The following is a 114,671-nucleotide window of genomic DNA, read 5'->3' as shown; positions in this document are numbered from 1 at the left end:
GGAGCGGCGATGAGGGTCTGCACGAACCGCTGCTCCTCAGCGAGACGGCGCTCTCGCTCCGCTTCGGTCCGCCGGACGAGTGCCTCAACGTACAGGACGGCCAAGCCGAGAACGGCGCCGACTCCGAGGTTAATACCTAGATTTGAGTACTTGTCCCCCTCCGGGGGTCCGAGGGCCCACATCGTCATCCCGACCACGAAAATGACGCCGATGACGATCAGGGCGGGAAGGCTCGTCGAGTGAAGCTTCGACCAGCGTCGCTTCATGCGGTGACTGCCTTGGCCTCGATCGCATCGCGGATTAGGGCCGCGCGATCTTCCTCTCCGTTGGCGTCGAGTTCGATCGCGATCGCCTCCAACAGTTCGTTGCGTTCGAGGTTTCGCGCGTCTGCGGCCGAACTGAACCACTCAAGCGCGCGGTCGAGGTCGCCGGTCCTCAGTGCGATCTCACCGAGCACGATCTCGGTCTCGCGAATACCCTGCGCGTAGCCAATTAATTGATGCCCATGCAGGGCGCGCTCGGCTGTCGCATTCGCTTCGGAGAAGGACTCTTCATCTCTCGCGAGAGTCATGAGGAATGTCGCCTTATACTGCCAGCCGATCGCCTGTGACCGAGCCGAACCGACCTGAGTGCTCCACGAGATGACACGCTCGATGTGCTCGAGCGCCTCGTTCGCTTTACCCGCCCGCCGAAGCGTCTTGGCATAGGGAATGAGGAATCGGTGACTCGCCACTCGGCTGTCCACTGCGTCGATAGCCTGGCGGTAAAGGCTCTCCGCGACTGACAGATCGCCGGACACGCGTGACAGCTTCGCCTTGTTCCGCAGTGCACGAGCCCGCAGGGGGCCGGGAGAGAGGCCGGCCCGCATCGCGAACGCTTTGTCGACGTGCGCGACATACTCGATCCTATGATTCTCGGCGCTGGCTGGTGCGATACCAGCCTGCCGCTCGTATTGACGGCCGTGAAGTTCGGCCAAATCGCACAGCACTTGGCACAGAGCTTCGGTGTCGTCGAGAGCCTCCGCCAGCCGTCGACTCTCTTCGTAGGCTTCGAGCGCCTGGTCGATCTCCCCCTCGAAAAGGAGCACGTCGCCCAACAATCCGAGCGCCACGGCCCGGATTGAGGAGGGATTCTCTGCACCAGTCAGCTTTGCGAGCAGTCGCCCAGCATCTGCAACCTCGCTCGCGCTGATATAGGCGTTCACGAGTTCGAGCTGGATTGAAGCCCGTGAGTCGTCACCGTCGAACACGACTCCGTCCGAGGACACCAGCACTTTGCCGAATAGCGCGGCAGCCTCAGAGGACGCTCCCGTGGCTTGCGCGTTGCGTGCCGCCCGGAGGAGGTACGGAAAGGCATCGGCGTGTTTGGCGGCCAGATACAGGTGCTCACCGATGAGGGCGTCCCAGTCCTCGTTCGAGCTCGCGCGCAGATTAGAGATGACCTCGGCGACCTGAGCGTGAAGCCGGCGTTTGCGCAATCCACTCAACTGCGAGTAGAGCACGTCGCGGATCTTGCCGTGCGAGAACTCAAAGGACTCGTCATTTGTCTGGAGCTCACGAATTAAGTCGACGTCAAGAAACTTCTCCAGATCGCGCAGGAGCTCGTCCTCGCCTGCCTCCATGAGTCCGTGGAGCACGGCGAACGCGAACCGGCGACCGACGACTGCAGCGAGCTCGAGTTCGTGCCGTTCTTCGACGTCGAGCAGGTTTAGTCGGGAGGCGATGACCTCTTCCACGGAATCGGGAATGTCCCATGACCCGATGTCACCGTCGAATAGCCAGACGTCGTCGACTCTGCTCAGCGAGACCCGGCCTGACCTCGGGTCGGGTGAGCAGAGCATCCGGATGAGCTCGCGGGTAAAGAGCGGATTGCCTTCGGTCTCTTCATAGAGCTTCCTTGTGACCGCCTCCGGCAGGTTCGTAGGACCGCCGAGCAAAGACTCCAAGAGCGCACCGAAGCCCGTTATGTCAAAGCCCCGGATCTCGTGGTTCTGGTAAATCCCTTCCATACGTCGCGCCGAAGCTATGACGGGACGGACAGGATGCGCCGGCTCCGCCACCCGGTCGGAGCGAAAAGCTCCGAGAATGACGACGGGTCCTTCGCTCAGGCGCGAGACCAAGCAGATCAGTGCGTCGGCGCTGCCGACGTCCAGGTGCTCGAGGTCATCGATGAACAGCAGCTTCGGCGAGGAGCCACCTACGCGATAGGCACCCATGATCACATTCGTGAACGTGGCGACGATGGCCTCTCTGCGGCTCGATGGGTCAGCAGAGATGGATTCACTCACAGCCGCCATCTCGACCTCAGACGAGCCCGCGCCGAACTGCTCAGCAACGACTTCTCCCACAGACCGACCCTCGGCCATCTGCCGTACGAGCTCCCGCACGGGGAAGTAGCTCATCCCTTCATGGAAGGGTTCGCACGCCGTGCGGACACAGTCGTACCCTAGCTGCGCCGCCGCCACCAACACAGCTTCGGCGAGTGCCGACTTTCCCGCCCCGCTGGAGCCACTGAGCATGATCACCGCTCCCGCCGGACCGATTTCTCCTTTGCTGACGCGCTCAAGTGTTCGATTGATCAGAGCCAACTCAGCGTCACGGCCATACAACCCGCCGACAATATTGCGATTCACCGACACCCCAGACGCCCCACATCGCACCGGATCGGCGATAGTGGGTTCATGCTATTGGTGGCCCAAGCCAAGGTCAAGGACTCGCGTTGACTCGTAAAAAACCTCCGGGTAGCCGAATACTTTGCCTCATGGAGAAAGGTCCGTCTTGCCTTCGGTGAGGAGCCTGCGGGCGGTTTTGATCTTGTCCTCAACCTCTGTTTCGTCGACGGGCCTTTGACCGAACCGCACTCCCGGGCCCGGGCGGCCTGGACTCCCGCGCGAACTCCCACATTAATGAGCTCGCGTTCGTATTCCGCCAAGGTAGCGAACAATCCCAGCTGGAGACGACCCGAAGGCGTGTTCGGGACGTCGATCAGGGATCGTCCAAGTCGGCCAATATGTTAGACCAGCGCTGTGTCCCCTTCGCGCGCGAACGCCAGGAGCGCCGACAGGCCGGGCCTTTCCTTCGCCGCGTTCGCCCCGGACAGCTGATCAGAGTAGACGTACTTTTCATCCACGCCGGCTGCAAGCAGGGCGTCCTTCTGTGCAGCCCCATGCCGATCGGTCGTTGACACTTCACGTACCCCGGTAGCGGTCCCATGCACACATGCTGGTGAGGGGTGTGTCAATATTTTCCGAGGACTTGTGAGATGGCGCGGTGAGACGGGCTTGGTGAGACACTTACAAGCCTTCAGGGCCCGAACGGGTTTTGGCTTCGTCCAACCAAGCTAGAGTTTGCGAGACGGCGGCACACCGGACCTCCGATCCTGCCAACCCGCGGCACCAGGGTAGTAGGCTCATGTCACCAAGCCTGGGGGTATGGAAATGTCAGAGAAGGCGGGTTCGCCGAGGGTACGCGATGTCCTGGGAGTCGTGCTGGTCGTCCAGATCGTGTTCGCCATGACGGCCGCCGCCATCGTGATCCTTGATCCGGAGGGCATCTTGGATGAGCCTCGGGACCGGTTGCTGGCCGGTCTCGTCGTTCTCGCGCCCATAGTCATGGCCCTCGTCCTGACTGCACGTTTCCGCAGAGGGCACCGTGCCGAGAGGCACCGTGCGAGGGCGACCGCCCAGTTGATGGACACTGTCCTGACCACCAGCCAGGAGTGGGTATGGGCCATCGACGACCAAGGCCGCTTTACGTTCTCTAGCCCCACCAGCGAGAGCCTCCTCGGTTGGGCGCCAGAGGAACTGCTCGGCCAGCGTTGCGACCTCGTCATCGACGGCGGCGACCTGGCGCGCGCCAGGATCGACGTGACCGCGGCCTCCGGACCGGGCTGGGCGGGAGTCAGTGTGAGGTGCCGTCACCGCGACGGCCGCGCCGTGTGGATGGAGGTCTCAGGTACCCTCCGCCCCACCAAGGGCGACGAACCCGGCGGTTTCGAGGGTACGAGCCGGATGCTTCCGCCGCTGACGGCACAGGAGGCGATCGACTCCCTGAACCGCGAACAGCTTCAGTTGATGCTCGAGCAGGGCCGGTTGCTGACCGCTTTCCAGCCTATCCACAGTCTGGCCAGCGGCGAACTACTCGGCGTCGAGGCGCTCACCCGGTTCGTGGACGAAGCTTCTGCAGGCACCGAATTCTGGTTCAAGGAGGCGGCCATCGTCGGCTTGATGAGCGAGCTCGAATTCGCCGCCATGGAAAAGGCACTAGAGACGGCGCAGGGACTTCCCCCGGAGATCTACGTGGCTTTGAATCTGTCCCCGGAGACGTGCCTTGATCCGCGGCTGCCCGGACTGCTCCAGTGCTCAGGGATTCCGCTGAAACGCATCGTCCTAGAATTGACGGAGCGGCTCGAAGTCTCCGAATACGCCCCGCTCCTTGCCGTGCTGGCACCACTGCGGAAAGCGGGACTCCGCATCGCCGTGGACGATGCCGGCTCCGGGTTCGCCTCGATGCGCCATGTGGTCCACATCCGGCCTGACATCATCAAGCTAGACCGCAGCCTCATCGCCGGGATCGACGACGACCAGGGTCAACATGCCCTGGGTGCGGCCATGGTCGAGTTCGCTCACCGGATCGGAGCCACGCTGATTGCCGAAGGGATCGAAACTCCGGAGGAGCTCGCGTCCGTGTCGGGGCTTGGCATGACGGCCGGTCAGGGGTACTTCATCGGCCGGCCCTCGATCCACCCGAAAGACTGGGTTTCCTGGTCCGAGAGCATGAGCCTCGGACCCGACGCCACTTAGGTCGAGGACTGCTCCCCTTTCAGTTGGGCGGTGAGCCAGCCGCGTTGCTGGCCGATGCCCATTCGTCCATCGGAGTCTCATGCGGCCACTTGCTTCCTTCCAGCGCCGTGCGGTATTGGTCACCGCACAGCGCGATGAGCTGCAGGTCGTCGATGCCGGCAATTTCGTCGGCCAGCTGGCTGCGGAGCACGGCGGCCCAATGCTTGATCGGCGGCCCGAGGAGGGTGCCGAGCTTCATGTCTTAGGGCTCCAGGACGGCGTCCGGGTGGACGAGGCCGTGCTTGGTCGAGAGGATGTACCCGCGGTCGCAGGTGGTCTCGGCGTACGCGGAGGCCTTCAGCTCGGAAGCGTAGAGTTCCCGGGCTGGCGCCGGCCGCCGCAGTTTCTGGGAGGCGCAGCCGACAAGTCCAACGGTAAGGGTACCAATGTGCCGGCTCCTACCGTCCGTCCCGCCTCGAGGTCTAGGACCATGATGATTGCCACGCAGACGCACACCGCTCCGTACCCGGGACAGTCGGAGCCGGCAGTCTCCCGCTCCTCCCGCCAGTAGCCGGCGATGAGGGCGGCAGGGCATCACGCTCCCCCGCTTAGATCCCGGGGCGGCACGCTCCTTGGCCGAGGAGGGCCAGCCCGTTGAGGTCGCCGGCCTGGTACGTGGTGATGCCGACGCTGTCCGAAGGGTTCATCAGCTGGGATGGGTCCTGGACATGGTCGAGGCCGACGACGTGGCCGAGTTCGTGTTCGATGACGCCGCGGGCCTGCGCCGGACCTTCCCGGTTGATCATGGATTGCAGGCCGGGTCCGTTCAGTTCCAGCTGTCCGCTGACGTAGCTGTACCCGGAGTTGCCGATGCTGACCGCTTCGCTGCCACCCAGGCCCAGGACGTTGGTCCCGACGGGCTTATTGGTGAAGCGGGGTTCCTCCGCGGTGGTTTCCCAGGCGATGAGTACCGGCGCCCACCGGTCCCCGTACCGGTCCGGCTGGTAAGACTGGTGCTGCGYGGACGGGGCCTCCGTGGTGGGCCCGTCGTTGATGAACACCAGCCCGGTCGCCCGCGACACCGCGGCGACGGCGGCTTCGACGAGTGCCGGGCCGGCGGCGGGCTGGTTCGCGGCCCGGGTGACGTAGTGGATCGGCCGGCACGGGTCGTAGCTGACCGGCTTCCCGTCAGTGGTGGTCTGCATGAAGGCGTACGAACCGGACCGGGCCGTGACCGGCGCGGGCCGGCCCAGCGGGGCGGCGGCTTCTTCCCGGCCCGGGGTGGGGTGGTCGGTGACAACACGGGGCGCTGACCCGGCGGCGTCGGCCGGGGGCGGTACCGCAACTGGCGCGGCCGGGACAGTCGGGACCGGCAGGCTGAACGGCGGGACCGGATTCGGGACCCCGGCGGCAGGGCCTTGCGCCGGACCGCCAAGGAACGCTGAGGGCTTCAGGTCACCGTGCAGGTACAGGGCGGCCGCGACCAGGAATACGCCGAGAGCAAGGACGCAGACCGCCCTGAACAGGAGCCTCAGCAGTCTGCCGAGGGCGCGGAAGAACCGCACCGGCCACGGGGCTCGGCGCGCCCTGGTGTCGAGGGCCGAATCTGGGAGGCATCCCAGCCGGAGAGCAGCGGAGAGGYGTTCCCGCGCCAGCCATCGGGCCGGGTCGGACCGCCGGCCATTTCTTCGAGCTTCCACAACGGGATGCGCTTCGGTTCCTCCGGGCGGCTGGCCCGGGCGAACACGTCCCCGTCCAGCTCAGTCATCTGCGCCCATACCCTCACCATCGTCCGATCCGGCGTCGTCGTAAGGGAATCCGAGGCGGCGGACGACGTTCGGCAACCTTCCCACCGTCCGCGCAGCAGGTGGACGTGCCCGCCGGAGGGGTTCCTGAGGGGCACTCGGAGGTAGTTTTCCGCGTCGGAGAACTCCTCGAAGACGGCCTTGATGGGCGGGAGCAGGTTCTCCGCGACCTCCAGACGGCTCAGCATTCGACACGTCTTCCGGGTTCCTACACCCGCCCGCTCCCGGCCGATCTTCCTTGTGACAGTTCTGCGGGCCCTTTGTCAATGACTGCGGGCAGCGCGACACAAGAACGCCCAGCGGTTCTTCGCAGTGACGCTGTTTGACTTTCGTTTGGCCTATTGGCCATGTTGTTGGGGTCCACGGGGGCTTGCTTGCGACACCCAGGCCAGCTGGCCCGTCGGGCATTGGTCGTCGGCGACTCAGGCCTGATCGGCCCGGTCGTCAGGGCGGCTGGGACGTTGCCTTGATCGCCCCGGACATCGACCAGGACGACCGCCCGGGCCGCCGGGTCCGGTACCTGCTGACCAACGGCTGACCAGACCCGACAGAACAGCCCCGGCGCTCATAAACCGGGGCTGCTCTGGCGTCCGCGCCTAGCTCGTTTTGTAGAGCGGTGCGCCTTCGGGCCGGTCGAAGCGCTGGCCGGCGGGGTTGGGCGGCAGGATCATGATGACCAGCAGCGCCACGGCACCCAACAGCGGCACAAGTGCGATCAGCAGCATCCAGCCGCTCATGTTCACGTCATGCAGCCGCCGCACGGCTAGGGCGAGGCCCGGGATGATCGTGGCCAGGCCCCAAATGAGGGCCAGGACGCCGCCGATTGCCGTTCCGGGGCCGGCTGCAGAGCCGGAGGCCGTCGCGGACGTGCCGCTTCCGATGATCATGTTGATGACGATGGAGACGAGGACGGAAACCAGCATCCACCACCAGTATTCACTTCGGCTGGCGCGGCCGTTGTACGTCGCATATTTCTTGAAGAACCGCCGCACCGCGACCTGGAAGGGCGCCCCGTAGTACGGGGCCCAGAGCGGAGGCTCGGCATTGTAGGCAGGCTGTGCTGACGGATACGGCTGCTGATAGCTCATGGGTCCCCTGTTCGACGTTTCGGTGATTACGTCATCATCGTAGGGGTCTGACCACCGGAAATGGCGAAGCCCCGGCCAAATAGCGGTTGACCGGAGCTTCAATTCATCATTGCGCGGAACTGCACCGCTACACGAGAGCCGGCTGAGGGCTGCCCGTGAATGATTCTTCAACTTCAGAATGTTGTGCGTCAGCGTTTCGCTGGTACGTCCTCGTCCTCGCCAGGTCGTAAAGCCCTATCTCGGTCACAGGCTGTGCAGAAGGCTGGAGCCATGAAACGCGTCGTTGTCGACCGATTCGGTGGCCCGGAGGTCATGAAGTTCGTAGAGGCCGAGGATCCTCGGCCTGCCGCCGGGGAGGTCGCTGTCAGGGTGGTGGCCGCCGGGGTGTCGTTCACGGATTCGCAACTGCGGGCCGGTATTTATTTCCATGTTCCGAAGCCGTCGTTTACGCCTGGCTATGAGCTCGTGGGCGTTGTGGAGGAACTCGGCGTCGGATGCTCCAGACTGCGTGTGGGAGATCGGGTTGCAGCATTGACCGTCTGGGGTGCATATGCGGAGCGCGTCTGCGTGCCCGAGGCGGAAGCGGTCGAGGTGCCCGATGACCTTGACCCGGCAGAGGTCGTCTGCCTGGTCCTGCCCTACATGACTGCTCCACCGGGTGGCGAAGGTACAGCGAGGGGTGCCAGCGGCTTCAATGTTTACGGCGGCTCGCTGGGCGAGGCCGTATTCGACTCAATCATCACGCGAGGCGACGGGTCCGTTGGTGTGCAGGTCGGCCGGGACCTGCCCAAACTGACCATCAAGGGCAGCCCGTCCACCTCCAGAGGTACCCGAGAAAGTCTGGTCAAGGGCGCCCTGATGCCTCTGTCGGCCATCGCCCTGAGCGTGAAGAGCACCGGCACATCGGCTCCGTTTATATCGGAGCCGACCCCTCAACTTCATCGACTCTCGCCTCAGACATGCTTGCGGAGTGCGCCCAGAAACGAGCGATCCTCGCGGAGTGGAAGCGGGCCGCGCAGGAAGGCATCACCGACACCGCAGACGCCCAAGGCGAGCTTCCTTCGCTCGCCGCTCGATGCTCAACATCCTCGCCTCAGGCTACGCGGGCCACCCCGATTTCGACCCCGTGTGGGGCGCAGGCCCCCAATGATCACCGGGACAGGTACGGTCCGGCCGCACTCGCCGCAACCACCCCGACGGAAGCGGTAATTTCATCAGGCGGGGAGGTATTTTCATGCCCCTCCCGGTTTCGCCTCTCCAGGAGTGATCACCTGGTCCGTTCGTTCGTCGTTTCCCGGAAGACCTGGGCGATCCCGTAGCCTTCCCCGTGACCGAGCCTGGTGATCTCCGTTGTCTGGCCGGCTTTCACGATCGTGATTGTCTCGCCTGGGCTCCGTTTCCCCATCGACAGCTTTTCAATGGAGCCCAGACACAAGTCCAGCAGCGGCTCTGATGCGGTGAGCCCTGATTCCACGAAGAGTAGGCGCTGTCCTGTCAGGAGCAAGTAGCCTCCTTGATCGCGGAGGTGGCCGGAGCCGATGGAGCGGGCTGTTTCATCGCGGCTCAGAAGTGCCGTGATGTTTCGCAGGTCGTTCAGGGCGAGGTTAGGCAGACCGGCCCGCGCGGCTGCCGCGGTTACTCCGTGGTAATAAACCGACCCTTCCGGAAGCTGTTCTTCCATGGCGAGCAGATGATCGCGGCGGAGGGCCCCGCTTTCTGCGGTCCAAGAGACCTCGGTTCCCCGTGTTGAGGCTGACAGCGACCCTGTCAGCCTGGAGGGCCAGCGGCGCTTCCGCAGGGAACGCGGTACACAGACACGGATGCCTGCCTCAGTGGTCAATTCCGTTTGGAAGCCTGCCCCGGCCACGGCTTCGCTGATGCGGGCCAGCGAGTCGCGCATGTCCGTGAGCAACGTCCAGCGGACGGCCCCTGCCTGAGGAGTCTCAGTCTCACTATCCGGGAAGTCGTCACGCGCCTGACCGGCCCGGAGTAAAGCCTCGAGTGCAATGAGGTCACCCGGTTTACCCAGCAGGTAGCCCTGGGCCCGCTGACAACCCAGGGCTCGCAGCGCGTCCAGCTGAGCGGTCGTTTCGACGCCCTCCGCGATAACGCCCAGTCCCAACCCATGGCCCAGTCCGATGATCGCGGCGACGAACGCCGACGATGATTCCTCGGAGTCGGAAAGCCGGCTGATAAAGGCCCTGTCGATTTTGACTTCCGCCACTGGCAACCGGTGCAACTGGGCCAGGGACGAATACCCGGTTCCGAAGTCATCGATGGATAAAGACACGCCAAGCGCCCTGAGGTCGTGAAGGTCGCTGTCACCGGCAGCCCCTTCGGCAAGGGCCTGCGATTCGGTGATCTCCAGGGTCAGAGCTGCCGCCGGGAAGCCGGTGCCCGTCAGTGTGTCCCGAACCAGCCAGGTGAAGCCCGGACTCAGGAGCTGAACGGCAGAAACGTTCACGGACATCTGCAAGGGGTACCCCTGGGCGTGCAGAACAGCGCCGGCGCGGCAGGCTTCCTGGAGCACGTGTGCACCGACTTCAAGAATCAGGCGGCTCTCTTCGGCAAGCCCAATGAAGTCACTCGGGAGCAGTAACCCAAGTTCGGGGTGCTGCCACCGGACAAGGGCCTCAGCTCCCACGACGGCGTTCGTGGCTACGTCGACCTGTGGCTGGTACTCGACGCGCAGCTCGCCCCGGAGGGCGGCCCCGCGCAGATCGGTTTCGAGGCGCAAGGTGCTTTCGCGTGTCACGTCGGGTGGAATCTGGCCGCGGGAGCGTGCCCTTGTCCGGTACATCTCGACGTCCGCCTGTTCAATGAGCCGGCGGGCCGTCTCCGACAGCTCATCGGGACTGTCTTGCCGAAACGGCGCGAGCGGGCCGCTGATACTGCTGCCAATGGTGACGTCGACGAAGACCTTCCTGCCGTTGACCTCGGCCCCCGTGGCGAGGCTTGCACGGATTCGGTCGGCCACGCGTTCGACTTCCGACGCGTTTTCGACGTCGGGGATGAGGACGACGAATTCGTCACCGCTGTACCGGGCCACGGTGTCGGCGGCGCGCACGGCGCCCCTGAGCTGCGCGGCGACATGGCGGAGCGCCGCGTCACCGGCCGCGTGGCCCAAGCTGTCGTTGATGCGCTTGAACCTGTTCACGTCGCAAAACAGTAGACCCACCCGGAGTCGGGTCCGTCCGGAATGGGCCAGCGCTGCTTCCAGCCGGTCCTCGAGCAGGGACCGGTTAGGAAGTCCGGTCAGCGAATCGTGCAACGCCTGGTGTCTCGTAGTCTCCAGCAAGCGCACGTTGTCCAGCGCGACCGCCGCGAGGCCGGCCAAACCGGTGAGCCGCTGCGCCAAGACAGAGTCCATGCGTTCAGGCGCCACCCGATCTGCCCAGTACGCCACCACAAGGCCAGTAAGTCCCTTGCCGGCGATGATGGGAACAGCCGCAAACGCAGTGAAATCAAACTCCCTAAACATGGCGTTCGCCCAGTCCGAACCGCTCCGGTCCACCAGCATGGGTGAACCGTGCGCGAGTAGCTCGGTAAGCTCCGGGCTGTCCTTCACCATGGCAACATAGGCGGCGTGTTTTTCCGCCAGCTCACCGCTCCAGCCGCTCATCCCCGCAACTCGGACTTCGCCGGACGTCGTGTCCCAGACCGCGACGGCGGCGCGGTCCGCACCCGAAAGGACAGGGATCGCATCGGCTATCGCCTCCGCCACGGTAGCAGTCGTAGATTGCATGGCCAGGTCTTGGGCGAGCTGCAACAGCAGCCGTGCTGTCGCAGCATTTTCCTCAGCCTCGACCATGGCGACGTCGATGTCGAGGGTAGCCGCGGCGCTGCCGGCATAGGCGGCCAACGTGGCGGCGTCCCCGGGCGCGAACTCATCCCCGGGGGCAGCGACGGCCGCCAGCACGCCATAGCACTGCCGCTTTGAGATGACCGGCTCACTGAGCACCGTCAGACCCGTCCGGGACGCCGCCTCCTCACTGAGGGTGACGCCGTCTTCGGCCAGTCCGCCGACAAGGTCAGCACCGGTTCCCTGGACATGGAGGTATCGGCCACCCGTCGGCAGTCGGATGGCCAGCAAATGCCCTTGGGCGTGCAGGGCGGAAGCGGCCCTGACGGCGACCCGGTCCAGCATTTCCTGAATCGGGGCGTGGCTCGCAAGGTCGGAGACGGCTCCTTCAAGGATCCGGAGGCGGTGCTCGGCGGACGGAGCGACTTCACCGGTGTCAGCATCGTTGCGGAGGGTGGTGCGGATACCAGGCTTCAGCGATGGTCCCTGGTCGGTTTGGGTGGATGTCACGTCGAAGAGGTCTTTCTCGTCAAGCGGCAGGTGCGTCGGCTCCGGAACGCCGATGTCCGGACAGTCGGCGACTGCGGTGAAGGCATCATAAATTGCAGCTCGCAGCGCCGGGCCCCGGACGTTTCCTGCCGGGTTCTGGCCGCACGGAGGCGCGGCGGGAGGCGGACGGAGGATCCGTCCATGTCCCTGTCGGCGCAGGGGCCAGCGGCTACGTTGCTGTGGCGCCGGATCCGTGAAGCCCTTGGCTACGTCGCGTCCGGCGCCTCAGCTATCGGAGGGCGTACGGGATGATCAGTGGCATGGTGGACACCTTTGCAGTTCGGCGGCCCGGCTGACCGCGTGGGTCCCGTGGCTTTGCGTCCCCGGCTCGCGCCGGGTTTGCCCTTATCGACGAGCGGGTGCTCGATCGGGCGATAGCCTAGCAAGTCCCGGTCAAGAAGTCCGCGACGACACTCAGGCGAGGAAAACAGTCCCAATTGTGAAGGCCCGACCGCGCCACACCCGACGGCTGGGCCTCTGTGGGAACACCATGGAAGCAAAGCCCCCCTTCCTACGACTCGCCCTCGAGGCCGGCCCCGCCTACCGACTGGCCAGCTCAGCGATCACAGGATCTGCTCAGGATCAGTTTCTATGTCTTGCCGTTCCCCCGGCATTCCTACATGAACAGGTATCAGAGTTCAGAGCGGAAACTTCGGGAGCGGCCGCAACCCGGGTCGATCTACGAATACTCAGCAAGTCAGGTTGTAAGCGGCCCCAGCCACCATGAAGTGGTGAAAGCGAAAACCCAACGGAAGGACGAGCGAGGATGAACGCCCAGCAAACACCCAAAAGGGAGGTACTCGGCGTGCTTTAGTCGGCCGCTCCCCCATACAACCAAATAGGCCGTCCGGGACCACAAACCCGGAACATCAGTTCAGAGGCGAGTGTGTGCACATTGTGCACACGAAATGACACCAAAAAGCCCCTGACCTGCGGAAACACTGTGCCCGAGGTGGGACTCGAACCCACACACCTTTCGATACCGCATTTTGAGTGCGGCGCGTCTGCCAATTCCGCCACTCGGGCGCGGAGTACACCGGTTGTGATGTTCGCTGCCCACTGGTGTTGTGAGCAACGCGATCGCTTCCGGTGCGCGAAATTACTCTACATGCAGATAGGCTGAATTCCAGAATCGCGCCAGTGACGCCGCATCGATCCCAACCGGCCCCCAGTACACCAGCGGGCAAACCCTATGATGGTCTAGTTCCCGCCGTACCTTTCCAAGGAGTTCCCGTGTCAGAACAGACGGAGTCAAGCCCCACTTCCCAGCCGGCGCGCCGCGTCGTTGTCGCCGAGGATGAGACCCTCATCCGCCTCGACATCATCGAGATCCTGCGCGGCGAGGGCTACGACGTCGTAGGCGAAGCGGACAACGGTGAGAAGGCCGTGCAGCTCGCCGAGGAATTGAAGCCGGACCTCGTCCTGATGGACGTCAAGATGCCCGTAATGGACGGCATCTCCGCCGCGGAGAAGATCGTCAAGGCCCGGATCGCCCCGGTGGTACTGCTGACCGCATTCAGCCAGAAGGAGCTCGTCGAGCGGGCCCGCGACGCCGGCGCCATGGCCTACGTGGTCAAGCCCTTCACCCCGGCGGACCTGATTCCGGCCATTGAGATCGCTTTGTCCCGCCACGAGGAAATCAAGGCCCTCGAGAACGAGGTCAGCGACCTGCAGGAGCAGTTCGCCACCCGCAAGCTCGTGGAGCGCGCCAAGAGCCTGCTCACCACCAAGATGGGCCTGACGGAGCCGGAAGCCTTCCGCTGGATCCAGAAGACCTCGATGGACCGCCGCCTGAGCATGCGCGAGGTTGCCGAGACCATCATCAACCAGGTCAACTAACCCCCGGCCAACAAGCCACCGGAACAACTGCACAACGAAAAAAGGAGGGTCCCGCCGCTGGACTTCACGCGGCGGGACCCTCCCTTTGTCGTCTGCGAGGACGAACTAGACCTTGTTGTTCTTCTTCTTCTTTTCCGGCCAGGGACCGAGCTTGTCCTTGGCCACGACGGCCTCGCCATGGCTGCCGGCGTCGGCGAGGTCGCCGACGCGGTGGACCTTCAGCATGTTCGTGGAACCGGCCTTTCCGGGAGGCGAACCGGCCGCGATGACCACCAGGTCGCCATCTTCCACGAGATCCATTTCCAGCAGGCTGCGGTCCACCTGGGCGGTCATCTCGTCGGTGTGGCCCACCATCGGGACCAGCACCGGCTGGATGCCCCAGGTCAGTGCCTGCTGGTTCCAGACATGCTCCATCGGGGTGAACGCGAAGACCGGCCGGATCGGGCGCAGCCGCGAGAGCCGGCGAGCGGAGTCACCGGACTGGGTGAAGGTACAGATGTACTTCGCTTCCAGCTGGTCGGCGATCTCGACGGCGGCACGGGTGATGGCGCCGCCGCGGGTCTTAGGCTTGGTCCCCAGCGGCGGGACGCGCTCCAGGCCGTGGACCTCGGTGGATTCAATGATCCGGGCCATCACCTTGACGGTTTCGATCGGGTACTTGCCCACGCTGGTCTCGCCGGAGAGCATTACCGCGTCGGCGCCGTCGAGCACGGCGTTGGCGCAGTCGGAGGCCTCGGCGCGGGTCGGACGCGGGTTCTCGATCATCGATTCGAGCACCTGCGTGGCCACGATAACCGGCTTGGCCCAGCGGCGGGCCAGCTCGATGGCGCGCTTCTGCACGATCGGCACTTCCTCGAGCGGAAGTTCCACGCCCAGGTCGCCACGGGCCACCATGATCGCGTCAAAGGCGTCGATGATCTCGGGAAGCTGGTCCACGGCCTGCGGCTTCTCGATCTTGGCGATGACCGGCACCCGGCGGCCCTCTTCATCCATGATTTCGTGCACGCGGTCGATGTCCGACGCGTCACGGACGAAGGACAGCGCGACCATGTCCACGCCGCGGCGCATCGCCCAGCGCAGATCATCCTCGTCCTTTTCGCTCAGCGCCGGCACGTTCACGGCGACGCCGGGCAGGTTGATGCCCTTGTTGTTGGACACGTAGCCTCCCACCGTCACGGTGGCGACGACCTTGACGTCGTCGACCTCCAGCGCGCGCAGGGCCACCTTGCCGTCGTCGATCAGCAGCGCGTCGCCCGGGTTGACGTCCTCGGTCAGGGTCTTGAGCGTCGTCGAGCAGATGTCCTTGGTGCCCGGCACGTCCTCGGTGGTGATCGTGAAGGTGTCACCGACGGCAAGCAGGTACGGGCCGTCGACGAACCGGCCGAGGCGGATCTTCGGCCCCTGCAGGTCGGCCATGATGGCGACCGGCTTGCCGAGCTGCCCGGCCGCCTTGCGGACGTTCTCGTACGTGTTGTCGTGCACGGTGTAGTCTCCGTGGCTCATGTTCATCCGGGCCACGTCGACCCCGGCCTCGAGCACGGCAAGCGTGTTCTCGAAGCTCGCGATCGCCGGTCCGAAAGTGGCCACAATTTTTGCGCGTCTCATATGCCTACCCTAGTTGTCTGTTGAACGTTTCGAGGTGTCGCGGGGAAGAACGGCCGGTGTCCCGGTCCGGCCCACGGAGGGGCCGGACCGGACTACAGGACGGCGATCGCCCGGTCCGTGGGCGCTACGGGCGCCGGAAGAATAGTGCTGCCCATCAGGAACTTGTCCACCGCGGCGGCGCAGGCGCGGCCCTCGGCGATGGCCCAGACGATCAGGGACTGGCCGCGGCCGGCGTCGCCCGCGACAAATACGCCTTCGGTGTTGGTCATGTAGTGGCCGTCCCGCGCCACGTTCCCGCGTCCGTCGAACTCGGCGCTGACCTGCTCGGTGATCCCGGCCGGCTCCGCGCCGGTGAAGCCCAGGGACAGGAACACGAGGTCCGCGGGGATGATCCGCTCGGTACCAGGCTTAGGCAGCCGCTTCCCGTCGACAAATTCGGTCTCGGCCACCTTCACGCCGGTCAGTTTGCCGTTCTCGCCGACGAACTCGACGGTGGACGCGAGGTACGTGCGTTCGCCGCCTTCCTCGTGGGCGCTGGCCACCTCGAACAAGGTCGGGAACGTCGGCCAAGGCTGGTGCGCGGCCCGCTCGGCGGACGGCTGCTTGCCGATCGCCAACGTGGTTACCGACGCTGCCTGGTGGCGGTGGGCGGTACCGAGGCAGTCCGCGCCGGTGTCGCCGCCGCCAAGGATCACGACGTGCTTGCCGGCGGCGTTGATCTGGTTTTCCACCGTCTCGCCGGCCACCACCCGGTTGGACGGGACGAGGTAGTCCATCGCGAAGTGCACGCCGTCGAGTTCGCGGCCCGGGATCGGCAGGTCCCGCGGGACGGTGGCGCCGGTGGCGACCACGACGGCGTCGTAGCGCCGGCGCAGCTGCTCCCAGGTGACGTCGGTGCCGACGGTGACGCCGGTCCGGAAGCGGGTGCCTTCGGCCTTCATCTGGTCCAGGCGGCGGTCCACGTGATCTTTTTCCATCTTGAAGTCCGGAATGCCATAGCGCAGCAGGCCGCCGATCTTGTCGTCGCGCTCATAGACGGCCACGGTGTGGCCCACGCGGGTCAGCTGCTGGGCGACAGCCAGGCCGGCGGGGCCGGAGCCGACGACGGCGACGGTCTTGCCGGAGAGGCGCGCCGGCGGCAGCGGGTTGACCCAGCCGTGCTCGAAGGCCTGGTCCACGATGGAGACCTCGACTTGCTTGATGGTCACGGCCGGCTGGTTGATGCCGAGCACGCACGAGGCCTCGCACGGTGCCGGGCAGAGCCGGCCGGTGAACTCGGGGAAGTTGTTGGTGGCGTGCAGCCGCTCGATCGCTTCCTCGCCCTTGTCCCGCCAGATGAGGTCGTTCCACTCCGGGATGAGGTTGCCCAGCGGGCAGCCCTGGTGGCAGAAGGGGACGCCGCAGTCCATGCAGCGGCCGGCCTGGCTCTTCAGGACACCCTTTTCCTGTGCCTCGTAGACTTCCTTCCAGTCCATGATGCGGACCGGGACGGGACGGCGCGGCTGCGTTTCACGCTGGCGTACTTTCAGAAATCCGCGTGGATCAGCCACCGGTCACCTCCAGGATTCGAGACCAAACTTCTTCGCCGTCGGGGTCCAGGCCCTCTTCGATGGCGTCAAGACGGGTTTGCAGGACGGCCGCGTAATCACGCGGCAGGACTTTGGTAATGCGGGCCGCGGTGTCGTCGAAGTCCTCGAGGAGCCGGGCCGCGAGCTGCGACTCGGTTTCTTCGAGGTGCTTGGCGAGGAGGCCGTGGACGATGTCGCGGTCTTCGGCGTCGAGTTCGAGCAGTTGCAGCTCGCCGGCGTCGAGGGCCTGCTTGTTGACCCGTTCGGTCCGCAGGTCAAGGACGTACGCGGTGCCGCCGGACATGCCGGCGCCGAAGTTGCGGCCGGTGCGCCCGATGATGAGGGCCTGGCCGCCGGTCATGTACTCGCAGCCGTGGTCGCCGATGCCTTCGACCACCGCGGTGGCGCCGGAGTTGCGCACCATGAAGCGCTCCCCCACCTGGCCACGGAGGTACAGCTCGCCGCTGGTGGCGCCGTAGCCGATCACGTTGCCCGCGATCACGTTCCGCTCCGCCGCGAAGACGTTGGTCCGGTCCGGGCGGACGATGATGCGGCCGCCGGAGAGTCCCTTGCCGACGTAGTCGTTGGAGTCGCCGAACATCCGCAGCGTGATTCCGGCCGGCAGGAAGGCGCCGAGCGACTGGCCGGCGGTGCCGGTCAGGGTGACATCGATCGTGTCGGCAGCGAGCAGATCGGTACTGAAGGTCTTGGTGACCACGTGGCCGAGCATGGTGCCAACAGAGCGGTCCGTGTTGATCACGTTGACGGCGATTTTCACCGGAGTGCGGTCGCTGAGGGCCTCGGCAGCCATACCGATCAGGCGCTGGTCGAAATGCTTGTCCAGCTCGTGGTTTTGGCCGGTGAGGTTGCGCAGCGGAGCGTCGTCGTCGAATTCGAGGCCGTGCAGGATCGGATCCAGGTCCAGCCCTTCGGCCTTCCAGTGGCTGATCGCCTCACGGGTGTCGAGCATCTCGGCGTGGCCGATCGCTTCCTCCAAGCTCCGGAAGCCGAGCTCCGCGAGGATCTCGCGGACTTCCTCGGCGAGGAATTCGAAGAAGTTGACCACGAATTCGGGCTTGCCGGTGAAGCGTGAGCGCAGCTCGGGGTTCTGGGTTGCGACGCCCACCGGGCAGGTGTCCAGGTGGCAGACGCGCATCATGATGCAGCCGGACACCACCAGCGGCGCGGTGGCGAAACCGAATTCCTCGCCGCCGAGCAGCGCGGCGATGACGACGTCGCGACCGGTCTTGAGCTGGCCGTCCACTTGCACCACCACGCGGTCGCGCAGGCCGTTGAGCATCAGGGTCTGCTGGGTCTCGGCGAGGCCGAGTTCCCACGGCACACCGGCGTGCTTGAGCGAGTTTAGCGGCGAGGCGCCGGTGCCGCCGTCGTGGCCGGACACCAGCACGACGTCGGCCTTGGCCTTCGTGACGCCGGCCGCCACGGTGCCGATCCCGACCTCGGAGACGAGCTTGACGTGCACGCGGGCCGAGGGGTTGGCACGCTTGGCATCGTAGATCAGTTGCGCGAGGTCCTCGATCGAGTAGATGTCGTGGTGCGGGGGCGGCGAGATGAGCCCGACGCCGGGCGTGGAGTGCCGGGTCCGGGCCACCCAGGGGTAGACCTTCTGGGCCATCAGCTGGCCGCCTTCGCCGGGCTTGGCGCCCTGCGCCATCTTGATCTGGATGTCGTCGGCGTTGGACAGGTAGAGGCTGGTGACGCCGAAGCGGCCCGACGCGATCTGCTTGACCGCCGAGCGGCGGGTCGGGTCCAGCAGCCGGTCCACGTCCTCGCCGCCTTCGCCGGTGTTCGACTTGGCGCCGAGCCGGTTCATCGCGATCGCGAGGGTCTCGTGGGCTTCCTGCGAGATGGAGCCGTAGCTCATCGCGCCGGTGGAGAACCGCTTGACGATGCTGGAGACGGGCTCCACTTCCTGGAGCGGGACCGCGGGGCGCAGGCCGCCCTTGAACTTGAGCAGTCCGCGCAGGGTCATCAGGTTCTCGGACTGGTCGTCCACGCCGCGGGTGTAGGCCTTGAAGATGTCGTAGCGGCGCTCCCGCGTGGCGTGCTGCAGCCGGAACACGGTCTCCGGGTTGAACAGGTGCGGCTCGCCGTCCCGGCGCCACTGGTACTCTCCGCCGCCCAGCAGGGGCTGGTGCGGGACTTCGATGCCGTTCTCCGGGTACGCCATCCGGTGGCGCGCCGCGACTTCCGCGGCGACGACGTCGAGGCCGACGCCGCCCAGCTGGGAGTTCGTGCCGGCGAAGTACTCGTCCACGAGGTCCTGGCCCAGGCCGAGCGCTTCGAAGGTCTGGGCGCCGGTGTAGGAGGCGACGGTGGAAATGCCCATCTTGGACATGATCTTCAGGACGCCCTTGCCGAGGCCCTTGATCAGGTTGTAGACGCCGTCCTGCGGGGTGACGCCGACGACGTCGCCCGCCGCGATCAGCTGTTCGACGGATTCCATCGCCAGGTACGGGTTCACGGCGGAGGCGCCGTAGCCGATCAGCACGGCCACGTGATGGGTTTCGCGGACGTCGCCGGCCTCGACTACGAGCGCCGTCTTGGTGCGGTTGGCGCTGCGCAGCAGGTGGTGGTGCACGGCGCTGACCAGCAGCAGGGACGGGATCGGAGCCCACTGGGCGTTCGAGTCACGGTCCGAGAGCACGACGTACTGCACGCCGCGGTTGATGGCGCCCGAGACCTGCTCGCAGATTTCGGTCAACCGGGCGCGCAGGGCGTGTTCGCCGCCCTCGGGGCGGTACAGGCCGCGGACCTTCATGGCGACCCGGTCGCCGTCGGCGTTGTCGATGTTCGCGATCTTGGCCAACTGGTCGTTGTTGATCACCGGGAACGGCAGCGAAACCTGGGGCTGCCGGACCTGTTTGGTATCCAGCAGGTTGCCGTTGGGGCCGATTGCGCAGGTCAGGGAGGTGACGAGTTCCTCGCGGATCGCGTCCAGCGGCGGGTTGGTGACCTGGGCGAAGGATTGCACGAAGTAATCGAAGAGCAGCCGCGGCCGTTTGGAGAGGACTGCCACCGGGGTGTCCGAGCCCATGGCACCCAGGGGTTCTGCGCCGGTGCGGGCCATCGGGCCGAGCAGGATCTTCAGTTCCTCGGTGGTGTAGCCGAACGTGCGCTGGCGGATGTTGACCGAGGCGGCGGTGTGCACGACGTGCTCGCGTTCGGGCAGGTCCTTGAGGTCGATCAGGTTGTCCTTGACCCATTCGGCCCACGGGTTGGCTGCGGCGACCTCGGCCTTGACCTCGGCGTCGTCGATGACCCGGCCGGCGTCGGTGTCCACGAGGAACATCTTGCCGGGTGAGACGCGGCCCTTCTTGACCACCTTGGAGGGTTCGACGTCGATCACGCCGACTTCGGAGGCGAAAACGACCAGGCCGTCCTCGGTGATCCAGTACCGGCCCGGGCGCAGCCCGTTGCGGTCCAGGGTGGCGCCGACGAGGTTGCCGTCGGTGAAGGAGACGGCGGCGGGGCCGTCCCACGGCTCCATCAGCAGCGAGTGGTATTCGTAAAACGCGCGCCGGGCTGGGTCCATCGTGGCGTGGTTTTCCCAGGCCTCGGGGATCATCATCATGATCGAGTGCGTGATGGGCCGGCCGGAGAGCCAGAGCAACTCCGCGACCTCGTCGAAGGATGCGGAGTCCGAGGCGCCGGGGGTGCAGATGGGGTACAGCTCTTCCGGGCTGTTCCCGAGCAGCGGGTTGGCCAGCTGCGACTGGCGGGCGCGCATCCAGTTCCGGTTGCCCTTGACCGTGTTGATCTCGCCGTTATGCGCGATGGTGCGGAAGGGCTGGGCCAGCGGCCAGGACGGGAAGGTGTTGGTGGAGAAGCGCGAGTGGACGATCGCGAGCTTGGTCTTGAAGCGGGTGTCCGAAAGGTCCGGGTAGAACGGTTCCAGCTGCGCGGTGGTCAGCATGCCCTTGTAAACGATGGTCCGGGACGACAGCGAGGGGAAGTACACGCCGAACTTGTTCTGCGCGCGCTTGCGGATCCGCCAGGCGCGGGAATCGAGTTCGTTGCGCGTGAGCGTTTCGCCGGTGCTGGAAGCGAAGAACGGCTGCGCGAAGTAGGGCATGCAGGCCCGGGCCATGGCACCGACCAAGTCGGCTACGATCGGGACTTCGCGCCAGCCGAGGACGGTCAGGCCCTCGTCGGCCGCGAGGCTCTCGATGCCCGTCTTGGCGGCGTCGGATTCACGCTGTTCGGCCGGTAGGAAGGCGGTGCCCACGACGTACTGGCCCGGGGCGGGGAGTTCGAAGTCGGCGACGGCGCGGAAGAACTCGTCGGGCACCTGCATGAGGAGTCCGGCGCCGTCGCCGGTTCCCTCATCGGCGCCGACGGCACCGCGGTGTTCGAGGTTGCGCAGGGCCGTCAGTGCGGCTGCCACAATGTCGTAGCCGGGCTCGCCGCGCAGGGTGGCGATGATGGCCAGTCCGCAGGCGTCCTTCTCGTGCTCCGGGTTGTAGAGTCCGGCGGCGTCGGGCAGGGCCGCAAAACGTTTGAACGGCGACATGGCTGTGCTGGGCTGGTCCGGACCGGACCAGCTGGGGCTGTGCAGGGTTTGGGTCATGGGAGACGTCCTTCCTCCTGATCGTGCGTATGGGAGGGACAACATTGGCCCGAATCGAGGCGCCGGTGTGACGGGCGCAACAACGTGATTTTCCTACTCGAATTGTAGGCCAGCACCGCTTTCTGTACGAACAGTTACGCGGACCGCCGGCCCTGGTTTGCACGGTGTTCGGCTGTCTGCTGCCGGTAGTCCATGCAAACCCTGTCGCCACGACGCTGTGGACCCGGGCCCAGCAGGCGGTCGCCCTGCAGCCCGGTTGTCGGCGCTGAGCTACTTGGTGCTGTCAGCGTCCGGAATGGTTCCCACGGCACGCCGGCCGGATACTCCGGCTGCCGGCCTTTCGCCGGCAGGTTTGGTGCCGTCGGCGGGTTCCCCGCCCGACGCAGCCGCAGCCGCATCGGTCGAAGCCAGAGCGCGGCCCCCATCGCTTTGGCCCTCCGGGAGATTATCACGCGACTCAGTATCTGAGACATGAGAGTCCGCATGGTGGACGCCGGCAGCGTCGGTGCCGGTGTCGCCGGCAGCGTCGGTGCCGGTGTCGCCGGCAGCGACGGTGCCGGCGTCGGTGCCGGCGTCGGCGTCGGCGTCGGCGGCATCTTCTTTGGTTTTGCCGTCGGCGACGGCGTCCGCGTCCGCGCCGTCGTTCACCGCCGCCGCGGTTTCCGGTTCGCGCCCCGGCAGGTACGGAGTGTCCGACCCGTCAGTCTTGCGCAGGCCGAGGACGATGAAGACCACCAGCGCGGCGACCAACACGAAGATACTGGTCCAGACGTTGAGCCGCGTGGTGATGCCGAACAGACTGATCTGCTCGGCGTCGTCGATCCTCAGCGCCTCGATCCAGACCCGGCCCAGCGTGTAGTAGATGGCGTAGAGCCAGAAGAGCCGGCTGCGGCGGAAGGAGAACTTCCGGTCCAATGCCAGCAACGCCGCAACCCCCACGAGGCTCCACAGCGATTCGTAGAGGAAGGTCGGGTGGAACAGGGTGTCGGCGGGCATACCGGCCGGGAAGTTGGGGTTGGACGGGTCGATCTGGAGGCCCCACGGCAGGGTGGTGGGGGCGCCGAAAAGTTCCTGGTTAAAGTAGTTTCCCCAGCGGCCGATCGCCTGGGCCAGCAGCAGGCCCGGGGCCGCGGCGTCCACAAAGGCGCTGAGCTTGACGCCCGCGCGGCGGCAGCCAATCCAGGCGCCGACGACGCCGAGTACAACGGCGCCCCAAATGCCGAGCCCGCCACGTTGGATCTGTGGAATCAGGGACAGGTCGCCGGTGCCGTCGAAGCCGGGACCGAAGTAGGCGTCCGGGGAGGACACCACGTGGTAAAGCCGCCCGCCGACGATGCCGAACGGGATCGCCCAGATGGCGATGTCCCAGACGCTGCCCTCAGGCGCGCCACGGCGCGCCCAGCGCACCGACGTCAGCCACAGGCCGACGACGATGCCGGCCAGGATGCACAGCGCGTAGGCGTGGATGCGCAGGGTCCCCCAGGGCAGCGGGATATCGAAACCGGACCAGCCCGGACTCGGAATGCTCGCGGAAACCATCGCTGCCGCGTGGAGGACTGACTGCATTGCTTACGCTTCTTCCTGGCTGAGGCCGGTGCTGAGCTCTTTCGTCAAGGACGCTACAGCATCCACGCCGCCCTCACCGATCGCCGCGACGAGGGCCGTGCCGACAATGACGCCGTCGGCGTAGGCGGCGATTTCGCGAACGTGCCCCGCGTTGGAGACGCCCAGGCCGACGCAGACGCGCTCGGCACCGGCGGCGTGGGCCGCGGCGACGACGTCCTTGGCGGCGGAGCTCACCGAGGCGCGGGCGCCGGTGACGCCCATGATCGAGACCGCGTAGACAAAGCCGCGGCTCGCGTCCACGGTGCGCTTCATCCGCTCGGGGGTGGAAGACGGTGCCACGAGGAACACCCGGTCCAGGCCGTACTTGTCAGAGGCGGCCATCCACTCCGCAGCCTCGTCCGGGATCAGGTCGGGGGTGATGAGGCCGGCGCCCCCGGCTTCGGCCAGGCGGCGGGAAAATTCGTCTACGCCCATCCGCAGCACGGGGTTCCAGTAGGTCATGACCAGCACGGCGGCCTCGGTCTTACTCGTGATACCGCGCACCACATCGAAGACCTGCGCGACGTGGAAACCGTTGGCGAGGGCCTCAGTGGTTGCGGCCTGGATGACCTGGCCGTCCATCACGGGGTCCGAATAGGGGATGCCGATCTCAATCAGGTCGGCGCCGTTTTCGGCCAGCGCGATGCCCGCGGCGATGGTGTCCTGGACGCTCGGGTACCCGGCGGGCAGGTACCCGATGAGGGCGGCGCGTCCCTGGGCCTTGGCCCGGTCGATGGCCGCCGCGGACTTGCTCGCGTGCCCGGTAGTGCCGGCGGCGCCTGGGGCTGTCCCGCCGGCAGTGGCTTCTGAGCTGGTGTCCTCGGTGCTCACAGCTGCTCCCCCTCCTGGGCGATCTCGGCTTCGGGTGAATCCTGGTCCAGCAGGTTGAACCATTCCGCGGCGGTGGCCACATCCTTGTCGCCGCGGCCGGAGAGGTTCACGATCACGATCTTCTCCGCGACGGGGCTGTCTGCGTCGCCGCCGGCTGCGGCGAGGCGCTGGCCGACCTTGATGGCACCGGCGAGGGCGTGCGCGGACTCGATCGCCGGAATGATGCCCTCGGTACGGCACAGCAGCCGGAAGGCCTCCATGGCCTCGCTGTCGGTGATGGGTTCGTAGCTGACCCGGCCAATGTCGGCGAGGTAGGAGTGTTCGGGTCCGACGCCCGGATAGTCCAGACCGGCCGAGATCGAATGCGACTCGATGGTCTGGCCGTCGTCGTCCTGCATAAGGTAGGAGCGGGCACCGTGCAGCACGCCGGGCTTGCCCAGGGTGATGGTGGCGGCGTGGCGGCCGGTTTCGACGCCTTCCCCGCCGGCTTCGAAGCCGTAGATCTTCACCGAGGGGTCATCCAGGAAGCCGTGGAAGATCCCGATGGCATTGGAGCCGCCGCCGATGCAGGCGCAGACGGCGTCCGGCAACCGGCCGGCCTGGGCCAGGATCTGGGCGCGAGCTTCCTCGCCGATGACCTCGTGGAAGTAGCGGACCATGGCCGGGAACGGGTGCGCTCCGGCGGCCGTGCCCAGCAGGTAGTGCGTGTTGTCGACGTTGGCCACCCAGTCGCGGAGCGCCTCGTTGATGGCGTCCTTGAGCGTCTGGGACCCGTTGGTGACCGGGATGACGGTGGCTCCGAGGAGCTCCATCCGGGCCACGTTGAGGGCCTGCCGGCGGCAGTCCTCGGCCCCCATGTAGACCACGCATTCCAGGCCGAGCAGGGCGGCGGCGGTGGCGCTGGCCACGCCGTGCTGGCCGGCTCCGGTCTCGGCGATCACACGCGTTTTGCCCATCCGCTTGGCGAGCAGCGCCTGGCCGAGCACATTGTTGATCTTGTGCGAGCCGGTGTGGTTCAGGTCCTCACGCTTGAGGAAGATCCGCACTCCCCCGGCGTGCTCGGCGAAGCGCTTGGCTTCGGTGAGCAGCGAGGGACGGCCGGAGTAGTTCTTGTTCAGCTCCGCGATCTGCGCGGTGAATTCGGGGTCGGCCTTGGCCTTCTCGAAGGTGTCCTCGAGTTCATCCAGGGCGGCGATCAGGGACTCGGGCATCCAGCGTCCGCCGTAGGAGCCGAAATAGGGTCCCGGGGCGTGGCGCAGGGAAGGTGCTCCCTGCGGCTTGTCGTCATTCGGCCGGGCGCCGTGTAAGAACGCGTCCACGGGGCTGTCGTCTGAGCCTGCTGCTGGCGCATCGACCATCAGTCTCACCATCCTGTTCCACTGCTAACTAGATCTTCGGTGCCGCACGGATGCACCACGGCGTCTGGCCGGCTGCCCGGCCCGGACGCAGGTTTAGGAACGTGCGGCGATTTCTTCGGCGCCGGCGGCCATGAATTCTGCGATCCGCTCGCGCGGGGTCGAGTCGCTGACCAGCGCCTCGCCCACCAGGACGGCGTTGGCGCCGCTGGCCGCGTAGTGCCGGACGTCGTCGACGCCGCGCACACCGGATTCGCCGACCACGAGCGCGTCGGCCGGGATGCCGGCGGCGAGGTCCGCGAAAACGGAGCGGTCGACGTCGAGCGTCTTGAGGTTGCGGACGTTGACGCCGATAATTTTGGCCCCGGCCGCCACGGCGCGTTCGATTTCGCCGGCCGTGTGGGTTTCGACCAGCACGTTCATGCCCAGCTCACGGCTGAGCGCACTGTATTCGCGCAACTGCTCATCGGACAGCGAGGCGACGATCAACAGGATCAGGTCGGCGCCGTGGGCGCGGGCCTCCCAGATCTGGTACTCGTCGATCATGAAGTCCTTGCGCAGCAGCGGGATGTCCACGGCTGCCCGGACGGCGTCCAGGTCGGCGAGCGAGCCGTTGAAGCGCCGCTGCTCGGTGAGGACGCTGATCACGGCCGCGCCGCCGTCGGCGTATTGCACGGCAAGTGAAGCCGGGTCCGTGATGGTCGCCAGATCGCCCTTGGACGGGCTCCGCCGCTTGATTTCGGCGATCACCTTGAGCCGGTCCCGGGCGGAAGGGCCACCCAGGGCCGCCCAGGCATCGCGTGCCGGGGCGGCCGCCGCGGCGCGCTCCTTCAGCTCGGCCAGCGTGACGAGGCCCTGGCGGGCCTCCATATCCTCCCTGACGCCGGCGTTGAGGTCATCGAGCACAGTCACGCTTAGTGGCCGGCGTTCTTCAGCTTGCTGCCGCCGACGCCGTAGCCGGCCTTGCGCATGGCGAAGCCCACCACGAGGCCGAGCAGCATGACCACCACACCGGCGATGAAGATCGGGGTGTTGGCGATGACGAAGGCGATGGCCGCGATGAGTGCGCCGATCAACATGACGGCTACGGTCGTCCAGGCCGCCGGGCTGTTCCCGTGGCCGGTCGGCTCAGTGTGGTCGACCCCGTCGTAAATGCCGGTGCCGGCAGCGGGCTGGGATGCGGATACAGGGGCTTTGCTCATGGAAATCTCCTCAGGATCAATACTGCTTACATTCTGCCATTTTTTGGCGGTCCCATTGGCCGCGTTACCGACTGCGGCATTGCCCGGGTTTCCGGCAGTGTTTACGGCCGTGTTTACGGCCGTGTCGTTGGCCGCGCCCGCGGCGTCGGCTCAGGTGGGATCGTCTCCGCGCGAGAGCCGGTCCCAGCTGTCGATCTCGTCGGCAGGCTGCGCGGGGCCAGCGCCGCTTCCGGTTGCGGCGGCGTCGTACTTCGTCCGGGCCCGCCAGTACCGGCCCGCCGGGACGATCGCGAGGGCAGCGAGCCCCAGCAGGGAACCGGCGACGACGGCGACGACGGGAAACGCGGTGAGGGCCACTTGCACGTTGCTGCCGCTGATACCGGTGGCGGCAGCGATCGAGCCCTGCGCCGCGGCCAGCGGGTTGGCCAGGACGGTCGCGGCTGCGGTAACGATGCCTGCGGCGGCGAGCAGGACGATCACTGTAATGATCCAGCGGGCGATACGCCCGGCGATCGAGGCGGCCAGTCCGCCCGCGAGGGCCACGAGCGCGAGGGCCGTGACAGTGGTGGCGGCCTTGCTGCCCTGGACCTGCAGTCCGCTCTGGCTACGGACGCCCTGGCCCAACTGGCTGGGATCGAGCTGGACCATGAGCCAGGTCTGGGTGGTGGTGCCGAAGACGGCCAGTGCCAGCGCGGCGATGAGCAGCACCAGGGTGGACTTGCGGGCCCAGCGCGGAACGACGGGGCTGGTGCTCCGGACTGTGCCGGTCATGGCTGCTCCATCCCGGCGCCGGTCACGGTTTCCGCCGTGATGTTCCGCAGCGACTGGGCGGTGTGGACGGCCCGCATCGGCGCGGCGGCCTTGTTGACGGTTTCCTGCGCCTCGGTGGCGTTGACGGAGTCGGCCACGATGCCGCCGCCGGCCTGCACGTAGGCGCGGCCTTCGCGGAGCAGCGCTGACCGGATGGCGATCGCCATGTCCATGTCGCCGGCGAAGTCGAGGTAGCCCACCACGCCGCCATAGATGCCGCGGCGGTGCGGTTCCAGCTCGTCCAGGAGCCGCAGCGCCCGGGGCTTGGGGGCGCCCGACAGGGTGCCCGCCGGGAAGGTGGCCTTAAGCACGTCGTACGYCGTGGCGTACGGGGCGAGCTTGCCCACCACGGTGGACACCAGGTGCATGATGTGGCTGAACCGCTCCACCTCCATGAACTGGGTGACGTCCACGGTTCCGGCCACGCAGACCTTGGACAGGTCGTTGCGGGACAGGTCCACCAGCATGAGGTGCTCGGCGCGTTCCTTCTGGTCCGCCAGCAGCTCCTCGGCCAGGGCTTTGTCCGCTTCGGTGGTCTTGCCGCGGGGCCGGGAGCCGGCGATCGGGTGCGTGATGACTTCCTCGCCGGTGACCGTCACGAGTGCCTCCGGCGAGGAACCCACGATCGAGTACTGCCGGCCCGCGGCGTCCTCGAGGCTGAAGAGGTACATGTACGGGCTGGGGTTGGTGTTCCGCAGGACCCGGTAGACGTCCAGCGGGTCGGCTCCGCAGTCCATTTCGAAGCGCCGGGAGATCACCACCTGGAAGACTTCGCCGTCGACGATCGCCTCCTTGCCGCGGTCCAGCGCGGCCAGGTACTCGCTCTCGGCCCAGCGTTCCTGGACGCTCGAGGCGAAATCGAGCGCCGCGGTTGCGAGTACGGAGACGGGCTGTTCCGTCGGAGTGCTGACCTTCGCCAGCAGAGCCTTCACCCGGGCGACGGCGTCGTGCCAGGCCTCGTCGACGCGCTCGGAGCTGTTGTCGAAATTGATCGCGTTGGCGATCAGCAGCACGGTGCCGTCCATGTTGTCGTGTACCGCCATGTCCGTGACGAGGTTCAGTGCCATCTCCGGCAGGTCCAGGTCGTCCTCGGGCGGGCTGGTGAGCTTCTCCCAGTGCCGGACGGTTTCCCAGCCAAGGAACCCCACCAGGCCGGAGGTGAAGGGCGGCAGGCCGTCGAAGCGTTCGGTGTGCAGGGCCCGGACGGTGTCGCGGATGGCGTCGACGGGGCTGCCGTCCAGCGGCACTCCGACGGGCGGTTCGCCGAGCCAGTGCGCCTGCCCGCTGCTGGTGGTCAGCGTGGCTCGGGACCTCGCGCCGATGAACGAGTAGCGCGACCAGGCGCCGCCCACCGCGGCGGATTCCAGCAGGAACGTCCCGGGCTGGCCGTGGGCGAGCTTGCGGTACAGCCCGATCGGGGTCTCGGCGTCGGCCAGCACCTTCAGCCGGACGGGGATGACGCGGCTGTGGCCGGCGAGTTTCCGGAACTCGTCCAGGCTGGGGCTGATGACTCCGAGGTCCTGCATGGCTGCGTTTGTCCGCCTGTTCTCTTGGTCTGAAGCTGGTGAAGGGCCGGCGCTGATGGCCGGCGTGCGCTGACGGTCCGGGTGCGCCGCGGGCGGGTCAGTCGGCGGGACCGACGACGGCGTCCAGCGCGCGCCCGTCGAAGCACGTCCGGGTCCCCGTGTGGCAGGCCGCGCCGACCTGGTCGACCCGGACCAGCAGGGCGTCGCCGTCGCAGTCCAGCGCGAGGGACTTGACCCATTGCACGTGGCCGGAGGTGTCTCCCTTCCGCCAGTACTCCTGGCGGGAGCGGGAGAAGAACGTGACCCGGCCGCTGGTCATGGTGCGGTGCAGCGCCTCATCATCCATCCAACCCAGCATGAGCACCTCGTTGGTGTCGAACTGCTGGATGATTGCAGCCACCAGGCCGACGCTGTCCCGTTTCAGGGACCCGGCAAGACCGGCCGGCAGCGGACCCTGACCGGCTGTCTCCACGGCGGGCTCACCGACGAATTCAGGGACGGATTCGCGGGCCAATTCAGGGGCGGATTCGCTGACGGGGGCGGGGGCAGGCTGCTCAGACATCAGGTTAAGTCTAGTGCCTCCGGGCCCTGCGCCGCCCGGCGGGCGCGGCACCGTGCTTAACATCCCGGCGAAAAGCCCGCCGGCGCCAAAACCACGCCCCTTCCTGTGCCCACAGGCGCGCGTCTCGTGCTACTTTCACAAGTGATGCAATTCGTCGAACCATCCCGAGAAGTCCTGGCCGAAACCCTGCTGGCGGCCGGTCCTGACTCCCCCACGCTCTGCCAGGGCTGGCAGACCCGGGACCTTGCCGCCCACCTGTACCTGCGGGAGCGCAAAGCCCGCGTCGGACTCGGGCYGCTGATCAAGCGGCTGTCCAAGGCCTCGGACCAGGCAACTGCCGACCTCGCCGCCAAGGTCCGAACCCCGGACGCGTACGCCAAGCTGGTCAACACCTTCCGCTCCGGGCCGCCCGCGTTCTCCCCCCTGCGGATCAAGGCCCTGGACGAGAGCTCCAACCTGATCGAGTACTTCGTGCACACCGAGGACGTCCGCCGCGCGGTGGACCGGTGGGCGCCGCGGGCCCTGGACGAGGCCTACTCTGACGCGCTCTGGGGCGAACTGATCAAGCGCGCCGCCATCTTGTACCGCGGCGTGGACCTGGGCATCGTGCTGGTGCGCCCCTCCGGCCCCCGACACGTGGCCAAGCGCGCCCCTGTCTCGGTCGCAATCGTCGGCGAACCGGGTGAACTCCTGATGCACGCCCACGGCCGGACCCGGCACGCGCTGGTGACGTTCGAAGGCCAGCCGGACGCCGTAGCCCTGCTGCAGTCCGCCGAAGTCGGCCTGTAATCCCCACCCGCTCCCTAACCTCGCAAGCTCGGCCAGGGAACCCTGCGGGTGTGGGCCCAGGCACAACCTACGTTCGTCCGGTGCGGAAGTCCCCTTAGCGGACTTCGAAGCCCGCCTCGCGGATGGCGGCCTTGACCTGGGCGATCATGTCGAGCGGACCGAAGTGGAATACCGAGGCGGCCAGGACGGCGTCAGCGCCGGCAGCCACGGCCGGCGGGAAGTGCTCGGGCTTGCCGGCACCGCCGGAGGCGATCAGCGGCACCTTTACGCTGGCGCGGGCCAGCCGGATCAGCTCCAGGTCGAAGCCGTCCTTGGTGCCGTCGGCATCGATTGAATTGAGCAGGATCTCGCCGACGCCGCGGTCGGCCGCCTCCCGTGCCCAGGCCAGGGCGTCGATGCCGGTGCCCTGGCGGCCGCCGTGCGTGGTGACCTCGAACCCGGAAGGGGTCGGTGTCGAGCCGGGACGGGTGCGCCGCGCGTCGAGGGAGAGCACCAGGACCTGGGAGCCGAAGTGCCGGGTGATCTCATCAATCACATCGGGCCGGGCCACGGCCGCCGTGTTGATGGCGGCCTTGTCCGCACCACAGCGCAGCAGCTTGTCCACCTCGGCCACGCCGCGAACGCCGCCGCCGACGGTCAGCGGGATGAACACTTCCTCGGCCGTCCGGCGGACGACGTCGAACGTGGTTTCGCGGTTGCCCGAGGAAGCCGTGACGTCGAGGAACGTGAGCTCGTCGGCGCCGCCGTTGTCGTAGCGGTGCGCGAGTTCCACCGGGTCGCCGGCATCGCGAAGGCCTTCGAAGTTGATGCCCTTGACCACGCGGCCGGCGTCGACGTCCAGGCACGGGATGACGCGGACGGCTACAGACATGGCTGCTCCTGGACTGGGCGTACGGACGATGGACTGATGGACGGTGGCTTCACGGGGTGCGGCGCTAGATCCGGCAGGCGTGGATGCTGCTGACCAGGATGGCCCGGGCGCCGAGGTCGTAGAGTTCGTCCATGACCCGGTTGGTTTCCTTCTTGGGCACCATGGAACGGACGGCCACCCAGTCCGAATCGCGCAGCGGCGACACGGTCGGCGACTCCAGCCCGGGCGTCAGGCCGGCGGCCTGCTCCACGAGCTCCTTGCGGATGTCGTAGTCCATCAGCACGTACCGGCGGGCCACCAGGACCCCCTGGAGGCGCCGGATCAGCACTTCGATGGCCGCGTTCTGCTCGCCTGGGCGGCCGATCAGGACCGACTCCGAATCCAGGATGGGCTCGCCGAAGATCTCCATCCCGGCGGCCTTGAGCGTGGTGCCGGTCTCGACGACGTCGGCGATTGCGTCCGCGACGCCGAGCCGGACGGAAGATTCGACCGCCCCGTCGAGGCGCACGACTTTGGCGTTGATGCCGCGCTCGGCGAGGTAGCCGCGAAGCAACCCGTCATAGCTGGTGGCGAGGCGCTTGCCTTCGAGCTGGTCGATGGAAGTGAAATCCCCCACCGGGCCGGCAAACCGGAATGTGGACACGGCGAAGCCCAGCTGCAACAGCTCCTCCGCTTCCACCTCGGCATCGAGCAGCAGGTCGCGGCCGGTGATGCCGACGTCGAGGGTGCCTTGGCCGACGTACACGGCGATGTCACGCGGGCGGAGGAAGAAGAACTCGATGTCATTGTCGGGGTCCACCAAGACCAGTTCGCGGCTGTCGCGGCGCTGGCGGTAACCGGCTTCGGCGAGCATCGCCGAGGCGGCTTCGGACAGGGATCCCTTGTTCGGGACGGCAACTCTCAGCATGGCAGGTGTTCTTTCTGGTTAGGAAGTCATCAGGGCTCTGCGGGCCACGGGTGCGCCGTCCTGAGCGGACGCAGGTCAGTCCAGGACAGCGCGACGTGGCTAGAGATGCTTGTAGACGTCTTCCAGGCTGAGTCCCTTGGCGAGCATCAGAACCTGCAGATGGTAGAGCAATTGCGAAATCTCTTCCGCTGCGGCCTCATCGGATTCGTACTCGGCAGCCATCCAGACCTCGGCCGCTTCCTCCACGACTTTCTTGCCGATGCCGTGGATTCCGGACTCCAGTTCAGCGACGGTGCGGGAGCCCTCCGGGCGGGTGGCTGCCTTCTCGCTCAGTTCTGCGAACAGCGACTCGAAATTCTTCACGCCTTCCAGCCTACTTGTTCACGGCCGGACCACGCCTGCCGGTCCTTGCATGACGACGCGGATGTGAGGGAATACACAGCCTAGGTGTATTGCTTCAGCGTGACGGCGGTGGCCAGGGCCGCGGTGACGGCCTCGTGGCCCTTGTCTTCCTTGGAGCCGGCCAGCCCGGCCCGGTCGAGGCCCTGCTGTTCGGTGTCGCAGGTCAGCACACCGAAACCGACCGGCACGCCGGTGCGGACGCTGACCTCGGTCAGGCCGAGGGTGGCGGCTTCGCAGACGTACTCGAAGTGCGGGGTGCCGCCGCGGATCACGACGCCGAGCGCCACGACGGCGTCGAAGTGCGGTGCCAGCCGGGCCGCAGCGACCGGCAGTTCAAAGGTTCCGGGGACGCGCAGCACGGTGGGTTCGCCGATGCCGGCGTCCTTGGCGGCGCGCAGGGCGCCGTCGAGCAGCCCATCCATGATTTCGGTGTGCCAACTGGCGGCCACAATGGCGAGCTTGAGCCGGGAGGTTTCGCCGGGTTCGAAAGTGGTGAGGTCGATCTGGGGGGCGCCGTGGCCGCTCATGCGAGTTCCTTGCTGTGGATGGTGGGCGTGGATGGTGGGTGGGTAGGGCGGGTGCTGGTGCCGGACGGGACTCAGCCTTGTTCGTGGTCGAAGCCGACTTGTCCCGAGCCAAGCCCCGCGGCGGGCGCGGGTTCCATGTCCAGGACCAGCCGGTGGTCCATCCGGTCCTTCTTGGTCTGCAGGTAGCGGATGTTCTGTTCCCGGGACGGCACCTCGGTGGGCACCATCTCGACAACCCGGACGCCGGCCTGCGCGAGCCGGTCCTGCTTATCCGGGTTGTTGCTCAGCAACCGGATCTCGTGGAGGCCCATTTCGGCGAGGATCTGGGCCGCGGCCTTGTAGCAGCGGGCGTCCACCGGCAGCCCGAGTTGTTCGTTGGCTTCCACGGTGTCGAAGCCGGCCTCCTGCAGGGCGTAGGCCTTGATCTTGTTGGCCAGGCCGATGCCCCGGCCTTCCTGGCCGCGCAGGTAGAGCAGGGTGCCACCGTATTCGTGGATCATTTCCAGGGCGAAGGCCAACTGTTCGCCGCAGTCGCAGCGGTAGGAACCGAATACGTCCCCGGTGAGGCATTCGGAGTGCAACCGGACCAGGGGGGCTTGGCCGTCCGTGGCCGGCAGCGGCGAACTGACGGCGAGGTGCTCGGCGCCGGTCGCCAGGTCGGTCCAGGCCTGTGCCACGAAGTCGCCGTGGGCGGTGGGCAGCTGGACGATCGGTCCGCCGGAAACCGGATGCGGCCGCTGGCCCGGGGTGGCCGGGTGCGCTTCAGAAGTCGTCATTGTCTCTCCTCAGTCCAGATATCTCAGGCGGATGCCGATGGGTGTCCGTCGGCGTCCCCGGAATTAAGGTACGCCACCAGGTCGGCAATCGAGATCAGCGGGCAGCCATGTTCGACGGCAAAGCCGCGAAGTCCGTCCAGCCGCATCATTTCTCCATCGTCGTGCACCACTTCTGCGATCACGCCCACGGGTTCGAGGCCGGCCAGCCGGCACAGCTCAACGGCTGCCTCGGTGTGGCCGGGACGTTCCCGCACACCACCCTTAACGGCGCGAAGAGGGAAAACATGCCCGGGCCGGGTCAGCGAATTCGGCTGGCTGGTCGGATCGGCCAGAATCCGGGCCGTCAGGGCCCGGTCCGTGGCCGAGATGCCGGTGCTCACGCCCACCGCCGCGTCGCACGAAACCGTGTAGGCGGTCCCTTTGGCGTCCTGGTTGATGACTGCCATGGGCGGCAACGCCAGGGCGTCGGCCCGTTCGCTGGTGAGCGGCACGCAAATCACGCCGGAGCTGTACCGGACGGTCCAGCCCATCAAGGCGGGGGTGGCGTGTTGCGCGGCGAAGATGATGTCGCCTTCGTTTTCGCGGTCTTCGTTGTCGACCACCAGCACCGGCCGGCCGGCGGCCATGGCCCGGATGGCGTCTTCAATCGGATCCAGGGCCGGCGTGTCCACGGCGAGTCCCTGCGGGTCCTGCAGCCGGCTCATGATGCGGCCTCCTGACCGTGTGCGGCGGGAACAAAGGCGAGCAGGCGCTCGGTATATTTGGCCAGCACGTCGACCTCGAGGTTGACGGCCCCGCCCACAGCTTTGGCGCCCAGGCCGGTTTCGGCCAGCGTGGTGGGGATCAGTCCGACTTCGAACCACGGGGCCGGTTCAGGGGCCGGGCTTACGGCCGTGACGGTCAGGGAGACGCCGTCGATGGCGATCGAGCCCTTCTCGGCAATGTAGCGGGCCAAGGCGAGCGGCACGCCGAAGCGCAGCCGGTCCCAGTTGCCGAGCGCCTCGCGTTCCAGCAAGTGTCCGACGCCGTCGACGTGACCCTGCACGACGTGGCCGTCGAGCCGGCCGCCGGCCGGGACGCAGCGTTCCAGGTTGACCGGATCGCCGGCGGCCAGGCCCCCGATGGTGCTGCGGACCAGTGTCTCGCCCATGACGTCGACGCTGAAGTCTGTGCCCTCGATGTCCGTGGCGGTCAGGCAGACCCCGTTGACGGCGATCGAGCCGCCGAGGGCGAGTCCCTCCGTGCTGACAGGGGCGTGGAGGCGCAGCGTGGCGCTGGTGTCGCCGTCGCGCTCAACGGAGAGCACCTTCCCTTGTTCGGCGATAATTCCGGTAAACATCAGTAGCCTCCTGCGGCGGTGTCCGCGTCGCTGCGCGGGGTGGAATCGGATGAAGTATCGGTGGCGCGGGGCGCGGCGGCGGGACGGAGGTGCAGCCGCAGGTCGCGGCCCAGTCTGCGGACGGCGCCGCCCGTGGCCTCGTCCCAGTCCCACTGCTGGGCGTCGGCGAGGGTGCCGATGCCGAGGTCGTCCAGGGCGGCCGTGCCGGCGCCGAGCAGCGTCGGGGCGAGGTAGACGATGAGCTCGTCGACAAGGCCGGCCGTCAGGAAGGCGCTCAGGATCCGCGAGCCGCCCTCGACCATCAGGTGCCGGACGCCGGCGTCGAACAGGCGGTCCAGGGCCTCGCTGGGCGCCCGGGTCGGCAGGTGCAGGACCTTACCGTCGCCGCCGTTGACCGCGGCGCCCTCGGGGATCCCGCGCAGGCCCATGACGGCCCGCAGCGGCTGCTTTTGGGCCGGTTCGCCGTCGGGGTTCCGGGCCGTGAGCCGCGGGTTGTCCACCAGGACCGTCTGGGTGCCGACCAGGATCGCGTCGATCCGGCCGCGCAGCGCGTGGTTGTCGGCCAGCGACTCCGGGCTGGAGATCCACTGGCTGGTGCCGTCGCTGGCCGCGATCCGGCTGTCCAGTGTCTGCGCGATGTGCAGGGTGACGAATGGCCGTTTGGCGGCCACGGCGTCGAACCAGCCCCGGTTGAGGTCCAGGGCGTCGACGGCGGCCAGCCCCGAGCGGACCCGGACTCCGGCGGCGCGCAGGGTTGCCGCTCCCCCGGCGGCCGGATCGTGCGGGTCGTCCACGGCGTAGACGACGGCGGCGATGCCGGCGTCGATGATGGCCTGGGCGCACGGACCCGTGCGGCCGCGGTGGTTGCAGGGCTCCAGCGAGACCACCATGGTGGTGCCGTTGAGGTCCACTCCGGCGGCCGCGGCCTCCGAGATCGCGTCGACCTCGGCATGGGGGGTGCCGGCACCGCGGTGGTAGCCGGTCACGAGGGGTCTGCCGTCGCTGCCGATCACGACGGCGCCCACCAGGGGGTTCGCGCCCCGCGGGCCCCGCGCTGCTGCGGCGAGGGCGGCGTTCATGGCGGCCGTCTCGGCGGCGCTGAAGCCGGCGTCGACTTCCGCGTGGTCCGTCGCGCCACTGTCCCTGCTGTTGTTATGTTGCGGCCCGGCGGCCGCCTGCTGGGCGCTCATTTGCCATCCGCCCGGTCCCGCAGGACCGCGGTGGTGGCGAAGAGCCATCGCAAAGGGTTCATGTGTGTTTGTCGTTCCTTCCCTCAGAACCGCGATGGCTCCGGGGGTATACGACAGCGCACTTCCGCGGCATCCTCAGGACGCCGCAGTAACAGCTGTACGTGCTTCTCTCATCCAGACTTTAACTGTCGGTACCGGAATTTCACCGGTTCAACCGTCCGCCGTCAGCCTCCCAGGGGAAGCTGCCGGCTCGCGGGTCGCGGACTATAACCGCCGGTTCGGACTTACACCGACCCCGGAGCACGTATGTGTGTAGCTATTGTGACACAACCGACGCGTCCGCCCGTCTATTCCCGCGGAACGGACGGTACACGGTTCGTCATGTTCCGGCGGGGCGGCCCCGGCTGGACAGCCGGCCGCCGCCCGAAGGCTACCGGCCGGCCGCGGCCCGCAGCCGGTCGATCGCGTCCGCCGGGTCATCGGCGCCGTACACCGCGGACCCTGCCACGAAGACGTCAGCCCCGGCCTCGGCGGCGCGCCAGATGGTCTCCTCGGTGATGCCGCCGTCCACCTGCAGCTTGATGTCCAGTCCAGAGGCGTCTATCGCCGCCCGTGCCCGGCGGATCTTGGGCAGGGTGAGGTCCAGGAACTCCTGGCCGCCGAAGCCGGGTTCCACCGTCATGATCAGGATCATGTCCAGTTCCTCGAGCATGTCGAGGAACGGCTCTACCGCGCTGCCGGGCCGGAGCGCCAGGCCCGCCTTGGCGCCACGGTCGCGCAAGTCCCGGGCCAGCTTCACCGGCGCGACCGATGCTTCGGCGTGGAACGTCACCGAGGCCACACCGGCGTCGGCGTAGGCGGGAGCCCACCGGTCGGCGTGCTCAATCATGAGGTGTGCGTCGAGCGGGACCGGGCTGACTTCCTGCAGCCGCCGGACCACGGGGAGCCCGAGCGAGAGGTTGGGCACGAAGTGGTTGTCCATCACGTCCACGTGCACGGCGTCCGCGGTGCTGATCCGGTGAAGCTCGGACTGGAGGTTTGCGAAGTCCGCCGAAAGAATGCTCGGGTGGATGCAGCACTGGGCCATGGATTTCCTCTTCGTTTCGCTGGTCGGTAGGTCAGGTAGCTGGTGCCAGTATGGCCCGGGGCTCAGGCTTTCTTGTGGATGAGCGCCAGGAACATGGCATCCGTGCGGTGCCGGTGCGGCCAGAGCTGCGCGGTGAGCTCGTGGCCGGCCTCGAGGTGGCCGGTGAGGCTCACCCGGTCCAGGGCGGCGCCGGCGTCGAGCAGCTCAAGGTCGTCGCGCTTGCGCAGCGCGTCGCTCACGACGGCGGTCGTCTCGGCCGGGTGCGGGGAGCACGTCACGTACGCCACGACACCGCCCGGCTTGACCGCGTCCAGGGCGGACCGCAGCAGCTCCCGCTGCAGCGGGCCCAGGTCCACCAGGTCCTTGGGGGTGCGCCGCCAGCGCGACTCCGGACGACGGCGCAGGGCGCCCAGCCCGGTGCAGGGAACGTCCACGAGCACCCGGTCGAAGCTCTCCGCCATTTCGGTTCCGACCTCGCGGCCGTCGCCGGTGCGAACGTGCCAGACCTCGTGCGGGACGGCGGCCAGGGCCTGGCGGACGAGTTTCGCGCGGTGCGGCGCGGGCTCGTTGGCGAGCAGGGTAGCGCCCTGCTGCCGGGCGAGGGCGCCGAGCAGAGCGGCTTTGCCGCCTGGTCCGGCGCAGAGATCCAGCCAGCGTTCGCCGTCGGCGCCGTTTTCCGGTACGGCGTTTGCCGAACCGTTCGGGCGAAGGTCCACGGCTGCGAGGGCGCGCGCCACCAGCTGGGAGCCGACGTCCTGGACCCGGGTGCTGCCGTCGCGGACGGAGCCGAGCCGGCCGAGGTCGCCGCCGCTGGAGAGCGCCGATCCTTCGACCAGCTCGCCCGGGGTGGCGCCGCTTTCCAGCGCTTCAGCCAGGCTGCCGAGGCCGGGCAGCGCCACGAGGTTCACCACGGGAGCGGCGTTGTCTGCCTCCAGGAGTTCGTTGATTTCCGTGACCGGGCGTCCGTGCGCCACGAGGGACTGCCGGAAGGCGCGCACGATCCACTCGGGGTGGGCGTAGCGGGCCGAGGCCACCTTGKTCTCGTCCGGTTCGTCGCTGAGCAGCAGTTCAAGCCACTCGTCCAGGGTGTGCGCGGAAACCTTGCGGAGCACGGCGTTGATCAGTCCGGACGGGCCGGCACCGATCACGGCGCGGGCCAGGCCCACTGTCTCGTCGAGGGCTGCGTGCGCCGGGACCCGCATGGCCAGCAGCTGATGGGTGCCGATCCGGAGCGCGTCGAGGACGGCCGGGTCCAGCTGGTCCAGCGGGCGGTCGACGCAGCGGGCCAGCACGGCGTCGTAGGTGCCCTGGCCGCGGAGCGCGCCGTAGCTGAGTTCGGTGGCGAAACCGGCGTCGCGCTTGTCCAGTCCGTGGTGCCGGATCCGGGCCGGCAGCACCAGGTTGGCGTACGCGTCCTCGGCGGCCACCGCGCGCAACACCTCAAAGGCCACCAGACGGGCCGGGTCGGCGCGCCTGGTGCGCTGGGAGGGGGCGTTTTCGGTGAAGCCGCGCTGCGGGCCGCGGTTCCGTTCGCGTCCCTGCGCGTTGCGCCTGACGCCGGCCCGGGGCCCCTGGCCGCCGGAGCCTTGGCCGCCGGACTGGCGGCCCTGTCCGCGGCCGCTGCCGCTTGTTCCGGATTCGCTCATTCGAAGACCACGCTTTCAAGGGTTGCCTGTCCGCGCGCCCAATCGGCGGCGGTCATCATTTTCTTGCCCGACGGCTGGACCCGGGTGAGCTCCACGGGGTGCGAGCCGGTCCCGACCAGGACAGCTTTCCCGTCGAGAGCCACCTGCCCCGGGCGGAGCGCCGCTGCGGCAGGACGGAGCAGCACCGGTTCGAGCTTGACGCGCTGCCCCCGCAGCGTGGTCCAGGCGCCGGGTTCCGGCGTGACACCGCGGGACCTGCGTCCAATCGCGAGGGCCGGCTGCTGCCAGTCCAACCGGCCGTCCTCGAGCGTCAGCTTGGGGGCAAGGCTGATGTCACCCTGCTGCGGGACGGCCGTGGCCCGGCCGGCGTCGACGGCGGAGAGGGTCTGGGTCAGCAGCACCGCGCCGCTGTGCGACAGGCGCTCCAGCAGTTCGCCGGCGGTATCCGCCGGCCGGACGGCCTCAGTCAGGGTGCCGAACACCGGTCCGGTGTCCAGGCCCTCTTCGAGCCGGAAGGTCACCGCGCCGGTCAGGTCGTCCCCGGCGATGAGCGCGCGCTGCACGGGAGCCGCACCGCGCCAGGCCGGAAGCAAGGAAAAGTGCAGGTTGATCCAGCCGTGCCGGGGCAACTCGAGGGCCGCGCGCGGAATGAGCCCGCCGTAGGCGACGATGGCGGCCACGTCGGGCGCGGCAGCCTGGATCCTGGCGGTCACCGCGGCGTCGACCTTGGCGGCGTGGATGACCTCGATGCCGAGCTCCGCGGCCCGGACGGCCACCGGCGACGGCGTGAGCACCCGCTTGCGGCCCAGCGGGGCGTCCGGCCGGGTCAGGACAGCGACGACGTCGAAGCCGGCTGCGACGAGCGCGTCCAGCGAGGGCACGGCGACGGCCGGGGTTCCCGCGAAGAGGACCCTCACTGGCCGGTTCCGAAAGAGGAACCCGCGCCGAAGCTGGAGCCGACGGTTTTGGCCCGCTTCGCCGTCGTCTGCTCTGTGATGGCGTCATAGTTGGCGTTGCGGATGGCCCGCAGGGCGGCTTTGCGGTCCTCGCCTTCGAGCCGGTCGGTGAACAGGATCCCGTCGAGGTGGTCGGTCTCGTGCTGGAAGACGCGGGCGAGCATGCCCTCACCTTCCACCACCACCGGGTTGCCGTGCAGGTCGACGCCGGTGACGCGGGTGGTACGGCGCCGGCGGACCGGGAAACCCAGACCGGGGATGGACAGGCAGCCTTCCACCTCGTCCGGTTGGAAGTCCTCGCTGTTTTCCAGCACCGGGTTGATGATGTGCCCTTCGACCCCGCGAATCCGGTACGTGAAGACGCGCTGGCTGATCCCGACCTGGGGCGCGGCCAGGCCGGCGCCCTCAACGTCCTCCATGGTTTCGGTCATGTCGGCAACGAGCTTTTCGAGCTCCGGCCCGAATTCCGTCACGGGATCCGCAACTGTGCGCAGCACAGGGTCCCCGATGATGCGGATATTCAAAATGGCCATGGCAAATCGGTCCTCACGGTGGGCGGCTACAGGATTCCATCCAGTTTAGTGGCAGAAATCCGGCGGTGGTCCTGCCGTGGCAGGTGCTGCCTAGCGGGCAACCGGCGGTGCGATCGGCAACAGCGCGGGTCCGGCGGCCAGCGAGTCGGCGGACATCTCCCAGACACGGCGCAGCGCGCAGAACTTCCACCAGTGGTGCTTGAGCACCTCCGGGTTGGCCCGCTGCGGCCGGACTTCCGTCTCGCCGATCGCCACGGCGAGCAGCATCGGGGATTCACCGTGCTGCCAGGCTTCCCACTCCCCCGCCACCGGGTCCACCAGGCTTTCCTCGGCTTTCATCCCGGCCACCAACTGCATGACCACCTTGGCATCGAGCGGCTTGACGGTGCCGTCGCGGCTGGTGCCCTTGGTCTTATAGTCGATGAGGCAGGTCCGGCCGTTGATCCGGGCCACCAGGTCAAGGGTTCCTGCGTAGCCCACCGTCTTGTTCCACACCGTGATCTCGGGAGCAATCGGCTCCACCTGGAAAAGCTCCCACCACTCGTCAAACCGGGCGGCGAAGGCTTCCTCGCCGTTGGCCGCCAGCGCCTCCCGGGTTTCCTTCATCAGGTGCGGGCGGCCGAGGGCGCGGAGGGCCACCTGCTCGCAATAGTTGTGCACGCGGTCGCCGCGCTTGGCGGCGTCGTCCCGGTGCGTCTCGGCCGCCTTGGCCGCACGGCTGACCGCCTGCCGGACCTTGGCCGGGCTCCCCAGGATGGCGGGCAAGGACGGATCCGCGGCCAGGCTGCTGGCACCCATGTAGCCGAACCAGCCGTCCAGGCCGTGGGGTTGCTGGCCGATCACGGTGGTGATCGACGGGACGGAGAACTGCTCAGACGTGGAGCGGGCATACATCCGGCCGTATTCGGTGGCGTGGGCAAGGAGTGGAGCGGTCATAGAAAGACTCTTTCACAGGGGTCGGACACTGGAGGAAAGCAAAATGGCCCGCCCCGCTCTGTGAGCGGAACGGACCATTTTCCAGGTGGGCGATACTGGGTTCGAACCAGTGACCTCTTCGGTGTGAACGAAGCGCGCTACCACTGCGCCAATCGCCCCGGTGCCATTGAATGCTAGCCCACCCCGGCGGAAATTCGAAATCGGTGGGCTCGACGCCGGCCGGGCCGCTCAATGCGCTCCTCCGCGCTGCGTCCAATGGACGAAGATGGCCGCAACGCGGGCCGGCTGGGCGGCCATCGTCGGCAAATCGACGGAGTGACGCGCCCGGCAACGCTCGCGCCTTCCGCCGACCCACTCCGGCCCGTCGCCGTCGGCGTCGCCGCCCTGGTCGCGGCCGCCGTCGGAGTTAAAGTCGCGGCCGCCGTCGGAGTTAAAGCAGCGCCGTCCGGCGTCGTACACAAGGCAGCACCGCCGGCGTCGGACGCCCGGCCGGGCGCCTGGACCCGGACCGGTGAATTACATGCATGTAATTAGGAAAATCCGCTAGATTGCAGGGAAGGGCGGGGGTACCGCGGCACGGACCGCCTTTCGATTTGTGGATTGCCTGAACCTCCTATAGAGTTCTTACTCGTTGGAACGCGAGGAATTGCCGATAACGGCACTGAATCGCAGGCAACACTGCGGACGTAGCTCAGCTGGTAGAGCACCACCTTGCCAAGGTGGATGTCGCGAGTTCGAATCTCGTCGTCCGCTCGCAGGACACTGTCACAGCCACGGCTCTTAGGAACTTTGGCTACACGGTGGGTTGGCCGAGAGGCGAGGCAGCGGCCTGCAAAGCCGTATACACGGGTTCGAATCCCGTACCCACCTCGGTGAAAACCCTGGTTTTCCGGTTCCGACCGGATGCGAAGGGGCGATTGGCGCAGCGGTAGCGCGCTTCCCTGACACGGAAGAGGTCACTGGTTCGATCCCAGTATCGCCCACCAAGGCAAGGCAACTTCCTTTATCCAGTACCGCCGGCCCCGCCGGAACGGACTAAAAATGCGGACGTAGCTCAGCTGGTAGAGCACCACCTTGCCAAGGTGGATGTCGCGAGTTCGAATCTCGTCGTCCGCTCTCTGTTTCGAGATTCACACAACTCCACTCCGGATCCTTCCGGTTGCGGGCGATTGGCGCAGCGGTAGCGCGCTTCCCTGACACGGAAGAGGTCACTGGTTCGATCCCAGTATCGCCCACCATGAAAGCAGCTCCCCCGGGGCTGCTTTTTTTGCTGCCCGGCGCGGGCCTGCACCGACCAGGGTCGTTCTCCTCTGGGCGTAGACCCTTGGCACCCTCCAGCCCGGCGATTAGGATCGAAGGGCTAGGAGCGATCTGGCTCCGCGACAGAAGGGAGGTGCCCGTGGGATTGCTTGACGATCTAAAGGGCAAGGCTCAGCATCTGATTGATGGCAACGAACAAACCATCAAGGACGGGATCGAGAAGGCGGGTGATTTCGTCGATTCGAAGACCGGCGGAAAGTACGCCGACAAGGTCGATTCCGTTCAGCGGGGCGCCTCCGACTTCGTGGACAACGCGGGCGGCCAGCCGGAAACGGCCACCGTCGCCGAGCCGCACGTCGCGGAAGAGTCACCCGTCGCCGGGGAACCCCGGCAGCAGGGCCTCTGACCCAGGTACGTCAGCGAGGTGCCGGTCCCGCCGAGAGGCGGCGCCGGCACCTCTGTCGTTTAAGGACCAACGCGGGGGTTAGGACGGCTCGTGGTTCTGGCCTTCCCGGGCCAGGGCGGTGAGCCGGGACACGGCGCGGAAGTACTTCTTCATGTAGCCGCCGGTCATCATTTCTTCGGTGAAGAGCTGGTCGAACGGTACGCCGCTGGCCAGGATCGGGACGTCCTTGTCGTACAGCCGGTCCGCCAGCACTACGAAGCGCAGTGCCACGGCCTGCTCTGTGATGGTCTCGACGTTGCGCCACACGACGCCGTCGATTCCGTCGAGCAGCTGCCGGTAGCGGCTGGGGTGGACGCCGGCCAGGTGGTTGATCAGGGTGCTGAATTCGTCCCTGGCCACCGTTTGGCCGTCGAACTCCGCCTGCATGTGGTGCGTGAGTTCGTCGTTGCGCAGCGGCGCGGGCGCCTTCGGCAGGCCGCGGTGGCGGAAGTCCTCGCCGTCGATCCGGACGACGTCGAACTGGTCCGCGAGGACCTGGATCTCGCGGGCGAAATCGACGGCGGCAAAGCGGCCGTCGCCCAGCGAGCCAGGCAGTGTATTGGATGTCGCGGCGAGCTTGACGCCGGCGTCGGCGAGTTCGCGCATCAGCCGCGACATCAGGACCGTGTCGCCCGGATCGTCGAGCTCGAACTCGTCGATGCAGACCAGCTTGTAGCCGCTGAGGGCGTCCACCGTCTTGCGGAAGGAGAGCGCCCCCACCAGGTTGGTGTACTCCACGAAGGTGCCGAAGGCCTTGGGTCCCGGGGCCGCGTGCCACAGCGAAGCCAGCAGGTGGGTCTTGCCGACGCCGAAGCCGCCGTCGAGGTAAATGCCCGCCCGCGAGGTGTCCTTCTTGCCGAAGAGCCGCTTGAACAGGCCGTCCCCGTCGCCCGCGCCGACGCCGGCAGCGAAGCCTTCCAGGGCGCGGACCGCGTGGGCCTGGCTGGGTTGGGCCGGATCTGGCCGGTAGCTGGCAAAGGACACCCCACCGAAGCGCGGCGATGGATAAAACCCGTTGAGGAGTTGATCCACGGAAACCGCCGGCGTTCTGGCGGCGAGCTGTTCGATCTGTACCAAGGTGGTCCGTTCTGCTGGTCTGGTATCCCCAGAAAGGATACCGGCAACGGCAGTTTTCCCTTCCGGGCCGGGAACGGACGTGATCAAGCCCATATTTCCGAGTATGTAGCCGGTGGAGCAATCCCGCCGGGGCGTGGCTAGTGTTGTAATAGGTCCCGCGCCGCGCAGCACCCATGGCCCGGCCTCCCGAACGCCCAGTGAAAGGCCAGCTTCATGCCCTACCCCGTTGAGCAGAACGAAAAATTCGCCGCCTACGCCCACCCCGAACGGCTGGTCTCCACCGGCTGGCTTGCCGCGGCAATTGACGGCGGCGCGCTCGACGGCGGCAACCTGGTGGTCGTCGAATCCGACGAGGACGTGCTGCTCTACGAGACCGGCCACATCCCGGGCGCGGTCAAGATTGACTGGCACACGGACCTGAACGACGAGGTCACCCGCGACTACGTGGACGGCAAGGCGTTTGCCGCCCTGGCTGCCGCCAAGGGGATCTCCCGGGACAGCACCGTGGTGATCTACGGCGACAAGTCCAACTGGTGGGCCGCCTACGCCCTGTGGGTCTTTACCCTGTTCGGCCACGAAGACGTTCGGCTGCTCGACGGCGGCCGTGACAAGTGGATCGCCGAAGGCCGCCCGGTCGCCACCGACCGCACGGCCCCCACGCCGGGCGACTACCCGGTGGTGCAGCGCAACGACGCCCCCATCCGAGCCTTCATCGGTGATGTCCTGGCACACTTCGGCAAGCCGCTGATCGATGTCCGCTCCGCCGAGGAATACACCGGCCAGCGCACGCACATGCCGGCCTACCCGGAAGAGGGCGCCCTGCGCGGCGGCCACATCCCCACCGCCGCCTCCATCCCGTGGGCCCGCGCCGCAGCCGAGGACGGTACCTACCGCAGCCGCCCCGAGCTGGAGGCCCTCTATCTGGACGAGGCCGGGCTCAAGGAAGGCGACGACGTGGTGGCCTACTGCCGGATCGGCGAGCGGTCCAGTCACACCTGGTTCGCGCTCAAGTACCTGCTGGGCTTCGAGACCGTCCGCAACTACGACGGATCCTGGACCGAATGGGGCAATGCCGTGCGCGTCCCGATAGTTAAGGGCACCGAACGAGGTTCCGTGCCCGCCGGGCGTGCGTAAGCTGGGAGTGATGAATACTTCTGCACTCCCCGCCGCGCTGGCGGACATTGTTGACGATTTCCAGGCCCTCGACGAAGCCGAGCGGCTGCAGTTGTTGCTGGAATTTTCGCGCGAACTGCCGGATCCTCCGGCCCGGCTCCAGGACCATCCGGAGCTGATGGAGCAGGTCGTAGAATGCCAGTCGCCGCTGTTCCTCACGATCGAGACGGAACCGGCCGACGGCGGGCAGCCCGGCGCAGCGCCGGAACGTGTCCGGCTGTTTTTCAAGGCACCGCCCGAGGCGCCCACCACCCGCGGGTTCGCCGGCGTGCTGCATGAGGGGCTGGACGGCCTCAGCCCGGCTGAGATCCTGGCCGTGCCGGACGATATGCCCGATCTCCTCGGCCTCACCCGGGCCATCACCCCGCTCCGCATGCGCGGCATGACGGCGATGCTTGGCCGGATCAAGCGCAAGGTCGCTGCGCTGCCGCAGCACGGCTAAGCCTGCCCGGTGGCCCGCAAACAGGCGTCCCAGGGAACCCCGGCCACCGCGGCCCTCGCCGCCGCCGGGGTTCCCTTCGTTGCGCACCCCTACAGCCATGACCCTGCCGCCGCCAGCTACGGGCTGGAGGCCGCCGAAGTGCTGGGCATTGACCCGGCCCGGGTGTTCAAGACCCTGATGGTCGAGGTCGACGGGCGCCTCTCCGTCGGCGTTGTGCCGGTCAGCGGCAACCTGGACCTGAAGGCGATGGCCGCCGCCCTGGGCGGCAAGAAGGCCGCCATGGCGGACCCGGCGACGGCGGAGCGTCGCACCGGCTACGTGCTCGGCGGGATTTCACCGCTGGGCCAGCGCCAGCCCTCCCCCACCGTCGTGGACGAGAGCGCGCTGGAGCTCGAAAGCATGCTGGTCTCCGGCGGACGCCGCGGGCTGGACCTGGAGCTCAGCCCGGCCGCGCTGATCAAGCTGACCGGCGCATCCACGGCCCGGATCGGCACGCCCAGCAGTTGAACGGGGCCTAGCCCGCCGGCGTGGGCCGGGCCGCCAGCTGCAGCCCGAGCCAGGCGGCGACCAGGGACTCCCAGCGTTCCGGGTCCACATTCCATTCCTTGGTGTGCCGCGCCGTGGCGAACGCTTCGAAGGTCACCATCTCCGGGTTCTTCTCGGCGAGGTCCGCGGACGGGCCATAGGGAACGTACTCGTCGTCGACGGAGTGCAGGATCAGGGTGGGCGTCCGCAGCTCCACTGCGCGGGACACCCAGTCCATCGCTTTCAGGTCCACCGGAGCCGCCAGCCCGGTGAGCCGGCGGCCCAGCCGGTGGCTCATCATCAACTGCCCGTAACGTCCGACGGCGGACGGGATCCGGTTCAACTCGGCATGATGCGCCAGCACATCGACCCAGTTGATCACCGGGGCGTCCAGCACCATGGCCCGGATCAAGTGGTGGTAGCGGGACAAATCCGCGGTCTGCAGGCAGATCGCCCCGCCCATGGACCAGCCGAAGAGCACCACCTCGCGGGCTCCCTGTCCGAGCGCATAGCCGATGGCGGCATCGACGTCGCGCCACTCCGTGGAGCCCAAACCGTAACGGCCGTCCTCGGCCGAGGGCGCCAGCCCGTCGTTGCGGTAGGAAATCAGCAGGCTGGACAGGCCCAGGGCCCGGGCCGACCGGACGGCCCGCAGGCCCTCCTGACGGGTCGCGCCGCGCCCGTGCACCATGATCGCCCAGATGTCCGACGACGGCGTCCCGGCAGCCGGGGCGGCCCGGACCAGCCACGCCGGCGCCGTCCCGCCGTCGACGCCGATTTGCACGTCCTCGGCCGGGAGCCCCATGGCCGCGGGATCCGGGTAGACGGTCCCGCTCCAGTAGCCGCGCCGCGCCGTGGTCAGGTCCCCGCTGTGGACCGCCTCGACTTCCCGCAGCACCGTCTGCTCCGCCGGCGAGTAGGAAACAATCCGGCCGAGCCGGGCGTGCCCGCGGCCACCGTCAAAGAAGAAACCGTAGATGCCCTCGACGGTGGACTCCGGGGTGGCCTTGAGGATGACCTGCAGCCCGCGGCCCTGGCGGATCACGGCCAGGACCTCCTGGTCCTCGTCACGGACCCGGACCGGCGTGATGACACGCCGGGCGAAGTACAGGGCCAGTGCCGAGGAGCCCGCGGCGAGCAGCCCGGCAGCGGCGCTCCCGCCGATGATGCCGCCCACTGCCCACTTGGCGTTGCCGGACCCAGCCTCGTCCGGGGCCACCGGCGCCGGCGGCCGGACCCTGGTGGCGGTGCGGGCCCGGGTGGCCGCAGAGCCAGTTGGGATCCGGTACGTCGGCGGGACAAGGCGCGGGGTGGAAGCCATGGCACCATTCTTGCCGAAGTCCCGGCCAGGACCGGCATCCGGCGCACCAGCGCGCCGATCCGTCCCGCGCCGCGTCACTAGCGCCAGGGGCAATACGGCTAGGCTGGGGGCATGAGCGACCCAATCGTCATCCTGACAGAAGAGCCCCTCGGCGCGGACGATCGCGTCAACATCGAGACCCTCGTGGCCGACGGCGATGCGCCGCTGGTGGTCCTGGTACCGGCAAACACCGAGCGCCACCTGCTGGTGGACTTCCTGGAAAACCTGTCCATGCTCGAGATCGCCAAGGCATTCCGGGACTTGACCGCCAAGCAGCCCGATCCGGCCGTGGAGCGCACGGCTGCGGCCGAGACCCTGGCCGCCTCGCTCGTGGCGCTCGGCGGCCTGGGCGGCGGCGTGACCGGCCAGATCGTGGAAGGCAAGGCCGTGGACGGCCTGGTCGCGAAGGTGAAGGAACTGAACGCCGGGCAGGCCGTGGTGATCACCCGTCCGCACGCCGTCGCGGACACCTTCCATACCGACTGGGCCAATGAAGCACAGGACAAGCTCGGTCTGCCGGTGCTGCACTTGTACGCCGGTTCGGGATTTATCGGGGACTCCTGAGCGTTGTTCAAGTCATGAGCATTTTCAGCCACAAGCACAAAGTCGCACCCGTCGGCTCCCCCGTCCAGCTCACGGTCGAAAAAACCGACCAGCAGTGGCGCGAGGAGCTGAGCCCGGACGAATACCGGGTGCTGCGCCAGGCCGGAACCGAGCGGCCGTACACCGGCGAGTACGTGGACACGCACACCAAGGGCGTGTACCAGTGCCGGGCCTGCGGTGCCGAACTTTTCACCAGCCAGGAAAAATTCGATTCCCACTGCGGCTGGCCATCGTTCTGGGCCCCGCTGGCCGACGGCACGGTGCGCTACATCCACGACCGCGCCCTGGGCATGGAACGGATCGAGGTCCGTTGCGCCGCCTGCGATTCGCACCTGGGGCATGTCTTCGAGGGCGAGGGCTACGGCACGCCAACAGACCAGCGCTACTGCATCAACTCGGTCTCGCTGAAGCTCGTCCCCGCGGCGGAGACCACCCCTGCCAACACGGAGGACTGAGGAAGCCCCGGCCTTGCTGGACCTGGACGCCCCGCGGCGGCCGCAATGCCTCAGAGTCTCTTACGCTCGAGCACTTTTTGGTTTAGAACTGCTGTTTGCTTGCTACGCTCGCCGTAGACCGTCCAGCAACCAGAAAGGCGACCGACGATGACGATAACCGCCCTCACCGCCACTGCCCTGATCACGTCCGGCTCCCCTGAATGGCAGCGGCTCAAGGCCGCCGCCACCGCCCTGCAGGCCCTCCAGGCCCAGGACGGCTCCGTGCCGGAGGCCGACGACCACGCGGCCGCGGCYGGCCACGTCGACACGATCACAGCAGCGGTCGCGGCCCTGGCCCCGGCCTTCCCGCACGATGCCCGCTACCTGGACCTTCTGGCCGTGGACTTCCGGCGGTGGGCCGACGGGGGTTTCGGCGTGCCCGACTTTCTGGACTCGCTCCAGGCCTTCCAGCCGCAGCGGCACCGCGTCGACGGCCTGCAGCACCTCGTGGTTTTCCCGATGTACACCCAGAACGGCAGCAGCAACCGCCTGGTCGAGGCGGTCCTGATCGAGGTCATCTGGCCCGAGTTCATCGCCGGCCTGGAAGCGGGCGAATACTCCAACAAGCTCTTCGTCCCGATCCGCTTCCTCGACTTCACGCCCGGCTACGACACGAACTCGGCCGTGCTTTTCCCGGAGACCGTGGCGGTCCGTGAGACCCCGACGTTCACCTGGGGCGCCATCTTCGCCGACCGCGAGGCCGCCCGGTTCCGCCGCGTGCTGCGCGCCGCCGCGGACATCACCGCACTGCAGCTCCCCGAGGACGCCGCCGGCCTGCTGGAGGACCAGGAGCTCACGCAGCAGACCTTCGTCATGTGGGACCTCATCCACGACCGCACCCACATGCGCGGCGACCTGCCCTTCGACCCGTTCATGATCAAACAGCGCATGCCGTTCTTCCTCTACTCCCTCGAGGAACTCCGCTGCGACCTCACCGCCTTCCGCGAATCCGTGGCCATCGAAAAGGACGAGGACGCGGCCCCCGCAGCGCGCCGCCACGCGAAGCTGGTCCAGTACGCCGTCATCTTCGACCGCATCTTCCGCTTCGCCATCACCGGCAGCCGCGTCCGCAACTACGACGGCCTGGGCGGCCAATTGCTCTTCGCCTGGATGCACCAGCACCACGTGCTGCACTGGACCGACAGCAAGCTCGGCATCGACTGGGACGAGGCGGCCGACGTCGTGGTGGCCCTCGGCGCCCGGATCGAGGACCTCTACTGGCGCTCGATCGACCGCCCCAAGACCGCCCATTGGCTCGCCGCCTACGAGCTGATCGCCGGCACCCTCACCCCCAACCCTGCCTCGGTCTGGGCCAAGGGTCCGGGCGCCCTGCCGCTGGACGGGCCGCCGCGCGGTCTCACCGACCAGGTCCTCGACGACGAATTCCCGTTGTCCATGTTCTATGAGGCGCTGGAGAAGAAAATGCGGCCAGTGATCGAATCGACCGCCGGCATCACGGGGTCAACAGACCTTGACTCAAACGGCACCGGATCGGCCGGCACGCAGGCCATGAACGCCGGATGAGCGCCGGACGCACCCTGACCGTAGTGGTGACGGGCGGCAGCGGGCCCTCCGGAGTCGCCGTGGCCCGCGCCCTCGCCGGCGCCGGCCATACGGTGTTCACGGTCGGCTCCGACCGGGACCGGATCGCGGCCGCGGCCGCGGAGGCGGGCAGCGGCGTCACGGCGCTCACCTGCGACCTCGCCTCCCGCGCCGAGGTCGCAGCGCTACACGCGGAGGTCATCCGACAGGCGGGCGCCGTCGACGGCGTAGTCCACCTCGTCGGCGGCTGGCGCGGCGCGAAAGGCATCATCGACCAAAGTGACGAGGACTGGGACTTCCTGGAACGCGGCGCCATCACCACTGTCCGGAACGTCACCCGGGAGTTCTACGACGACCTCGCCGCTTCGGACACGGGACGCTTCGCCATGGTCTCCGCCACCGCCGTCAACAGCCCGACGGCGGCCACCGCCAGTTATGTGGCGGCCAAAGCCGCGGCCGAAGCCTGGACCTTGGCGGTAGCGGACGGCTTCCGGCGCGATCAGTCGGGGACCGGAAGTGCAGACGCGCCCGTGGGGCAGCGCAGCGCCGCGACCATCTTCGTGGTCAAAGCCCTGGTGGACGCGGGCATGCGGGCCAAGTCCCCGGAACGAAAATTTCCCGGCTTCACCGACGTCGAGGAGTTGGCGGCCGCCGCCGTCGGCCTCTTCGAGACCCCCGCCGCCGAACTGAACGGCCGGCAGCTGCCGCTGGGCCGATGACGTGGCCCCCCTAAACTGAAAGCGTGAGCAAATCGATGACCAGCACGGTCGAAACCAACACAGTTGCAACTTCCGCCGCCACGGACCCGGCCAACACCGCGGCACGGCTTCATGATCCCTCCGTCCGGGGCTTCGCCTCGGACAACTATTCCGGCGTGCATCCGGAGGTGCTGGCCGCCCTGGCCGCGGCCAACGAAGGCCACCAGGTCTCCTACGGCGAGGACGACTACACCGCCCGCCTGCAGCAGCTGATGGACCACCACTTCGGCGCGGGGATCGAGTGCTTCCCGGTCTTCAACGGCACCGGCGCGAACGTCCTGTCCCTGCAGTCACTGCTGCCCCGCTGGGGTGCCGTTGTCTGCGCCTCCACGGCCCACATCAACATGGACGAGAATGGCGCTCCGGAGCGGATCGGCGGTATCAAACTGCTGCAGGTCCCCACAACTGACGGCAAGCTCACCCCGGCCCTGATCGACCAGGAGGCCTGGGGCTGGGGCGACGAACACCGCGCCCAGCCGCTGGCCGTCTCGATCACGCAGACCACCGAACTGGGCACCTGCTACACCCCTGACGAGGTCCGCGCCATCGCTGAACATGTCCATTCCAAGGGCATGAAGCTGCACATGGACGGCGCCCGGCTGGCAAACGCCGCGGCCCACCTGGGCGTCCCGCTGCGGGCCTTCACCCGCGACGCCGGCGTGGACATCCTCTCCTTCGGCGGCACCAAGAACGGGTTGCTGTTCGGCGAGGTCGTCATCGCCCTGAACCCCGACGCCGCCCACGGCCTGGTTTACCTGCGCAAGATGAACATGCAGTTGGCCTCCAAGATGCGGTTCATGTCCGCCCAGTTCATTGCCCTGCTGGAGGGAGAACTGTGGCTGCGTTCGGCCGCGCACGCCAATGCGATGGCTGCCCGGCTGCGCGCCGGCGTCGAGTCCATGCCCGGCGTCGAACTGAGCCAGAAGACCGAGTCCAACGGCGTCTTCGCCATCCTGCCCGCCGGCGTGGCGGACCGGCTGCGGGAGTCGTTCCGCTTCTACGACTGGAACGAGGCGGCCCGTGAGGTCCGCTGGATGTGCTCCTTCGACACCACAGAGGAAGACGTTGATTCCTTCATCGCCGCCATCCGGCGCGAACTGGCGAACGGCTAGCCGCACGCCCGTCCCGGCCGGGCGGCGAGCCTGCAGGGCAGGGACGACAGCCGTGCATAACCTTTCACTGTGAACCCCCTCGAACAGGTTCCGGCGGATTTTCTCTTCGCTTTGGGAACCCTGCGAAACGCCCGCTGCCGCAGCGAGTTGCGCCTCGACGAGATCCCGGCTCCCGGCCGGCTCGCGCCCTACGCAGTGGCGCTCGGCGCGGAAGTGGTGGTTCCCGGCGACGGAGCAAGTGGCGCCGTCCACGGCCCGGCAGCGGCCGCCCTGGCCCCGGCCACCGGCAGCGACGACGTAGAACTCGCCACCGGCCGGTTCATCCTCCTGCACGACCCCGACGGCTCCGCGGTCTGGGACGGCGAATTCCGGATCGTCACCTACATCCGTGCCCAGTTGGAGCCGGAGATGGGCAACGACGAGATGCTCGGCTCAGTCGCCTGGACCTGGCTCGTGGAGGCCCTGGAAAACCATCGGGCGCCGTACCGCTCGGCCGGCGGCACAGCCACCCGGGTACTCTCCGAGAGCTTCGGCACGCTCGCCGACCGCCCCGGAAGCATCGACATTGAACTCCGTGCCTCCTGGACCCCGGCCGGCAGGGATATCAGCGCGCACCTGGAGGCATGGTCGGACATGGTCTGCACTTTTGCCGGCCTGCCGCCATTGCCCGATGGCGTCTCCGCATTGCCCCGCCGCCGCCCCGGGCAGGCATGAGAAGAGGCCCGCAGGCGCAGCCCCGACCGGTGCCGAGAGCGATGTCGGTAAACTGGAGGCATCATGACCGCTCATAATCCGGAAATCGGCACGGCCAACACAGCCGCATCCGCCGACACAGTCCCCAGCACGGCCGGGGCCGCTGAGACAGCAGCCCACATCACGGTGGAAGGCTTCGACAGCCTGGTTCCCGAGGTCATCGACCTCGACGCCCCCCGCGACGGCGTCCCGCTCGTCATCGAAACCCGGGCGGGCTTGGAACGTTGCGCCGCGGCCCTCGCCGCCGGCCACGGGCCCGCAGGAGTTGACGCGGAGCGTGCCTCCGGATTCCGGTACGGCCAGCGCGCCTTCCTCGTCCAGATCCGCCGCGAAGGGGCCGGCACCTGGCTGATCGACCCGGAACCGTTCGGGGACCTGCGCATCATCGATGAGGCCCTGCGCGGCGTCGAATGGATCCTGCACGCGGCCAGCCAGGATCTCCCCTGCCTGTCCGAACTCGGCATGTGGCCGGACAAACTCTTCGATACCGAACTCGCCGCCCGGCTTGCCGGCCTACCCCGCGTGGGTCTCGCGGCCGTGATCGAGCAACTCCTGGGCTTCGGCCTCGCGAAGGAACACTCCGCCGCCGACTGGTCCACCCGTCCACTGCCGGAACCCTGGCTGCGCTACGCCGCGCTCGACGTCGAGGTACTCGCCGAATTGCGCGAGGAGCTGATCGAACTCCTCACGGCCGACGGCAAGCTGGAATACGCGGAGCAGGAATTCGCCGCGATCCTCGAGGCCGGCACGGCCCCGCCGCGCGTCGATCCATGGCGCAAGACCTCCGGACTGCACCAGATTCGCGACCGACGCCAGCTCGCGGCCGTCCGCGAACTCTGGTTGGAGCGCGATTCGCTGGCGCAGAAGCGCGACGTCGCGCCGGGCCGGCTCATCCCCGATTCGTCCCTCGTGGCAGCCGCGAAGGCCATGCCCGCCACCGTCCCGCAACTACTCGGCACCAAGGGCTTCCACGGCCGGGCCGCGCAACGTGAAGCGCCGCGCTGGCTGCGCTGCATCAGCACCGCCCGCGGCCTCGAGGAGCTGCCGCCGCTGCACCTGCCCACCAACGCGCCCCCGCCGCCGCGGGTCTGGGCCGACCGGGATCCGGACGCCGCCGCACGCCTGGCCACCGCGAGGCCCAAGCTGCAGGCCCGGGCCGAGGAACTGAACCTGCCGGTCGAGAACCTGCTCACCCCGGATTACCTTCGGCGCGTCGCGTGGCGGCCGCCGGCGGAAATCAGCGAGGAAGGCATCGCGGAAGAGCTCCAGAACCTCGGCGCCCGGCAGTGGCAGATCCAGCTCACGGCTCCGCTGATCGCCGACGCTTTCCTGGACCCGCAGCCGCTGCCGGCCAAGGACACCAAGGCGCCCGTCCCGGCTGAAACCGGCCCCGAGGCCGCTCCTCCGGTGGAATCCGCGCCGCGCCCCGGGACCGCTTCCTGACCGGACCGCACCCTCCCCTTGCCAGCTATGTTACTCATGAGTAACATAGCTGGGAGATGCCAACTGGATCACTCCGGTCCGTCCGCGCCCACCGGCCGCGGTCCGGGATCCGGCACCATGTCTCAATGAGGAGTAATACGTGAGTCAAGCCAGCAGCGGAAATCCGAGCAGCGAAACCCCCAACGGCGCAAGCCCGGGCAGCGGAGGGGGTCTCGGCGGAAGAAACAGGGCCATCCGCGACGTCGTCTTTGTCGACGGCGTCCGGACCCCGTTCGGCCGCGCCGGCGAGAAGGGCATTTACGCCGGCACCCGCGCCGACGACCTCGTGGTCAAGTGCATCCGCGAACTTCTGCGCCGCAACCCTTCCCTGCCGGCCGCGCGGATCGACGAGGTGGCCATCGCCGCCACCACCCAGACCGGGGACCAGGGCCTGACTATCGGCCGCACCGCGGCGCTGCTCGCCGGACTCCCGCGGACCGTTCCGGGCTTCGCAATCGACCGGATGTGCGCCGGTGCCATGACCGCGGTGACGACAACAGCCAGCGGCATCGGCTTCGGTGCGTACGACGTCGTCATTGCCGGCGGCGTCGAGCACATGGGCAGCCACCCGATGGGCGCCGGCGCGGACCCCAACCCGCGTTTCATGTCCGAACGGATCGTGGACCCCGCGGCCCTGAACATGGGAAACACCGCGGAAAACCTGCACGACCGCTTTCCCGCCATCACCAAGGACCGCACGGACGCCTATGCCGTCGCTTCCCAGGACAAGCTCGCCGCTGCCTACGCCAAGGAGCAGATCCAGCCGGACCTGGTCCCCGTGGCCACGATGAAGCCGGGCCAGGGCTGGACCGTCAACACCGTGGACGAGCCGCCACGCCCGGGGACCTCGGTGGAGGATCTCGCGGCACTGCGCACCCCGTTCCGCGCGCACGGCCGCGTCACCGCCGGCAACGCCGCCGGGCTCAACGACGGCGCCACCGCCGCGCTGCTGGCTTCCGCGGACGCCGCCGAAGAGCTGGGTCTGCCGGTCAAGATGCGTCTGGTCAGCTACGCCTTCGCCGGCGTCGAACCGGAGGTGATGGGCATCGGCCCGGTCCCGGCCACCGAGAAAGCCCTGAAGAACGCCGGGCTCGGCATCGAGGACATCGGCCTCTTCGAAATCAACGAGGCCTTCGCCGTGCAGGTGCTGAGCTTCCTGGACCACTTCGGCATCGCCGACGACGACCCCCGGGTCAACCGCTACGGCGGCGCGATCGCCGTCGGACACCCGCTCGCCTCTTCCGGGGTCCGGCTGATGAACCAGCTGGCGCGCCAGTTCGAGGAGGACCCGGGCGTCCGCTTCGGCATGACCACCATGTGCATCGGCCTCGGCATGGGGGCCACCGTCATCTGGGAAAACCCGCACCACGCCGCCTACGGCACCGAATACACCACCGAGACTGGAGCCGCAGCATGAGCGCCGCCGATTTCCGCAAGCTTGCCGAATTGTTTCCGGGCGAAACCGTGACCCACTCCTACGTCCAGGACCTCGAGCTTCCGGCCGTGAACGGCACCAGCCCGGGAACCTTCGCCCTGATCACGCTGGACAACGGCCTGGACCACTCCAAGCCCACCACCCTGGGCCCGAACACCCTGATCGAACTGGGAACCGTCCTTGAAGGGCTGCGGGACCGCGCGGCGCGCGGCGAGATCGTCGGCGTCGGCGTGACCGGCAAGCCGCACTTCCTGGTCGCCGGGGCCGACCTTTCCACGGTCAAGTCCGTCAGCGGCCGCGAGCAGGGCCTCTGGATGGCCCAGCTCGGCCACGACGTGTACGCGACCCTGGCCAACCTTGGCGTGCCGAGCTTTGCGTTCATCAACGGGCTGGCCCTGGGCGGCGGCCTGGAGATCGCACTGCAGTCCACCTACCGCACCGTCTCCACCGGGGCCGGCGCGCTGGCCCTGCCGGAAGCGTTTATCGGGCTGATCCCGGGCTGGGGCGGCGTCTACCTCCTGCCGCGGCTGATCGGGCCCGAGAACGCCCTCAAGGTGATGATTGAGAACCCGCTGAGCAACAACCGCACCCTGACCGGCCCGCAGGCCTACGAGCTCGGGGTGGCGGACGCCATGTTCGAGCCGGCGGACTTCGTCGAGCAGTCCGTCGCCTGGGCCGCCCGGGTGATTGCCGGCACCGTCACCCCCGAACGCGCCAACGCCGTCGACGCCGCCGCCCCGGAGGTCGCCGAACGCTGGGCAGCCGCCGTCGCCGCCGGCCGCGCCTACGTGGAGGCCAAGACCTCCAACGCATCCCCGGCCCCGGCCAAGGTCCTCGACGTGCTCGAAGCCAACCGCACCCTGACCCAGGCGGAATCGGCCGAGCTCGAATGCGAGACCCTCGCGGACCTGATGCAGACGGACGAGTTCCGTTCCACCGTGTACGCGTTCCTGGACCTCGTGCAGCGCCGGGCCAAGCGCCCCGCCGGCGCCCCGGACCGCAAACTGGCACGGCCGGTGACCAAGATCGGCGTCGTCGGCGCCGGCCTGATGGCCAGCCAGCTCGCGCTGCTCTTCGCCCGCCAGCTCAAGGTGCCCGTCGTGCTGACGGACATCGACCAGGCCCGGGTGGACAAGGGCGTGGGCTATGTGCACGCCGAGGTGGACAAGCTACTGGCGAAGAAGCGGATCAGCGCGGATGCCGCCAACCGGACCAAGGCCCTGGTCAGCGGCTCGGTGTCCAAGGAAGCCTTCGCCGACGCCGACTTCGTGATCGAGGCCGTGTTCGAGGAGCTCAACGTCAAGAAGCAGGTCTTCAAGGAGGTCGAGGCGATCGTCTCACCCGAATGCATCCTGGCCACCAACACCTCCTCGCTGTCCGTCACCGCCATGGCGGAGGACCTGCAGAACCCGGAGCGGCTGGTGGGATTCCACTTCTTCAATCCGGTGGCTGTGATGCCGCTGCTGGAGATCGTCCGCGCTCCCAAGACCGACGACGCCGTGCTGGCCACCGCGTTCGAACTGGCCAAAGGCCTCAGGAAGTCCGCCGTGCTGGTCAAGGATGCCGCGGCGTTCGTGGTCAACCGGCTCCTGCTGCGGTTGATGGGTGAAGTGACGGGCGCCTTCGACGAGGGCACCCCGGCCGAGGTGGCCGACAACGCGCTGCGCCCGATGGGGCTGCCGATGACGCCGTTCACGCTCGGTGCCATGGTGGGGCTCCCCGTCGCCCAGCACGTCCAGGAATCCCTGCACACCGCGTTCGGTGACCGCTTCACCGTCTCGGCGAACCTGCAGGCGCTGATCGACAACGGCATCAAGTCCATCTGGGATCCGGCGTCGGTAAAGTCCGGCCACCCGGTCATCCCGGCCGAAACCCTGGCGCTGATGTCCTTTGGCGACTCACCTTCCACCGCGGAAGAGGTGCTGCGCCGCACCCAGGACGCCCTCGCCGAGGAGATCGGCCTGATGCTGGCCGAAGGCGTTGTGTCCGGCCCGGAAGACATCGACCTCTGCGTCATCCTCGGCGCCGGCTGGCCGATGTTCCTCGGCGGCATCACCCCCTACCTGGACCGGGTGGGCGCCTCCGAGCGGGTCACCGGCAAGAAGTTCCTGGCGCCGGGGGTGGCCTCGGCGCCGGCCGCCTGAACCTGGGCCTGGGCCTGGGCTTGGGCCTGGCATGAGCCTGAGGCACGCCAAGGCGCCGCCGTCCCCCGCGATATGGCGGTGGACGGCGGCGCCTCGTCGTGGACCGGCAGTTACTGGCCTGTGCCCGCCGACGGGGCAGTGGTCGGGGCGCCGGAGCCGGCGCCCCCGGCGGTCCCGGCAGTCCCGCCGCCGCGGCGGCCCTGGCCCGGGGTCGGGCTCCCCGAGCCGGTTCCCGTTCCCGCGCCCGGACCCTGGACCGTGCCGAAATTGGTGCGCGGCCCGCGCGTTCCGGCATCGATCTGTTTCTGGATGGCTGAACCTGTGAACATGCCGGCGGCCACCAGGACAACGCACACCAGCACCTTGGTGGACCGTCCCATGACGTACCTGCTTTTGGGAACGAACGGCTCGTCATCGGCGACAGGCAACATGAGGGAATCACCGGCGTCGGCCGGGAGCTCCGCGGCTGGCAGCGTCTCCGTGGGGAACTGCTCGGCAGGCTCGCCGCCGACCTGTGCGGCGCGGCCGGTACCTGGGATGTAGCTCTTCATGGAAGTCCTATTCATAACGGAGTGCGTCGATCGGCCGCAGTTTCGCGGCCTTGTTGGCGGGATAGACACCAAAGACGAGGCCGATGACGGCGGACACGGCAAGGGAGAGCCACACCGTCCAGGCCTGGACCTCGGGCTGGACCCCGAGGACGGGGAAGGCGCTGCCGGCGAAACCGATGACGATTCCCGCCACCCCACCGATCACCGAGATGATCAAGGACTCGATCAGGAACTGGGCGACGATGCTCCCGCGGGAAGCGCCGATGGCCTTGCGGATGCCGATTTCCCGGGTTCGCTCTGTGACGGTGACCAGCATGATGTTCATGACGCCGATCCCGCCGACCAGGAGGCTGATGGCGGCCACGGCCCCCAGCAGGATGGTCAGGGTCTGCGTGGTGTTGGTGGCGGTACTGAGGATCTGGGCCTGGTTCCGCACCTGATAGTCCCGGCTGGTGGCGTCCACCCTGTGGCGGGCATCGAGGATCATCTGCAACTCGTTCTGCGCCTGGTTCATGACCTCGGCGGAGCTGGCCTGGACAGTGATCGACGCCAGCGTCGGTGCATACCCGGTGAACTTGTTCTGGGCAGTGGACAGCGGCACGACGACGATATCGTCGGGGTCGTTCAGCCCCGAGGATCCCTTGGCGCCCAGCACGCCGGTGACGGTGAAGTTCTGGCCGTTCAGTTGGACGGTCTGTCCGACGGCGGACGCGGTCTTGGTGCCGAACAGGTCCGCGGCGACGGTGTTGCCGATCACGGCTACCGGATTCCCGGCCTGTTCGTCGGCGTCGGTAAACAGGGCACCCGATGCCACGGCGCTGTTGGTGATGGCGAAATACGACGAGGTGGTGCCCAGGAAACTCGCCACCGCGTGGGTGGCGCTGTTGTAGGTCCCGGTCACGTTTTGCGCCTGCACGATCGGTGCCGTGCGTGCGACGTCGGGCGCGAGCACCGGGTCGGTGAGGGCCTTTTCGTCGTCGAGCGTGAGGTTGGTGCTGCGGGTGCGGCTGGCCCCCACCTGGGATCCGGCGCCGGCGCGGCCTCCGACGGAGGTTGACCGGCTCACGGTCAGCACGTTGGTCCCCAGCTTGCCGATTTGGGCCTTGATGGCGTTGCTGGTGCCCGCGCCGACGGCAAGCAACACGATCACGGCAGCGATGCCGATCAGGATTCCCAGCGTGGTCAGGATCGACCGCATCTTGTTGGCCGCGACGCCGGTGACGGCGAACCGGGCCGACTCCAGCAGGTTCACTGCGCCCCGGCCAGGGCGCGGCCGCCGAACGGCTGCTGCCTGACGTCCGAAACGATCCGGCCGTCCTGCATCCGCAGCACCCGGCCGGCCCGTTCGGCCACGTCCATCTCGTGGGTGATCATCACGATGGTCCGGCCCGCTTCGTGAAGCCGTTCGAACAGGTCGAGGATTTCCGAGGATGAGCGTGAATCCAGCGCGCCCGTCGGTTCGTCGGCGAGCAGCAGGACGGGATTGGTGACGAGTGCCCGGGCGATGGCCACGCGCTGCTGCTGGCCGCCGGAAAGCTGTGAGGGTTTGTGGTCCGCACGGCTGGATAGCCCGACAGAGTCGAGCATCGCCAGGGCGCGGGTGCGCCGTTCGGTCCGGCCCACTCCGGCGTAGGCAAGTGGCATGGCCACGTTCTCGACGGCCTTGGTGCGCGGAATCAGGTTGAAATTCTGAAAGACAAAGCCGATCTTGCGGTTGCGGATCTGCGCCTGCTGGAATTCGTCGAGCTCGGCCGTGTGGATGCCGTCCAGAAAGTAGTTCCCGGAGGTCGGTGCATCCAGGCAGCCGATGATGTTCATCATGGTCGACTTGCCGGAGCCGGATGCCCCGATGATGGCCACAAATTCGCCGCGCTCGATGGTGATGCTGACGCCGTCGAGCGCCCGGACCTCCGCCTCACCGTTGCCGTACACCTTGTTGACTCCGGAGAGTTCGATGACCGCCATGGTTACTGCCCCCCGTTCCGGGCGCCGCCGCCACGGTTGCCGCCGGTGAGCCCGGCTCCGCCGAAGCCGTTGCCCGGAGTGGTTCCGGTGCTGCTGTCCAGGGTGCTCGAGATCGCGGGAAGCTCAATCTGGTCCCCTTCCGAGAGGCCGGTGAGCACCTGGGTCCTGCCGTTGGCGGTGATTCCGGTGGTGACGCGGGTCGCCGTCGTCGTCCCGTTCTTGACGACGTTGACGGTCTGCCGGGTCCCGCTGGTGGTCACCGCAAGGCTGGGCACGAGCAAGGCGCTGTCCGCGATGGCCGTGGTGACGGAGATGTTGGCGCTTTGGCCCAGGCGCAGGGTTGACGGCGGGTTGGCGATTGACACGGTGACGGGGTACGTGACGACGCCGTTGGTGGTGCTCGAGGTCTGTGCAATTGAGACGACCTTGCCGGTGACCGGGGCGGCGTTAGCCTGTTGGCTTAGGGCGGGAAAGACAAACTCCGCAGTCTGCTCCGGCTTCATGTTCGCGATGTCCGCTTCGGAGAATCCCGCCGTCACCTGCAAATGACCCGTGTCGCTGATGGTGACGAGGCCGCCGCCGGAGGCGGACGAGGTAGCCGCGGCGGCACCGGAAGCACCCGCCGAGCCCGTGGCCGTGCCACCGGACGCGGCCCCTGCGGACCCGGACGAGGCCCCGCCGGATCCGGTCAGCGCGCCGACCGTGGCGCTGACCGCGGTAATGGTGCCGGCCACCGGGGCGTTCAGGTTGCAGGCGGCGAGGTTGGCCTGGGCCGTTTCGACCGCGAGCTGTGCGCTGGTGACGTTGGTTCCCCCGGCCGAGGCCGCCGAGTTCTGGGCATTCCCCAGCGCCGTGCTGGCCGTGGAGACCTGTTGCTTGTCCTTGAGCTGGGATGACGCCGCCTGGTTTTGCGCCTGCGTCAGGGCCTGCTGGTCCTTGGCGAGCTGGTTCTGCGCCGCGGCTACGGGATCATTCCAGTTGGCCGGTTTCGGGCTGGGGACGGGCAGGGCCTGCGCGGCGGCGACAGCACTGGTGTCCGAGTCGACCGCCTTCTGCGCCGCTGCCACCCCAGCGGCCTGCTGCGAGGCATCCAGGTTGGCGGACTGCTGGGCGTTGACCAGGCTCTGGTTGGCCGAGGAAACCTGGCCCGCGGCCGAGACCTGCTGCTGATTGGCTTGGGCACTGATTGAGGACAATTGCGCTTCGGCGGTCTTGAGCGCATTCTGCGCGTTGGTTGGGTCGATCGTCAGCAGCTGCTGCCCGGCCGTGACCTGTTGGCCCAGGGCTGCGCTAACGGAGACTATGGGGCCGGTGCAGTTCTGGGCGTTCACCACGGTGGTCGTCGCGGGCGAGACGTTGCCCGACGCCGTGGCGACCGAGGAGATGCTGGCCTTGGTCACCGCAACCGTCCGGGTCGAAGCCGCGGGGGATGTTGAGCCTGCGGCCGTGACGGACAGGTAGGTCCCTGCGCCGAGCGCCAGAATCAGGGCGCCCAGTGCAGAGTTGATGACAAGGGTTTTAGAGGTCATGGCAGGACGGTATCGGCCGTGCCTGAGCGAAGCCCGGGAAAAGCTTGGGAGACCGCCGGTCCGGCGGGTCAGGATCCGGCGGCTACCGCACGTCCAGGGAGCGGGCCAAGGCGCCCACCGACGAAATCAGCTCGTCCAAGCAGTGCGCTGGATCGTTGCCCGCCACAATCCTGGCGTTGGGCGGCAGGCCCCACAGACCGCGGAAGTCCGCCACTGTGGTACCGGCCAGCAGCGGGGAATCCGTCTCGACGTCGACCGTGGCCGGCCGGGTGCTGAACGGGGTCCGTCCAGCCGCGACGCAGGCGGCAAACGCGTCGTGCATATGCGCCACGTAGCCCTGGCCGCAGCGCCGGTGGAACTCCAAGTAGAACCGGACCGCGTCCGACAGGCACGCCACCAGGGGGTTGCCGGAGGTGCTGCGCAGTCCTTCGGGCTGGTCCGGCAGCACCAATTCGGGTTCCGGAACCCCGGCGGCGTCGCCGAGCTGGCGCAGGTGCTCCGGCCGCAGCTCGATCCGCTCCGTGGACTCCAGGGCGCAGACCACCGGCAGTTTGTCCTCCGGCAACCCGCGGTAGGCCGCGTAGACTTCCTTGGCCGCGTGCGGGTCCACCGCGGTGTTCCACTCCGCCGTCGGCGTCGTGTTGCCGGGATAGTAGAAGCTGCCGCCCATGATCACCAGGCCCTTGAGCAGCCGGGGCAGCTCCGGCTCGCGCCGCAGCGCGAGGGCGAAATTGGTCAGCGGTCCGGTGATCAGCCCGGTGATCTTTCCCGGGTGCGCCCTGGCTTCTTCCACCCAGACGTCGACGGCGTGCCGCGCCGAAACCTGCTGGACCGGCGGCGGCAGCACGGCGTAGCCGATCCCCTGCGGCCCGTGGGTCTCCTCGGTGGTGACCAGCGGGATCGTCAGCGGCACCTCGGCGCCGACCGCGACCTCAATCCCCTCCTGTCCGCACAGCTCCAGCAGCGACAGGCTGTTGATCGCCACCTGCCGGGCATCGACGTTGCCGGCGGTGCAGGTGATGGCCGCCAGCCGGACCTCGGGCCGGGACAGCAGGTACACAATGGCCAGGGCGTCGTCGATGCCGGTGTCGACGTCCATCAGGACCGACTGCACCGCGGTATCAGCGCCGGGCACGCCAGAGCGCAGAACAGTGCGGCCTAGAACAGCGCGACCTTGGGGGTCCGCGGGAAGATCTGGTCAAGTTCGGCCAGCTCGGCGGCGTCCGGGACCCAGGCGACGGCGGCGGCGTTTTGCCGGACCTGTTCCGGCCGGGTGGCCCCGGCGATCACGCTGCTGACCGACGGCTGCGCAGCGAGCCAGGAGAACGCGACCTGGATCTCGTTCAGGTCACGTTCGGCGGCGAAGGTGGAGAAGGCACCGAGCTGGCCCCAGTCGGCGTCGTTGACAAGATTGGTACGGGTGTGGCTGAGCCGCGACCCTTCCGGCGCCTTCCCCTGCGAGTACTTGCCGGTGAGCAGGCCGTTGGCCAGCGGGAAGTACGGGAGCACGCCCAAGCCGTAGGCTTCGGCTGCCGGGGTGACCTCCAGTTCGGCGCGCCGGTCCAGCAGGTTGTAGTGGTTCTGGCTGGAGATGAAGCGGGCTCCGCCGCGGGCGCGGGCCACGAATTCGGCCTCCGCGATCTGCCAGCCGGCGCGGTTGGAATGGCCGATGTAGCGGACCTTTCCGCTGGTCACGAGCTCGTCGAGGGCTGCGAGGGTCTCATCGATGGGCGTCAGCGGGTCCGGGGTATGGAACTGGTAGAGGTCGATCCAGTCCGTCCCGAGCCGCCGCAGCGACGCCTCTGCCGCCTTGATGATGTACCGGCGCGAGCCCCGGGCGTCGAAGTCGTTGCCGTTGGTGCCGCGCATGTCCATGCCGAACTTGGTGCCGATCACGGCGTCGTCGCGGCGCCCGGCCAGTGCCTTGCCCAGCATGGTTTCGCTCAGTCCGGGCTCGCGCCCGTAGGCGTCGGCGACGTCAAAGAAGGTGATGCCGGCGTCCAGGGCCGCATGCACGACGGCGTCGGTCCCCTCCTGCGACTCGGTGGCGGTGTTCGCCCGGCCCAGATTGTTGCAGCCAAGTCCTACGGCCGAGACGGTCAGTCCGGAATTTCCTACGCGGCGGTATTCAGTCATGGGGACCAGCCTATAACGGCCGGCCATGGCCCTCCGGCAGCGCCGGCCCGGCGGCTATCCCGCGGGAAGCTCCAGCCCGTGCTCGTCCATGGCGTCCTCGAGTTGCGCGAGGGTGCGCGGGCAGACGCCCGGCATGCCGGCCAGCCGGCGGTGGCCCAGCAGCGCGACGTGTTCGAGGGTTTCCACCCCCGCGTGGGCAAGTGACTTGCGGGCTGGTGCCGCGAGCCCTGCGGGAAGTGGGGTGCTGCCTGGTCGAGGGGATTTGCGCGTCATTGCGTTGCCTTCCGGTCGGTTGCCCCCAAACGGATGTGAGCCGTGACCGGCTCCTTGCAGGTGGTTCCAGACCTAGAGCGTGAAGCTGTTCGCCGGTTTGGCGGAGTGCTTGAGCTTGAAGTCGGTCCCGTCGAACGGTGCGGCACCGATGCTCAGCTTGGTGAAATCCAGGTCCTCGCCGCGGATGCAGACCTTGATCGCGTTAACGGTTTTGTTAACGTCCGGAGTGAGGCAGTAGATGTTGAGCTTGGACTCGGAGAACTCGGAACGGTCCACCACCCCGAGGCCGCGCCAGGCGAGGTGCCCGATCAGGGCGTCCTTGGCTTTTTCCTCGAGGTAGCGGTCGCGGCTGGTCCCGTCCTTGGTCTTGAGCGCGTACTGCGCCACCACCCAGAACTGCTCCCCGTCCGGGATCTCCGCGTAGCCGTCCTCGGCGCACTGCGCCGCGAATGCCGCCATCAGGCCCTCGCCGGCGGCAGCGTCGGCGACGGGGGTTTCCTCGGTCTTGCTCTGGTGCCCGACAACGCCGTGGTTCATCACGAACTCGTGGAACTCCTCGTCAATCCAGGCTTCCCTGAACTGCAGGACTCCCTCTTCGTCGTGCTTGTAGACGCGGATAATGCCGCTCATGGCTGTCCCTTCGTAAACGGTCACAGGATCGGCAGGCTGCCGGTACTGGGGTGTTGCTGTCCGGGCAGCGGCCGCGCAAACGGCACCTTGGTCCCCAGGACCTGCGCGACGACGTCGTGCGTGATTTGCTGGGCGGTCAGGCCGACCCGTTCCAGCACCTGGCTGCGGCTCCCGTGGTCCAGGAACTCCACCGGGAGCCCCACCTCGTTCAGCGCGGTGTCCACCCCGGCGGCCCGCATTTCCTGGCGGATTCGCGACCCGACGCCGCCGGCGCGCACCCCGTCCTCGATGCAGATGACGAGACGGTGGTGGGAGGCCAGGGCGATCACGGACCTGGGGACCGGGAGCACCCAGCGCGGATCCACCACGGTGGAGCTGATGCCCTGGGCGCCGAGCCGGTTGGAGACGTCCAGTGCGACTTCGGACATCGCGCCGACACTGACGATCAGCACGTCGTTGTCGCTCGATCCGGCCGGGCGGCGCGCGAGCACGTCGACGCCGTCGCTGAGCCGTTCAACGGCTTCCACTTCGGCGCCGACGGTGCCTTTGGAGTAGCGGATGACGGTGGGTGCGTCTTCGACGGCGACTGCCTCGCGCAGTTCCTCACGCAGCCGGCTGGCGTCGCGCGGCGCGGCCAGGTGCAGGCCGGGAACGATCTGGACCATCGCCATGTCCCACATGCCGTGGTGGCTGGCGCCGTCGGGCCCGGTAACCCCGGCCCGGTCCAGCACGATCGTGACGCCGGCCTTGTGCAGCGCGACGTCCATCAGTAGCTGGTCGAAGGCACGGTTCAGGAAGGTGGCGTAGACGGCCACCACCGGATGCAGTCCCCCGAAGGCCATGCCCGCCGCAGAGGTGAGGGCGTGTTGTTCGGCGATGCCGACGTCGAACACCCGTTTCGGGTGCCGGGCGGCGAACTTGTGCAGTCCGACGGGGATCAGCATGGCTCCGGTAATGCCGACGATGTCCTTGCGTTCATCCGCGATGTCGGCGATTTCGTCGGCGAAAACCGAGGTCCAGGACTTCGCGCCGCCCGCCTCGGTGGGCACGCCGGTTTCCGGGTCGATGATGCCCACGGCGTGGAACTGGTCGGCCTCGTTGGCCCGAGCCGGCGCGTAGCCGTGGCCCTTTTCGGTGATGGCGTGGACGATCACCGGACCGGCGTAGTTTTTCGCCGTGGAGAGGGCGTTTTCCATGGCCTGCAGGTTGTGGCCGTCCACCGGACCGATGTACTTCATGCCCAGGTCCTCGAACATGCCCTGCGGGGCCCACCAGTCCTTGATGCCCTTTTTCATGGCATGCAGGCTCTTGTAGGTGAATTGGCCGGCCGGGCCGCCGCTCTGCAGCCTCTTCTTCCACCAATCGAGTGCGACCTCGTAGGCCGGCGCGGCGCGGAGCGAATCGATGGTGGGGCGCAGCGAGGCCAGGTAGTCGGCGACGCCGCCGACGGTCGGCGCGTAGGAGCGGCCGTTGTCGTTCACTACGATCACGACCCGGCGCTTCTTGTCCGCCGCGATGTTGTTGATCGCCTCCCAGGCCATGCCGCCGGTCAGGGCGCCGTCGCCGACGACGGCGATCACGTAGCGGTCGCCGTCGCCGGTCAGCTGGCGGGCGCGGGAGATGCCGTCGGCCCAGGACAGCGACGAGGAGGCATGCGAACTTTCGACGATGTCGTGTTCGGACTCCGCCCGGTCCGGGTAGCCGGACAGGCCGCCCTGCTGGCGTAGCGTACTGAAATCCTGGCGTCCGGTGAGGAGCTTGTGCACGTAGGACTGGTGGCCGGTGTCGAAGACAATGCTGTCGCGGGGGGAATCGAAGATCCGGTGCAGCGCGATGGTGAGTTCAACGACGCCGAGGTTCGGCCCGAGGTGGCCTCCCGTCTGGGAGACGTTGCCGATCAGGAATTCCCTGACCTCGCCTGCCAGCTGGTCCAGCTGCGCCTGGGACAACTTGCTCAGGTCCTGCGGACCCCGGATGGTCTCCAAGATTCCCAACGGCCCCTCCTTCGGGTGGTAGACATGCCGTTTAACTCTAACGCCTCGAAGCGGGCCCCGGCGCCGGACCGGGGTCCGGAGACGCGAACGCCCCGGTCCGTCGGGGACGGGCCGGGGCGTTCGCGCTGCGCTGCGGTGCTGCTGGACTGCCGCTAGTGGGCGGAGATCTGGCGCAGTACGTACTGCAGGATGCCGCCGTTGCGGTAGTAGTCGGCTTCGCCCGGGGTATCGATGCGCAGGACCGCATCGAAGGACGTGGTGGAGCCGTCTTCGGCCGTCGCGGTGACCTTGAGGGTCTTCGGCGTGGTGCCGTCGTTGAGGGCGGTGACGCCTTCAACGGCGAACGTTTCCGTGCCGGTCAGGCCCAGGCTGGCGGCGTTCTGGCCGGCCGGGTACTGCAGCGGCAGGACGCCCATGCCGATCAGGTTGGAGCGGTGGATGCGCTCGTAACTCTCGGCGACAACGGCCTTGACACCCAGCAGTGCGGTGCCCTTGGCGGCCCAGTCACGGGACGAGCCGGAACCGTACTCCTTGCCGGCCAGGACGATCAGCGGGGTGCCGGCGGCCTGGTAGTTCTGCGCGGCGTCGTAGACGTAGGCCTGCGGGCCGTCAGCCTGCGTGAAGTCGCGGGTGAAGCCGCCCTCGACGCCGTCGAGGAGCTGGTTCTTGATCCGGATGTTCGCGAAGGTGCCGCGGATCATGACTTCGTGGTTGCCACGGCGTGAGCCGTAGGAGTTGAAGTCCTTGCGCTCCACACCGTTGGCCAGCAGGTACTGGCCGGCCGGGGTGTCCGACTTGAAGGAACCGGCCGGGGAGATGTGGTCGGTGGTGACCGAGTCGCCGAGCTTGAGCAGCACGCGCGCACCGGTGATGTCCTGCACGGGTTCCGGCTGCGCCTTCATGCCCTCGAAGTACGGGGGCTTCCGGACGTAGGTGGACTTCTCGTCCCAGGCGAAGGTGTCGCCGGCCGGGGTGTCGAGTGCCTTCCAGCGGTCGTCGCCCTCGAAGACGCCTTCGTAGCCGCGGGCGAACATGCCCTTGTCGATCGAGGAATCGATGACCTGCTGGACCTCGACCGGGTTCGGCCAGATGTCCTTCAGGAAGATGTCCTTGCCGGACTCGTCCTGGCCCAGGGCGTCGTTCTCGAAGTCGAAGTCCATGGTGCCGGCCAGGGCATACGCGATGACCAGCGGCGGGGAGGCCAGGTAGTTCATCTTGACGTCCGGGTTGATCCGGCCTTCGAAGTTGCGGTTGCCGGAGAGCACGGCCGTGACGGAGAGGTCGTTGGCCTGGATGGCCTCGGAGATCTCGGCGTCGAGCGGGCCGGAGTTGCCGATGCAGGTCGCGCAGCCGTAGCCGACGATGTAGAAGCCGAGCTTCTCCAGGTACGGGGTCAGGCCCGACTTGTTGTAGTAGTCGGTGACGACCTTGGAGCCGGGGGCAACGGAGGTCTTGACCCAGGGCTTCGAGGTCAGGCCCTTGTCGACGGCGTTGCGTGCCAGCAGCGCGGCAGCCAGCATCACCGAGGGGTTGGATGTGTTGGTGCATGAGGTGATCGAGGCGATCGACACCGCGCCGTGGTCCAGCTCGAACTCCCGGCCGTCGGCGGTCTTGACCGCGACGGTATTGGACGGGCGTCCGTTGGAGTGCGGCCCGTGCGCGTGCGGCGCCTGTTCCGTGAGGTGCGTCGAGGAGGCGGTGAACGACGGCGAGTCCGAGGCCGGGAAGCTCTCGTCGATCGCCTCGTCCAGGCTGCCGTCGGTGAGGTCTTCCTGCACGTAGTTGCGCAGGTCCTCGCGGAACTGGGCCTTGGACTCGGTGAGGATGATGCGGTCCTGCGGGCGCTTCGGGCCGGAGATCGACGGGACCACCGTGGACAGGTCCAGCTCGAGGTACTCGGAGAACTTGATTTCCTTGGAAGGATCGTGCCACAGGCCCTGTTCCTTCGCGTAGGCCTCCACGAGGGCCACGTTCTCATCGGACCGGCCGGTGAGGCGCAGGTAGTCGAGGGTGACGTCGTCGATCGGGAACATCGCGGCGGTGGAGCCGAACTCGGGGCTCATGTTGCCGATCGTGGCGCGGTTGGCCAGCGGCACGGCCGCGACGCCTTCGCCGTAGAACTCCACGAACTTGCCGACCACGCCGTGCTGGCGCAACTGCTCGGTGATGGTCAGGACGACGTCGGTGGCGGTGGCGCCGGCCGGGATGGACCCGGTCAGCTTGAAGCCTACGACGCGCGGGATCAGCATGGAGACGGGCTGGCCGAGCATGGCAGCCTCGGCTTCGATGCCGCCGACGCCCCAGCCGAGCACGCCCAGGCCGTTGACCATGGTGGTGTGCGAGTCGGTGCCGACGCAGGTGTCCGGGTAGGCACGCAGCACGCCGTCAATCTCACGGGTCATGACGGTGCGGGCCAGGTACTCGATGTTGACCTGGTGCACGATGCCGGTTCCGGGCGGGACGACCTTGAAATCGTCGAACGCGGTCTGGCCCCAGCGCAGGAACTGGTAGCGCTCACCGTTGCGCTGGTATTCGATCTCCATGTTGCGCTCCAGTGCGCCGGAGTTACCGAAGACGTCGATCTGCACGGAGTGGTCGATGACCATTTCCGCCGGTGCCAGCGGGTTGACCCGCTTGGGGTCGCCGCCGAGTTCCTTGACGGCCTCACGCATGGTGGCGAGGTCCACAACGCAGGGCACGCCAGTGAAGTCCTGCATGATCACGCGCGCCGGCGTGAACTGGATTTCAGTGTCGGGCTGGGCGTTGGGGTCCCAACCGGCCAGTGCGCGGACGTGGTCGGCCGTGATGTTGGCGCCGTCCTCGGTCCTCAACAGGTTTTCAAGCAATACCTTGAGGCTGAACGGAAGGTTTTCTGCACCTTCAACGGAGTTCAACCGGAAAATTTCGTATTCGGTACCGGCTACATTAAGTTTGCCTTTTGAACCGAAGCTGTCCACAATGCTCATCGCAGGACTCCTCTCGCAACAGTTTCATCTTTGCCGCGCCGCAGACCCCTTGCTAGTTAGGCCAGCCTAACTAAGACAAAACGTTTGAAAACAACTCTCGAGGCACAGGGCGTTGCCCTGCTTGCTCAACAGTCGCCGTGAAAAAGGGACTCCGGCGTGACGACGGACTACTACCGCCATACTAGTGGCATCAGCGCCGGGGAGTCAGTAACGCCACAGCCTCCATGTGGTGGGTGTGCGGGTAGAGGTCAAAGGCGCGCAGCCTCTCCAGTCCCCAGCCGGCCTGCTGGAAGTAGCCCACGTCGCGCGCGAACGACGCCGGATCGCAGGAGACATAGGCGATCGCCCGCGGACCGGCCGCGGCCAGTTGGTTGACAACCGCCTTGCCGGCGCCGGCCCGCGGCGGGTCGAGGACCAGGGCGTCGAAGTTGCCCGGCGTCTGCCGCAGCACCCGCTCCACTTTGCCTTGGACGATTTTGACCTGCGCCGCCCCGTGCAGGTTCTTACGGGCATCCCGGCTGGTGCCCGGAGCGCCCTCCACGGACAGCACGGACCCGGTGACGCCGACGGCGTCGGCGAGCGGCGCGGTGAACAACCCGGCGCCGGCGTAGAGGTCAGCCACCACGGACCCGGCCGCGAGGTAGCCGCCGTCGTGCAGGAAGCCGGTCACCGCCCCCACCAAGGTCTCCGGGGCATCACGGTGGATCTGCCAGAACCCGTCCCCGGACACCCGGTAGTCGTGGCCGGCGGCGGTTTCCTGCACCCAGGTGCGGCCGCGCAGCTGCGTGACCGACCCCGTGCCGGGATCCGCCCGGGCCACCGAGACGTCCTCCGGCAACTGGGCCAGGATGCCGTTGAGCCGCTTGGCCCGGGTCCCGGCTGCCGGCGCCAGGAGCACCAGCGGCCGCGAACCGTTGCCCGGCGCCGCGACCTCGATCCGCTCGATGCCTTGCAGGTCGAGGTCCCAGAGCCGGAGCGAGTTGATGCCCTCGACGGCCAGCGGCATCTCGCGGACCGGAAACACTTCATTGCTGCGGTGTGCGTGCATGCCGAGCTTGCCGCCAGGAGTCACCGCAAACCCGGCGCGGGTCCGCCAGGCCAGGCCGGTGGCCTTCCCCGCAATTGCCTCCCCCACGGCCTCAACCGTGAGGTCCGGGAGTTCGACCCCGGCCAGCCGGTGCAGCTGCTCGGCCAGGACCTCGGCCTTGAGGCTGCGCTGGCGTTCCAGCGAGATGTGGCCCAGCTCCGCGCCGCCGACCGGCGGGTGGCCGTGGGACCAGGAACGCTGCGAGTCGGCGACGTGCCAGAAGTGCTCCACCCGGTCCGGGGACGGCTCCAGCACCTCAACGACGTCGGCGCGCCAGAATTTGGCGGACTCGCCGTCGTCGGTAAGCCGGATCCGGACCTTTTCACCGGGGATGCCGTGCCGGACGAAGATCACGCGGCCCTCGTGCCGGGCCACGCAGTGGCCGCCGTGCGCAACGGGGCCGACGTCGACGACCAGCTCGGTCCGGGCGGGGTGAGTGGTGTCGGTGCTCATCGGATGTCCTGCAGGTTTTTCGATTCTTCGGAAGACTTGAGCTGCCACGGCACGCTGGCCACCATGACGCCGGGCTCGAAGTGCAGCCGGGTCTTGATCCGGAGCGCCGTCTGGTTGTGCACCAGCTGCTCCCACCACTTGCCGACGACGTATTCGGGGATGTAGACCACGATCAGGTCGCGCGGCGAGTCGCGGCGCATGTTCTTGATGTACTCCATGATCGGCGTGACCGTCTCGCGGAACGGGCTGGCCAGCACCGTCAACGGCACCGGAATGTCCAGCTTCTCCCAGTCCGCGAGCGTCTGTTCCGTCTCCTCGGCGCTGATGTCCACCGTGATGGCGTCCAGCCTGGAGGGCCGTGAGGCCCGGGCGTAGGCCAGTGCCCGGAGCACCGGCTTGCGCACGTGGGAGACCAGCAGCACGGCGTGCACGCGGGTCGGCAGCGCCCGGGGCGAAGAGTCCTCGTCCACGGCGAGCTCCTTGGCCACGTTGTCGTAATGCGCCCGGATGCTCCACATGATCAGGAAGAGGACAAACATGGCCAGCAGCGCGATCCAGGCGCCCTGCTCGAACTTGGTGATCAGCACGATCACCAGGACCAGGCCGGTCATGCCGAAGCCGATCGAGTTGATCGTCCTTGACTTGATCATCCGCAGTTTGGTGGCCGGGTCCTTGGCGAGTTTGAGCTCGCGGCCCCAGTGCCGGATCATGCCGAGCTGGCTCAGGGTGAAGGAGATGAAGACGCCCACGATATAGAGCTGGATGAGCTTGGTGACGTCCGCGTTGAACGAGATGATCAGCACCAGCGCGCCGGCGGCCAGCGCCAGCACACCGTTGCTGAAGGCGAGCCGGTCGCCGCGGGTGCGGAGCTGGCGCGGCAGGTAGCCGTCCTGCGCGAGGATCGAGCCGAGCACCGGGAACCCGTTGAAAGCGGTGTTCGAGGCGAACACCAGGATGACGCCGGTGGCGGCGACCACGATGTAGAACGGGAGGGACCCGGCCCCGAAGACGGTCTGCGCAATCTGGCTGATGGCCGGGTTCTGGATGTAGCCCTCGTCCACCGGGTGGCCGTTGAGCAGGAACTCCTTCGCCGGGTCCTGCACAATGTGCACCTTGGTGGCGTTGGCCAGGTAGATGATGCCAGCGAGCATGGAGGCGGCGATCACGCCGAGCAGCAGCAGCGTGGTCGCCGCGTTCTTGCTCTTGGGCTTCTTGAAGTTCGGCACGCCGTTGCTGATTGCTTCCACGCCGGTCAGAGCGGCGGCGCCGGAGGAGAACGCCCGCAGCAGCAGGAACGCGCCGGTGAGCCCGACCAGTCCCTCGTCGAAGCCGGGTGCCGGGATGATCTGGAACTGGGCCGACGGCGCCTGCCCGAGCTGGCCCGTGGCGGCCTGGAAGACGCCGACGGCGGTCATGCCGAGGATCGAAAACATGAAGATGTAGGTCGGCACGGCGAAGACGCTGCCTGCTTCGCGGATGCCGCGCAGGTTCACCAGCGCCAGGACCACGACGCCGATCGTCGCGATCGTGGCCTGCTGGCCGTGCAGCGACGGGACGGCTGTGGTGAGGTAGGCGGCGGCTGAGGACATTGATACGGCGACGGTGAGCACGTAGTCCACGAGCAGCGCAGCGGCGACCGTGAGGCCGGCGTACTTGCCAAGGTTTTCATTGGCGATCTCGTAGTCGCCGCCGCCGGACGGGTAGGCGTGGACGTTCTGGCGGTAGGAGGCCACGACGGTGAGCAGCACCACCATGACCGCGAGCCCCACCCAGGGTGAGAAGGCCACGGCGCTGACACCGGCCAGGGCCAGGGTGAGCAGGATTTCGTCGGGCGCGTAGGCCACCGAAGAGAGCGCATCGGAGGCGAAGATCGGAAGCGCGATCCGTTTGGGCAGCAGGGTGTGGGCCAGGCTGTCGTTCCGGAAGGGCTTGCCTACCAGCACGCGCTTCACGGCATTGAAAATTGTCAGCACCAGACAAAGCTAGTCTGATTCGGACGCGATGTCATGACGGCGAAACCTGCTGTCCGGCGGCCGGCGGGCCGCACCGCCGCCGGACCGGCTCCGGGGCCGCGCCGGCCGGTATTGTTTGACGCAGCAACAAACACACAGAAGCTTGAGGAGGCACGGGTGGCGCACTTCGTGATCATGGGTTGTGGCCGTGTCGGGGCGACCCTGGCGCACACGCTCGAGGACGCCGGCCATTCGGTCGCGATCATCGACCAGGACGACCGTGCGTTCCGGCGGCTGCGGACCGGCTTCTCCGGCCGCAAGGTCACCGGCGTCGGCTTCGACCGGGAAACGCTCAAGCAGGCCGGGGTCGAAGAGGCCTACGCGTTCGCCGCCGTCTCCAGCGGCGACAATTCGAACATCCTGGCCACCCGGGTGGCCCGCGAGACGTTCCACGTCCCGCATGTCGTGGCGCGCATCTACGATCCGGGCCGCGCCGAGATCTACCAGCGGCTCGGGATCCCCACGGTCGCCGCGGTGCGCTGGAGTGCGGACCAGGTGCTGCGCCGGATCCTGCCGGAGCAGCACCTCGCCGGCGACTTCCGCGACCCCTCGGGCCGCCTCGTGCTGGCCGAGGTGGAGGTCGACGCCGGCTGGATCGGCCACCCGCTGGCCGCGATCGAAAAAGCCGCCGACATCCGCGTCGCCTACCTCACCCGCTTCGGCGAGGGCATCATTCCACGGCCCGGAACCGCCTACCAGGACGGCGACACGGTCCATGCCATGGTGGGCGTTGACCGCACTTCTGAGGTTGCCCACATTCTCGCCAAATCCCCCGCCAAGGAGTCGTAAGTGAAAGTCGTCATCGTCGGGGCGGGCAGCGTCGGTTCCTCGATCGCCCGTGAATTGTTGTCCCACAAACATGAAATCCTGCTGATCGACCTCAAGCCCGAGGTGATCGGCCGCAGCGGGCTGCGCGGCGCGCACTGGCTCGTGGGCGACGCCTGTGAACTCAGTACCCTCAAGGACGCCCGGCTGGAGGACGCCGACGTCGTGGTCTCCGCGACGGGCGATGACAAGGTGAACCTGGTGGTGTCGCTGCTGGCCAAGACCGAGTTCGGCGTCGGGCGGACGGTGGGCCGGGTCAACAACCCGAAAAACGACTGGATGTTTGACGATTCCTGGGGCGTCGACGTCGCGGTCAACACCCCGCAACTGATGACGGCCCTCGTGGAGGAGGCGGTGGAAATCGGCGACCTGGTCCGGTTGCTGACCCTGCAGACCGGGGTGTCCTCGCTGGTGGAGTTCACCGTGCCGCACGACTCGCACGTGATCGGCCTGACCGTGGGCGACATCGACTGGCCGGAGGACGCGACCCTGGTGGCGATCCTGCGCGACCAGGCGCCGATCACGCCGAGCCGGGACGACGTGATCGACGGCGGCGACGAGCTGTTCTTCGTCACCACGATCGTGGCGGAGGACGGCCTGCGTGCCCTGCTCTCGGCGCCCGAGGACCAGCACGGCCGCGAGGCCCAGCCCGCTGCCGACGACGGCTTCGACGGTTAGGCCCACCCGCTCCAAATAGTTGCGCTGTCACTAATGGCCGTTCCCAGGGCTGGGAGCGGCCATTAGTGACAGCGCATCAGGTCAGTTGGGCTGGGCAGTGCCGTCCGCGGGGGCGGGCGCCGGACGGGTGAGCAGCCAGGCCACCCACATTCCCAGGAGGTACAGCGGCGCGCCCATGATCAGCCGGGTGGTTGCCAGGCCCGCGAGGCCCGGCTCCCCCATCAGGTACAGGGGGACCTGGACGAGCAGCCGCAGGGCCAGGACCGAGATGATCACCCAGGTGCCGATCCGGTACGCCTTGACCCGCGCCGGATGCTTGCGCCAGTCCAGGCCCTCGTTGCGGATGAAACCGAACAGGAGCCCGGCGACAGGCCAGCGCACCGCGATCGAGATGGTCATCGCCAGGATGTAGCCGATGTTGGTGAAGAACCCCAGCACGTAGAAGTCCTCGGCTTTGCCGGTGGAGTTCGCCAGCCACGCTGAGAGCCCGACCCCGACAATCCCGGCCAGGGCCTGGGTCAGCGGCTTGCGCTGGACCAGCCGCGCGACAGTGAACACCACCGCCACCGCCAGTGCGGCGACCAGGGCCGGCGTCAGCTCGCGGCTCGCGGTGAAGACAATCAGAAACACCAGGCCCGGAAGGATGCTTTCGGCGAGGCCCTGGACGCCGCCGGCGCTTTTGAGCACGTCGATGTTGCCGTTGCTGGAGCGGTGCAGGCCGGCCTTGGCCGCGTAGTTCTCGGCGAACTGGCTCACGGTTGGCTGGGGGTCTTCAGGCGTGCTCATTGCTCCTCCTTGCGGGAGAGTATTTCGTAGCGCGGATTGAACATGGTGGGCAACCCGTCCCGGATGGTGACCATGCCCTCAAGCCGGAGCTCCAGCCCTGCCCTGACCCCGGGGATGCGGCGCCGTCCCAGCCAAATCACGCGGAGCCGGTCGGCGGCCACGGGTCCGCGTGTGCGCCGGGTAGCAGGCTGCGTCGCGTGGCTGGCCGGCACCTGACGGGCCTTGGGCGGCGGGGAGTCGTGGTCCGTGATGATCGCAGTGAAGGCTGCGACTTCGGCGGCCGGGGCGTAGGTCACGGACTCGATGAAGCCTCGGCAGAGCACCCGTCCGCGCTCCGGCAGGCCGCGCACCGGAACGGCTGCGGCTGGCTCCTTGCCAGGGGCATCAGCCAATCTGGGTGATCTCCGGCCCGCGCTCGGGCTGCTCGAATTCCGGTGCACCCTGCTCGAAGTCCGGGGTACCCAGCGGCGCGGCGGCCGCGGAGTCCCGGGGAAGCCGGAGCTGCAAAAGGTCGCGCGGCGGCATCGGGCTCTCGCCCCGCACCACGACGATTTGCCGGAACAGCTCCTCAAGTCCGGCGGCGGCGTCGCGATCCAGCGCGGCATCCCCGCCGAGTACGCCGCGAAGGAACCAGCGCGGGCCGTCGACGCCGATGAACCTGGCCACGCGGTATCCCTCGCTGCCGTCACCGGCGGGCAGCTTGGCGACCAGCTCGATGCCGAAGTGGCCTTCGATCTCGTCCACCTGGCCGCCCTGGCTGCCCACCGACTGGCCGATCTGTTCGCGGATTTCGTCCCAGAGGCCCTCGGAGCGGGGGGCGGCGAAGGCCTGCAGCTGCAGGCTGGACCCGTCCAGGTCCATGGTGACTGCCACGACGCGCTGGGTGGCTTCCTCGACCTCCAGCCGGAGCTGCAGCCCTTCCCGCGGGGTAATCAGCAGGGCGCCGAGGTCGACGTAGCCGTCCTGGTCATCGATCTCGGAGACGTCGTAGGGGCCGGCGCTGCGGACGGCAGCGTCCGGAGCCTCGGCAGCTGCGCCGGTTCCAACAGCGTCAGACTCCCCGGCATCGCCGGTGTCCGTCAACTGCTCCTGCTTGGCTTTTTTGCCACGCCCAAAAACCATCGGGTTTTCTCCTTAGTTGTGATCCCGTGCGAAGCCCTCGGCTACCGCACAGTGTTCAGCCTGTTTAGCGGGCGGGATTCAGGCCCCGACGGTGCCGAAACCGCCGGTGGAGCCGAAGCCGCCGCCGCCGCGGACCGAATCGCTTAGCTCCTGGACGGGCACGAACTCCGCGTACTCCACGCGCTGGATGACCATTTGTGCAATTCTATCGCCGCGGCGCAGTTCGATCGCCTGGTCGCGGTCGGTATTCAGCAGTGTCACGGCGATCTCACCGCGGTAGCCTGCGTCGACCGTGCCGGGAGCATTCACCACCGTCAGTCCGTGCTTGGTGGCCAGGCCGGAGCGCGGATGGATCAAGGCGACGAAACCGTCCGGAAGGGCGATGGATACGCCGGTAGGCACCAGCCGCCGCTCCCCCGGTCCGAGCACGACGTCCTCGCGGGCGCGCAGGTCCGCCCCGGCGTCCCCCGGGTGGGCGTACGACGGCGGTTCCAGGCCGTCGTCGAGCATCTTCAGCTGCACCGACAGGGTGGGCGCTCCGTAGGCCGGGAATTCGTTGGCTGTCGTCTCGCTGGCTGGGGGCTCTGCCGGCGGCTTGGTCACGGCAGTAGTTTCTTCAGTCACAGTTCCCCACTGTAACGCCCGCGCGGAGGATCGGCCTACCGCGCCGCCGCTGCGGAAGGGCGCCGGCACCGGCAGGTGACCAAGGTGAATTAGCCGGGGAAAAGTGGAAAGCTGGGCTCATGCCCGAATCCAGCGCAGCCATGCCTGCCTCCAACAGCACCCCCGACGACGCTACCGTCCTGTTCAGCGAGAAGCTCTGGCCGAGTTTCTGGATCTGGCTGGTGGCGACCGGGCTGGCCGCTGCCGGCATCCTGGTCTTCGCCCCGATCAGTATTGCCGCCGGCATTACCGCGGCCGTCGTGCTTTTCGTGATCCTGGTGGCGCTCCTGGTCCTTTCCACCCCGTCCATCTCTGTCACGGCCGCCACGGTACGGGTCGGGCGGGCGACGATTGAACGCCGCTTCGTCGGCGCCGCCGGTGCCTTCCGCGGCGCCGAGGCCACGGCGGAGCGTGGCCCCCGGCTCAACGGCCTGGCGTTCATGTGCATCCGCGGCTGGATCGACCCGGTGGTCCGGATCGAGATCACCGACCCCGCGGACCGCACGCCGTACTGGCTCGCCTCCACCCGCCACCCCGACGAGCTGGTGGCGGCACTGTCGCACTAGCGGCGGGCGGGCCCAAGGGCCCGCCCGGCTCCTTTAGCCCTCGCACTCCTTGCAGTACGCGAGGCCGTCCTTTTCGCGGGCGATCTGCGAACGGTGGCGGACGAGGAAACAGGAGGCACAGGTGAATTCATCTGCCTGGGCGGGCAGGACCCGGACCAGCAGCTCCTCGCCGGACAGGTCGGCGCCCGGGAGTTCGTAGCCTTCAGCGAGGTCGGTTTCGTCTACATCAACCACCGCGGAAGGCTTGTCCGTACGCCGCGACTTGAGTTCCTCGATGGAGTCCTCATTGAGGTCTTCTTCGGTCTTGCGCGGCGCATCGTAGTCTGTCGCCATTACTTGTTGCTCACACTCCGCAATCGTTTGGTTGGTTCGCCGACTCCGTGCCCGCCGGGGCTGGTAGCCCCGGGGACGGGTCCGGGTTCGGTTCACCGATGTCAACGCCGGACATGCGCTTTTTGTGCCCGATGTCGGGTCATTTTGCCCAACTCCGCGCCGGAACGCCAGAGGCCGGCGGTTCGGGGACCGGGATGCCCGCCCGGGGCGGCCCGATTGGGGCGAAAAGTCGCGGAAAATCACGGCGCGCCCTCCCTCCTAACCCGAATTGCCACCCATCGGTGGCAGAGTTTCGAATGTTAGTAATGCCAGGGTGGAGGATTTGTATGCAGGATCTACGGCTTGTAGGCGTCCACGACGACGGGGAGCATGTCCTGTTGAGTGGCACCGGCGGCGAGATGTTCCAGCTGCCGATCGATGAGGCACTTCGGGCGGCGGCCAGCCGGACGCCGGCCAAGGCCGGTTCCGGCGTGGGCGCCGAGCCCATTGCCATGTCCCCGCGCGACATCCAAGCCCGGATCCGAAGCGGTGCCACCGCCGAGGAGGTGGCCGGCTTGTCCGGCATCCCGCTGGCCAAAGTGCAGCGCTACGAGGGACCAGTGCTGGCCGAGCGCGAGTACGTCGCCCAGCAGGCCCGCAAAATCGAGGTGGCTTCCCCGTCCGCAGGGCACGACAGCTACCGCTCCTTCTTCGGTGACCAGCCCGCCACGCTGGACGACATGGTCACCCACCGGCTCCGGGCCCACGGAATCGAGCCGTCCTCCGTGGAGTGGGACTCCTGGCGCCGCCTAGACGGCAGTTGGAACGTGGTGGCCCGCTTCGAAACACAGTCCGGCGCCCACGCTGCGATCGGCGAAGAACCGCCCGCCATGTGGACGTTCAGCCCGGCACGGAAATCACTGCAGAACGCTAACCGCTGGGCCCAGCAGCTGAGCGAACTGGAGCCGATGGACGGCCCCGTCCCGCCCCGGCGGCTCTCCGCGGTGTCCGACCGCCCCTTTGATTTTGAAACCGACGCCGAGGCAGCGGCGCGCACCGCCACCGCGCAGCTCAGCATCGTCCAGTCGAGCGGAGTCCACTCCCCCGCCGGCCAGCAGGAAAAGGACGCCGACGGGCTGCTGGACATGCTCCGTTCCCGCCGAGGGCAGCGCCTGGGCCTGGACGAGGACGCTGACGATGCGCTCGCGTTGCTGCTGACCAACGGCGTGCCGGCCGCACACCCCCGGCCGTCCGAAGTGCCGCCGCCGCACGAGACCGAATCCGACGTCGAATCCGGGTCCGACGTCGAGAAGGCTTCCGCGGATCCCGCCCCGACGGGGGAAAAAGCGCCAGCCGCCAAGGTCGAGCCGCACTCGATCCCGGGCCCGGATGCATTGTCCCGCCGCCGGGATGCCCGGCCCTCGATGATGGCCCGGCTGAGCATGGCGCCGCGGCACCATGACGGCAACGACGCCGACGACGCGTTGAAGCTTCACGACGGAGTCAGCACCGAGACCACGGAGATCACCATCGCGGCGTCGCAGCTGCGGCCCGTCCGCACCGGCCCGACCTCAAGCCCTGGCCTGGACGAGCTGCTGGGCGGCGGACCGTCGCGGCGTCAGGCCGGCTCGACGGCCGATTCGCGCACCGATCCGTCCCGCACCGACCAGCCGACCACCGGCCAGTCGGGCACCGGCCCGGCTCGCGGGGACGCCGCCCGCGGCGAACGGGAGCTGGAGACACCCGAACGCCAGCCCGCCAAGCCGAAGCGGTCCAGTGTGCCCAGCTGGGACGAAATCGTCTTCGGCACCCGCACGGATTAGCGGCGCCGGAACACCGCCTGGCGGCCGGAATCCTGCTCCCGGGCGGGCCGTGGCTCAGCGCCGCAAAGCCTGTCCGGCGCCCTTGCGGCCTTTGGCTCCGCCGTTCTTCCCCTCGGCCTGGAAGCACAGCAACGGAACCTCACGTTCCGCCTTGGTGAGCGAGCCGTGTTGGCCGACCACTTCAAGCGCCCGGGCCGGAACCCGCCGGGTGTCATAAAAGGCCACCATGTCGCGCGCGGCAATCATCACGTCGCCAATCCTCGGACCGACCGGGCCCCGGACCTCCCCGAACAGCCCGCCTGCAACCGCCTCTTCCCGGGTGAACGCCCAGATCCGGTCGCCGAACCGCGCCCGCCAGGCCGCCAGCAGACGGCGCCGGCCCGCGTCGTCGGCTCCGTCCTCAAGGTAGAGATGGACCATCCGCGGCTCCCCCGCCGTGTGCCGGACCCCGGCGATCAGTTCCGCCTCGGCGGAATAGTCGATCCGTTGCGACTCCGGCACGTCCACCATGCCGTGGTCCCCCGTCAGCAGCACGGTGGTGCCGGCCGGAAGGGAGGCATTGAGCCGCCGCACCGTGGCGTCCAGCTCCTCAAACTGGTTCTCCCACTGCGGCGACTGGGAGCCGTAGCGGTGCCCGGCTTTGTCCAGCTCGTGGACGTAGAAGTACATCAGCGACCTCTCCGCCCCGGCCATGGCCTCCGCGGCGGCCGCGGTCCGGGCGTGTGCGGTGGTCCCGGGCACGAAGCGTCCGCCACGGAGCGCCGCCCGGGTCATTGCGGAGTCGCTGAACCGCGGCAGTGCGACGGTGCTGACATCCGCGTACCCGGCGGCCCGTTCGAACACGGTCGGCATCGGCTGCCACTGCTGCGGGTCGACCCCGGGATCCCAGCCGTTAAGCATGTTGACCACTCGGTCCTGGTCCGGGTCGAGGACGTCGTAGCCGACCATCCCGTGCTGTCCAGCGGCCAGGCCGGTCCCGAAACTGGCCAGCGACGCGGCAGTGGTGGACGGGAACGCGGAATCCAGCCAGACCGGCACGGCTCCTTGGCCTGCCTGCAGCACCGAGCGCAGGAACGGCGTGTGCGCGGATTTCTGTTTGAGCAGTTGCCGGCCCAGGCCGTCGGCGAGGACGACGCAGACATGCCTGGCGGCGGGAAGCTTCAGCCGGTTGTCGAAGCCTGGAACGCCGAGGCTGGCCGCGGCGCTGCTGAAGAGCTCGGCGATGGACCGCTCCCCGTACGCCGGGGGCGCCGGCAGAGCGGCGGGGCCGTCGGTGGCCGGGAGCGGTGGCGGTGGTGCGGGTACCAGTGACTCGGAGGCGCTGTCCGGCATCATCTCAGCGCTGGTGGCCGCGGTTGAGGCGGTTTCCGAAGACGCCGGAGCGTGGGCGCTGCGGCAGCATGGACACACCGTGCGGGGCGGGAGCGGTGGATCCGGTGTTTACCGCCCGGAGCGCGCGGGCGAACAGTTTGGCGTCCTGGACGGCCTGCAGCCCGTCCGCTTCGGCGCTGATCCGTAGGACGATGTCCTCCTGCGCGATGGTGCCGCTGTAGCCGTGGTCGGCCTCGCACTGCGGGTCGCCGCAGCTGGCCGGGCCCATGTCGAGGCGTTGGCCGCCGGACCACGCGATCGAGAGGGTCAGCTCCCGGACCGGGTCGGAGGGCTTATAGTCCTGCGGCTGTGCGTAGACGTAGCTGAGCACAACGGAGCGGATCTGCGTCACTGGAACGGATTCGGTGGAAACTTGCGCGACGATTTGCTCGCCGGCCTCGTCGAGCTGCTGGTCGTCCACGTGGGTGATAACCAGCATGTCCTCGGTCAGCACGAGCACGGTGATGTGGCGGCGTACCTCGGCCCGGTCGAAGTGGGTCTCGAGGTGGACCAGGTGGGCCACGCAGTCGCGGCCGTCCAGGGCGTCGGCGACGACGTCGGCCACCAGGCGGGGATAGAAACCAGCCTGCTGGAGGGCGCCTTCCAGGCTCTGGCCCTGCGCGCTGTGGTCGTGCAGGCCTTGGTGCTGCCCGTGGCGGCCGGGGACGGACGCCTGGGGCTGGGATGCTGGAGGCTGGGAGCTCATGGCTTCCATTTTCACAGATCGGCCGGGGACTTGCTAACTGCTCCGCCGGTGCTGCGGGGCGGGACCCTGCTGCTGCGCGGCGGCGGGCGTCGTTAGCTGCGCATGGCGCGCCGGGCCGTGTCGGTGCGCTGGGCGGCGTTGGCAATGCGGACGTCGGCGGCCAGGATCACGGCACCGTCGGGACCGGCCAGGACCGGGTTGAACTCCACCAGGGCGATCTCCGGGTGGTTGTCCTTGAGCCGGGTGAGGCGGGCAGCCAGGTCTTCGAGCGCGGCGGCGTCGACGGCGGGCAGTCCCTGGTAGCCGAACAGCTTGCGGGCGGCGCGGGGCGCGCGGATGAAGTCGCGGAGGTCGGCGCCGGAGAGCGGCGGCACGCGGTGGGCCCAGTCATCGAGCAGGTTGACGGCGTCGCCGGCCAGCCCGAAGGAAACCACCGGGCCCAGCAGCGGGTCCTCGATGGCGCGGAAGGTGCAGGCCTGCCCAACCGGGGCCATGGACTGCACCTCCAGGGACGGCGAACCGTAGCGCTGCAGCGACTTGCGCATCTGGGCGATGTTGCGGCGCAGCGAATCGGCGTCCTGGATGTCGAGGCGCACCCCGCCGAGGTCGAGGCGGTGCCGCAGCGCCGGGTCCGTGGTCTTCAGCGCCACCGGCCAGCCGAGCCGGTCCGCGGCGGCGACCGCGGCCTCGTCGCTCTCGAAGCCCTCGGAGGCCAGCACCCGGATGCCGTAGCGGCCCAGCAGCTTCGCGGCCGCCGCCGGGTCAAGCCGGACCAACTGGTCGCCACCGACGGGCCGGAGCAGCTCTTCCAGGTCCTCATGGGCGGCTTCGGGATCGCAGCCGTCGGGTTCCACGAAGAGTCCGTGGTCGCGGACCACCCACTCGGCGTAGCGGACCACCGCGGCGAGAGCGGCGACGGCGGCCCCCGGGTTGGAGTAGCAGGGCACCGCGGCGGCCGGTACGAGCGCCGCGTCCGGTTCAAGCGCCGCGTCCGCGGATCCGACCATGCCCTCGACGTAGATGGAGGGGTCCAGGATGCCGGTGAACGCCGCCACCACGGGTTTCCCGGCGGCCGCGGAGCATTCGGCCAGCACCGCGCCGATTTTTTCGACCGTGAGCCCCCGGGCCGGCAGCAGGGCGACCACGACGGCATGGACCGACTCGCTGGTCAGCGTCTCCTGCAGGCTGTGCCGCAGCGCCGGCAGCGCCCGGGACATGCCGGCATCCAGGTCGACGTCGACGACGATGCGTTCCACGCCCAGCCCGGCCGCGGCCGCACGGTCCGCCACCACCTTGCCGAGGGCGCCGGAGTTGCTGAACACGGCCACCCCGGGTCCCTTCGGCAGCGGCTGGCTGGAGACAATCTGGGCCACGTCCATCAGCTCTTCGATGGTCTCCACCCGGATCACCCCGGCCTGGCGCATCATCGCGTCCAAAGCCTCGGGCGGCGCCTGTGTGGTGCGCACGGAGTGGCCCGGCGGCAGGTTCAGTCCCATGGCGTCGGATTTAGCCACGATCACCGGCTTGGTCCGGGCAAGCCGCCGTGCCAGCCGCGAGAACTTGCGCGGGTTGCCGATGGATTCAAGGTAGAGCCCGACGGCGGTGGTGTCGGCGTCGTCCTCCCAGAACTGCATCATGTCGTTGCCGGACACGTCGGCGCGGTTGCCGGCGGAGAGGAACGTGGACAGGCCCACCCGGCGGCGGCTGGAGGCGGCATAGAGCGAGACGCCGATCGCCGCGGACTGGCTGAACAGGCCCAGGGCGCCGCGGCGGGCCAGCGACGGCGCCATCGAGGCGTTGAGCGACACGGCGGGGTTGGTGTTGACGATCCCGAGTGACGCCGGGCCGATCACGCGCATGCCGTTGGCGCGGGCCTGGCGGACCAGTTCGCGCTGCCGGACGAGGCCGCGTTCGCCGTCGTCCGCGTAGCCGGCGGTGGCCAGCACGATCCCCTTGACCCCGGCCTCGCCGCACTCATGGACCACCTTGGGGACCTCGTCGTAGGGCACCGCGATGATGGCGAGCTTGACCGGGCCGGGAACCTCGGAGAGCCTGGCGAAGGACAGCATGCCGGCCAGTTCCATGGCTTCGGGGTTGATCGCATAGACCGGGCCGGTGAAGCGGCCCTCGATGATGTGCTCCAGCAACTGGTGGCCCACGGTGCCCCAGTGGCGGCTGGCCCCGATCACCGCCACCGAGTCCGGGGCCAGGAGTTCCTGGATGCTGCGCGCCTCGGCACGGTGTTCACGGGACTCCATCACGGCACGGGACTTGTCCGTCGGGTCGATGTTGAACTCCAGGCTCACGACGCCGTCGTCGAAGTGGCGTTTGACGTCGTAGCCGGCGTCCGAGAAGACCATCAGCATCTTGCGGTTCTCCGGGAGCACCTCGGCGCTGAACTTGCGGATCCCGTTCTCGCGGGCCGCGGCGGCCAGGTGTTCGAGCAGGATGGAGCCGATACCGCGGCCCTGGTGGGCGTCGGCGATGTTGAAGGCCACCTCCGCTTCTTCCGGGTCCCCGAGCCGGTCGTAGCGGCCGATGCCCAGGATCTCGCCGCCGATGGTGATCACCAGTGCCACCCGGTCCCTGTAATCGACCTCGGTGAAACGCTTGAGTTCCTTGGCTGAAAGCCTGGACTTGAAGGCGAAGAAGCGCATGTAGATCGAGGTCTGCGACTGGCCCACGTGGAAGGCCTGCACGGCGTCGGCGTCGGCCGGGTGGATGGGGCGAAGGTGCGCCGTTCCGCCGTCGCGCAGCACGACATCGGCTTCCCAATGTTCCGGATATACGCCGTCTGCGGGCTGATCCACCATAGGCTTAGCCTAGTCACTAACTTTCGCAGCACACGCTCAGCACCCCGCAGAAGGACCCACCAGCCTTATGGCACGCCGCCAAACCACGCCCCCGGCAGGGAAAGCCAACCAGGATTCCGCAGCGGACTTTGTCGAGAACATCGTCGACATCGACGTCACTTCCGAAATGGAAGGCTCGTTCCTGGAGTACGCCTATTCGGTCATCTATTCCCGGGCGTTGCCTGATGCCCGGGACGGCCTCAAACCGGTGCAGCGGCGCATCCTGTACATGATGAGCGAGATGGGCCTGCGCCCGGACCGCGGCCACGTCAAGAGCGCCCGGGTGGTGGGCGAGGTGATGGGCAAGCTGCACCCGCACGGTGACTCCGCCATCTACGACGCCATGGTCCGGATGGCCCAGGACTTCTCCCTGCGGCTGCCCCTGATCGACGGCCACGGCAACTTCGGCTCGCTCGACGACGGCCCGGCCGCCCCGCGGTACACCGAGGCGCGGCTGGCGGCGGCGGCGCTGACCCTGACCGACCACCTCGACGAAGACGTCGTCGATTTCGTCCCCAACTACGACAACCAACTCACCCAGCCGGAGGTGCTGCCGGCCGCTTTCCCGAACCTTTTGGTCAACGGCGCCACCGGCATCGCCGTGGGCATGGCCACCAACATGGCCCCGCACAACCTGGCCGAAGTAGTGGCGGCAGCGCGGCACCTGATTGCGCAGCCGGACGCCACGCTCGAGGACATCATGAAGTTCGTCCCCGGCCCGGACCTGCCCACCGGCGGCCGGATTGTAGGCCTCGACGGCATCCGCGACGCCTACGCCAGCGGACGCGGCTCCTTCAAGACCCGGGCCAAAGTCGACGTCGAACAGCTCTCGGCGCGCCGCACCGGCCTGGTGGTCACGGAACTGCCATACATGGTGGGCCCGGAAAAGGTGATCGAGAAGATCAAGGATGCGGTCAACGGCAAGAAGTTGACCGGCATCAGCGACGTCGTGGACCTCACCGACCGCCAGCATGGTCTGCGGCTCGTAATCGAGCTCAAGAACGGCTTCAACCCGAACGCAGTGCTCCAGCAGCTCTACCGCTTCACACCGATGGAAGACTCGTTCGGCATCAACAACGTCACCCTGGTCGACGGCCAGCCGCAGACCCTGGGCCTGCTGGAACTCTTGTCCGTCTACGTCAACCACCGGATCGACGTGGTGCGCCGCCGTACCTCCTTCCGGCTCGGCAAGAAGAAGGACCGCCTGCACCTGGTCGAGGGCATGCTCATCGCGATCGTGGACATCGACGAGGTCATCCAGATCATCCGCTCCTCGGAGGAGTCCGCCGAGGCCCGCACCCGGCTGATGTCCATCTACGACCTCTCCGAAATCCAGGCCAACTACATCCTGGAACTCCGGCTCCGGCAGCTGACCAAGTACTCCCGGATCGAGTTGGAGAAGGAACAGGAGGAGCTCCGCAAGGAGATCGCCGAACTGCAGGCAATCCTCGACTCCCCCGAACTGCTGCGCACGCTGGTCTCGGACGAACTCGGGGAACTCGCCGCCAAGTACGGCACCCCGCGTCGGACCGTGCTGCTCGAATCCGAGGCCGTCTCCCCCACGGTCGCCGCCGCCCTCACCGCCGCGCCCGGCGCGAAGGGCAAGGCCGCCCCGCTCGCCCTCGAAATTGCCGACGACCCGTGCTGGGCCATCCTGACGGTGTCCGGGCAGATCGCCCGCACGGCCAACCAGGACAGCCTCGCCGAGAGCGGGCCACGGACCCGGCATGACGTATTCCGCTCCGTCATCAAGACCTCCGCGCGCGGCGAGATCGCTGCGGTCACGTCGCAGGGCCGCATGCTGCGGCTCCAGGTGATGGACATGCCCGTGCTGCCGCCCACCTCGGGCACCCCCAACATGGCCGGCGGCGTGCCCGCCAAGGACTTCATCACCCTGCTCAAGGGCGAGTCGCTCGTCGCGTTCGCCCCGCTGGACCAGGTCCTCGCCCTCGGCACCGCCCAGGGCGTGGTCAAGCGCGTCCAGCCGGACTACCCGCTCAACCGCGAAGACTGGGAAGTGATCGCACTCAAGGACAAGGACACCTTGGTGGGCGTCGAGTCCGCCGCCGGCGACGACGACGAGCTGGTCTTCGTGACCCGCCAGGCCCAGTTGCTGCACTTCAGCGCCTCCGCGGTCCGGCCGCAGGGCCGCACCGCGGGCGGCATGGCCGGGATCAAGCTCGCCGCCGGGGACCAGGTGCTGCACTTCGGCACGGCCCGCGCCACCGACGAGGCCGCCGTGGTGGTCACCATCGCAGGCACCGAAGGCGCCCTGCCCGGCACCGCGCCGGGCGCCGCCAAGGTCACGCCGCTGGCGGAATACCCGGCCAAGGGACGCGGTACGGCCGGCGTCAGGGCCCACCGCTTCCTCAAGGGCGAAGACACGCTGCTGCTCGCCTGGGCCGGCCACGGCCCGGCGAAGGCATCCTCGCTGGGCGGGGTGGCACGCTCGCTCCCGGGCGAGCACGGGCGGCGCGACGGCTCCGGCATCCCGCTCTCGCAAGCCATCGACGCGATCGGCCCGAGCATGGCCTGGCCAGAGGAAGCCGCGGCGGACGCCTAGTACAAACACCCGACGCTCCCGCACCTCCCGCCCACAAACACCCGACGCTCCCGCACCTCCCGCCCACAAACACCCGACGCTCCCGCACCTCCCGCCCGGGAGTGCGGGAGCGTCGTCGATACGGTGGCAGGACCTGCGGGAGCGTCGTCGATACGGCGGCAGGATCTGCGGGAGCGTCTGGAGCGCGCTTACATCCCTGAGTTGACGTTCAGGATGTTGCCCTCGCTGTCCAGGAACCAGGCGGCGGAGCTGCCGTCCGGCAGGGTGGCGATACCGTCCTCGGTTTTCAGGCCCGGGAAATCGTAGTCCTCGAAGACGACCCCGGCGGCGCGGAGCTCCGCGACGGTGGCCGGCACGTCAGCGACCATCCACCCGAGCTGGGTGTTCTTGGCCGTTCCGGCGTTGGAGGTTTGGTACAGCAAGAATCTGCTGCCGGAGCCGCACGTGTATTGCAGGTTGTCCCCGGCGTCCGGGTTGTCGGGTTGGAGTCCGAGCTTGTCGCGGTAGAAATCGCGCGCGCGGGTGATGTCCGCGGCCGGCAGCACGGCGCCGACCGGTTGGTCCTTGAGCATGGCTATGTCCCTTTCCAGGCTCTTCCCCCAGAACGAACTTTACTCCTTCGCCTAGACTGCTCCCATGCCTATCGTTCCCGATCAAAAGGACTGGACCTGGGTGCTGTCTCGGCCCTGCCCGGAGTGCGGTTTTGATGCCTCCACCTGCACCCCAGCGACGACGCCGGGGACGGTTGCCAGCATGCTTCCGCGCTGGCGTGCTGTGCTGCGGCGCCCGGATGCGGCGGAACGGCCGGACGCGAACACCTGGTCGGCCCTGGAGTACGCCTGCCACGTCCGGGATGTGTTCATCCTCTTCGACCACCGGCTCGACCTCATGCTCACCAAGGATGACGCCCGGTTTGAGGACTGGGACCAGGACCGGGCAGCCGTCGAGCAGGATTACGCCGGCGCCGACCCGGCGGCGGTGAGCGCCGCCCTGACGACCGACGGCGAGCAGATCGCCGCGTCCTTCGGCCGCGTCCCGGAGCAGGACTGGGCCCGGACGGGCACCCGCAGCAACGGTTCGGAGTTCACGGTGCTCACGTTCGCGCAGTACTTCCTGCACGACGTCGTACATCACCTCCACGATGTGGACGGATAGCGTGTGGACGGATAGCGTGTGGACGGATAGCGTGTGGACGGATAGCGCGTGGAGGGATAGCGGGTCCGGGAGTCAGAGTTCCTTATCCCACGCCATGCTGCCGCTGACCGTAACGTAACCCATTTTCAGGTAGAGCTGCAGTGCCCCGGTGGGGTTCTCCGAGTCCACGTCCAACGAGGCCTTGTCCATTCCGGCCGCGGCAAAGCGGTGCATCGCGTCGGCCAGGAGCGCCCGCGCGATCCCTCGGCCCCGGAACTCCCGGCGCACGCCGAGCAGCTCGGTGTAGCCCTCCTTGAAGCCGCGCGACTCGGCGATTTCCTGGTCGTGGCTGGCCAGCTGGTAGCCGGCCACCCGGCCGCCGGCCTTCTCCACCACGACGGCGCTCAGGTCCGGCCGCGCCTGCGGGTCGTTTACCACGAGGCCCCAGGCCTCCTCGTCGCGCGGCTCGCTCCCCCAGTGGTCGCGGAACGCGTCATTGTGCGCCTGCCGCACCGCCTCGTGGAGTCCGGCATCGAAGGGCACCAGCTCGAGCCTGTCGTCCAGCCCGGGCTGGGGCAGCGGGCCGTCCAGCGGCCGGTGCATCTCGTTGTAGTAGCGCACTATCCGGTAGCCGCGCTCCTTGAACAGCGCGGCCTGGTGGGTGTGCTGCTGCTCCATGTAGAGCCGGAGCCTGGGGGCCGCGCCGGTCGCGGCATCGGAGGCGAAGCGCTGCCGGGTCCGGGCTTCCATCCAGCCGAGCAGCCCGGTCCCGACGCCGGTGCCCTGCCATCCCGGATCGACGCAGCCGAAGCCGACTGCCTTCTCGCCGTCCGGGTTTTTCGTGATCCGTCCGTAGGCCCGGGCCACCCCCTGCGCGTCGAAGCCGAGGATGCTGTTCCCCGCGGTCGGGTTCTTCCGGGACGCGAGGATCTGGACCAGATCCTCGCGTCGCTCAAACCAGACGGGCCGTTCGACGGCGGCGGTCCGGGCTATCAGCGCAGCCCAGCCGTCCAAATCCGCGCGGTCGGCGGCCCGCCACGAGAGGCGGCCATCCAGGCCGGCGCGCGGGTCGGCGCCAGGTGGTGTGTTCATGCGAACAGGCTAACGGCCGGCCTAGCCCCGCGCCAGCACCGCCTCGGCCCGCGGCGACCGGGCGAAGTCGAGGTCCACCCGGCGGTCTTCAGGGCTGATGTCCTCGGGGTTGTGCGTGACCAGGACCACCGTGCGGCCGGCCAGCCCGCGCCGCAGTTCGGCCAGCATCGTCCGGCCCGCTTCCGCGTCCAGGTGGGCCGTGGGCTCATCCAGCAGGATGACGTCGGCGCCGGTGAGCAACGTCCGGGCCACCGCCAGGCGCTGGCGTTCGCCGCCGCTGAGGAAGGCGCCGCCGGGGCCGATGGGGGTGTCCATGCCCCGGGCGAGCCTCCCGAGCAGCGGTTCCAGCCCGACGGCGGCCAGCGCCTCCCTTAGCTGCCGCTCGAGGGCCGCGGTCCCGGCAGCGGCTGTGGCTGCGTCCGAGGGGCGGTCCGCCGCGGGCAGCCCCAGCATCAGGTTGCCGCGGATGGTGGAGTCGAAGAGGTGTGCCTCCTGCGGGCACCAGGCGGCGCGGCCGGTCAAGGCGAGCCGGCCGGACGCGGCCGGCAGGAAGCCGAGCATGACCGCCAGCAGCGTCGACTTGCCGGACCCGGAGGCTCCGGTCACGGCCAGCCAGCGGCCGGGTTCGGCGCTGGCCGACAGCCCGCTGAACACCAGGGGGCCGCCCGGCCAGGCCGCGGCCAGGTTCTCGAGTTCCACCCCGGGCCGGCCGCCGCGGCGCGCAGCCAGCAGCACCGGACCAACGGACGGGTCCGCGGCTGCCGGCGCCAGGACGCCGGAGTCGCTGATCCGGCGCAGCACGGACCGCAGCGCCGGGTACTGGCGTACCGCCGTCGTGATGGCCGAATAGGGTTCCACGAGCGCCAGCTGGAGCAGTACCACGACGGCGACGGTCCCGGGCGCTGCCGCACCGCTGAGGACCAGCGGGGCGGCGAGGACAGCGCTGGCCAGGGCGGCGGCCCCGCCGGCCAGGACGGTGATTCCCTGGCCGAGCCCCTCGGCGACGGCGGAACGCTGCGACGCCGCCGTCGCGGCCCGGTCGTCCCGCCGGATGGCGGCCAGAACCGGGGAAGCGACACCGTTGGCGTGGAGTTCGGCGCGGGCGTCCAGGGCCGCCGCGACGCGGCGCAGGACGCCGGAACGCAGTTGTTGTTCGGCGCGGGCGGACATCCGGTCGGCGAGCAGCGCCAGTGCCGGCGCTGCTACCAGGCTGACGACGGCGGCTGCGACCACGGCGGGCAGCGCCGCGGGAAGCAGCAGGCCGATGCCGGTGACGGCAGCCGCCCCGACGGCCACGGCAGTCAGCGGCGGCAGGACCACCCGCGGCAACAGTTCCCGGACGGTGTCGACGTCGTCAATCACCGCGCCCAGGACGTTGCCGCCCTGCAGGAGCCGCCGGAGCGAGAGGGCCCGGCGGCTCAGCGACTCCCAGAGCCGGCCGCGGAGCCGGGTCAGGGCGGTGAAGACCGCATCGTGGAGCAGCAGCCGTTCCGAGTAGCGAAGGGCGGCGCGGCCGATGCCGAAGAAGCGCACCCCCACGATAGCAGTGAGCAGATAGAGCATCGGCGGCTGTTCGCTGGCGCGAAGGATCAGCCAGCCGGACAGGCCGGACAGGGCGACGGCGAACAGCGCGGCGAGGATGCCGACGGCGCCCGCCGCCGCAAACTTGCCGGCGACCGGCGCCAGCAGCTGGCGCAGCTGGCCAACTGCCGTCCCGAACTTTTCAGCTCCGGCGGCGGAAATTTCAGGTCCGGTCTGGTTGAGGGCGCCGGTCGGTTCGGGACCTTCGGCCGCTTCCGGCGCCATGATGTGCTGCCCTCGGAGCCCCTCGGCCGCGTCGGCGACCCGGGCGTCAGCGGCGGCCTCGTGGCCGGCGGAGCTCCTGCCGACGTGCACCAGCTGGTCGGCGAGTTCCCGGGTCTGCCGGTCGTGGGCCACCAGCAGGACGGTGACCTTCCCGCGCAGGGCCGCGATAGTGCGGCTGACCGCGTCGGCGGCTGCGCGGTCCAGGTGCGCGGTGGGCTCGTCCAGCAGGAGCACCGTGGCGCCGGCCGCGATTCGGGCCAGCCCTCGGGCCACGGCCACCCGGCGCAGCTCCCCCGGGCTGAGTTCGGCGGGGTGCTTCGCGGCGAGGTGCCCCGCGGCGCAGGCCGCGAGGCAGCGCTGGGCCTCGGCCATCGCTTCGGTGCTGCCCGTCGAGGGGGACCCGGCCGGGGAGGCGCCCAGATAGAGCAGGATTTCCTCGAGGACGGTGGCTTCGACCATTACGGGGTGTTGCGGCACCCAGGCCAGGTCCGCCGTCGTGAATCCCTCCAGCCGGCCGGTAACTTCCGCGCCGGGGCCGGCGCCGACCGTGCCGGCCAGTACACCCAGCACCGTGCTCTTCCCGGCCCCGCTGTGACCGTCCAGCGCGGTGATCGTGCCCGGGGCGGCCGTGAAGCTCAGCGGCCCGACGGCGGTGTCGCCGCGGCCGGCGTAGCGCACGCCCAGCCCGCTGACAGTGACGGCCGGCGGACCGGACCGGTCAAGTCCGCCACGGCCGGCGGCTGCGGCCGGAACGAGCGGCGCCACCTGCTCCGCGTCGAGGACTTCGGTGCTGTCGGCGAGCGCCGCACGGCCGTCGTCGCTGGCGTGGTGGGCGGTGCCGAGTTCGCGCAGCGGGAGGTAGCAATCCGGTGCCAGGATCAGGGCCAGCAGTCCCGCCTCGAGGGCCATGTCCCCGTGTACGAGCCGGACGCCGATGAAGACGGCGACCACGGCGACGGAAATCGTGGCGATAAGCTCCAGGGCCAGGGCCGAGAGGAACGCGGTGCGCAGGGTCGCCATGGTCTTGGAGCGGTATTCCTCCGAGATATCCTCGAGGGCCTTGCGCTGGGCGGTGGCGCGGCCCAGGCCCACCAGCACGGGCAGGCCCTTGGCGAGCTCCAGCATGTGGGCGGAGAGCCGGGACAGCGCCGACTGGGCGTCCCTGACCCGGTCGTCGGTGTACCGGCCGATCAGGACCATGAACAGCGGCACGAGCGGGACGGTCAGGACGACCACCACGGCGCTGATCCAGTCCGCGAACAGGATCCGGACCCCCAGCAGCAGCGGAATGGCGGCGCAGTTCACCAGGGCGGGGAGGAATTGCGTGTAGTAGTTGTCCAGGGCGTCCAGTCCCCTGGTGGCCAGCACCGCGAGCCCGCCGTCGGCCGGCCCGGCGGCGCGGGTTCCGGTGTGCAGGGCCCGGTCCAGCAGCCGTGAGCGCAGCTCCTCCTTGACCCCAAGCGCCGCGCGCCGGGACGCGACGGCTTGCGCCCACACGGTGAGCGAGCGCAGCACCACCCCGGCCAGGCCCCAACCCAGTTGCTCGGCCCAGGCCGGGTTGTGGACCATCAGYCCGGCCAGCATGGCGGCGATTGCCTGCCCCATCAGGACGAGCGACAGCGCCTTGAGCGCTGCCAGGAGCCCCAGCAGGTAGAGCGCCGATCGGGTGGCAGGGCCGGCGGGGAACTGCGGTTTCATCGGCGGCTAGTCCTTCGGCGCCAGGGCCTTGGCGGCAATCGCGGGCAGGAAGCTGTGCGCCTCGGGAATGTGCTCGGCGCTGACCCGGCGGCGGAACACCCAGTAGGTCCACGCCTGGTAGGCGAGGACCAGCGGCAGCCCCACGCAGGCGACGATTGTCATCAGGCCCAGGGTGTACTCCGAGGATGACGCATTCGCGACGGTCAGGTTGAATTCCGGGTTCAGGGTGGAGGGCAACACGACCGGGAACGCGGCGCCGAAGATTGAGGCGCTGCCGAGCAGCAGGAAGGCGCCCAGGGCGATGAAGGCCCGGCCTTCCGCGCCGCGGCGGGCAAAGTTCCAGGCCAGGACGGCAGCCACGACGGCCACGACCACGGCGGCCAGCGTCCAGGCCTTGCCGGCCTGGACCTGCATCACGACGGCCCAGCCGGCGATCGGCAGGATCAGCACTGGCAGCAGCCGCGCGAACCACTGCCGCGCGCGGTGCCGGATCTCGCCGTCGGTCTTCAGGGCCAGGAAGGCGAGTCCGTGCAACAGGGAGAAGCAGACGACGGCGAGGCCGCCCAGCACGGCGTAGCCGGTAAACCAGGCGAACGGGCCGCCCACACGGTCCCCGTTGGCGTTCAGCGGCAGCCCCGTGGTGGTCAGCGCCAGCGCGGCTCCGACGCCGAAGGCTGCCACCAGCGACCCGAGGGCGAGGGCCCAGTCCCAGCGGGCGCGCCACTGCGGCGTGTCCACCTTGCCCCGGTATTCGATCGCCACGGCCCGGAAGATCAGCGCCACGAGGACCACCAGCAGCGGCAGGTAAAGCGCGGAGAACAGGGACGCGTACCAGAGCGGGAAGGCCGCGAACGTGGCACCGCCGGCGGTGAGCAGCCAGACCTCGTTGCCGTCCCAGACCGGACCGATGGTGTTCAGCAGCACCCGGCGCTCCGTGTCGTTCCGGGCGAAGGCTTTCATGAGCATGCCGACGCCCAGGTCGAAGCCCTCCAGAAAGAGATAGCCCGTCCACAACAGTGCGATGGCGATGAACCAGATGGTGGGTAGCAGTTCCATGCTGAGTATCCTCTACGACTTCTTCGGGGACGTTAGTAGGCGAAGGCCAAGACGTCGTCGGCTTCGGGTTTGGCGGGGGTTCCGCCGGACGGGGACTGGTCGTCATTTTCGTCCGCCGGGGCCAGGACGAGTTCGGGCATCGCGGAGACCACGCCACCCCGGATGTACTTCACCAGCAGCTTCACCTCCACCACCAGCAGCACCCCGTAGACGGCGCTCAGCACAATCAAGGACGTGAGCAGCTCCCCGGCGGAGACCCCCGGGGAAACGGCTGCGGCCGTGAACATGAACACCTGGTCGATGCCGTTGAGGTCCGGGTTGGGCGCCACCACGAAGGGCTGGCGGCCCATCTCGGTGAAGATCCAGCCGGCGGCGTTCGCGCCGAACGGGGCCAGGATGCCGAATACGGCGAGCCGCATGAGTCCGCGGGAGGCCGGGACGGTTCCCTTGCGGGTGGCCCAAAGGGCCACAAGCGCGGCCAGCGCCGCCACGCCGCCGAAGCCGATCATCATCCGGAAGCCCCAATAGGTGACCTCCATGACCGGGACGTACTGGATCTCCTGGCCGGCCCGGTCACCGTAGATCGGGTTGTTGGGCAGGTGGGTGCCGTAATCCGCCTTGTACTGGTCCTGCAGGCTGTTCACGCCCTTGACCTCGGTGTTGAAGTCGCCCTTGGCCAGGAAGGACAGAATGCCGGGGACCTCGATCACGGCGACGACGTCGTYGCAGTTCTTGGAGCCGACGTTGCCGATACTAAGCACGGAGAAGCCGGTGCCGTCGTGGCAAGCGGCCTCGGCGGCGGCCATCTTCATGGGCTGCTGTTCGAACATGAGCTTGCCCTGCAGGTCGCCGGTGATCGCGGTCCCGGCGAAGGAGATCATCGCGACGACGGCGCCGATCCGCAGGGAGCGGATCCAGACGGCGTGGTCCGCACGGTCCCGGCCCGGAATATCCGACTCGCCGGGGATCACCTTGCCGTCAGCCCCTACCGTGTCGATCCCGTCATGGCGCCGGCGCCACAGGTGGTACCAGGCGATGCCGAGCAGGAAACCGCCGGCGACGGCGAGTGCGCCGAAGAGGGTGTGGGGCACCGCCACCAGGGCGGTGTTGTTGGTGAAGACGGCCCAGGCGTCGGTCATCACGGGCCGCCCGTTAATCATCTCGACGCCCACCGGGTGCTGCATCCAGCTGTTGGYCACGATGATGAAGTAGGCGGAAAGGACCGAGCCGATCACTGCGATCCAGAGGCAGGCAAGGTGGACGCCTCGCTTGAGCTGCTTCCAGCCGAAGATCCACAGGCCCAGGAAGGTGGATTCCACGAAGAACGCCAGCAGCGCCTCCAAGGCCAGCGGTGCGCCGAAGACGTCCCCGACGAAGCGGCTGTACTCGCTCCAGGCCRTGCCGAACTGGAACTCCTGCACGATGCCGGTGGCCACGCCCATGATGAAGTTAATCAGGAAGAGCTTGCCCCAGAACTTCGTCATCCGCAGATACTCGGGCTTGCCGGTGCGGTACCAGAGGGTCTGGATCACCGCCACGACAAGGCCGAGACCGATTGTCAGCGGCACCATCATGAAGTGATAGACGGTGGTAATGCCGAATTGCCAGCGTGCAATTTCCAAGGCTTCCAAGGCAGTCCCTTTGGCTAGGTTCCCGAGATCTTCTAATTTTCTACGTTGCGTAGAAATAATACTTCTACAGAGTGTAGAACAATTGCGCACCGTCCCGCACCCCAGCGTCGCACGGCACAGGCCGCCCTGCAATGGAGCTGCCGGAGTGCCCGGGGCCGCCGGCTCCGGCCGCGCCGTCAGCTGAGGCGACACGCCGCAGGGATGCTGTTCTACCTCATGTAGAAACTATGCGCAAAACGCGGTAAATTTAACGTTGAAGTATCCAGCAACCTCCCCGGGCGGCAACCGAGCCCGGGCGGCACTCAAGAAGGACGTACGGAATGGCAACGCTCGGCGAACTGGAACGGGCAGTGATGGACCTGCTCTGGGCAGGCCACGAGGCTGCGACGGCGAACACGCTGCGGGACCTGCTCGCGCAGAGCACGCGGGCCCAGGGCGGCACCGCCGGCCACGTGGGCAAAGACCTGGCCGTCACGACCGTGTTGACCGTGCTCTCCCGGCTCGAGCGGAAGGGCCTTGTGGAGCGGGAACGCGGCACCCGGCCGCACCGCTACCAGGCCATCTCCAGCCGCGCGGACCACACCGCGGAACTGATGCATGAGGTGCTCGGCTCCGCCCCCGACCGCGAGGCCGTGCTGGCCCGCTTCATTGGATCCGTATCCGCGACGGAGGCGGAAACCCTGCGCAAACTGCTGGAACACAGCTAACGCCGGATGTTCTGGACCTCATATTTTCTGGCGGTCCTGGCGATAGTACTGGCCTGGCCGGTGCCTATCCTTCTTTCCCGCGCCCAGTGGCCGGCCCGCTCTCCTTCCACGGCCATGCTGCTCTGGCAGGCCATCGCCCTGGCAGGCGGCCTGTCCATGATCGGAGCCATGCTGGTCTACGGCCTGGAACCGGCCGGGGCCACCCTCCTGGCCGGCCTCCGGTCCCTGGCGGGCATGGTGTTCCGGAACGAACCCACCACGGTGCTGGGATTCTGGCATATCTTCGCGCTCTCCGCCGCGGCCTTGTTGACCGCCCACCTGGTTTTCACACTGTTGCTCACCTACTACAAGATCCAGCGGCAGCGGCGCCGGCACCGCGAACTCCTCGCGCTGCTGGCCTTCCCCTCGGCCGACGGCCCCAGGACCATGGTCATCAGCCACGACTCCCCCGTGGCTTACTGCCTGCCCGGCGGCGCCCGTTCGGTCACGGTGCTGTCGGACGGCCTGTTGGCGGCCCTGCAACCGGCCGAGTTGCGCGCGGTCATCATCCACGAGAACGCCCACCTGAGCCAGCGCCACCACCTGCTGCTGTGGGCGTTCGCAGCCTGGCGTCAGGCCCTGCCCTGGCTGCCGACCACCCGGCTCGCCCAGGAAGCGGTCAGCTCGCTGATCGAGATGCTGGCCGACGACGTCGCACTCAAGACCGAAAGCAAGGCCAGCCTGATCAAGGCGATCGCGATCGTGGCGAGCGGGGCCGCCGGCAGTCCCGTCGGCCCCGAGGCCCGGATGGCATTCGGCGACGGCTCGTCAGCCATCGACGCGGCCCAGCCCGGCGCCACCGGCGGTGCCGGTTCGACGGCGATTACCGCCTCGCGCGTCAGCCGGCTGCTCACGCCCCGTCCGCCGCTGCCTGAACCGCTGCGCTACGCGGTGCTCGGCGCCTGCCTGCTGCTGCTCGCCCTGCCCACCGCGCTGCTGATCGTCCCCGGCCTGCTCGGCTGAGTCCGGCAGCTCCGCCCCGGTCAGCCGGCGCCACCCCGGGCCAGCGCCGTCGGCGGGCGGGTCAGGCGTCGATGCGTTCCCGGTCCAGGTTCGCCGCACCGGCGATGATGAAGTCCTTGCGGGGCGCCACGTCGGAACCCATCAGCAGGTCAAAGGTCTCCTCGGCCTGCTTCGCGTTCTCCATCCCGACCTTGCGCAGGGTGCGGTGCCGCGGATCCATGGTGGTCTCCGCGAGTTGCTCCGCGTCCATTTCGCCCAGGCCCTTGTAGCGCTGGATCGGTTCCTTGTACCGCTTGCCCTCCTTGGCGAGCCGGGCCAGCAGCACGTGCAGTTCCGCCTCCGAGTACGTGTAGATCATCTCGTTGGCCTTCTGGCCGGCATTGATGACCTCCACCCGGTGCAGCGGCGGGACGGCGGCGAAGACGCGTCCCTCCTCGATCATGGGGCGCATGTAGCGGAAGAACAGCGTCAGCAGCAGGGTCCGGATGTGGGCGCCGTCGACGTCGGCGTCGGTCATCAGGATGACCTTGCCGTAGCGGGCGGCGGTGATGTCGAAGCTGCGGCCGGAGCCGGCACCGACCACCTGGATCAGGGCCGCGCACTCGGCGTTGGAGAGCATGTCCCCCACCGAGGCCTTCTGGACGTTCAGGATCTTGCCGCGGATCGGCAGCAGTGCCTGGAAGTCCGAGGAGCGGGCCAGCTTGGCGGTGCCCAGCGCCGAGTCACCTTCCACGATGAACAGTTCGGACCGCGCGACGTCGTCCGTCCGGCAGTCCGCGAGCTTGGTGGGCATCGAGGAGGTCTCGAGCGCGTTCTTCCGCCGCTGGGTCTCCTTATGGACGCGGGCCGAGATGCGTGACTTCATCTCGCTGACGACCTTTTCAAGCAGCAGCGCCGACTGGGCCTTGTCGCTGCGGTTGGACGAGGTGAGCTTGGCGTTGATCTCCTGCTCCACCACCTTCGCCACAATGGCCCGCACGGCAGAGGTGCCCAGGATCTCCTTCGTCTGGCCCTCGAACTGGGGTTCGGCGAGACGGACCGTCAGCACGGCCGTCAGACCGGCGAAGATGTCGTCCTTTTCGATCTTGTCGTTGCCGGCCTTCAGCTTGCGGGCGTTTGTCTCCACGGCCTTGCGGAAGGTCTTGATGAGGGCCTGCTCGAAGCCGGACTGGTGCGTTCCGCCCTTGGGGGTGGAGATGATGTTGACGAAGCTGCGCACCGTGTTGTCATAGCCGATGCCCCAGCGGAGGGCGACGTCGACCTCGCAGTCGCGTTCTACTTCGGCGAGCTGGCTGTGGCCGCGGTCGTCCAGGACCGGGACGGTCTCCTTGAACTTGCCGGCGCCGTGCAGCCGCCAGATGTCGGTGACGGCGGGGTCCGCGGCGAGGAAGTCGACGAACTCGGACAGGCCGCCGTCGTGGTGGAAAACTTCCTCGTGCGGGCCGAGCTCTCCCGGGGTTCCCGCGGCCCGGCGCTCATCCCGTACGGTGAGCTTCAGCCCGGGGACCAGGAAAGAGGTCTGTCGGGCGCGGTCCGCCAGCTCGCTGTAGGAGAACTTCGCGTCCGGGGTGAAGATCTGCCGGTCGGCCCAGTAGCGGATCCGGGTGCCGGTGACGCCGCGTTTGGCTTTGCCGACGATGTCGAGCACGGAGCCGTCGACGAAAGGCTCGAAGACGGCGGCCGGATCGGGCTTGGTGCCGGGGTCTTTGAAGCGGCCGGGTTCGCCCCGCCGGAAGGACATCTTGTAGGTCTTGCTGCCGCGGTCCACTTCAACGTCCAGCCGGGAGGACAGGGCGTTCACGACCGAGGCGCCGACGCCGTGCAGGCCGCCAGAGGCGGTGTATGAACCGCCGCCGAACTTGCCGCCGGCATGCAGCTTGGTGAAAACGACCTCGACGCCGGTGAGCCCGGTCTTGGGTTCGACGTCGACCGGGATGCCGCGGCCGTCGTCGTGGATCTCGACCGAATTGTCGGCGTGCAGGATGATCTTAATGTCGTGGCCGAAACCGGCGAGGGCTTCGTCGACGGAGTTGTCGATAATTTCCCAGAGGCAGTGCATGAGTCCGCGGGAATCCGTGGAGCCGATGTACATGCCCGGGCGCTTGCGGACGGCTTCCAAGCCCTCCAGCACAGAGAGATGCCGGGCGGTGTAATCAGAACTTGGTGCCACGGGTTGGAAACTCCTTCGGGGACGGTGCGTGGATGTCGCTCTTCCTAGGTTAGTCGGCTTGCCGCCTGACACCGGGTTGCCACTCCCCGAACGGACGACGCGGCGGGCACCTCGCGGCAGCCGTTATGGGGCCGTGATACGCGGTCAGCGAACTTGACCCATCCTTGCCATGGAATCGCCACGAATGCTGGTTATATAGGTGTAACGATCTACCAAGGAGGCCCAACATGACTACAGCAGTTGCGGATCGCACACTCACAACCGTTGACCGGTGCGACCGTTGCGGAGCCCAAGCATACGTCCGGGTTGTTCTCGAAGCCTCCGGCGGTGAACTGCTTTTCTGCGGTCACCACGCACGCGCCGTCGAACCGAACCTCCGTCCGCTCAGTTCCGACTGGCACGACGAGACCAGCCGCCTCAACGAGAAGGCGCCGGTTCCCGTCGACTAGACTTCGCGGTTAACGCAGTAGGGCCCCTCCTCGCGGAGGGGCCCTACTGCGTTAACCTGCTGGCAAGGCACTACGCGGCAAGGCACAAAGCGGGGTCACTGCCGGTCCATGGATCCGAGGGTCCTGGGCCGGAAGTGACCCCGCGTTGGCTTGGTGGGGGTGCCGCCCCGTGCTTAGTCGAGGTAGTCGCGGAGGACCTGGGAGCGGGATGGGTGGCGCAGCTTCGACATGGTCTTCGATTCGATCTGGCGGATGCGTTCGCGCGTTACGCCGTAGACCTTTCCGATTTCGTCTAAAGTCTTCGGCTGTCCGTCGGTCAGCCCGAAGCGCATCGCCACCACGCCGGCCTCGCGCTCGGAGAGCGTGTCCAGGACCGAGTGCAGCTGTTCCTGCAACAGGGTGAAGCTCACGGCGTCGGCCGGAACCACAGCCTCCGAGTCCTCGATCAGGTCGCCGAATTCAGAGTCACCGTCCTCGCCGAGCGGGGTGTGCAGCGAGATGGGCTCGCGGCCGTACTTCTGGACCTCCACGACCTTTTCCGGCGTCATGTCCAGCTCGATGGCCAGCTCTTCCGGGGTCGGTTCGCGGCCGAGGTCCTGCAGCATCTGGCGCTGGACGCGGGCCAGCTTGTTGATGACTTCCACCATGTGCACCGGGATGCGGATGGTCCGGGCCTGGTCGGCCATGGCGCGGGTGATGGCCTGGCGGATCCACCAGGTGGCGTAGGTGGAGAACTTGAAGCCCTTGGTGTAGTCGAACTTCTCGACCGCACGGATCAGGCCCAGGTTGCCCTCCTGGATCAGGTCCAGGAATAGCATGCCGCGGCCGGTGTAACGCTTGGCCAGCGAAACCACGAGGCGGAGGTTGGCTTCCAGCAGGTGGTTCTTGGCGCGCTTGCCGTCGTGGATGACGAATTCAAGCTCGCGCTTGAGCTTCGGGTCCATGGACCCGTCGTCGGCATTGATCTTTTCCTCGGCGAAGAGCCCGGCCTCGATCCGCAGGGCCAGGTCGACTTCCTGCTCGGCGTTCAGCAGGGCGACCTTGCCGATCTGCTTCAGGTAGTCCTTGACCGGGTCGGCGGTGGCGCCGGCGGACATGACCTGCTGGACCGGGGCGTCATCGTCGTCGGCGTCGGAGTAGACGAAGCCGGAGCCGGTGGCGGCAGCAGCCTTTCCAGCGGTCTCTTCGCCGTCCTCGCCGAGCTCGGCGGCGTTGGGGTTCGCCTCATCGAGGTCCTCGTCGGCCTCGTCAGCGTCCTCGTCCCGGGACTTATTGGCGGCTTCGGCCGCGGCTTTGGCGCCGGGCTTGGGTCCGCGCTTCTTGGGCGCAGGCTTGGATGCAGCCGGCGCGGCTTCATCGCCGGCGGCCGAGGCGGCGTCTTTTGCAGCCTTATTGGCTGCACGTGTGGCGGCACGCTTGGCGTTTGCCGCCGCCTTCTTCTCCTCGGGAGACAATACTGCCTGGTCGGCGGGTTCCTTCTTCGCGGAAGACGGGGTCACAGAAAACCTTTCTAGCGGCGGTCTGTGGAATCACCATACGGGCAACACCACTATGACCCTGTCAAGTCCGTGTTTCACATCAGGCGCAATCACGACCAGCAGAGTCATTCAATACAACTGCCGGGGCGACCGTAATGTTCCCTGTTTCCAAGGTTCGCTACCCACACCTAATACACGGACCCAACCGGGTCTCGGCAACCATTGTCTCACGATTTTTCGAATCGGTCCCTCGAAACGGCCGGGTCCTGCCCAACGCCGGGCCGCCGCCGCGGCTCAGGCGGCGTCGGGATCGAACTTCTGCCAGGCGGCGTCCCTCCGGCGGGCCCAGCCGCACAGGGTTCCGCGGCGGACCAGCTCCGCCAGCAGCTCAGCGAGCCGGTAGCCGGGCTGTTCGGCGGCGGCCGAGGCGAACAGCGCGTCGGCGAACGAACCGCGGCCGCGGCACCACTCAATCCAGCCCCGGGCCGTGAGCGACGCGGCCCGGGCTTCGCCGCCTCCGCAGTCTGCGAGCCGCACGAGGATCCGGTCCAGTGTGCCCAGGTTTACCCAGTCCGGCACTGGCGGTTCGAGGCCCAGGAGTAYGTCCCCATAGCCGGGGGTCCCCGCGGCCACGGCGCGCCCCGGCCCCGCACTGCCGGCCGCGGCGGTCGCCGGCGCCGGAGACCCGGTGGGCGGCTGTACCGGCGGGAACCCCTCGAGCTCGGGCAGCGGTGCGGGCCTGCCCGGGCCGCCCTCAAACATACCGAATTCCTCGGCACCGGCTTCGGCGGCGCGGCGCCCGGCGGCCGCCATGACCAGGACCGCGTCGCGCCACGCTGCTACTCGCAGGGTGGCTCTCAGGTAACCGGCCAGGCCGGGCCAAAGCGTGCTTTGCCCTGGTTCCGGCGGGGCGGAGTCCAGCGCGACGGACTTTGGTGCTGGTCCGCCGACCGACTGAGGCCCGGCGGCAGAGAGCACACGCTCCCACACGTCCAGCACCGCGCCGAACTGCGCCCGGTCCCGCCAACGCCCGGAGAACTCATCGGCCCACCGCTCCTCAGCCGCCAGCACTATCGGCTCACTCCGATCCGGCGCGGCCGCGAACACCTTGGGGGCTGCGCCGACGCTGCTGCCCCGGAAGACGAGCTCGGCATTGAGACGGCTGTTCCTGATTTCCTCAATCGGCCGCCCGTCCGATGGGCAGCAGGAGCTATCGGTGCAGTAGGCGTTGCGCCAGACCCGCTCCCCGACCAGCCAGGCGTCCCGGACCGGCAGCCCCGCCGCACCCAGGACGCGCTCCAGTTCCCGCAGGAGCCTGGCCGGTGCAGGCGAGCCCGGACCGCCGCCGTCGCGCGCCCCTGCGTCGGGTCCGTTCTTGCCGCCCGGCGCGGTGAAGATCGCGAGCAGGGTGCCGTCGGCGTCGTCGTCGGCCTCGAGATAGTCGCGGACGTTCCGGGCGAAGGCGGCCAGCCCGGGGCCGCGGCTGCGGGACGGGTCCGGGAGGTCGACGCGCAGGGTGGCGCCGAGCCGCTTCCCCTGCATGGTCATGGCGACGAGACTGTGGGTCGGCCAGTAGCCCAGCGAATGCGGGATGAACCCCAGGATGTCTTCGGGGCCGGTGACTTTCAGGTGGTCGGGAGGTGTCATAAGCCCAGCCTCCCCCGGGCCTGCCAGCCGGTCAGCCCGGCAGCTTCCCTATGTGGACAAGGGCAGCGGCAACCGCGGTGGACAAAGGCGGACGAGTCCCGTCAGGGGGTGCGGCGGCGCTCCGCGGCGGACCTGCGCCGCCCTGCCAGCGCCCTGAGCAGCGGCGGCACCACGACGCCTTGTGCCGCCATCTGCCGGCGCACCTTCCGCCTGATGACCAGGATGGCCGTCGCGCCGACCGCCAGCAGCACGAACTGCACGCACAGCGCCACCCGGAACGCGCCGAGGCTGTAGAGCCCCTCCGGCGAGAACCCCGCCACGTGCAGGGCGTCCAGGGTCACCCCGATCAGGAAGATCGACAGCAGCGCGGCGATGAAGCCGCCCACGTTGACGATGCCGGTGGCGGTGCCGATCCGATGGGCCGGGTTGAAGGTCCGGGCAAAGTCGAAGCCGATCATCGAACCGGGGCCGCCGATGGCCAGGACCACCACGAGGCCGGCGAGCAGCCAGAGCGGCGACCGGGCCGGCTGCAGCAGCACCGTGGCCCAGGCGGCGGCCGTGGCGCCGGAGATCAGCAGCACCATGGTGGAGCGGCGCAAGGGGTGGCGGGCCACGAAGCTGCCCATCAGCGGCCCGGAAGCAATCCCGGCGCCCACGTAGAGAGCCATCAGGACCGACACCGTGGCGGTGTCCAGCCCCTGCGCCGAGAGCAGGAAGGGGTAGCCCCAGGTCATGGCGAAGACGGTGCCGCTGAATTGGACCGTGAAATGGCTCCACATCCCCAGCCGGGTCCCCGGCTGACGCCAGGCCGCCGAGAGTGAAACGCCGGTCGCCCGGAGCCCCTGGGAAGGTTTCTGTGCGGCATGTCCCGGCGGCAGGTCCTGCAGCAGCACCACCACCAGCACGACAGCGAGCCCGGACATGCCGGCCAAGGTCAGGAAGGCGGGTGTCCAGCCGGCGGAGTGCAGGATGATCGCGAACGGCACCACGGAAAAGAGCTGGCCGAGCTGGCCGGACATGCCGGTGAGCTGGGTCAGCAACGGCACCTTGGACGGGGCGAACCAGAGCGGAATGAGCCGGATCACGGAGACAAAAGTCATCGCATCGCCGGCACCCACCAGCACGCGGCCCAGGACACCGCCGGGAATACTGTCGGCAAACGCCAGCTCAAGCTGCCCCAGACCCATCAACAGGGCACCGCCGGCCAGCATGGCGCGGGACCCAAACCGGTCCACGAGCACCCCGACCGGGATCTGCAGGGCGGCGTAAACCAGCAACTGCAGGACGGTGAAGAAGGAGATCTCGGCGGCGCTGGCGTGGAACCGGGCGGTCGCTTCCAGCCCCACGACGCCGAAGGAGGTGCGCTGGCTTACCGCCACCAGGTACGCGAAGACCCCGATGATCCAGATCAGCCAGGCGCGGGGTGAGGTCACTCCCCCATTATGCCCCGCTATTGCGCCCTACTCGTCTTAAAGCGTATTTATTCGCTCGGTTCCTCGCGGGCCAGATACGCCTCGACGGCGGCGCCGAGCGCATCGGCGTTGGGTAGCTGATCGTTCTCGTCCGCGAGCAAAGACCGGCGCACCGTGCCCTCGGCTTTCTCGTCGTACTTGGTCTCCAGCCGCGCCACGACCTGCCGGACCTCCTCGGAGGCATCGATCTGCTGGGCGATCTGCCGGCCTACTTCCCGGCCGGCCTCGCGCAGGCGGTCCGCCGGAAGCATCAGGGAGGTTGCGGCACCAAGGTATTCCAGCCCGGCGACGGCGGCCGTCGGGTACTCGGCCTCGGCCAGGTAATGCGGGACGTGGATGACGTAGCCCGCAATGTTCCGGCCCGCATCAATGAGCCGGAGTTCCAGGATGTGGCCGATGGCGGCGGGCACCTCGACGGTGGGCTTCCAGACGGAGATGCCCTCGATCAGTTCGGGCCGGTTGCCGTGCACGGTGACGCCCACCGGGCGGGTGTGCGGGACCGGCATCGGGATGGAGTGGATCCAGGCCGCGAGGTTGACGTCCAGATCCTGCACGATGCCGACGACGGCGCGGGCGAAACGCTCCCATTGCAGGTCCGGCTCGAACCCGGCCAGCAGCAGGAACGGCTTCCCAAGCCCGTCGATCAGCCGGTACAAGGCCAAGCTCGGGGCCTGGTAGTCCTGCAGGTGGTCCTCGACGAAACTCACCTGCGGCCGCCGCGAGCGGTAGTCGATCAGCTGGTCGGCGTCGAACTCGGCGATGAGCTCGGCGTCGAGGGTGTCGAGCAGTTCCGCGGTGATCTGCTTGACGACGTGGCCGGCATCGGCGAAGCCGGTGAAGCCCATCAGCAGGTTCAGCCCGCGCAGTTCGGGATTGCGGAACAGCGCGTCATCACGGACGTACAGCGTTTCGGGATCCAACAGGGAGCCGGAAATCCGTTCCATCACGGCATGTTCCTTTCGCAGTAGCAGGTGGAGGGTCGGGACCGCCGCTGAGTTCCGCAGGGCGGGACCCGCGGGAGCGGACCTCGCGGGAGCGCAGGCCCAGCTTGTGTGCCGGTACCTGCTACAACGCGCCGCCTCCCGGGGTAATTCCTGCCTTCGGTGTGGGCCAGCTCTCATTAAATTGAACTCCGGCGGCAGGGAGAGACTACGATCGGAACTGGCCTTAGAGACGGCCGTGCAGACACCCGGTGGCGTGCAAAGCCGACGGTGGCTCAGGTACCCAAGGCAGGGCGCCGAACATGCAGTTCCTGCCGAAATATCACAGAGAATTGAGGACTGTCCTCGTGCTTAAGAATACCGAAGTCAAGCTGAGTGCGATCGCCGGAGACTTGAAGAAGTCGCCGTCCGACGCCCTCGTCGTGGGCGTGGGGCAGGGCGCCGACGGCCCCGTGCTGCTGGACAACCCGCTGAGCGCCAAGGCGGCCGAAGCGCTGGCGGAGTCGCTGGGCGTTCTCGGCCTCACCGGCGCAGTGGACCAGGTGCACCGCCTCCCCGGACTTCCGGAGGCCGGCGCGTCCGTCCTCGTCCTCGCCGGCGTCGGCAAGGTCACCGCGGGTACCCCGCTTTCGGAGGAAGCCCTGCGCCGCGCCGCCGGCTCGGCGATCCGTCAGCTCGCCGGCATCGCCACCGTCACCCTCGCGCTTCCGACGCCGGACCTCGCCGCCGCCGCCGCCGTCGCCGAAGGCGCTGCGATGGGCGCCTACTCCTTCAACGAATACCGCACCGCGCAGGACGGCCGCAAGGACCCGGTCAAGAGCGTCCGGATCCTCACCGACCTCGCCGCGGACAAGGCGCTGGCCCCGGTGCTGGAGCGGGCCGCCCTGATCGGCAAGGCTGTCAACGCCACCCGCTCGCTGGTGAACCAGCCGCCGAGCCACCTCTACCCCGAAACCTTCGCCGAAGCCGCCAAGGATCTGGCGAAGGGCCTGCCGGTGAAGGTCACGGTCTGGGACGAGAAGCGCCTGGAGAAGGACGGCTTCGGCGGCATCCTCGGTGTCGGCAAGGGTTCCACCCGGCAGCCGCGCCTGGTCAAGGTCGAATACGCCCCTGCCAAGGCAACCGCCAAGATCGCGCTGGTGGGCAAGGGCATTACGTTCGACACCGGCGGAATCTCGCTCAAGCCGCACCTGGGCATGGGCGAGATGAAGTCCGACATGGCCGGCGCCGCCGTCGTCCTCAACACCGTCCTGGCCCTCGCCGAACTGGGCTTGCCGGTGAAGGCGACCGCCTGGCTGTGCATCGCGGAGAACATGCCCTCCGGCGCGGCCCAGCGCCCCGCCGACGTGCTGACCATATTCGGCGGCAAGACCGTCGAGGTCCTGAACACCGACGCCGAGGGCCGACTGGTCATGGCCGACGGGATCGTGGCCGCCAGCCAGGAGTACCCGGATGCGATCATCGACGTCGCCACCCTCACCGGAGCCCAGCTGATCGCCCTGGGCGACCGCACCGCCGGGGTGATGGGCGCCGACTCCGTCACCGGCGCGATCAAGGCCGCGGCCGACCGCGCCGGCGAGCTGGTCTGGCCGATGCCGCTGCCCGAAGAACTGCGCCCCAGCCTGGACTCGCAGGTGGCGGACATCGCCAACATCGGCGAACGCCACGGCGGCATGATGACGGCAGCCGTCTTCCTGCGCGAATTCGTCGGCCAGGCCAAGGACGGCGGGCAGATCCCGTGGGCCCACATCGACATCGCCGGGCCGTCCTTCAACAACGGCAGCCCTTACGGTTACAACCACAAGCAGGGCACCGGTTGCACGGTGCGCACCCTGGTGGCCTACGTCGAAGACATCCTCGCGAAGGCTGTCTAGGCGGACCCCGGCCGCCGGTACCGCAGGCCCAGCGTTCATGCGGACCTGTGCCCCGGGCTGATCCCCGGGCCACAGGGCCGCGTGAGACTGGACACAATGCGGTCCACAAACGCCACGGCAAGGTGGAGCATGGATTAGGCGTTCGCTAAGGTGAACCGTAGTTTCAAAACATTGAGCTTCACAGCAGTCGTTCCACAGCAATTCCCAACAGAAGTAATTCCAAACGAAAGGGAACCGGCCGGACCGCATAATCGCGGCAGACAGGTTCCAAGACCAGATGATGCGTACTCTCGTGTCATCGTTCACGCGAGGGAGCGTTTTAGTGGCCGATCAGGCAACTGCGCAAGAATTCGACATCCTGGTACTCGGCGGCGGCAGCGGCGGCTACGCCACCGCGCTCCGCGCCGTCCAGCTCGGCCTTACCGTCGGCCTCATCGAAAAGGGAAAGCTCGGCGGCACCTGCCTGCATAACGGCTGCATCCCCACCAAGGCCCTGCTGCACTCCGCGGAACTGGCCGACCACGCGCGCGACTCCGCCAAGTACGGCGTCAACGTGACCCTGGACAGCATCGACATCACCGCCGTCAATGCTTACAAGGACGGCATCATCGCGGGCAAGTTCAAGGGCCTGCAGGGACTCCTCAAGTCCAAGAAGGGCATCACCGTCATCGAGGGTGAGGGGAAGCTTCAGGGCACCGACACCGTCGTCGTGAACGGCACCGCGTACAAGGGCAAGAACATCGTCCTCGCGACCGGCTCGTACTCCCGCACGCTGCCGGGCCTCGAAATCGGCGGCAAGGTGATCACCTCCGACGAAGCCCTCACGATGGACTTCATCCCCAAGAGCGCCATCATCCTCGGCGGCGGCGTGATCGGCGTCGAGTTCGCCTCGGTCTGGAAGTCGTTCGGTGTCGACGTGACCATCGTCGAAGGCCTCCCGTCCCTGGTTCCGAACGAGGACGCGACGATCGTCAAGGCATTTGAGCGCGCGTTCAAGAAGCGCGGCATCAAGTTCTCCACCGGCGTCTTCTTCCAGGGCGTCGAGCAGAACGACGACGGCGTCAAGGTCACCCTCGTCGACGGCAAGACTTTCGAGGCGGACCTCCTGCTGGTCGCCGTCGGCCGCGGACCGGTTACGGCCAACCTGGGCTATGAGGAAGCCGGACTGACCATTGACCGCGGTTTCGTGATCACCAACGAGCGCCTGCACACCGGCGTCGGCAACATCTACGCGGTCGGCGACATTGTCCCGGGCGTCCAGCTGGCGCACCGCGGCTACCAGCAGGGCATCTTCGTGGCCGAGGAAATCGCCGGCCTGAAGCCGGTGGTGGTCGAGGACGTCAACATCCCCAAGGTCACCTACTCCGAGCCGGAAATCGCTACCGTCGGTTACTCCGAGAAGGCTGCCAAGGCCAAGTTCGGTGACGACCAGGTCGAGACCCAGGAATACAACCTCGCCGGCAACGGCAAGAGCTCCATCCTCGGCACGTCCGGCCTGGTGAAGCTGGTCCGCCAGAAGGACGGCCCCGTCGTCGGCGTCCACATGATCGGCGCCCGCATGGGCGAGCAGATCGGCGAGGCCCAGTTGATCGTGAACTGGGAAGCCTACCCGGAGGACGTGGCGCAGCTGGTCCACGCCCACCCGACGCAGAACGAGGCCCTCGGCGAGGCCCACCTCGCGCTTGCGGGCAAGCCCCTGCACGGCTAGCAGCACCGCAAGAACCCCGCGCGTAGTGCACCCGGCCCGAAAAGCCGGGTGCACTAAGCTCGATCAAGGCAGCAATCATCCGCACTAAAGATCAATAAGGAGAACGGGGACGACATGTCTGAATCCGTTAACTTGCCCGCCCTCGGTGAGAGCGTCACCGAAGGAACTGTCACCCGCTGGCTCAAGCAGGTAGGTGACCGGGTAGAGGTGGACGAGCCCCTGCTCGAAGTTTCCACCGACAAAGTAGACACCGAGATCCCTTCTCCGATCGCCGGCGTGATCGAGGAAATCCTCGTCGCCGAAGACGAGACCGCTGAGGTCGGCGCGCCCCTGGTCCGCATCGGCGACGGCTCCGGCTCCGCCGGGGCTGCCGCTCCGGCCGCCGAGGAAGCCCCCGCCGAGTCGCCGTCCGCTGCAGAGGCGCCGGCACCCGAAGCCGAGACCCCCGCGCCCGCTGCCGAGGCTGCTGCTCCGGCACCCGCCGCCGGGGCCGCCCCGGCCGGCGAGGGCCACGAAGTGACCCTCCCCGCTCTGGGCGAAAGCGTCACCGAGGGCACCGTCACTCGCTGGCTGAAGAGCATCGGTGACAGCGTCGAGGTCGACGAGCCGCTGCTGGAAGTTTCGACCGACAAGGTCGACACCGAGATCCCGTCTCCGGTCGCCGGCACGCTGCAGGAAATCCGCGTCGCCGAGGATGAAACGGCCGAGGTCGGGTCCGTCCTCGCCGTCATCGGTTCCGGCGCAGCCGCGCCGGCGCCAGCGCCGGAAGCTCCGAAGCAGGAGGCCCCCAAGCAGGAAGCCCCCGCACCCGAAGCCCCGAAGCAGGAGGCGCCCAAGCAGGAGGCCCCGGCTCCTGCCGCAGCCCCCAAGCAGGAAGCGCCCGCCGCACCCGCAGCCCAGGCCGCTCCGGCTGCAGGCGCCGAGTCCGGCTACGTCACCCCGCTGGTCCGCAAGCTGGCCAACCAGCAGGGCGTGGATATCGCCTCGCTGACCGGCACCGGCGTCGGCGGCCGCATCCGCAAGCAGGACGTACTGGCCGCGGCAGAGGCCAAGGCCGCCCCGGCCCAGGCTCCCGCACCGGCCGCGTCCGCAGCCCCGGCAGCGCGTCCCTCAGCAGATCAGTCTTCACTGCGCGGCACCGTGCAGAAGGCCCCGCGGATCCGCCAGGTCATCGCGCGCCGCATGCGCGAATCGCTGGACATCTCCACCCAGCTGACCCAGGTGCACGAGGTGGACATGACCAAGGTCGCGAAGCTGCGCGCCAAGGCCAAGAACTCCTTCCAGGCCCAGAACGGCTCCAAGCTGACCTACCTGCCCTTCATCGCCAAGGCCGTCGCCGAGGCCCTGAAGCAGCACCCGAAGGTCAACGCCTCCTACGACGAGGACAAGCAGGAGATCACCTACCACAACGCCGAGCACCTGGCGATTGCGGTGGACACCGACAAGGGTCTGCTGGTTCCGGTCGTTGCCGACGCCGGCAACCTGAACCTCGCCGGCCTGGCCGGCAAGATCGCCGACGTCGCCGACCGCACCCGCAACGGCAAGATCGGCCCGGACGAACTCTCCGGCGGAACCTTCAGCATCACCAACATCGGTTCCGTGGGCGCACTCTTCGACACCCCCATCATCAACCAGCCGCAGGTGGCCATCCTCGGCACCGGCGCGATCGTCAAGCGCGCCGTGGTGGTCTCCGATGAGAACGGCGACGACTCGATCGCGATCCGCTCCATGATGTATCTCTCCCTGACGTACGACCACCGCCTGGTGGACGGCGCCGACGCGGGACGCTTCCTGCAGACGCTGAAGGCACGCCTCGAAGAAGGCGCCTTCGAAGCGGACCTGGGCCTCTAGGCTCCCCCGCAACCCGGCCGGCCGGGTGAGCAGAGGGCATCTTCCCGCAAGGGAAGGTGCCCTCCACTCTTTGTGGACACTTTGTCGCTAAACTAGGCCCATGACCATACTTTTCTACATCCTGCTCTTCCTGCACATCATCGGCGCCTCCATGGTGGTTGGTATCTGGATCGCCAACATGAAGGCCCCCACGGTGCACCCGCGCCAGCGGGACGGCGCCTTCGTGCAGCTGATCACCGGCATCGCCATGATGGGAATCCTGCCGATCCTGCACAACCAGAACCCGGCCGAGTTCGATCCGAACTACTTCAAGCTCGGCATCAAGTTCGCCGTCGGCCTGGCAGTGGCCGTGCTTGCCCTGATTGGGGCACGGAAGGTCAAGAGGGGCGAAGCGGTTTCCACGGGCCTCGCCCACGGTGTCGGCGGCCTGGGGCTGCTCAACGTGGCCATCGCCACCCTCTGGCAGTAGCCTCCCCCCACGAACGACGACGGCGGCGCACCCAGGCGGGGTGCGCCGCCGTCGTCGTTAACCCTAGGATGGGGAACGGCAGGATCCGCCGCCTGGCCGGATCGCTGATCAATGACGCTGAGGAGTGGACATGGCAACGACACGCACCGCACACACTGTATGGAACGGCGACCTGATGACGGGTGCCGGCAACACCACGCTGGACAGCTCGGGCCTGGGGAATTTTGACGTCACCTGGAAGGCCCGCGCCGAGGCCGCCGAGGGCAAGACCAGCCCCGAGGAACTGATCGCCGCGGCGCACTCGGCCTGTTTCTCGATGGCCTTCAGCCACGCGCTGGCGCAGGCCGGGCACACGCCGGAGGAAGTCAATACCAAGGCCGACGTCACCTTTGAGCCGGGCACCGGCATCACGGGCAGCCACCTGACGGTCAGCGCCCGGATCCCCGGCATCTCCGAAGATGAGTTCCAGCGCATTGCCGAGGAAGCCAAGACCGGTTGCCCCGTCTCGGCTGCCCTCACCGGCATCAAGATCACCTTGGACGCCAGCCTGGCCTCCTAGCAGTCGGCGCGCCCGGATACGCCGAAGGCCTCCGCTCCGGATTTTACGGGGCGGAGGCCTTCTGCTGTGTGCGCTAGTTTTGCGTGCGGCGGGCCGGCAGCGGGCCCGGCAGCACCTTGCGGTAGCCCGCACGAAGCGGCGGCCGGTCGGTCGGGAGCTCCTGAATCATTTCCTTGAGCGCGCCGATGCCGTACTCCAGCTGCGGGTCCGTGCCGGCCGCGTAGGCGTGCGGCGGGAAGACGACCTCAATGTCGGGAGCGACGCCGTGGTTTTCGACGCCCCAGCCCACCCCGCCGGTGAACCAGGTGGCGTAGCGGGGCTGGGTGACGCCCGTGCCGTCCGCGAGGGCGAAGCGGTTGTCAATACCGACGACGCCGCCCCAGGTCCGGGTGCCGATGACCGGACCGATGCCACGCAGCTTGGAGACCTGGGTGATGATGTCGCCGTCGGAGCCGGCAAATTCGTCGGTCAGGATGATGACCGGGCCGCGCGGGGCGTGGTGCGGGTAGGTGCTCGGGCGCTCGCCCCGCGGCATGCTCCACCCGGTCACCTTGCGGCCGATCAGCTCCGCCACCAGCTGCGAGGTGTGGCCGCCGCGGTTGCGGCGGACGTCCACGATCAGGCCGTCGAGGGAGGTCTCGGTGTCCAGGTCGCGGTGCAACTGCGCCCAGCCGTTGGCCATCATGTCCGGGATGTGCAGGTATCCGAAGGTGCCCTGTGAGGCTTCCCGCACGGTGCGCCGGTTGCCCGCGACCCATTCCTGGTAGCGCAGCCGTTCCTCGTCCTTGACCGGCACGACGGCGACGCGGCGCTGCTCCCCGGCTCGCGGGCCGTGTCCGGCGCCGTTGAGCAGGGTGAGCTCGACGGCGCGGCCGGCGGCGCCAGCCAGCTGCATGGCCGGGGTCAGCGCTTCGGAGAGCTCGACGCCGTCGACGGCCAGCAGGACGTCGCCGGGCCTGGCGTCCGCGCCGGGCCGGGTCAGCGGCGAGGTGGCCAGCGGGTCGGAGGACTCCCCCGCCAGGATCCGGGTGATTTCCCAGCCCTCGCCGGTGAAGGCGAGGTCGGCGCCGAGGCGGCCCTGGCCGTTGCTGCCGTTCTCCGTCACGAGGGCGGGACGGACGTAGGCGTGGGAAGTTCCCAGTTCGCCGTGGAGTTCCCAGAGGAGGTCCACCAGGTCGTCGTGCGAGCCGAGCCGGTCCACGACCGGCCGGTAGCGGGCGTGCACGGAATCCCAGTCCTGGCCGGCCATGTCCTCGGTCCAGAAGAAGTCCCGCTGCAGCCGCCAGGCCTCGTCGAAGGCCTGGCCCCAGACGCTGACCGGATCCAGCTGGACCCGGATGCGGTTCAGCTCCACCTTTACCAGCTGGCCGGACTCTTCGTCGGCCTTGGCGGCGGTGGGCACGACACGGATCTGCTTGTCCTGGACCAGGACGACCTTTTCGCCGTCGCCGGTGAGCCGGTAGCTGTCCAGCGCCTCCACGATCGTGGTGCTGCGGCGCTTGGCGAGGTCAAACCGGACCAGGCTCGGTGCCGCGTTCTTGTCTTCCAGGCTGGCCCGGCCCTCTCCCGTGACGCCGGCCAGCTCGTGGTCGAGCCAGAGCAGGGCGCCGTCGGCGGCGGAGAGACCGGAGTAGTTGCCCTGCGGGACGGGGACGTTGATGACGCGGTGCGCGAGCCCCTGGGCGTCGACCCTGACCACCACCCCGGCGGCGTCCGCCGCCTTGTCCTTGCCGGTCCCCTGACCTGCGGCGTCAGATCCTGCGGCGTCAGATCCTGCGGCGGCGCCGGCGGCTGCCGGGACGTCCGGGAGCGCGACGCTCGGCCCGAACGGCGACGGCGTGTCGGCGGCCAGGGCCACGAGGTAGGGCTTGATCGGACTCGGGAAGGACAAGTCGAAGGAGTGTCCGTCGTAGACCGGGTCGAAACTGCGGTTGGACAGGAAGGCGAGGAATTTGCCGTCCGGGGTGAAGGCCGGCGACTCG

Annotated in this window: 98 protein-coding genes, 7 tRNA genes, 1 pseudogene and 2 riboswitches (2 of these 108 only partly in view); of the genes and pseudogenes, 37 read left to right on the top strand and 69 right to left on the bottom strand. The window is 68.2% G+C overall.

Annotation, left to right across the window (positions count from 1 at the left end):
* The 3 genes and pseudogenes from AC1DGI_RS09320 to AC1DGI_RS09310 all read right to left on the bottom strand — a co-directional run.
* Positions 1-266, bottom strand: partial view of a pentapeptide repeat-containing protein gene (locus AC1DGI_RS09320; protein ID WP_476898570.1) — the beginning only. It extends 616 nt beyond the left edge of the window; the window shows 266 of its 882 coding nt (coding positions 1-266); it begins with the start codon at positions 264-266; the stop codon falls past the left edge of the window.
* A complete protein-coding gene (locus tag AC1DGI_RS09315) occupies positions 263-2,632 on the bottom strand; it encodes an ATP-binding protein (RefSeq protein WP_476898569.1) in 2,370 nt (789 codons plus the stop codon). Before AC1DGI_RS09315 ends, AC1DGI_RS09320 begins: the two co-directional genes overlap by 4 nt.
* Positions 2,629-3,129, bottom strand: a pseudogene (locus AC1DGI_RS09310) (recombinase family protein). Before AC1DGI_RS09310 ends, AC1DGI_RS09315 begins: the two are co-directional and overlap by 4 nt.
* Before the next feature lie 301 nt (positions 3,130-3,430).
* Here AC1DGI_RS09310 and AC1DGI_RS09305 point away from each other — a divergent pair.
* Positions 3,431-4,801, top strand: coding sequence for a sensor domain-containing phosphodiesterase (locus tag AC1DGI_RS09305; RefSeq protein ID WP_476898568.1), 1,371 nt, complete (start codon positions 3,431-3,433; stop codon positions 4,799-4,801).
* A gap of 19 nt (positions 4,802-4,820) precedes the next feature.
* Here the strand turns inward: AC1DGI_RS09305 and AC1DGI_RS09300 are convergent, their stop codons facing one another.
* The 6 genes from AC1DGI_RS09300 to AC1DGI_RS09275 form a co-directional block, all read right to left on the bottom strand.
* A complete protein-coding gene (locus AC1DGI_RS09300) occupies positions 4,821-5,039 on the bottom strand; it encodes a hypothetical protein (protein ID WP_476898567.1) in 219 nt (72 codons plus the stop codon).
* A 3-nt stretch (positions 5,040-5,042) separates the two neighbouring features.
* Positions 5,043-5,375, bottom strand: a complete 333-nt coding sequence (locus AC1DGI_RS09295; RefSeq protein ID WP_476898566.1) for a DUF6884 domain-containing protein — start codon at positions 5,373-5,375, stop codon at positions 5,043-5,045.
* 13 nt (positions 5,376-5,388) lie between these two features.
* Positions 5,389-6,345: a zinc metalloprotease gene (locus AC1DGI_RS09290; RefSeq protein ID WP_476898565.1), complete on the bottom strand. Its 957-nt coding sequence runs from the start codon at positions 6,343-6,345 to the stop codon at positions 5,389-5,391.
* On the bottom strand, positions 6,312-6,773 hold the full coding sequence (locus AC1DGI_RS09285) for a hypothetical protein (RefSeq protein WP_476898564.1): 462 nt from the start codon (positions 6,771-6,773) through the stop codon (positions 6,312-6,314). The genes AC1DGI_RS09290 and AC1DGI_RS09285 overlap by 34 nt, the downstream gene beginning before the upstream one ends.
* 408 nt (positions 6,774-7,181) lie before the next feature.
* A complete protein-coding gene (locus tag AC1DGI_RS09280; RefSeq protein ID WP_476898563.1) occupies positions 7,182-7,673 on the bottom strand; it encodes a DUF805 domain-containing protein in 492 nt (163 codons plus the stop codon).
* A 243-nt stretch (positions 7,674-7,916) separates the two neighbouring features.
* Positions 7,917-8,102 carry a hypothetical protein gene (locus tag AC1DGI_RS09275; RefSeq protein WP_476898596.1) on the bottom strand — a complete coding sequence of 62 codons (186 nt, stop codon included), beginning with the start codon at positions 8,100-8,102 and terminating at the stop codon, positions 7,917-7,919.
* Between AC1DGI_RS09275 and AC1DGI_RS09270 the strand changes: the two genes are divergently transcribed.
* Positions 8,043-8,882 carry an alcohol dehydrogenase catalytic domain-containing protein gene (locus AC1DGI_RS09270; protein ID WP_476898595.1) on the top strand — a complete coding sequence of 280 codons (840 nt, stop codon included), beginning with the start codon at positions 8,043-8,045 and terminating at the stop codon, positions 8,880-8,882. The two genes, AC1DGI_RS09275 and AC1DGI_RS09270, sit on opposite strands and share 60 nt — an antisense overlap.
* A gap of 58 nt (positions 8,883-8,940) precedes the next feature.
* On the opposite strand, the gene AC1DGI_RS09265 is transcribed toward AC1DGI_RS09270, so the two are convergent.
* Together AC1DGI_RS09265 and AC1DGI_RS09260 are read right to left on the bottom strand one after the other, a co-directional pair.
* Complete coding sequence (locus AC1DGI_RS09265) at positions 8,941-11,985, bottom strand: putative bifunctional diguanylate cyclase/phosphodiesterase (protein ID WP_476898562.1); 3,045 nt, start codon at positions 11,983-11,985, stop codon at positions 8,941-8,943.
* Positions 11,986-12,303: 318 nt separating this feature from the next.
* Positions 12,304-12,378: riboswitch (cyclic di-GMP riboswitch) on the bottom strand.
* Between the two features lie 590 nt (positions 12,379-12,968).
* Positions 12,969-13,050, bottom strand: a tRNA-Leu gene (locus AC1DGI_RS09260).
* Positions 13,051-13,257: 207 nt separating this feature from the next.
* On the opposite strand from AC1DGI_RS09260, the gene AC1DGI_RS09255 reads away from it, so the two are divergent.
* Complete coding sequence (locus AC1DGI_RS09255) at positions 13,258-13,863, top strand: ANTAR domain-containing response regulator (RefSeq protein WP_441403011.1); 606 nt, start codon at positions 13,258-13,260, stop codon at positions 13,861-13,863.
* 105 nt (positions 13,864-13,968) lie between these two features.
* Here AC1DGI_RS09255 and pyk read toward each other — a convergent pair whose 3' ends face one another.
* From pyk to hisI, 11 genes are all read right to left on the bottom strand, one after another.
* Positions 13,969-15,468: a pyruvate kinase gene (gene pyk / locus AC1DGI_RS09250; RefSeq protein ID WP_476898561.1), complete on the bottom strand. Its 1,500-nt coding sequence runs from the start codon at positions 15,466-15,468 to the stop codon at positions 13,969-13,971.
* Positions 15,469-15,560: 92 nt separating this feature from the next.
* Entirely contained in the window at positions 15,561-17,018 is a 1,458-nt protein-coding gene (locus AC1DGI_RS09245) for a glutamate synthase subunit beta (RefSeq protein WP_476898560.1), read from the bottom strand.
* Positions 17,011-21,627, bottom strand: a complete 4,617-nt coding sequence (gltB, locus tag AC1DGI_RS09240; RefSeq protein ID WP_476898559.1) for a glutamate synthase large subunit — start codon at positions 21,625-21,627, stop codon at positions 17,011-17,013. The genes AC1DGI_RS09245 and gltB overlap by 8 nt, the downstream gene beginning before the upstream one ends.
* 270 nt (positions 21,628-21,897) lie before the next feature.
* The gene (gene lgt, locus AC1DGI_RS09235) at positions 21,898-23,193 is read right to left on the bottom strand and encodes a prolipoprotein diacylglyceryl transferase (RefSeq protein WP_476898558.1); all 1,296 of its coding nucleotides are present in this window, start codon (positions 23,191-23,193) and stop codon (positions 21,898-21,900) included.
* A 3-nt stretch (positions 23,194-23,196) separates the two neighbouring features.
* Positions 23,197-23,967, bottom strand: coding sequence for a tryptophan synthase subunit alpha (gene trpA, locus AC1DGI_RS09230; RefSeq protein ID WP_476898594.1), 771 nt, complete (start codon positions 23,965-23,967; stop codon positions 23,197-23,199).
* Between the two features lie 92 nt (positions 23,968-24,059).
* The gene (trpB, locus tag AC1DGI_RS09225) at positions 24,060-25,421 is read right to left on the bottom strand and encodes a tryptophan synthase subunit beta (protein WP_441402430.1); all 1,362 of its coding nucleotides are present in this window, start codon (positions 25,419-25,421) and stop codon (positions 24,060-24,062) included.
* A 93-nt stretch (positions 25,422-25,514) separates the two neighbouring features.
* A complete protein-coding gene (gene trpC / locus AC1DGI_RS09220) occupies positions 25,515-26,330 on the bottom strand; it encodes an indole-3-glycerol phosphate synthase TrpC (RefSeq protein ID WP_476898557.1) in 816 nt (271 codons plus the stop codon).
* 2 nt (positions 26,331-26,332) lie between these two features.
* Entirely contained in the window at positions 26,333-26,620 is a 288-nt protein-coding gene (locus AC1DGI_RS09215; protein WP_441402428.1) for an HGxxPAAW family protein, read from the bottom strand.
* A 150-nt stretch (positions 26,621-26,770) separates the two neighbouring features.
* The gene (locus tag AC1DGI_RS09210; RefSeq protein ID WP_476898556.1) at positions 26,771-27,391 is read right to left on the bottom strand and encodes a Trp biosynthesis-associated membrane protein; all 621 of its coding nucleotides are present in this window, start codon (positions 27,389-27,391) and stop codon (positions 26,771-26,773) included.
* Complete coding sequence (locus tag AC1DGI_RS09205) at positions 27,388-28,956, bottom strand: anthranilate synthase component I (RefSeq protein WP_476898555.1); 1,569 nt, start codon at positions 28,954-28,956, stop codon at positions 27,388-27,390. The genes AC1DGI_RS09210 and AC1DGI_RS09205 overlap by 4 nt, the downstream gene beginning before the upstream one ends.
* A 97-nt stretch (positions 28,957-29,053) precedes the next feature.
* Positions 29,054-29,518 (bottom strand): phosphoribosyl-AMP cyclohydrolase, encoded by a 465-nt coding sequence (gene hisI / locus AC1DGI_RS09200; RefSeq protein ID WP_476898554.1) that lies wholly within the window; start codon positions 29,516-29,518, stop codon positions 29,054-29,056.
* Between the two features lie 144 nt (positions 29,519-29,662).
* Between hisI and AC1DGI_RS09195 the strand changes: the two genes are divergently transcribed.
* The gene (locus AC1DGI_RS09195; protein WP_476898553.1) at positions 29,663-30,307 is read left to right on the top strand and encodes a TIGR03085 family metal-binding protein; all 645 of its coding nucleotides are present in this window, start codon (positions 29,663-29,665) and stop codon (positions 30,305-30,307) included.
* Positions 30,308-30,401: 94 nt separating this feature from the next.
* Here the strand turns inward: AC1DGI_RS09195 and hisF are convergent, their stop codons facing one another.
* From hisF to AC1DGI_RS09125, 14 genes are all read right to left on the bottom strand, one after another.
* Positions 30,402-31,178 (bottom strand): imidazole glycerol phosphate synthase subunit HisF, encoded by a 777-nt coding sequence (gene hisF, locus AC1DGI_RS09190; protein WP_476898552.1) that lies wholly within the window; start codon positions 31,176-31,178, stop codon positions 30,402-30,404.
* A 64-nt stretch (positions 31,179-31,242) separates the two neighbouring features.
* Positions 31,243-32,085 (bottom strand): ATP phosphoribosyltransferase, encoded by an 843-nt coding sequence (hisG, locus tag AC1DGI_RS09185; protein ID WP_476898551.1) that lies wholly within the window; start codon positions 32,083-32,085, stop codon positions 31,243-31,245.
* Between the two features lie 99 nt (positions 32,086-32,184).
* Entirely contained in the window at positions 32,185-32,448 is a 264-nt protein-coding gene (locus tag AC1DGI_RS09180) for a phosphoribosyl-ATP diphosphatase (protein WP_175321714.1), read from the bottom strand.
* Positions 32,449-32,528: 80 nt separating this feature from the next.
* Positions 32,529-33,014, bottom strand: a complete 486-nt coding sequence (gene ribH, locus AC1DGI_RS09175) for a 6,7-dimethyl-8-ribityllumazine synthase (protein ID WP_476898550.1) — start codon at positions 33,012-33,014, stop codon at positions 32,529-32,531.
* 71 nt (positions 33,015-33,085) lie between these two features.
* A complete protein-coding gene (gene ribA / locus AC1DGI_RS09170) occupies positions 33,086-33,790 on the bottom strand; it encodes a GTP cyclohydrolase II (protein ID WP_476898549.1) in 705 nt (234 codons plus the stop codon).
* A 23-nt stretch (positions 33,791-33,813) separates the two neighbouring features.
* Positions 33,814-34,494: a 3,4-dihydroxy-2-butanone-4-phosphate synthase gene (gene ribB, locus AC1DGI_RS09165; protein ID WP_476898548.1), complete on the bottom strand. Its 681-nt coding sequence runs from the start codon at positions 34,492-34,494 to the stop codon at positions 33,814-33,816.
* Entirely contained in the window at positions 34,491-35,129 is a 639-nt protein-coding gene (locus AC1DGI_RS09160) for a riboflavin synthase (RefSeq protein WP_476898547.1), read from the bottom strand. Before AC1DGI_RS09160 ends, ribB begins: the two co-directional genes overlap by 4 nt.
* Entirely contained in the window at positions 35,129-36,208 is a 1,080-nt protein-coding gene (gene ribD, locus AC1DGI_RS09155; RefSeq protein ID WP_476898593.1) for a bifunctional diaminohydroxyphosphoribosylaminopyrimidine deaminase/5-amino-6-(5-phosphoribosylamino)uracil reductase RibD, read from the bottom strand. Before ribD ends, AC1DGI_RS09160 begins: the two co-directional genes overlap by 1 nt.
* Positions 36,209-36,476: 268 nt before the next feature.
* Positions 36,477-36,627: riboswitch (FMN riboswitch) on the bottom strand.
* A gap of 122 nt (positions 36,628-36,749) precedes the next feature.
* The gene (gene rpe / locus AC1DGI_RS09150; protein ID WP_476898546.1) at positions 36,750-37,406 is read right to left on the bottom strand and encodes a ribulose-phosphate 3-epimerase; all 657 of its coding nucleotides are present in this window, start codon (positions 37,404-37,406) and stop codon (positions 36,750-36,752) included.
* Between the two features lie 62 nt (positions 37,407-37,468).
* The gene (locus AC1DGI_RS09145) at positions 37,469-39,052 is read right to left on the bottom strand and encodes an RsmB/NOP family class I SAM-dependent RNA methyltransferase (RefSeq protein WP_476898545.1); all 1,584 of its coding nucleotides are present in this window, start codon (positions 39,050-39,052) and stop codon (positions 37,469-37,471) included.
* Positions 39,049-39,969 carry a methionyl-tRNA formyltransferase gene (gene fmt, locus AC1DGI_RS09140; RefSeq protein WP_476898544.1) on the bottom strand — a complete coding sequence of 307 codons (921 nt, stop codon included), beginning with the start codon at positions 39,967-39,969 and terminating at the stop codon, positions 39,049-39,051. The genes AC1DGI_RS09145 and fmt overlap by 4 nt, the downstream gene beginning before the upstream one ends.
* On the bottom strand, positions 39,966-40,541 hold the full coding sequence (gene def, locus AC1DGI_RS09135) for a peptide deformylase (protein ID WP_476898543.1): 576 nt from the start codon (positions 40,539-40,541) through the stop codon (positions 39,966-39,968). Before def ends, fmt begins: the two co-directional genes overlap by 4 nt.
* A 90-nt stretch (positions 40,542-40,631) precedes the next feature.
* A complete protein-coding gene (locus tag AC1DGI_RS09130; RefSeq protein WP_476898542.1) occupies positions 40,632-41,477 on the bottom strand; it encodes a cytochrome in 846 nt (281 codons plus the stop codon).
* 86 nt (positions 41,478-41,563) lie between these two features.
* Positions 41,564-41,635 (bottom strand) — tRNA-Val (locus AC1DGI_RS09125).
* A gap of 97 nt (positions 41,636-41,732) precedes the next feature.
* Between AC1DGI_RS09125 and AC1DGI_RS09120 the strand changes: the two genes are divergently transcribed.
* The 7 genes from AC1DGI_RS09120 (at position 41,733) to AC1DGI_RS09090 (ending at position 43,143) form a co-directional block, all read left to right on the top strand.
* Positions 41,733-42,011: a hypothetical protein gene (locus AC1DGI_RS09120; RefSeq protein WP_476898541.1), complete on the top strand. Its 279-nt coding sequence runs from the start codon at positions 41,733-41,735 to the stop codon at positions 42,009-42,011.
* Between the two features lie 146 nt (positions 42,012-42,157).
* Positions 42,158-42,230 (top strand) — tRNA-Gly (locus AC1DGI_RS09115).
* Positions 42,231-42,276: 46 nt separating this feature from the next.
* A tRNA-Cys gene (locus AC1DGI_RS09110) sits at positions 42,277-42,347 on the top strand.
* A gap of 41 nt (positions 42,348-42,388) precedes the next feature.
* Positions 42,389-42,463: transfer RNA gene (locus AC1DGI_RS09105), tRNA-Val, on the top strand.
* 57 nt (positions 42,464-42,520) lie between these two features.
* Positions 42,521-42,593, top strand: a tRNA-Gly gene (locus tag AC1DGI_RS09100).
* A 47-nt stretch (positions 42,594-42,640) separates the two neighbouring features.
* Positions 42,641-42,715 (top strand) — tRNA-Val (locus tag AC1DGI_RS09095).
* 161 nt (positions 42,716-42,876) lie between these two features.
* Positions 42,877-43,143, top strand: coding sequence for an antitoxin (locus tag AC1DGI_RS09090; RefSeq protein ID WP_476898540.1), 267 nt, complete (start codon positions 42,877-42,879; stop codon positions 43,141-43,143).
* A 78-nt stretch (positions 43,144-43,221) separates the two neighbouring features.
* Here AC1DGI_RS09090 and zapE read toward each other — a convergent pair whose 3' ends face one another.
* Positions 43,222-44,259, bottom strand: a complete 1,038-nt coding sequence (gene zapE, locus AC1DGI_RS09085) for a cell division protein ZapE (protein ID WP_476898539.1) — start codon at positions 44,257-44,259, stop codon at positions 43,222-43,224.
* Between the two features lie 213 nt (positions 44,260-44,472).
* Between zapE and AC1DGI_RS09080 the strand changes: the two genes are divergently transcribed.
* The 3 genes from AC1DGI_RS09080 to ybaK are packed head-to-tail and all read left to right on the top strand — an operon-like array spanning position 44,473 to position 46,381.
* Positions 44,473-45,393 carry a sulfurtransferase gene (locus AC1DGI_RS09080; protein ID WP_476898538.1) on the top strand — a complete coding sequence of 307 codons (921 nt, stop codon included), beginning with the start codon at positions 44,473-44,475 and terminating at the stop codon, positions 45,391-45,393.
* A 10-nt stretch (positions 45,394-45,403) separates the two neighbouring features.
* Positions 45,404-45,874 (top strand): SufE family protein, encoded by a 471-nt coding sequence (locus tag AC1DGI_RS09075; protein ID WP_441399819.1) that lies wholly within the window; start codon positions 45,404-45,406, stop codon positions 45,872-45,874.
* 9 nt (positions 45,875-45,883) lie between these two features.
* Entirely contained in the window at positions 45,884-46,381 is a 498-nt protein-coding gene (ybaK, locus tag AC1DGI_RS09070) for a Cys-tRNA(Pro) deacylase (protein ID WP_476898537.1), read from the top strand.
* A 7-nt stretch (positions 46,382-46,388) separates the two neighbouring features.
* Here ybaK and AC1DGI_RS09065 read toward each other — a convergent pair whose 3' ends face one another.
* Positions 46,389-47,720, bottom strand: coding sequence for an alpha/beta hydrolase family protein (locus AC1DGI_RS09065; protein ID WP_476898536.1), 1,332 nt, complete (start codon positions 47,718-47,720; stop codon positions 46,389-46,391).
* Between the two features lie 111 nt (positions 47,721-47,831).
* On the opposite strand from AC1DGI_RS09065, the gene AC1DGI_RS09060 reads away from it, so the two are divergent.
* From AC1DGI_RS09060 to AC1DGI_RS09020, 9 genes are all read left to right on the top strand, one after another.
* Positions 47,832-48,323, top strand: a complete 492-nt coding sequence (locus AC1DGI_RS09060) for a hypothetical protein (protein WP_441399822.1) — start codon at positions 47,832-47,834, stop codon at positions 48,321-48,323.
* 14 nt (positions 48,324-48,337) lie between these two features.
* Positions 48,338-48,817 (top strand): peptide-methionine (R)-S-oxide reductase MsrB, encoded by a 480-nt coding sequence (gene msrB / locus AC1DGI_RS09055; RefSeq protein ID WP_476898535.1) that lies wholly within the window; start codon positions 48,338-48,340, stop codon positions 48,815-48,817.
* Positions 48,818-48,964: 147 nt separating this feature from the next.
* Complete coding sequence (locus tag AC1DGI_RS09050) at positions 48,965-50,380, top strand: DUF6421 family protein (RefSeq protein ID WP_476898534.1); 1,416 nt, start codon at positions 48,965-48,967, stop codon at positions 50,378-50,380.
* Complete coding sequence (locus AC1DGI_RS09045) at positions 50,377-51,117, top strand: SDR family oxidoreductase (protein WP_476898533.1); 741 nt, start codon at positions 50,377-50,379, stop codon at positions 51,115-51,117. The genes AC1DGI_RS09050 and AC1DGI_RS09045 overlap by 4 nt, the downstream gene beginning before the upstream one ends.
* Positions 51,118-51,152: 35 nt before the next feature.
* Positions 51,153-52,268, top strand: a complete 1,116-nt coding sequence (locus AC1DGI_RS09040; protein ID WP_476898592.1) for a threonine aldolase family protein — start codon at positions 51,153-51,155, stop codon at positions 52,266-52,268.
* Positions 52,269-52,337: 69 nt separating this feature from the next.
* Positions 52,338-52,982 (top strand): DUF3000 domain-containing protein, encoded by a 645-nt coding sequence (locus tag AC1DGI_RS09035; protein WP_441399826.1) that lies wholly within the window; start codon positions 52,338-52,340, stop codon positions 52,980-52,982.
* Between the two features lie 63 nt (positions 52,983-53,045).
* Complete coding sequence (locus AC1DGI_RS09030; protein ID WP_476898532.1) at positions 53,046-54,464, top strand: HRDC domain-containing protein; 1,419 nt, start codon at positions 53,046-53,048, stop codon at positions 54,462-54,464.
* Positions 54,465-54,696: 232 nt separating this feature from the next.
* The gene (locus AC1DGI_RS09025) at positions 54,697-55,920 is read left to right on the top strand and encodes a thiolase family protein (protein ID WP_476898591.1); all 1,224 of its coding nucleotides are present in this window, start codon (positions 54,697-54,699) and stop codon (positions 55,918-55,920) included.
* A complete protein-coding gene (locus AC1DGI_RS09020) occupies positions 55,917-58,082 on the top strand; it encodes a 3-hydroxyacyl-CoA dehydrogenase NAD-binding domain-containing protein (RefSeq protein WP_476898531.1) in 2,166 nt (721 codons plus the stop codon). The genes AC1DGI_RS09025 and AC1DGI_RS09020 overlap by 4 nt, the downstream gene beginning before the upstream one ends.
* A 110-nt stretch (positions 58,083-58,192) precedes the next feature.
* Here AC1DGI_RS09020 and AC1DGI_RS09015 read toward each other — a convergent pair whose 3' ends face one another.
* The 12 genes from AC1DGI_RS09015 to AC1DGI_RS08960 all read right to left on the bottom strand — a co-directional run bounded on the left by AC1DGI_RS09015 (position 58,193) and on the right by AC1DGI_RS08960 (position 73,639).
* Positions 58,193-58,633, bottom strand: a complete 441-nt coding sequence (locus tag AC1DGI_RS09015; protein ID WP_441401162.1) for a hypothetical protein — start codon at positions 58,631-58,633, stop codon at positions 58,193-58,195.
* Between the two features lie 7 nt (positions 58,634-58,640).
* Positions 58,641-59,885, bottom strand: coding sequence for an ABC transporter permease (locus AC1DGI_RS09010; RefSeq protein WP_476898530.1), 1,245 nt, complete (start codon positions 59,883-59,885; stop codon positions 58,641-58,643).
* The gene (locus AC1DGI_RS09005; RefSeq protein WP_476898529.1) at positions 59,882-60,598 is read right to left on the bottom strand and encodes an ABC transporter ATP-binding protein; all 717 of its coding nucleotides are present in this window, start codon (positions 60,596-60,598) and stop codon (positions 59,882-59,884) included. Before AC1DGI_RS09005 ends, AC1DGI_RS09010 begins: the two co-directional genes overlap by 4 nt.
* A gap of 2 nt (positions 60,599-60,600) precedes the next feature.
* Positions 60,601-62,127: an efflux RND transporter periplasmic adaptor subunit gene (locus AC1DGI_RS09000; protein ID WP_476898528.1), complete on the bottom strand. Its 1,527-nt coding sequence runs from the start codon at positions 62,125-62,127 to the stop codon at positions 60,601-60,603.
* Positions 62,128-62,209: 82 nt separating this feature from the next.
* Positions 62,210-63,241 (bottom strand): nucleoside hydrolase, encoded by a 1,032-nt coding sequence (locus AC1DGI_RS08995; protein ID WP_441401177.1) that lies wholly within the window; start codon positions 63,239-63,241, stop codon positions 62,210-62,212.
* A 44-nt stretch (positions 63,242-63,285) separates the two neighbouring features.
* The gene (locus AC1DGI_RS08990) at positions 63,286-64,263 is read right to left on the bottom strand and encodes an aldo/keto reductase (protein ID WP_441401170.1); all 978 of its coding nucleotides are present in this window, start codon (positions 64,261-64,263) and stop codon (positions 63,286-63,288) included.
* Between the two features lie 54 nt (positions 64,264-64,317).
* A complete protein-coding gene (locus tag AC1DGI_RS08985; RefSeq protein ID WP_441401172.1) occupies positions 64,318-64,536 on the bottom strand; it encodes a helix-hairpin-helix domain-containing protein in 219 nt (72 codons plus the stop codon).
* A gap of 72 nt (positions 64,537-64,608) precedes the next feature.
* Entirely contained in the window at positions 64,609-65,166 is a 558-nt protein-coding gene (locus AC1DGI_RS08980; protein ID WP_441401173.1) for a hypothetical protein, read from the bottom strand.
* 20 nt (positions 65,167-65,186) lie between these two features.
* Positions 65,187-67,160, bottom strand: coding sequence for a 1-deoxy-D-xylulose-5-phosphate synthase (gene dxs, locus AC1DGI_RS08975; RefSeq protein WP_476898527.1), 1,974 nt, complete (start codon positions 67,158-67,160; stop codon positions 65,187-65,189).
* Between the two features lie 152 nt (positions 67,161-67,312).
* Positions 67,313-70,126 (bottom strand): aconitate hydratase, encoded by a 2,814-nt coding sequence (locus tag AC1DGI_RS08970; protein WP_476898526.1) that lies wholly within the window; start codon positions 70,124-70,126, stop codon positions 67,313-67,315.
* A gap of 190 nt (positions 70,127-70,316) precedes the next feature.
* The gene (locus tag AC1DGI_RS08965; RefSeq protein ID WP_476898525.1) at positions 70,317-71,666 is read right to left on the bottom strand and encodes a class I SAM-dependent RNA methyltransferase; all 1,350 of its coding nucleotides are present in this window, start codon (positions 71,664-71,666) and stop codon (positions 70,317-70,319) included.
* Complete coding sequence (locus AC1DGI_RS08960; RefSeq protein WP_441402525.1) at positions 71,663-73,639, bottom strand: APC family permease; 1,977 nt, start codon at positions 73,637-73,639, stop codon at positions 71,663-71,665. The genes AC1DGI_RS08965 and AC1DGI_RS08960 overlap by 4 nt, the downstream gene beginning before the upstream one ends.
* Before the next feature lie 156 nt (positions 73,640-73,795).
* Between AC1DGI_RS08960 and AC1DGI_RS08955 the strand changes: the two genes are divergently transcribed.
* Positions 73,796-74,467 carry a potassium channel family protein gene (locus tag AC1DGI_RS08955; protein ID WP_441402524.1) on the top strand — a complete coding sequence of 224 codons (672 nt, stop codon included), beginning with the start codon at positions 73,796-73,798 and terminating at the stop codon, positions 74,465-74,467.
* Entirely contained in the window at positions 74,468-75,181 is a 714-nt protein-coding gene (locus AC1DGI_RS08950; RefSeq protein ID WP_476898524.1) for a potassium channel family protein, read from the top strand. It abuts the gene before it with no gap.
* An 81-nt stretch (positions 75,182-75,262) separates the two neighbouring features.
* Here AC1DGI_RS08950 and AC1DGI_RS08945 read toward each other — a convergent pair whose 3' ends face one another.
* The 4 genes from AC1DGI_RS08945 to dut form a co-directional block, all read right to left on the bottom strand.
* Positions 75,263-75,967 carry a DUF3159 domain-containing protein gene (locus AC1DGI_RS08945; RefSeq protein ID WP_476898523.1) on the bottom strand — a complete coding sequence of 235 codons (705 nt, stop codon included), beginning with the start codon at positions 75,965-75,967 and terminating at the stop codon, positions 75,263-75,265.
* Positions 75,964-76,359: a hypothetical protein gene (locus tag AC1DGI_RS08940; protein ID WP_476898522.1), complete on the bottom strand. Its 396-nt coding sequence runs from the start codon at positions 76,357-76,359 to the stop codon at positions 75,964-75,966. The genes AC1DGI_RS08945 and AC1DGI_RS08940 overlap by 4 nt, the downstream gene beginning before the upstream one ends.
* Entirely contained in the window at positions 76,352-77,089 is a 738-nt protein-coding gene (locus tag AC1DGI_RS08935) for a DUF3710 domain-containing protein (protein WP_476898521.1), read from the bottom strand. Before AC1DGI_RS08935 ends, AC1DGI_RS08940 begins: the two co-directional genes overlap by 8 nt.
* A 78-nt stretch (positions 77,090-77,167) precedes the next feature.
* Positions 77,168-77,713, bottom strand: coding sequence for a dUTP diphosphatase (dut, locus tag AC1DGI_RS08930; protein ID WP_476898520.1), 546 nt, complete (start codon positions 77,711-77,713; stop codon positions 77,168-77,170).
* Between the two features lie 119 nt (positions 77,714-77,832).
* Between dut and AC1DGI_RS08925 the strand changes: the two genes are divergently transcribed.
* A complete protein-coding gene (locus tag AC1DGI_RS08925; protein ID WP_476898519.1) occupies positions 77,833-78,318 on the top strand; it encodes a DUF3093 domain-containing protein in 486 nt (161 codons plus the stop codon).
* 33 nt (positions 78,319-78,351) lie between these two features.
* Here the strand turns inward: AC1DGI_RS08925 and AC1DGI_RS08920 are convergent, their stop codons facing one another.
* Positions 78,352-78,651 (bottom strand): DUF4193 domain-containing protein, encoded by a 300-nt coding sequence (locus AC1DGI_RS08920; protein ID WP_441400445.1) that lies wholly within the window; start codon positions 78,649-78,651, stop codon positions 78,352-78,354.
* 326 nt (positions 78,652-78,977) lie between these two features.
* On the opposite strand from AC1DGI_RS08920, the gene sepH reads away from it, so the two are divergent.
* Positions 78,978-80,453 (top strand): septation protein SepH, encoded by a 1,476-nt coding sequence (gene sepH / locus AC1DGI_RS08915; RefSeq protein WP_476898518.1) that lies wholly within the window; start codon positions 78,978-78,980, stop codon positions 80,451-80,453.
* Positions 80,454-80,507: 54 nt separating this feature from the next.
* On the opposite strand, the gene AC1DGI_RS08910 is transcribed toward sepH, so the two are convergent.
* The 3 genes from AC1DGI_RS08910 to AC1DGI_RS08900 all read right to left on the bottom strand — a co-directional run bounded on the left by AC1DGI_RS08910 (position 80,508) and on the right by AC1DGI_RS08900 (position 85,343).
* Positions 80,508-81,785: an alkaline phosphatase family protein gene (locus AC1DGI_RS08910; RefSeq protein WP_476898590.1), complete on the bottom strand. Its 1,278-nt coding sequence runs from the start codon at positions 81,783-81,785 to the stop codon at positions 80,508-80,510.
* Between the two features lie 4 nt (positions 81,786-81,789).
* Positions 81,790-82,530, bottom strand: coding sequence for a DUF5998 family protein (locus tag AC1DGI_RS08905; RefSeq protein WP_476898517.1), 741 nt, complete (start codon positions 82,528-82,530; stop codon positions 81,790-81,792).
* 92 nt (positions 82,531-82,622) lie between these two features.
* The gene (locus AC1DGI_RS08900; RefSeq protein WP_476898516.1) at positions 82,623-85,343 is read right to left on the bottom strand and encodes a bifunctional acetate--CoA ligase family protein/GNAT family N-acetyltransferase; all 2,721 of its coding nucleotides are present in this window, start codon (positions 85,341-85,343) and stop codon (positions 82,623-82,625) included.
* A 67-nt stretch (positions 85,344-85,410) separates the two neighbouring features.
* On the opposite strand from AC1DGI_RS08900, the gene AC1DGI_RS08895 reads away from it, so the two are divergent.
* A complete protein-coding gene (locus tag AC1DGI_RS08895; RefSeq protein ID WP_476898515.1) occupies positions 85,411-87,945 on the top strand; it encodes a DNA gyrase/topoisomerase IV subunit A in 2,535 nt (844 codons plus the stop codon).
* 188 nt (positions 87,946-88,133) lie between these two features.
* Here AC1DGI_RS08895 and AC1DGI_RS08890 read toward each other — a convergent pair whose 3' ends face one another.
* Positions 88,134-88,517 carry a VOC family protein gene (locus AC1DGI_RS08890; protein ID WP_476898514.1) on the bottom strand — a complete coding sequence of 128 codons (384 nt, stop codon included), beginning with the start codon at positions 88,515-88,517 and terminating at the stop codon, positions 88,134-88,136.
* A 64-nt stretch (positions 88,518-88,581) separates the two neighbouring features.
* On the opposite strand from AC1DGI_RS08890, the gene AC1DGI_RS08885 reads away from it, so the two are divergent.
* Positions 88,582-89,100: a DinB family protein gene (locus AC1DGI_RS08885; protein WP_476898513.1), complete on the top strand. Its 519-nt coding sequence runs from the start codon at positions 88,582-88,584 to the stop codon at positions 89,098-89,100.
* Positions 89,101-89,172: 72 nt separating this feature from the next.
* Here AC1DGI_RS08885 and AC1DGI_RS08880 read toward each other — a convergent pair whose 3' ends face one another.
* Genes AC1DGI_RS08880 through AC1DGI_RS08865 form a run of 4 tightly spaced genes read right to left on the bottom strand, consistent with a single transcriptional unit; the run spans position 89,173 to position 96,362 of the window.
* Positions 89,173-90,171 (bottom strand): GNAT family N-acetyltransferase, encoded by a 999-nt coding sequence (locus AC1DGI_RS08880; RefSeq protein WP_476898512.1) that lies wholly within the window; start codon positions 90,169-90,171, stop codon positions 89,173-89,175.
* Between the two features lie 21 nt (positions 90,172-90,192).
* Positions 90,193-93,675 carry a thiol reductant ABC exporter subunit CydD gene (gene cydD / locus AC1DGI_RS08875; protein WP_476898511.1) on the bottom strand — a complete coding sequence of 1,161 codons (3,483 nt, stop codon included), beginning with the start codon at positions 93,673-93,675 and terminating at the stop codon, positions 90,193-90,195.
* Between the two features lie 6 nt (positions 93,676-93,681).
* Positions 93,682-94,731 carry a cytochrome d ubiquinol oxidase subunit II gene (gene cydB, locus AC1DGI_RS08870; RefSeq protein ID WP_476898510.1) on the bottom strand — a complete coding sequence of 350 codons (1,050 nt, stop codon included), beginning with the start codon at positions 94,729-94,731 and terminating at the stop codon, positions 93,682-93,684.
* Positions 94,732-94,763: 32 nt separating this feature from the next.
* Positions 94,764-96,362: a cytochrome ubiquinol oxidase subunit I gene (locus AC1DGI_RS08865; RefSeq protein ID WP_476898509.1), complete on the bottom strand. Its 1,599-nt coding sequence runs from the start codon at positions 96,360-96,362 to the stop codon at positions 94,764-94,766.
* Between the two features lie 320 nt (positions 96,363-96,682).
* Between AC1DGI_RS08865 and AC1DGI_RS08860 the strand changes: the two genes are divergently transcribed.
* Together AC1DGI_RS08860 and AC1DGI_RS08855 are read left to right on the top strand one after the other, a co-directional pair.
* The gene (locus tag AC1DGI_RS08860; protein ID WP_441403460.1) at positions 96,683-97,069 is read left to right on the top strand and encodes a BlaI/MecI/CopY family transcriptional regulator; all 387 of its coding nucleotides are present in this window, start codon (positions 96,683-96,685) and stop codon (positions 97,067-97,069) included.
* A gap of 6 nt (positions 97,070-97,075) precedes the next feature.
* Entirely contained in the window at positions 97,076-98,071 is a 996-nt protein-coding gene (locus tag AC1DGI_RS08855) for a M56 family metallopeptidase (protein WP_476898508.1), read from the top strand.
* 61 nt (positions 98,072-98,132) lie between these two features.
* Here the strand turns inward: AC1DGI_RS08855 and AC1DGI_RS08850 are convergent, their stop codons facing one another.
* The gene (locus AC1DGI_RS08850) at positions 98,133-100,241 is read right to left on the bottom strand and encodes a DNA gyrase/topoisomerase IV subunit B (protein ID WP_476898507.1); all 2,109 of its coding nucleotides are present in this window, start codon (positions 100,239-100,241) and stop codon (positions 98,133-98,135) included.
* Positions 100,242-100,468: 227 nt separating this feature from the next.
* Here AC1DGI_RS08850 and AC1DGI_RS08845 point away from each other — a divergent pair, with 227 nt between their 5' ends.
* The gene (locus AC1DGI_RS08845) at positions 100,469-100,690 is read left to right on the top strand and encodes a DUF7455 domain-containing protein (RefSeq protein ID WP_441403418.1); all 222 of its coding nucleotides are present in this window, start codon (positions 100,469-100,471) and stop codon (positions 100,688-100,690) included.
* 173 nt (positions 100,691-100,863) lie between these two features.
* On the opposite strand, the gene AC1DGI_RS08840 is transcribed toward AC1DGI_RS08845, so the two are convergent.
* The 4 genes from AC1DGI_RS08840 to AC1DGI_RS08825 form a co-directional block, all read right to left on the bottom strand.
* A complete protein-coding gene (locus tag AC1DGI_RS08840) occupies positions 100,864-102,189 on the bottom strand; it encodes an RNA polymerase sigma factor (protein WP_476898506.1) in 1,326 nt (441 codons plus the stop codon).
* Between the two features lie 273 nt (positions 102,190-102,462).
* Positions 102,463-103,815, bottom strand: coding sequence for a DUF4192 family protein (locus tag AC1DGI_RS08835; protein ID WP_476898505.1), 1,353 nt, complete (start codon positions 103,813-103,815; stop codon positions 102,463-102,465).
* 101 nt (positions 103,816-103,916) lie between these two features.
* Positions 103,917-105,248 carry an MFS transporter gene (locus AC1DGI_RS08830; RefSeq protein WP_476898504.1) on the bottom strand — a complete coding sequence of 444 codons (1,332 nt, stop codon included), beginning with the start codon at positions 105,246-105,248 and terminating at the stop codon, positions 103,917-103,919.
* A gap of 47 nt (positions 105,249-105,295) precedes the next feature.
* A complete protein-coding gene (locus tag AC1DGI_RS08825) occupies positions 105,296-106,234 on the bottom strand; it encodes a proteasome assembly chaperone family protein (protein WP_476898503.1) in 939 nt (312 codons plus the stop codon).
* A 341-nt stretch (positions 106,235-106,575) separates the two neighbouring features.
* Between AC1DGI_RS08825 and AC1DGI_RS08820 the strand changes: the two genes are divergently transcribed.
* The 5 genes from AC1DGI_RS08820 (at position 106,576) to AC1DGI_RS08800 (ending at position 112,689) form a co-directional block, all read left to right on the top strand.
* Complete coding sequence (locus AC1DGI_RS08820) at positions 106,576-108,102, top strand: leucyl aminopeptidase (RefSeq protein WP_441402452.1); 1,527 nt, start codon at positions 106,576-106,578, stop codon at positions 108,100-108,102.
* Between the two features lie 322 nt (positions 108,103-108,424).
* Positions 108,425-109,810 carry a dihydrolipoyl dehydrogenase gene (gene lpdA, locus AC1DGI_RS08815; RefSeq protein WP_476898502.1) on the top strand — a complete coding sequence of 462 codons (1,386 nt, stop codon included), beginning with the start codon at positions 108,425-108,427 and terminating at the stop codon, positions 109,808-109,810.
* Between the two features lie 114 nt (positions 109,811-109,924).
* Positions 109,925-111,661: a 2-oxoglutarate dehydrogenase, E2 component, dihydrolipoamide succinyltransferase gene (gene sucB / locus AC1DGI_RS08810; RefSeq protein WP_476898501.1), complete on the top strand. Its 1,737-nt coding sequence runs from the start codon at positions 109,925-109,927 to the stop codon at positions 111,659-111,661.
* A 100-nt stretch (positions 111,662-111,761) separates the two neighbouring features.
* Positions 111,762-112,130 (top strand): hypothetical protein, encoded by a 369-nt coding sequence (locus AC1DGI_RS08805; RefSeq protein ID WP_476898500.1) that lies wholly within the window; start codon positions 111,762-111,764, stop codon positions 112,128-112,130.
* Between the two features lie 130 nt (positions 112,131-112,260).
* The gene (locus tag AC1DGI_RS08800) at positions 112,261-112,689 is read left to right on the top strand and encodes an OsmC family protein (protein ID WP_476898499.1); all 429 of its coding nucleotides are present in this window, start codon (positions 112,261-112,263) and stop codon (positions 112,687-112,689) included.
* 73 nt (positions 112,690-112,762) lie between these two features.
* Here the strand turns inward: AC1DGI_RS08800 and AC1DGI_RS08795 are convergent, their stop codons facing one another.
* Positions 112,763-114,671, bottom strand: partial view of a S41 family peptidase gene (locus AC1DGI_RS08795; RefSeq protein WP_476898498.1) — the 3' portion only. Its footprint extends 1,736 nt past the window's final position; only the last 1,909 of its 3,645 coding nucleotides appear in the window; its start codon lies off the right edge, out of view; the stop codon is at positions 112,763-112,765.

The organism is Arthrobacter sp. 05N428_2 (genome assembly GCF_056397065.1).
This window is presented reverse-complemented; position numbering and strand designations above follow the sequence as displayed.

What these genes read in the sequence shown, in the direction of transcription:
- AC1DGI_RS08800 (WP_476898499.1), top strand. Translation starts at nt 112,261, where the DNA reads ATGGCAACGACACGCACCGCACACACTGTATGGAACGGCGACCTGATG.
- AC1DGI_RS09065 (WP_476898536.1), bottom strand. Translation starts at nt 47,720, where the DNA reads ATGGCTTCCACCCCGCGCCTTGTCCCGCCGACGTACCGGATCCCAACT.
- AC1DGI_RS09015 (WP_441401162.1), bottom strand. Translation starts at nt 58,633, where the DNA reads ATGAAGAGCTACATCCCAGGTACCGGCCGCGCCGCACAGGTCGGCGGC.
- ribH (WP_476898550.1), bottom strand. Translation starts at nt 33,014, where the DNA reads ATGAGCGGCCACGGCGCCCCCCAGATCGACCTCACCACTTTCGAACCC.
- AC1DGI_RS09060 (WP_441399822.1), top strand. Translation starts at nt 47,832, where the DNA reads ATGAGCGACCCAATCGTCATCCTGACAGAAGAGCCCCTCGGCGCGGAC.
- AC1DGI_RS08965 (WP_476898525.1), bottom strand. Translation starts at nt 71,666, where the DNA reads ATGAGCACCGACACCACTCACCCCGCCCGGACCGAGCTGGTCGTCGAC.
- ribB (WP_476898548.1), bottom strand. Translation starts at nt 34,494, where the DNA reads ATGAGCCGGCTGCAGGACCCGCAGGGACTCGCCGTGGACACGCCGGCC.
- AC1DGI_RS08935 (WP_476898521.1), bottom strand. Translation starts at nt 77,089, where the DNA reads ATGGTTTTTGGGCGTGGCAAAAAAGCCAAGCAGGAGCAGTTGACGGAC.
- AC1DGI_RS08885 (WP_476898513.1), top strand. Translation starts at nt 88,582, where the DNA reads ATGCCTATCGTTCCCGATCAAAAGGACTGGACCTGGGTGCTGTCTCGG.
- AC1DGI_RS09305 (WP_476898568.1), top strand. Translation starts at nt 3,431, where the DNA reads ATGGAAATGTCAGAGAAGGCGGGTTCGCCGAGGGTACGCGATGTCCTG.
- AC1DGI_RS08895 (WP_476898515.1), top strand. Translation starts at nt 85,411, where the DNA reads ATGGCACGCCGCCAAACCACGCCCCCGGCAGGGAAAGCCAACCAGGAT.
- gltB (WP_476898559.1), bottom strand. Translation starts at nt 21,627, where the DNA reads ATGACCCAAACCCTGCACAGCCCCAGCTGGTCCGGTCCGGACCAGCCC.
- AC1DGI_RS08990 (WP_441401170.1), bottom strand. Translation starts at nt 64,263, where the DNA reads ATGACTGAATACCGCCGCGTAGGAAATTCCGGACTGACCGTCTCGGCC.
- AC1DGI_RS08905 (WP_476898517.1), bottom strand. Translation starts at nt 82,530, where the DNA reads ATGAGCTCCCAGCCTCCAGCATCCCAGCCCCAGGCGTCCGTCCCCGGC.
- hisI (WP_476898554.1), bottom strand. Translation starts at nt 29,518, where the DNA reads ATGTCTGAGCAGCCTGCCCCCGCCCCCGTCAGCGAATCCGCCCCTGAA.
- AC1DGI_RS09160 (WP_476898547.1), bottom strand. Translation starts at nt 35,129, where the DNA reads ATGTTTACCGGAATTATCGCCGAACAAGGGAAGGTGCTCTCCGTTGAG.
- AC1DGI_RS08985 (WP_441401172.1), bottom strand. Translation starts at nt 64,536, where the DNA reads ATGACGCGCAAATCCCCTCGACCAGGCAGCACCCCACTTCCCGCAGGG.
- lgt (WP_476898558.1), bottom strand. Translation starts at nt 23,193, where the DNA reads ATGCAGTCAGTCCTCCACGCGGCAGCGATGGTTTCCGCGAGCATTCCG.
- AC1DGI_RS09000 (WP_476898528.1), bottom strand. Translation starts at nt 62,127, where the DNA reads ATGACCTCTAAAACCCTTGTCATCAACTCTGCACTGGGCGCCCTGATT.
- AC1DGI_RS08980 (WP_441401173.1), bottom strand. Translation starts at nt 65,166, where the DNA reads ATGAGCGGCATTATCCGCGTCTACAAGCACGACGAAGAGGGAGTCCTG.
- AC1DGI_RS08945 (WP_476898523.1), bottom strand. Translation starts at nt 75,967, where the DNA reads ATGAGCACGCCTGAAGACCCCCAGCCAACCGTGAGCCAGTTCGCCGAG.
- AC1DGI_RS09210 (WP_476898556.1), bottom strand. Translation starts at nt 27,391, where the DNA reads ATGACCGGCACAGTCCGGAGCACCAGCCCCGTCGTTCCGCGCTGGGCC.
- sepH (WP_476898518.1), top strand. Translation starts at nt 78,978, where the DNA reads ATGCAGGATCTACGGCTTGTAGGCGTCCACGACGACGGGGAGCATGTC.
- AC1DGI_RS09005 (WP_476898529.1), bottom strand. Translation starts at nt 60,598, where the DNA reads ATGGCGGTCATCGAACTCTCCGGAGTCAACAAGGTGTACGGCAACGGT.
- AC1DGI_RS08920 (WP_441400445.1), bottom strand. Translation starts at nt 78,651, where the DNA reads ATGGCGACAGACTACGATGCGCCGCGCAAGACCGAAGAAGACCTCAAT.
- AC1DGI_RS09045 (WP_476898533.1), top strand. Translation starts at nt 50,377, where the DNA reads ATGAGCGCCGGACGCACCCTGACCGTAGTGGTGACGGGCGGCAGCGGG.
- AC1DGI_RS08910 (WP_476898590.1), bottom strand. Translation starts at nt 81,785, where the DNA reads ATGCCGGACAGCGCCTCCGAGTCACTGGTACCCGCACCACCGCCACCG.
- AC1DGI_RS08860 (WP_441403460.1), top strand. Translation starts at nt 96,683, where the DNA reads ATGGCAACGCTCGGCGAACTGGAACGGGCAGTGATGGACCTGCTCTGG.
- AC1DGI_RS09040 (WP_476898592.1), top strand. Translation starts at nt 51,153, where the DNA reads ATGACCAGCACGGTCGAAACCAACACAGTTGCAACTTCCGCCGCCACG.
- pyk (WP_476898561.1), bottom strand. Translation starts at nt 15,468, where the DNA reads ATGAGACGCGCAAAAATTGTGGCCACTTTCGGACCGGCGATCGCGAGC.
- AC1DGI_RS09080 (WP_476898538.1), top strand. Translation starts at nt 44,473, where the DNA reads ATGCCCTACCCCGTTGAGCAGAACGAAAAATTCGCCGCCTACGCCCAC.
- AC1DGI_RS09130 (WP_476898542.1), bottom strand. Translation starts at nt 41,477, where the DNA reads ATGACCGCTCCACTCCTTGCCCACGCCACCGAATACGGCCGGATGTAT.
- AC1DGI_RS09075 (WP_441399819.1), top strand. Translation starts at nt 45,404, where the DNA reads ATGAATACTTCTGCACTCCCCGCCGCGCTGGCGGACATTGTTGACGAT.
- AC1DGI_RS08890 (WP_476898514.1), bottom strand. Translation starts at nt 88,517, where the DNA reads ATGCTCAAGGACCAACCGGTCGGCGCCGTGCTGCCGGCCGCGGACATC.
- AC1DGI_RS09275 (WP_476898596.1), bottom strand. Translation starts at nt 8,102, where the DNA reads ATGGAAATAAATACCGGCCCGCAGTTGCGAATCCGTGAACGACACCCC.
- AC1DGI_RS09120 (WP_476898541.1), top strand. Translation starts at nt 41,733, where the DNA reads ATGGACGAAGATGGCCGCAACGCGGGCCGGCTGGGCGGCCATCGTCGG.
- AC1DGI_RS08880 (WP_476898512.1), bottom strand. Translation starts at nt 90,171, where the DNA reads ATGAACACACCACCTGGCGCCGACCCGCGCGCCGGCCTGGATGGCCGC.
- AC1DGI_RS09295 (WP_476898566.1), bottom strand. Translation starts at nt 5,375, where the DNA reads ATGCCCTGCCGCCCTCATCGCCGGCTACTGGCGGGAGGAGCGGGAGAC.
- AC1DGI_RS08855 (WP_476898508.1), top strand. Translation starts at nt 97,076, where the DNA reads ATGTTCTGGACCTCATATTTTCTGGCGGTCCTGGCGATAGTACTGGCC.
- AC1DGI_RS08845 (WP_441403418.1), top strand. Translation starts at nt 100,469, where the DNA reads ATGACTACAGCAGTTGCGGATCGCACACTCACAACCGTTGACCGGTGC.
- ribD (WP_476898593.1), bottom strand. Translation starts at nt 36,208, where the DNA reads ATGAACGCCGCCCTCGCCGCAGCAGCGCGGGGCCCGCGGGGCGCGAAC.
- AC1DGI_RS09030 (WP_476898532.1), top strand. Translation starts at nt 53,046, where the DNA reads ATGACCGCTCATAATCCGGAAATCGGCACGGCCAACACAGCCGCATCC.
- AC1DGI_RS09215 (WP_441402428.1), bottom strand. Translation starts at nt 26,620, where the DNA reads ATGAGCAAAGCCCCTGTATCCGCATCCCAGCCCGCTGCCGGCACCGGC.
- AC1DGI_RS09020 (WP_476898531.1), top strand. Translation starts at nt 55,917, where the DNA reads ATGAGCGCCGCCGATTTCCGCAAGCTTGCCGAATTGTTTCCGGGCGAA.
- def (WP_476898543.1), bottom strand. Translation starts at nt 40,541, where the DNA reads ATGGCCATTTTGAATATCCGCATCATCGGGGACCCTGTGCTGCGCACA.
- msrB (WP_476898535.1), top strand. Translation starts at nt 48,338, where the DNA reads ATGAGCATTTTCAGCCACAAGCACAAAGTCGCACCCGTCGGCTCCCCC.
- ribA (WP_476898549.1), bottom strand. Translation starts at nt 33,790, where the DNA reads ATGACGACTTCTGAAGCGCACCCGGCCACCCCGGGCCAGCGGCCGCAT.
- trpB (WP_441402430.1), bottom strand. Translation starts at nt 25,421, where the DNA reads ATGGTCGATGCGCCAGCAGCAGGCTCAGACGACAGCCCCGTGGACGCG.
- AC1DGI_RS08925 (WP_476898519.1), top strand. Translation starts at nt 77,833, where the DNA reads ATGCCCGAATCCAGCGCAGCCATGCCTGCCTCCAACAGCACCCCCGAC.
- AC1DGI_RS08900 (WP_476898516.1), bottom strand. Translation starts at nt 85,343, where the DNA reads ATGGTGGATCAGCCCGCAGACGGCGTATATCCGGAACATTGGGAAGCC.
- hisF (WP_476898552.1), bottom strand. Translation starts at nt 31,178, where the DNA reads ATGTCTGTAGCCGTCCGCGTCATCCCGTGCCTGGACGTCGACGCCGGC.
- cydB (WP_476898510.1), bottom strand. Translation starts at nt 94,731, where the DNA reads ATGGAACTGCTACCCACCATCTGGTTCATCGCCATCGCACTGTTGTGG.
- AC1DGI_RS08970 (WP_476898526.1), bottom strand. Translation starts at nt 70,126, where the DNA reads ATGAGCATTGTGGACAGCTTCGGTTCAAAAGGCAAACTTAATGTAGCC.
- rpe (WP_476898546.1), bottom strand. Translation starts at nt 37,406, where the DNA reads ATGGCCCAGTGCTGCATCCACCCGAGCATTCTTTCGGCGGACTTCGCA.
- sucB (WP_476898501.1), top strand. Translation starts at nt 109,925, where the DNA reads ATGTCTGAATCCGTTAACTTGCCCGCCCTCGGTGAGAGCGTCACCGAA.
- hisG (WP_476898551.1), bottom strand. Translation starts at nt 32,085, where the DNA reads ATGCTGAGAGTTGCCGTCCCGAACAAGGGATCCCTGTCCGAAGCCGCC.
- AC1DGI_RS09280 (WP_476898563.1), bottom strand. Translation starts at nt 7,673, where the DNA reads ATGAGCTATCAGCAGCCGTATCCGTCAGCACAGCCTGCCTACAATGCC.
- AC1DGI_RS09300 (WP_476898567.1), bottom strand. Translation starts at nt 5,039, where the DNA reads ATGAAGCTCGGCACCCTCCTCGGGCCGCCGATCAAGCATTGGGCCGCC.
- AC1DGI_RS08805 (WP_476898500.1), top strand. Translation starts at nt 111,762, where the DNA reads ATGACCATACTTTTCTACATCCTGCTCTTCCTGCACATCATCGGCGCC.